Genomic DNA, 107059 nt, shown 5'->3' with positions numbered 1-107059 from the left:
GAGGCCGCAATCGTGAGCGAGCCTCGGATCATTGCCAGGCTGGGTCGGGAGATCCGGGACCGATTGGACCCCGATGGCGCCGAACCCAAAGATGACACCCTGATACAGCCGAAACGGTGGCTGGACTTCCACGAGACCGCCGACGGCGTCACTGGCACGTTCGGGCTGGACAAAGAAACCGGCGCGCTGCTGGCCAACCTCCTGTCCCCGTTAACCGCTCCCCGGTCCAGCGATGATGGACCGGACCTCCGCTCCCGAGACGAACGCTACGGCGACGCGTTCGCCGACATCCTCGCCCTGGCCGCCCGCTGCCCGGACACCCCCACCGAGGCGGGGGAACCGGTCACCCTTCTCGTGTCGGCCACACTGGACCAGCTCACCACCGGGATCGGCCGGGGCCTGGTCGACGGTCACCTCTCGATGTCGGCCGGGCAGATCCGACGGATGGCCTGCGATGCGAAAGCCGCCCCCATGGTGTTCGGTACCGCCAGCGAGGTCCTCGACGTCGGACGGACGACCCGCACGGTTCCCCGAAGCCTCCGGCGGGCCCTGATCCACCGGGACAAGGGCTGTAGTTTTCCGGGCTGCGACCGCAAAGCCAAGTGGTCGCAGGCCCACCACATCGTCCACTGGAGCAACGGCGGACCCACCACTTTGGACAATCTCACCCTGGTCTGCCAGCATCACCACCGGGTGGTGCACCACAGCAACTGGAAGATCCGCATGACCAACGGAATCCCCTGGTACATCCCACCACCCCACATCGACCCCGAACAACAACCCCGCCGCAACACCCTGCACGCATTTCACACTTGGCTGAAAGCGGATCATGCCACCGCGCCGGGTCCGATGGTGCTGGCGTCCTGATGGTCGAACAGTGTGGAAAGGCGGGTGTCGAGATCGGTTCCGATCTCGACACCCGCCGCCCCCACACTTTCTAGACGGGTACGAGGTGCGGGGTCTCCGGTGCGAGGGAAAGCACCTCGCCGCTGACGAACACCTCAGTGGTCTCGACCGGCTCGACCGGCGCGGCCGCGGCGGCGAGGGCCTGCGTCTTGAAGGCGCGCGCCGCGACGCTGAGCCGGTGAGACATCCGCTCGATGTCGTCGTCCAGGTCGGCAGGCCAGTTCTCGCCGAAGAACCGGACCTCCGTCAGACCGTTCTCGAGAATCAGCTGCACCAGCCGCCGCACTCGCAGGTCGGCGTCGTAGAGCTCGGCGCCGACCGCCAGGGTATGCGGTCGCGGGCCGTGCACACGGGTGCCCAGTGCGACCTGGAGATCACCACCGAGCGCGCCGAGAATCTCCACCGGCCGGCAGTCGCCCTTTTCGGAGACCAGAACCATGACATCCGAGCCGGCCATCACAGAATCGAACAGCCAGCCGCCCGCAGCTCGCACGGCGCCCACGATCGTCGGCGCGAACACCACCAGCCGGTGCCTCAGCGGACGGTTTCGGGCACGGCGAGCTGAAGGGCTAGCGACTGGGTGTAGTCCGTGAACACCTCGGTCACCGGAACCGACGGATCGAGCAGCCATGTTGTCTCCATCCCGTAAAGAAATGCAACGATCCCCCTGGCTTTGATCACTGGATCAACATCGTCCCGGTACCGGCCCTCGCGTTGCCCGCGCCGGATCCCGTCGGCGATGATCTCGGTGGCCGACTGGTACCGGTGAAGAAGGCGGTCGCGCAAAGGGGCGGCGGGGTCGAGGTTCTCCACCAGGAGCACGATGAACATGCCGACCAGCTGCGGCACCTGCTCGAACCGCTCTGCCGCGTGCCGGATCTGCTCGACGAGATCACCCGAGGTGTCCCGGTGAGCGTTGTCGTATGCGTCGCGCGCTTCGAGCACCGCGTGCAGCAACTGTTCCTTGGACTCGAAGTGATGCAACAGACCCGCCGGGCTGACGCCGGCTTCGCCTGCGATCTGCCCCAGCGTCGTGTTGCGCCAGCCGTTGCTCGTCAACAGCCGTTGCGCGACAGCCAGGATCCGCTGGCGCCGGTCCTCGCCCTTAGCGAGCAGCGTGGCATAGGGACGCTGATCGGACACTGAACTCCCTTGTTCAACCGATCTTGTTCAAACCGACCTACCGAACATACATTAGGTTAGTTTTCCAAGTGTGACAAGGGTCTCAGCGAGGCGGCGGCACTCACAACCCCAGTGACTTGGCGATGATCAGCTTCATGACCTCGCTCGTGCCCGCGTAGATGCGCGCCACCCTGGCATCGGTGTAGAGCCGGGCGATGGGGTACTCCAGGATGTAGCCGTAGCCGCCGAACAGCTGAAGGCAACGATCCACCACCCTGCCCTGCGTCTCGGTGCAGACCAGCTTGACCTTGGCCGCGTCGGCGCCGGAGAGCACCCCGTCGACGAGGTCGAGCACTGCGCGGTCGAGCATCGTCTGCACCGCCTCGATCTCAGCGGCCATCGCGGCGAGCTCGAACTTCGTGTTCTGGAACGAGGCCACCGGCTGGCCGAACGCGGTGCGCTCCTTGACGTAGTCCACCGTGAGGTTCAGCGCCGCGCGTGCATGCGCGACCGACCCGACCGCCACGGTCATCCGCTCCTGCGGCAGGTTGCGCCCGAGGTAGTGGAACGCCTTGCCCTCCTCGCCGAGCCGGTTCGCCACTGGAACCCGCACGTCGTGGAACGACAACTCGACGGTGTCCTGGACCTTGATCCCCATCTTGTTGAGCACACGCCCGCGGGTGAACCCCGGCATGCCGTCCTCGACCACCAGCAGGCTCAGGCCCGCCCTCCGGTCCCGCGCATCGGTCGACGTGCGGGCCACCACGATCACCAGGTCGGCGAGCAGCCCGCCGGTGATGAACGTCTTGGCACCGTTGAGGATGTAGCAGTCCCCGTCGCGGACAGCCGTGGTGCGGATACCGGCGAGGTCGGAGCCCGTGCCCGGCTCCGTCATCGCGATCGCGGTCAGCAACGTGCCGGCCGCCAGCCCGGGAAACCAGCGCTCGCGTTGCGCCGCGTCGGCGTAGGCGAGCAGGTACGGCAGGATGACCTCGAGCTGGGTGCGCACGGTGCCCAGCGTCACCAATGCGCGCGCCGCCTCCTCCTGCAGCACGACGTTGTAGCGGTAGTCGGCGAACCCCGCTCCCCCGTACTCTTCGGGGATCGCCATGCCCAGGACGCCAAGGGCGCCGAGCTGGCCGAAGATCTCGCGGGGCAGTTGTCCCGCGCGCTCCCACTCCTCGTACCGGGGAACCACCTCCCTGGCCACGAACTCCCGCACGACCTCGCGGAAGGCCTCGTGATCGGAGGTGAAGACCTCTCGGCGCACGTGTCCTCCCCGTCAGTTCACGAGCTCGACGAGCGTGGCGTTGGCCGTGCCGCCGCCCTCGCACATCGTCTGCAGCCCGTAGCGGATCCCGTTGTCGCGCATGTGGTTCACCATGCGCGTCATCAGCATCGCGCCCGTCGCGCCGAGTGGATGCCCGAGCGCGATGGCGCCGCCCAACGGGTTGACCAGTGCGGGATCGGCCCCGGTCTCGGCAAGCCACGCCAGCGGTATCGGCGCGAACGCCTCGTTCACCTCGAACACCCCGACGTCGGCGACGCCGACACCGGCCCTGCGCAGTACCTTCTCCGTCGCGGGAATCGGACCCGTGAGCATGAGCACCGGGTCGGCGCCCGCGACCACGCCGCACCGGTACCGCACGATCGGAGTGAGCCCGAGCTCCCGCGCCTTCTCGGGAGTGGTCACCAATAGCGCGGCCGCGCCGTCGGAGATCTGCGACGAGTTCCCGGCGTGGATGACGCCGTCGTCGAGGAATGCGGGTGTGAGCGCGGCCAGCGTCTCGGCCGTGGTGCCGCGCCGCACCCCTTCGTCGGCCGCCACCGTGGTCCCGTCCGCGGTCGCCGGCACGATCTGCGCGTCGAACGCGCCGCTGTCCTGCGCCGAAGCCGCCCGCTCGTGGGAGACCGCGGCGTACTCGTCGAGCTGCGTCCTGCGCAGGCCCCACTTCTGCGCGATCTTCTCCGCGGAGATGCCCTGGTTGAACGAGAACCCGTCGTAACGCGCCAGCGCCCTTGGCCCGTACGGCGTTCCGCCGGTCTTCGCCGCGCCGAGCGGCACCCGGCTCATCACCTCGACGCCACCCGCGACCACGACCTCCTGCTGGCCGGACATGACGGCCTGCGCGGCGAAGTCCAAGGCCTGCTGGCTCGACCCGCAGGCACGGTTGACGGTCGTGCCGGGAACCGTCTCGGGCCATCCCGCGGCGAGCACCGAGTAGCGCCCGATGTTGCTCGCCTGGTCGCCGATCTGGGAGACGCAGCCCCACACGACGTCGTCGACGATCGCCGGGTCCACGCCGGTCCGTTCGAGCAGCGCATTGAGAACCACAGCGGAGAGGTCCGCCGCGTGCCAGCCGGACAGGCCTCCATTCCGCTTGCCCGCGCCGGTCCGGACCGCCTCGACGATGACCGCTTCACGCATCGGAAACCTCCACAGTGGACTGAAAACTGCCCGCCCATCGCCCCGAGAACCGGGGTGCTCGCTTCTCGCCGAACGCCGCGTAGGCCTCCGGTGCGTCCGCGGTGGCGAAGTTCGTGGCCTGTGCGCGGCCCTCGCTCGCCAGCGCGTCGCGCAGCGTGCGATCGGCGCCCTCGTTGAGCAGACCTTTGGTCTGGGCCAGCGCGACCGGCGGCCCAGCCACCAGCCGGTCGGCCAGCTCGTCAACGAACGTGTCGATCTCCTCGCCGGGCACCACCCAGGTCACGAGGTTGAGCGATCTGGCCTCCTCGGCGTCGATCATGTCGCCGAGGAGGGCCAGGCGCTTCGCCTGCTGCAGGCCAGCGAGCTTGGGCAGCAGCCACGTGCCGCCGCAGTCGGGAGAGAGACCGCGCCGGACGAAGATCTGCGAGAACCGCGACTCCGGTGTCGCGACGACGAGGTCACAGCCGAGTGCGAGGTTCCACCCCGCGCCCACCGCGACCCCGGTCACCTTGGCGATCGTGGGTACCGGCACCTCGTGTAGCAGGAGTGCGACGTCGTTGAGTGGGCGAATCCTCTCCAGAGGGTGGACATCATTGGTGGCGCTGGAGATGTCGGCGCCCGAGCAGAACGCACCGCCCGCCCCGGTGAGCACGACCACCCGGACATCGTGGTCCTCCCGGACCGCGGCGAACGCGTCCCGCAGGGCCACCCACAGCTCGCGGTTGATCGCGTTCTTCCGGTGTGGCCGGTTCAGGGTCAGGGTCCGCACGCCCCCGCGGTCGCTCGTCAACAGAACAGGCGGAGTCACGCCGGTCCCCCGACGGCGCCCTGCTCACGCAGCCGCGCGATCTCGGCCGCGCCGTACCCGAGTTCAGCCAGCACAGCGTCGGTGTGCTCGCCCAGCGCGGGGATCGCCCCGATCGGCGGCTCGTAGCCGGAGATGACGGGCGGCGGCAGCAACGCGGGCACCGGGCCGGCCGGCGTATCGGCCTTGCGCCACCGGTCACGGGCGGCGAGATGCGGGTGCGTGAGGACCTCGCTCGGCAGGTTGAACCGGGAGTTGCCGATCTTCGCGGCGTCCGCGCGCTCCTGCGCGTCGGCGAGGTCGTGCCGCGCGCACCACGCGCCGATCTCCGCGTCGAGCAGGTCACTGTGGGCGACGCGCCCCGCATTGGTCCGGAAGCGCTCGTCGTCCGCCAGCTCGGGGCGCCCCAGTACCTCGCGCGCGAGCCGTTGCCACTCCCGGTCATTGGTCGTGCCGAGCACCACGGTCTGCGCGTCGGCCGTGCGGTAGGCCCCGTACGGCGCCACCGCCGGTGACCCCATGCCGCGCGGCTGCTGGTCCGCGCCGGAGTGCTGAGTGAACGTCAGCGCGTAGCCCATGAGCTCGGTCATGGTGTCGAACAGGCTCACGGCGACCGCCGCACCGCGCCGCGCCCCGCGACCACGACGCGCCTCCCGCTCGTAGAGCAAGGCCACCACGGACAGCGCCGAGTACAGCCCGGAGCAGACGTCCGCGATCGGCGGGCCGGGCTTGGCGGGCGACCCTGGTTGCCCGGTGATCGCGCACGCCCCCGACTCCGCCTGCACCAGCAGGTCGTAGGCACGTTTGTGGGACAGCGGACCACCCGGCCCGTAGCCGTCGATCTCCACCACCACGACATCGGGATGGCCTGCGACCACATCGTCCGGCGCGATCCCGAGCTTGGCCGTGGTGCCCGGCGCCAGGTTGGACACCAGCACGTCGGCCCTGTCGATCAGCTGGTGCAGCACGGCCATCCCGCCTGGCGTCTTCAGATCGAGCGTCACAGACTCCTTGCCCCGGTTGACCCACACGAAGTGCGCGGCGAGACCGTTGACGACATTGTCGTAATGGCGGGCGAAATCGCCGCCGCGCGGCTGCTCGACCTTGATGACGCGCGCGCCGAGATCACCCAGCGTCCGGCTGCACATGGGCGCGGACACCGCCTGTTCCAGGCTGACGACCGTGATCCCCGCCAGCGGTCCCTCCGAAATAGACACTGTGGACACTGCGGCTCACATCACCATGCCGCCGTCCACCGGCAGCACCTGGCCGGTGACGAACGACGCGGCGTCCGAGGCGAGGAAGACGAAGGCTCCGGCGACCTCATCGGGCTCCGCCCAGCGCCGCAGTGGGATGCGGGCGAGCAGCTGGGCCGCGAACTTCTCGTTGGTGCGGATGATTTCCGTCATCGGCGTCGCCGCCAGCGGCGCCAGTGCGTTGACCAGAATGTTCCTGCGCGCCAGCTCGCGTGCCAGTGACTTGGTGATCCCGATGATGCCTGCCTTGGCGGCCGAGTAGTTGACCTGGCCCAGCGTGCCGGTGATCCCGGCCGACGACGTGACGTTGATGATCCGCCCGGTGCCGTCGATCGGCAGCAGCGGCAGCGCCGCCTGAGAGCAGTTGACGGTGCCGAGGACATGGATGTCGATCAGTCGCCGGAACGACTCCTCATCGAGGTCGGGAAACATCGCGGGCGCCGTGATGCCGGCATTGTTCACGAGGATGTGCAGCTTTCCGTCCGACAGCGCGGCCGCCCGGGCTGCCGCCTCCGCCGCCGCGGCGCGGTCTGTCACGTCCAGCGCGGTGCTGTCGGCCTTCCCGCCGTCGGCGGAGATCCGCTCGGCGACGACCGCGGCGGCACCGGCGTCGACGTCGGTGACGAGCACGGCCGCACCGGCGGCGGCGAGCGCCTTCGCGACGGCCGAGCCGATGCCCCCTGCGGCGCCGGTGACCAGCGCCGACCGGCCGGTCAGGTCGAACATGCCGTTCCCGTTGGCCATCAGTAGCTCCTCGGCAGTCCCAGAGTGTGTGAGCCCAGGTAGTTCAGGACCATCTCCTGGCTGATCGGTGCGATCTTCATCAGGCGCGCCTCCCGGAAGTAGCGGGCGACGTTGTACTCCTCGGCGTAGCCCATCCCGCCGTGGGTCTGCAGCGCCCGGTCCGCGGCGGTGAATCCGGCGTCGGCGCACAGGTACTTGGCCGTGTTCGCCTCGCGCCCGCACGGCCGCCCGTTGTCGTAGCACCACGTGGCCTTGCGCAGCATCAGCTCGGCGGCGTCCAACCGGGCCAGCGAGTCGGCGAGCGGGAACTGGATGGCCTGGTTCATGCCGATCGGCCTGCCGAACACCACGCGCTCGTTGCCGTAGCTCACCGCCTTGTCCAGCGCCGTCCTGCCGATGCCGAGCGCCTCGGCGGCGATGAGCATCCGCTCGGGGTTCAGGCCGTCCAGCAGGTACCGGAACCCCTGGCCCTCCTCACCGACCCGGTCCTCGGCCGGGATGCGCAGCCCGTCGATGAAGAGCTCGTTGGACGTGACCGCGTTGCGGCCCATCTTGGGGATCGGCCGGATGTCGACGTACTCACGATCCAGATCCGTCAGGAACAGTGTCATCCCGTCGGTCTTCTTGGCGACCTCGTCGTATTTCGTGGTGCGGGTCAGCAGCAGGATCTTCTCCGACTCCATCGCCTTCGAGATCCACACCTTGCGGCCGTGCACCACGTAGTGGTCGCCCTCGCGCCGCGCGAACGTGGTGGTGCGCGAGGTGTCCAGGCCTGCTCCTGGCTCGGTGACACCGAAGCAGACGTGCAGGTCGCCGCTGGCGATGCGGAACAGTGTCCGGCGTTTGAGCTCCTCGGAACCGTGCACCACGACGGGATGCATCCCGAAGATGGACATGTGGATCGAGCTGGCGGCATTCATGCCGCCGCCGCAGCGGGCGACCTCCTCGAGGACCAGCGTCGCCTCGGTGATGCCGAGGCCGTGGCCACCGTAGAGCTCGGGGATCGTCATCCCCAGCCAGCCCCCCGCGGCGATGGCCTCGTAGAACTCCGTGGGGAACTCGTGCGCCTGGTCCTTCGCCATCCAGTACCGGTCGTCGAACCGCCGCACCACGTCGGCGACCGCCTTCCGGATCACCTGCTGATCCTCGGTCAGTTCGAAGTCCACTGGCGGACGTACCTTCCTGCTCGCTACTGGGCCGCGGCAACGGCCCTGCGTGCCCGCTGGCGGTAGCCTTCGAGTTTCTCCTCCGGTGCGATCACCCGGTGGCTGCGGGACTGGACGGACACGTCGTGGCCCTCCGCCACCTTGCGCAGCGCGCCCACCGTGGCCTGCTCCTTCGGGATGTGCGCGAACGGGTCGAAGGAGTACCAGCGCATGGCGTTCTCGTGGGTCATCTTGTTGATGTCGGCGTCGGGCACCTCGTAGCGAGTGAGGACGTCGCTGAGCTCCTCGGGCGCGCCGGGCCACATCGAGTCGCTGTGCGGGTAGTCCGCCTCCCAGCAGATGTTGCCGATGCCGATGTCGTGGCGCAGCCGCACGCCGAGCGGGTCACTGATGAAGCAGGTCAGGAAGTGCTCGCGGAACACCTCGCTGGGCCGCTTCCCGCCGAAGTCCTGCAGCGTCCAGGTGGCGTGCATCTCGAAGGTCCGGTCCACCCGCTCGAGGAAGTAGGGGATCCAGCCCGTGCCGCCCTCCGACAGTGCGATCTTGATGCCGGGGAAGTCCTTCAGGACGCGCGACCACAACAGGTCGGCCGCGGCCGACACGATGTTCATCGGCTGCAACGTGATCATCACGTCCGGCGGCGAGTCGACCGCAGGCACGGTGAGCCTGCCGGAGGATCCAATGTGGATCGACAGGACCGTGTTCGTGTCGCACACCGCGCGCCACAGCGGGTCCCAGTAGTCGCTGTGGAAGCTCGGGTAGCCCAGAACCGCCGGGTTCTCGGTGAAGCTCAGCGAGTGGCAGCCCTTCTCGGCCACCCGGCGGACCTCCGCCGCACAGGCCTCGGCGTCCCAGATGGCCGGCAACGCCATGGGGATGAACCGGCCGGGATACGCGGCGCACCACTCGTCGATGGTCCAGTCGTTGTACGCCCGCACCAGCGCCAGCGAGAAGTCCTTGTCCTCCGTGGCGAACAGCCGCGCCGAGAAGCCGGGGAAGGAGGAGAAGTTCATCGACGCGAGGATCCCGCCCGCGTTCATGTCCTTGACCCGCTCGTGCACGTCGTAGCAGCCGGGCCGGATCTCGTCCAGCCCCTGCGGCTCCATGCCGTACTCCTCCTTGGGCCGCCCGGCGACCGCGTTGAGTGCCGCGTTGGGGATCACTGTGTCGCGGAACTTCCAGACGTCGGTGCCGTCCTCCCGGTGGACCAGTTGCGGCGCGTCCTTGGCGTACCGCGCGGGCAGATGGTTCACGAACATGTCCGGGGGCTCGATGATGTGGTCATCGACGCTGATCAGGATCAGCTCGTCACGGTTCATCACGGTTCCCTTTCCTCTGCGCACGGACGTTCGTTGTTCAGTCGGAGGCGGGCAGCGGCTTCGCGGCCTTGGTGGTCATCGGAACGCCGTCGCAGCTCAGCTCACCGGCGCCGGAGGAGGTGCAGAGCAGTTCGAGCGTCTCGTTCGCGTCCACGTATCGCTTACCGAGCAGGGTGCCTGTGCCCGTGGCGGGCGCCGCCGGTACGGAACTCGCGGGAACCATCGGGGTGCCGCCACAACTGATCACCGGCGCACCGTCGGCGGGGGCGCGAACGACGACCACCCGGGTGGTGCAGGCGGTGCTGGCGAGTTGGTCACCGGGACGCAGCGTCGGTGCTGGTGAGCTCATTCTCGATGTCCCCTTCGAACCTGGCGCTCTTCCTTGATGAAAACTATCTTCTCATCACAGGAGAATCAATCTGCTAGCGAGGTGAACATGACTGAATAGCGCCGCTGCCGTCGGGCCCGCTGGTTGACGCGCGATGGACCAGCAGGTAAACCTGAAAGTCGAATATCAGAATGTCATTCTCGCAGGAGATGGAAGGGACACCTGATGCGGTTGCCACCGCTACCGGCCGAGGAATGGGACGACCGGGCGCGCGGCGCGCTGGCCGGGCTCGTACCGCGAAACAGGCAGGATCCGGATGGCGCCGGCCTCGCGTTGTCCACCCTCGTACGCCATCCCGACCTGGCCACGGTGTTCCTGCGCTTCAGCACGTACCTACTCGCGCATTCCACACTGCCGGCCCGCGTGCGTGAGCTCGCGACCCTGCGCGTGGCCACGCGGCGCGGCTGCGCATACGAGTGGGCACACCACGCGAAGTACGCCGCCGAGCTGGGCCTGTCCGAGGCCGAGATCGAGGCAGCCGGGCACGGCAAAGCCACCGACGAGCTGGGCGCCGCGGTTCTGACGGCCGTCGACGAGCTCGACGAGAACTCCAACCTCTCGGACGAGACGTGGGCAGCCCTCGGCCGTCACCTCGACGAACGCCAGCGGATGGACCTGATCTTCACGATCGGCGGCTACTGCCTGATGGCCATGGCCTTCAACACCTTCGGCATCGAGCCCGAGGACGACAGTCACTAGCGGGACGGAAAGACCTATGTCTACTGACGATCTGGTGGAGATCCAGCAGCTGCTCGCCAAGTACGCCATGACCATCACCCAGGGCGACATCGACGGGCTGCTGTCGGTGTTCACGCCCGACGGCACCTACAGCGCGTTCGGCGACACCTACCACCTCGACGAGTTCCCCGCGCTGGTCGATGCCGCGCCCAGGGGGCTGTTCCTCACCGGCACGCCGCTCATCGAGCGCTCCGGCGACACCGCGACCGGCACCCAGCCGCTGTGCTTCGTAGACCACGCCACACACGACATGCGGATCGGGTACTACAACGACACCTACGTCCGCACCGAGGACGGCTGGCGGCTGCACACGAGGGCGATGACGTTCATCCGGCGCAGCGGGGCACACGATTCGGGACGCCCTCACGCGTACCGGCGCTCCGGCGCATGAACACAGCCGATTTTCGGTCGGGAGTGCGGACGTGGCTCGACGAGCACGACCTCTCCCCCGGCTCCGGCGCGCAGTCGTTCAAGGAGGAGGTCGCGCAGCTCGCGCGCGTGCGCCGCACCCTCTACGACGCGGGCTGGATGCGCTACGGCTGGCCTGCCGAGGTGAGCGGGCTCGGCGGGCCCGCGGTGTTGCGTGCCGTGCTCGGCGAAGAGGTCACCAGCCGCGAGCTGGCCGACCCCGGCGGCTACTCCATGGTCGAGGTGCTCGCCCCGGCGATGATCTCCTACGCTCCGCCCGCGCTGGCGGCGGAGATGGTTCCCCGCCTGCTCAACGGAACCGAGCAGTGGTGCCAGGGATTCTCCGAACCCGGTTCCGGCAGCGACCTCGCGTCGCTGGCCACCCGCGCGGTGCGCGACGGCGACGACTGGGTCGTCACCGGCCAGAAGGTCTGGACCAGTTTGGCGCAGTTCGCCGCACGCTGTGTGCTGCTCGCCCGCACCGGGCCGGGCCACGCCGGCATCACCGCGTTCTTCGTGGACATGGACACCCCCGGCATCACCGTGCGGCCGTTGCGTGCCATCCACGGCCGCGACGAGTTCTGCGAGGTGTTCTTCGACGACGTGGTGGTGCCCGGCGACCGGATCCTCGGCCGTCCCGGTGACGGCTGGCAGGTCGCGATGGACCTGCTCCCCCACGAGCGCTCGACGTGCTTCTGGCACCGGATCGCCCATCTCTACACACGGCTGGACCGGCTGCTCGCCGAGGCCACCGTCGCGGACGACGCCGCGCTGGGCGCGTCCTACCTCGCACTGCACACCATCCGCTGCCGGTCACACGCGACGCAGCAGCGGCTGGCCGCCGACGGTCAGCTCGGCCCGGAGACCTCGGTCGACAAGGTGCTGCTGGCAACCGCGGAACAGCAGCTGTTCGACACCGCCCGTGACCTGCTTCCCGGGGTGGTGGAGCTGACCGAGTCGCCGTGGCGGCAGGAGTATCTGTACTCCTGGGCGGCGACCATCTACGGCGGCACCGCCGAGATCCAGCGGAACATCATCGCCCGCCGGCTGCTGGAGCTGGGGAGGGAGTGACCATGGAGCCCGCCGAGCTGGACCTCCTCGCCGGCACACTGCGCAAGACCATGACGTCGGCGTCCGGGCGCGAGCTCGACGTGGCGCTGACCGGGCTCGGCTGGGCCGAGCTGCTCACCGAGCTGCCCGATGTCGCGATCTCGATGGTGTTCCGGCTGCTCGGCGAGACCGGGGCACACGCTCCGCTGATCAACGACGTGGTGCTGAGCGCGGCGGGACACGACCTCGGCGAGGTCGTTCCGCTGCCCTACGCGGGCGGTTCGTGGGTGCGGTGGGAGCGCAGCGGCCGGGCGAGCGGTGCACTCGACGGCGACCTCCCGGTGCGCGCCGTCCCAGCCGGCAACCCGGTGCCGCTCGCGGCAGGCCGCCGCGCCCTCGGCTGGTGGCTGGCCGGCACGAGCAGGGCGATGCTGGCGCTGGCACGCGGGCACGCGCTGGACCGCACCCAGTTCGGCAAGCCGATCGCCGCCTTCCAGGCGGTGCGGCACCGGCTCGCCGAGACCCTCGTGGCCATCGAAGGCGCCGAGGCGACCCTCGTCGCCGCGGACGGCGAGCTCGGGTCACTGTTGGCGAAGGCCGCGGCCGGCAGGGCCGCGTTGACCACCGCGCGGCACTGCCAGCAGGTCCTCGGCGGGATCGGGTTCACCGCGGAGCACGAGCTGCACCGGCACGTGCGGCGGGCACTCGTGCTCGACGGCCTGCTTGGCAGCGCGCGAGAACTGACCCGCGAAGCGGGAGCGCTGCTGCGCGAGCAGGGTTCGGCACCACGGCTCGCGCAGCTGTGAGGAGCGGCTAGCCATGCCTGGCCAAGGTTGACCAACCCCAGTTGGTCAACTAGAGTTGAGAGCATGTCGCGGACAGTGAAGGTACAGGAAGCCAAGACACGGTTGTCGGCGATCCTGGCTGAGGTCGAACAGGGCGAAGAGGTCATCATCGCCCGCGGTGACACGCCAGTCGCCCGGTTAATTCCCGTACAGGAGCCACCTGAACGGGAGCTCGGCTTCGTTGCCTACCAGGTTCCTGAGTCGTTCTTCGAGCCGCTCCCCGAGGACGAGATCGCGGCGTGGGAGTCGTGACCCAACGGCAGCTCCTGCTCGACACTCATGTGCTGTTGTGGATGCTGACCGACCCCACACGGCTCTCCGGACCGGTCCGCGACGCCGTCGGGGACCGCCGAAGCGAACTGTTCGTGTCAGCCGCCTCCGCATGGGAGATCGCGACGAAGCATCGTCTCGGTAAGCTGCCGCATTCCGAGGTGCTGATCCACGCGTACCGGCAGCATCTCGGGCGATTGGCGGTGAAGACCATCCCCATCACAGAGGAGCACAGCCTGCTCGCCGGATCGATCGAATGGCACCATCGTGACCCTTTCGACCGGATGATCGCCGCCCAGTGCATGATCGAATCGCTCCCACTGGTCACTGCCGATGACGCGTTCAAGACATTGGTCGGCATAGAGCTGATCTGGTGACCGGACCGCTCGTAGAGCGCTCTAAGCGGCGTCGTGGCGGTGGACGTGCCCGCCTTTCATCACGAAGCGGACCCGCTCGGTCGTTGTGATGTCGGACAGCGGGTCGCCGGGGACGGCGATGACGTCGGCGAGCAGACCGGCCTGCAGGCGCCCCCGGTCGTCGACGTCGATGAGCTCCGCGGCGACCGTTGTGGCCGCGCGGATCGCCTGGAGCGGCGTCATGCCGCGATCGACGAGCGCGATGAGTTCCTTGGCATTGCGCCCATGCGGGATCGCGGGCGCGTCCGTGCCGCAGGCGATGCGGACCCCGAGTTCGATGGCCTTGCTGATGGTCACTCTCGAGCGCGGGAAGACATCGGCGGCTTTGGCCTGCAGCTCCGGTGCCGCGTGCGAGGTGTCCATGCCGTCGGTGAGGTAGGTGGTCGCCACGAGGAACGTGCCCCGCTCGACCATCAGCTCCAGCGTGTCGTCAGTGGCGAGCGAGCCGTGCTCGATGCAGTCGATGCCAGCCTCGATCGCGTTGCGGATCGCGTCGTCGCCCATGCAGTGGGCCGCGACCTTGATCCCGGCACGGTGCGCCTCGTCGGCGATCGCCGCCAGCTCCTCGTTCGAGTACTGCTGCGCGCCCGCGGGTCCGGTGTGTGACATGACGCCGTTCGAGGCGCACACCTTGATGACCCGCGCGCCGTGCTTGATCTGGTAGCGGACGGCCTTGCGCACCTCGGCGACGCCGTTGGCGATCCCCTCCTCCACGGTCAACGGCATGATGTGGGGCGCGAACGCCTGGAACATCGTCGGGTCGAGATGCCCGCCGGTCGGGGCGATGGCGTGCCCGGCGGGCACCACACGCGGACCGTCGATCCAGCCGAGGTCGATGGCCTTCTGCAGAGCCACATCCAGCATTAGCCCGCCGGTCTGGACGAACAGGCCGAGGTTGCGGACCGTCGTGAACCCCGCTCGCAGCGTCCGGCGGGCGTTGAAGACGGCCCGCAGGGTGCGCACCGCGGGGTCGTCCTGCACGGCGTTGAGCGGGCTCGCGTGGTCGGGGCCGCCGAGCAGGAGGTTGAGCTCCATGTCCATGAGCCCCGGCAGCAGGGTCAGGTCACCGAGGTCGATCACCTCCGCCTCGGCAGGCACCGTGGCCGGCCCGACCTCGACGATGCGGTCGCCGGAGATGAGCAGCTCACCGGATTCGATGAGCTCGCCCGTGTCCACGTCGAGTAGCCGGGCGGCACGCAGGTGGATCGGTGACCGCGGCTTGCGGGTACGAGCCATGGCGCGGCTCAGACGGCCGGTTCGAGCACGGCGTCGATACTGGATGCGCCGCTGTCCGGCACCCGGGCCTGGCGCCAGCCCTCCACCGGGAACGCCACGGTGACGAGCGAGCAGAACAACCACAGCAGGTGCTTGTTCTCCTCGCTGATGTCGTCGAGCGAGACCTGTTCGAGATAGCCGGTGGCGGATTCCAGCAGCGGGAACGCCGCGTCGTAGAACGCCTGCAGCTCATCCATGCTGCTCGCCACCCGCTTGACGTAGCGCGCGCGCTCGCCCTGCAGCGCCCAGGCGGCGAACGGCTCGAGGCCGGCGAACTCGGGTGGAAAAACGTTGGCCATGCTTGTGATCTCCTCCGGAAGGTCAGGACGCGGTCGAGGGGGCCCCGCTGGCCTGCCGCCGCTGGTGGTCACGCACGTACTGGTCCGCCGCGTTGTGCAGGTGGCGGAGCAGGATCTCCTGGTCGTTGAGCGGGAACTCGGTGACCGTGCGCGATTCGAGCATGGTCTGCGTCGCCTCGAGCGTGTTGGCGTCCTGCAGGCCGTACTCCTTGAACGAGACGACGCAGCGCTCCTGCTGCAGCCGCTCCAGCGCGTTCTTCGGCGGGACGAAGTAAGCCGTCCCCTCGAAGATGTGCGTGTTGTACGACGTGGGCCAGTAGTGGTAGGTCAGCACCCAGTTCGGCTTCCAGATCAGCAACATGAAGTTCGGGAAGAACACGAAGGAGTCCATGCCCCAGCGGGAGTCCTTGACCGGGTTCACACCCGGCGGGAGCGTGTCCAGACCGATGTCCGGCGCTTCCCAGGGGCCGAAGAGCCCGCTGCGCAGCACCCGCTCGATCGGCTTGACGACGTTCTTCTCCTTCGGTGGCGCGACGCCGCCCCACGACGAGACCATGCTGTGCGGGCCGTCGACGTCGTAGGCCAGCGCCTGGTAGCCGTACTTCTGGATCTTGCGTGCCTCTTCGGGCTCGTACTGGCCCTGGTGCAGGATCGGCGCGTGGTAGAACTCGGCGAAGGCATCTATGAACAGCTTCCAGTTGCTGCCGATCTCCGCGCGGTACTTGTGCACCTGGGTCAGCTTGTGGAACGGGTAGCCCTCGATGCCTTTCGCGAACTTGCCGAGGTAGTCCCGTAGCGGCGTTGTGTTGTCCTGGTCCAGGTTGACGAAGATGAACCCCTCCCACACCTCCGCCTGCACCGTGACCAGCCCGTACTGCGACTTGTCCAGGTCGAAGAACTCCGACTCCTGTTGGACGAAGGTCAGCTCACCCTCGAGTGAGTAGCGCCAGGCGTGGTACTTACAGGTGAACTGCCGGCAGACCCCGCTCGTCTCCTCACGCGGAAAGTCGTTCCACACGAGCTTGTTGCCGCGATGCCGGCACACGTTGTGAAAGGCCCGTACCTCACCGTCCATACCCCGCACCACGATGACCGAGGCACGCGCCGCATCTAGCTCCTTGGTGAAGTAGCTGCCCTTGCGGGGCAGCTGCTCGACGCGACCGACGTTCAGCCACGTGCGGCGGAAGATGGCGTCGCGCTCGAGCTCGTACAACTCCGGCGAGATCGAGTCCTCGTACGAGCGCGGACCTGTGTCGATCTTGAAATGCTCGGTCCAGCTGCCCTCGGCAGGCTTCGAGAAGTGTGCCATATGGTCATGGTAGCATCAATCTCCAAAATGGAGAACCTTATTTCCGCCGACACGCGGCGGCGTCCCCGGGGAGGTGAGCCGGGGTGTGCCGGTCTGCGCGGGACACGCCGAGACCGAGGGCAGCCCTACCGGTAGAGTGCAGTTATGGTCTTCTCGTGGGGAAGCAGACGGATTCACCAGTGACCAGCCCGAGCGAAGAGCCGGCCTGGAAGCAGCGCGCGGTCGAGCGCTCCATCCAGTCCGCAAAGGCCCGCGCCGAGCAGCGCGTGCAGCGGTTCCTCGACGCTGCCCAGGTGATCATCGCCGAGAAGGGCAGCACGGACTTCACCGTGCAGGAGGTCGTGGACCGTTCCCGCCAGTCACTGCGCAGTTTCTACCTGCACTTCGACGGCAAGCACGAACTACTACTCGCCCTGTACGAGGACGCACTGGCCCGCACCGCCGACCAGATCCGCGCGGCGGCGAGCGGCCAGACCGACCCGCTCAGCCGCCTCCAGGTCGCCGTCGAGCTGCTCTTCGAGCTCAGTCGGCCCGACCCGAGCGCGCAGCGGCCACTGTTCACCGACTTCGCGCCCCAGCTGCTGGTCTCCCACCCCGCCGAGGTCAGGACCGCACACGCACCACTGCTCGGGGTGCTGACCGAGCTGCTTGCCGAGGCCGGTGACGCCAAGCAGCTACGCAAGGACGTCAAGCCCCGGCGCACGGCCGCGCTCATCATGCAGACCGTCATGTTCAACGCCCAGTCCAGCGGCGACGCGGACGACGAGACCGCGCACCCGCTCACGGCCGGCGAGATCTGGACCTTCTGCGCACACGGTTTCGCGAAACACTGACAAGCCCGCCGAGAACGCGGTTCTCATATCTGCAGAGTTGGCTTACACTCGGTGCATGCCTGATCTGTGGACGGATCTTCTCGCGTGCCTGGAGATGGCCGGCCCCGAGGCCAACGGACACCGGCCGGAAGCCGCAATACTCGTGGGGCCCAACCAGCAGCTGAACGACCACCGGCTGTTCGGGGGGCAGCTGCTCGCACAGTTCATCAGGGCCGCGTGCCTGACCTGCCCGGCGAAGGCCGTCAAGTCCCTGCACACCTTGTTCACCAAGGAAGGCCGGGCCGACGAGCCCGTCCGCTACGAGGTGCAGCGCCATCACGAGGGCCGGTCGTTCGCGACGTTGTCGATCGTCGCCCGGCAACAGCAGAAGGTCATCGCCACCGCCTCGGTGTCGATGCACACCGTCGAGGACGGGCTCGACCGCCAGACCGTGCCGGTGCTGCCCGCCGTCCCCGGCGCCGAGCATCGCGTGACGTTCGACCTCCTGCCGTGGGAAACACGCACGACCGCCGACCTGGACTCCACGGAGTCCTCGCGCCCCGAACTCGACCTCTGGATGCGCACGCCGCAGCTGGGCGCCGAACTGGCGCCTGCGATCATCGCCTACGCGACCGACCTGCACCTCATCAGTACGGCACTGCGCCCACTCGACCGCGTGAGCCAGCGGGACGCCGGCACCGCATTCACCTCGGCCGTCACCTCACACACTCTGTGGTTCCACCGGCCTTTCAGCACCGACGGCTGGCTGCTGCTGCGCCAGCACAGCCCGCTCATGGCGCACGGCCGCTGCTTCGGCAGGGGTGACGTGCTCGCCGAGGACGCCACGCTCGTGGCCTCGTTCGCCCAGGAAGCTCTCCTTCGTTTCCAGCACTGAGTCGTTCCGACACACAGCGAGGTGTGACATGGAAGGCAGTTCGTTGTCCCGCGCCGCCGTGCGACCGCTGCGGGTGGTCCAATGGGCCACCGGCAACATCGGCAGCTACGCGCTGCGCTGCGTTCTCGACCATCCGGCCCTGTCGCTGGCGGGGCTCTACGTGCACACACCGGAGAAAGCCGGACGCGACGCCGGCGAACTGTGCGGGCGCGACGCCTGCGGCGTCACCGCCACGAACGATATCGACGAGATCCTCGCACTCGAACCGGACTGCGTGCTGTACATGCCGATCGCGTGCGACGTCGACGACGTGTGCAGGCTGCTGTCCTCGGGCGCGAACATCGTGACCACCCGCGGCGACTTCCACCACCCGGCCAGCATGAAGCCCGAGATCCGCCTGCGCGTCGACGCCGCGTGCCACGACGGCGGCACCTCGATCCACAGCACGGGCAGCTCCCCCGGCTTCATCACCGAGGCCCTGCCCATCACGCTCACGTCGATCCAGCGGCGACTGACGAGCCTCACGATCCACGAGTACGCCGACATGTCGCGGCGCGACTCCCCCGGAATGCTGTTCGACGTCATGGGAATCGGGCGCGCGCCAACGACGTTCACCGACCGCCAGCTGACACACGCGCGGACCAGCTTCGGCCCGTCGCTGCGGCTGCTGGCCGAGTCACTCGGCCTGCCGCTGGACTCCATCGAGGCGAGCGGCGAGCTCGCGACGGCGCGCCACGACGTGCGGATCGCGGCGGGTACGGTGAAAGCGGGCACCGTGGCGGCCCAGCGGATCACCGCGTCGGGTATCCGCAACGGCCGGCCGCTGCTGAGCTTCACCGCGACCTGGTATGTCACCACCGACATCGACCGTGACTGGGACCTTCGCGAAACCGGCTGGCGGGTCAGCGTCGACGGCGACGCGGCGATGGACATCGACGTCCGGTTCCCGGTACCGCTGGAGCGCTTCGCCTCGGTGTCCCCCGCGTACACGGCGAACCGCGCCGTCAACGCCGTCCGCATCGTCTGCGAGGCGGCCCCGGGAATCCGCACGACGGCCGATCTGCCCCAGGTCATCGCCACCCTGGGCTGAGCGTCACGCGCGGGTGCTGCTCGCCAGCTCGGCGAGCAGCACCCGGCGCAGCAGCTTGCCGGTCTCGGTCTTCGGCAGCTCGCCGCGGAAGACGATGGTGTCAGGCGTCTTGGCCGAACGCAGACGCTGCCGGACCCACCGCTTGATCTCGTCCGGGTCACCGTCGCCGACCACGACGGCGACCAGCTGCTGCCCCCACTCCGGGTCCGGTACCCCGAGCACCGCGGCCTCGGTGAGCCCCGGGTGGTCGAGCAGAACGTCCTCGATCTCGGCGGGCGCGATGTTCTCCCCGCCCCGGATGATCGTGTCGTCGGCACGCCCCTCGATGAACAGGTAGCCGTCGGCGTCGAGCCGCCCGAGGTCGCGGGTGGCGAACCAGCCCTCGGCGTCGAGCGAGCTGCAGCCGCCGTACTCGCCGGAGATCTGCTCGCCCCGCACGAACACCAGCCCGGTCTCACCGGGTGCGGCGGGATCGCCGTGCTCGGTACGGATCTGGATTTCGATGCCCGGAAGTGGTTGCCCTGCCGAGGAGAGCCGCTCCCGTACCGCCGGGTCGTTCGACGCCAGCGCCCCGCGGTGGTCCTCCGGCCCGAGCACCGCGATCGTGGACGCGGTCTCGGTCAGCCCGTAGGCGTTGACGAAGCTCGTGGTGGGAAAGACGCGCAGGGCACGTTCCAGCACGGGCCGGGGTGTCCGCGCGCCGCCGTAGGAGAGGCTGTGCAATGTCGGGGTTCCCGCGTCACCGTGACCGTCCACTTCGGTCACAATGCGCGCGAGCATCGTGGGCACCACCATCGCGTGGGTGACGCGCTCGCGCCGCACTGTGTCGAGCCACGTCGCCGCGTCGAACGCCGCGAGGTAGACCACACGGCGTCCGGTGTAGAGATTGGACAGCAGGTTGGTCAGCCCGGCGATGTGGTACGGCGGCGCGGCCACCAGCGCGGCGTCGGTTTCCGCGGCCGAACCGAACTCGAGCGAGTTCAGCACGTAGGCGAGCAGATGCCGGTGACGAAGCACGGCCGCTTTGGGTTCGGAAGTGGTACCGCTGGTGTAGATCAGCACCGCGACCTCGTCCGGGTCCTGCGGCGCAGCCACTGGCTCCGGCTCCGGCGTGCTCGCGGGCTCCAGCAACGCATCCAGGTCGGCCTGCCGTAGCACGAGCGCGCCGGGGTGGCGGGACAACAGACCATCCAGCTGAACCTCGCCGAGCCGGTAGTTGAGCGGCACGAACGCGATGCCAGCCAGCGCCGCACCGAACAGGGCGACGGGATAGGCGAGGTGGTTGGTGCCCAGATACAGGACGTACGGGTAGCCACGGAACCGCTCCGCCGCGGAGCGTGCACGGCTCAGCAGCTCGGTCGCGGTCAGCGACCGGCCATCGGCCGTCACCGCCACCCGGTCTCCGGCGGAGGCGGCCATGTCGAGGATCAGACTAATGTTCATGAGAATGCTATTCTCTCCAGTAAAGAGCGTCAGTTGCAAGAGAGGAACGTGAATGGAGATCAGTGGAAGCTCCGCCATCGTGGTCGGGGGCACGGGCGGCCTGGGTGAAGCCACGGTCCGCCGCCTCCACTCGGCCGGTGCGAAGGTGGTCGTCGCCGACGTCGCCGACGAGAAGGGCAAGGCGCTCGAAGCCGAACTGGGCGTCCGCTACGTGCGGACCGACGCCACCAGCGAGGACGACGTCCAGGCCACCATCGCCGAGGCGCAGGCCGCGGGGCCGTTCCGGATCTCGGTGGACGCTCACGGCGGCCCGGCCGGCGGCGGGCGGCTCGTCGGCAAGGACGGCAGCCCGTTGGCCCTCGACGGCTTCAAGACGACCATCGAGTACTACCTGACCGCGGTCTTCAACGTGATGCGACTGACCGCGGCCGCGATCGCACGACAGGAGCCGGTCGGCGTCGAAGGCAGCCGGGGCGTCATCGTCAACACCGCCTCGATCGCGGGCTACGAGGGCCAGATCGGCCAGGTGCCGTACTCCGCGGCCAAGGGTGGAGTGATCGGCATGACGCTCGTCGCCGCACGCGACCTGTCTCCCCTTGGCGTCCGCGTCGTCACCATCGCCCCCGGCACGTTCCTGACCCCGGCCTACGGCAAGGCGGCCGACAAGCTCGAAGCCCACTTCGGCGCCCAGGTGCCGTTCCCCAAGCGCATGGGGCGCTCGCCGGAATACGGGGCGCTGGTGCAGCACATCGTCGAGAACGACTACCTCAACGGCGAAGTGATCCGTCTCGACGGCGCACTGCGGTTCGCGCCGAAATGAGCGGCCCGCTCAACGGGAAGGTGGCGTTCGTGGCCGGGGCCAGCCGCGGCATCGGCCGGACTGTCGCGGTGGCCCTCGCGGAGGCGGGCGCGGCGGTCGCCGTCGCGGCGCGCTCGGAGACGGAAGGCCGGCTGCCCGGCACGATCCATTCCGTCGCCGAGCAGATCGTCTCCTCGGGTGGCCGTGCCTTGGCCATCCCCTGCGATGTGACGAGCGAGGAGTCGGTCGGGGCGGCCGTGGCGGAGACGGTCGACGCCTTCGGCGGGATCGACGTGCTGATCGCCAATGCGGGCGTGCTGTGGCTCGGTCCCGTCGAGTCAACACCGCTCAAGCGCTGGCAGCTCTGCCTCGACGTCAACCTGACCGGTGTCTTCCTCGTGACCAAGGCCGTGCTCCCGCACGTGCGGGCCCGTGGCAGGGGCTCGCTGGTTGCCGTGACCACCACGGGCGTGACCATGACAGACAAGGGTGCCAATGCCTACTGGGTGTCCAAAGCCGCCGTCGAGCGCCTCTACCTCGGGCTCGCGGCTGAGCTGAAGGCCGACAACATCGCGGTGAACTGCCTGAGCCCGTCGCGGGTGGTGCTGACGGAAGGCTGGCAGGCAACCGGTGGCACGCAACAGATTCCGCCGGAGGCGATCGAGCCGCCGGCGGCGATGGCCGAGGCCGCCGTCCTGCTGGCGAGCCAGGATGCCGCCGGTATCACCGGCACCGTGCAGCGCTCGGAGACACTGACCGGCCGTGCGTGATCGCTCGGGTGTGGCGGTCGACGCCGCACCCGAGCGGTCAGCTCTTCCCCGCGCTGAGCTTGTCGAGGATGTCGTGAAAGTCCTCGGTCTGGAACGACTGTTCCTCGGCGGTGGTGGCGAAGTCCAGTGTGGCGAGCACGGCGCGTTCGAGGTGCAGGTTGAGCAGCCGCTTGGTGGTCTCGACTGCCTGCCGCGGCAGCCCCGCGATCCGTTTCGCGCACGCGAGTGCCTCGCTCAGCGGGTCGGCGACGACATGGTTGGCCAGGCCGAGCTCCCGCGCGCGGTCGGCCGGGATGCGGGCGCCGGTGAAGGCGTACTCCTTGGCCAGGTGCAGGCTGGTGTGCAGCGGCCAGGTGAGGGGACCGCCGTCGGCGGCGACCAGCCCGACCTGGACGTGCGGGTCCGCGAGGTGAGCGCTCTCGGCGATATAGACGACGTCGCTCAGCGCGACGAGGCTGCAGCCGAGACCCACGGCGGGACCGTTGACAGCGGCCACCACCGGAACCCGGCAGCGCACCATGCCCAGCACGATCTCCCGTCCGTCCGCAATGGACCGCGCCCGCAGCTCGGGGCCACGCCGGAGCTCCTGGAGGTAGCCGAAGTCACCACCGGCCGAGAACGCCTTCCCGGCTCCGGTCAGCACCGCCGCGCGGGCATCCCGGTCCGCGCTCAGGCGCGGCCACAGGCTCGCCAGCCCCCGGTGCAGCGGGTCGTTGACAGCATTGAGCGCGTCAGGACGGTTCAGCGTGATGATCCTCAGTGGACCATCGGCGCGAACGTCGATCTCCTCCGGCAGGTCGTACATGTCAGGCTCCCAGCTCGAGGATCCGCGACGCGATGATGTTCTTCTGGATCTGCGACGTCCCGCCCATGACGCTCTGCGCGCGGCTGTACAGGTAGGCGTTGAACAACTCCGTGTCGCCGGTGCCGGCCACGGCCAGCGCCGCGTGCCCTACCGACTGCTCGACCCACGTCATGAGCAGCTTGTCCAGCGAGCCGTCCGGCCCGTGCACCACGCCGTCGAGCTGTTCGGCCAGCCGCCGCCGCACGTGCAGCCGGAGCATCTCGGTCTGCACCGCGGCCCAGGCGAGCTCCTCAGGGACCTGGTGGCGAACCCGCGAGTGGAGCTCTCGCACGAGCTTGCCGTAGCGTGCCACGAAGCCCAATGTGGACGGTTCGCGCTCGTGCCCGACGACGGTCATCGCCAGTGCCCAGCCCTCGCCGGGCGAGCCGACCAGCTGGTCCGCCGGAACGCGGGCCTCGTCGAAGAGAACCTGGCCGAACTCCCTGGTCACCCCGTTGATCATCCGAAGTGGACGCTGTTCGATACCCGGCTGTCGCATTGAGATCACGAATGCCGAGATGCCGCGGTGACGGGGCGCGTCAGGGTCGGTACGGGCGAGCAGCAGGCACCAGTCGGCGACATCCGAGTAGCTGGTCCAGATCTTGTGGCCACGCACGACGTAGTCGTCGCCCTCGAGCGTGGCGGTGGTGGTGAGCGACGCCAGATCGGACCCGGCGCCGGGTTCGCTGAACCCCTGGCACCAGCGCTCGGTTCCGTTGATCATGCCGGGCAGGAAGCGCCGCCGGAGCTCCTCACTGCCGTGACGGCCGAGGCCCTGCACCAGGTAGCCGAGGCTGGGCCGGGGCGGGGCGCCCGCCCTCGCCAGCTCCTCGTCGAGTACGACGTCGTAGACCGGCGGGAGCTCATGCCCGCCGTAGCCGCGCGGCCAGCACAGGCCGAAGAACCCGGCAGCGTACAGCTCCCGATGCCATTCGGGCTGCCGCTCCCAGTACTCGTCCCCTGATGCCGGGAACGTGCCAGCCCGCTCCTCGAGCCAGGCCCGCAGCCGGGCGCGGAACCCGGCTTCCTCCGGTGAGTCACGAAAGTCCACTGTGGATCTCCTCGAGGCGCGCGGGGAACAGCTCGGTGGATGTCAGTGCCCGGCGCAGGTGGACGTGGGCGAGGCACTCCCAGGTGTTACCGATGCCGCCATGCACTTGAATTGCCGTCTCGCAGACGGTCCGCGCGGCCCGTGCACAGTAGATCTTCGCCACCCTGGCGGCCTGGATCGCCTCCGGCGGGTCCAGCTCGTCGACAGCCCACGCGGCATGCCGCAGCACGCTCACCGAGCCTTCGATCAGGGCGAGGCCCTCGGCAAGCAGGTGGGCCACGGCCTGGTAGGAGCCGATCGGCGTGCCGTACTGCTCGCGGACCTTCGCGTAGTCGGTGGCGAGCCTGTGGGCACCGCGCGCCGTGCCGACCAGGTCGGCGCAGGTCACCACCAGCGCCAGTGCGCGCCAGCGTGCGGCGAGGTCGGCGCGCAGCTCGCCGAACGGTTCGAGCGGGCCGGCCAGCTCGGCGTCGTGCCTGGTCAGGTCGGCTCCGGGCAGCGAGTCGCCGACCTCGCCGCCGAGGATCTCGGCGCGTTCGAGCGCGAGCGCCCGCGGGAAGCCCCGCACATCCCGCGCCACACCGTTCACCGCGATCGTCGACGGCTGGACCGTACCGGCGATGTGCCGGCGCAGGTCGTCGGCGAGCACCGGCCCGAGGAAGGGCACGTCGACGAGCCCCCGCCCGAACTCCTCCGCCACGATGGCGACCTCCACGCCGGAAGCGCCGTCGGAGCGCAGCGCCCGCCAGCCGGTGGCGTCGACCGCTTTCTCCAGCCGCGCCAGGCGATCGCCGTCGGACAGCTCGTGCACGGAGCCGGGGCCGAGGTCATCGGCCAGCTTGGCCGCCGCGTCCCGCAGCTGCCGCTGCTCACTGGTCAGCCGAACGTCCATAGTGCTCCTTGAGGACTCGCCGCAACACCTTGCCGGAGGGCAGACGGGGGATCTCGGGTACGAACACCACGTCGCGCGGCCGCTTGTAGGAGGCCAGCCGTTCACCCACGAGGTCGATCAGCTCCACGGTGTCGACAGCACTGGTCGCCGCGACAGCCGCGACCACCGCCTCCCCGTCGGCGCCGTTGGGGACACCGAAGACCGCGCAGTCCGAGACCGCTGGATGCCCGTGCAGCACGGCTTCGACCTCCGCGGGCGCGACCTGGAACCCGCGTACCTTGATCATCTCCTTCGACCGGTCGGTCAGGTGTACCCAGCCGCCGGAGTCGATGTGGCCGACGTCGCCGCTGCGGTACCAGCCGTCCACAAAGGCCGGACCGGTGGCCTCGGCCGGCAGGTAGCCGGCCATCAGCGACTCGGACCGCGCCTGGATCTCCCCGGTCTCACCGGGCCGCAACGGCTCCCCCGTCTCCAGCGACACCACACGCAGGCGCACACCGGGCACGGCCCGCCCCGCGCTGTCGAGGCGGGCACCGTCCAGCGGGTTGCAGGCGATCACGGGAAGCTCGCTGGCGCCGTAGGCGGGGACCCAGCCGACGCCGGTCCGCCGCATCACGGTCTCGGCGATGCTCGGCGTCACCGGGGTCGCACCCCACATGATGTAGCGCAGGGAGGACAGGTCGAACGATTCGAGCTTCGGGTGGGAGGCGATCGCCAGCGCGATCGGGGCGACCGCCATCTCGATGGTGATCCGGTCGATTTCGATGTGGTGCAACACCGTGTCGAGGTCGAAGCGCCGATGCAGCCGCACCCAGGCGCCCGTATCCAGCGCGGTGGCGATGTTGAGCAGGCCGAGGATGTGCGACGGCGGTGTGGCGATCTGGATGCGGTCACTCGCGGTGAGCCCGAGCGCGTCGCGCCAGTGCCGCACGGCGGCGCCGAACGAGGCATGCGTGTGGCGGACCGCTTTCGGCAGCCCCGTCGTTCCGGAACTGAACACCAGGACGGCGTCGGCCGCGCAGTCGGGTTGCGCGAACGTGGCCTGCCCGGCGGCGATCGGTTCGTCGAGCGACAACATCGGCATCAGCTCGGCCAGCACGGGGTGATCACCGACGGCGAGCGCCGGTTCGGTGATCGACAGCGCGTGCTCGACCTCGCCCCTGCGCCACGCCGGGCTGAGCAACACCACCGCCGCGCCCAGCCGCCAGATCGCCAGTACCGCGACGACGAACTCCGGCCGGTTCGACGACATGAGCGCGACGCGATCCCCCGCCCGCAGTCCCTGGTCCGCCAACGCCGCGGCCAGGCCGTTCGCGAGGGTGTCGAGCTGGGCCCGGCTGTATTCCTGGTCCTCGAAGGCGAGCACGATCCGCTCCGTCATCGCTCACGGTCCATGGGGAAATGGCAGGCCGCGTACTGGCCGGGGCGGACCTCGCGGACCTGCGGTTCCTCGGCCGCGCAACGGTCCTCGGCCAGTGGGCAACGGGTCCGGAACCGGCAACCGGTGGGCGGTGACAGCGGTGAGGGCACGTCGCCTTCGAGGGCGGGCCCGGCGAACCCCTGGTCCGGATCGGTCAGCGGAACAGAGTCGAGCAGGGCCCTGGTGTAGGGGTGGGACGGGGCGTCGTAGACCTCGGCAGCGTCACCGAACTCGCACACCTTGCCCAGGTACATGACCAGCACGTTGTCACTGATGGTGCGCACGACACCGAGATCGTGGGCGATGAACACGACGGTCAGGTCGTACTCGGCCTTCAGGTCGGCGATGAGGTTGAGGATCTGCGCCTGCACCGATACGTCCAATGCGGACACCGGTTCGTCGCACAGCAGCAGCCGGGGGCCGACGGCGAGTGCGCGGGCGATCGCGACCCGCTGAGCCTGTCCACCGGACAGCTGCCGGGGCAGCATGCCGGTGAACCGCTCGCCAGACAAGCCGACCTTGGCGAGCACGTCGGCGGAGGCCTCGGCACGCTCCCCTGCGGAAGCGCCGGCGATCGCGAGGCTCTCGACCACGATGTCCTTCACCGCGCGGCGCGGGTTCAGCGACGCCACCGGATCCTGGAAGATCATCTGCATGTGCCGCCGCAGCGTGCGCATGCGCCGCTCGCTCGCGTTCTCGATCCACTCGCCGTCGAAACGGATCCGGCCCGCGGTGACCTGGTCGAGGCGCAGCAGCGCCCGCCCTGTCGTCGACTTACCGCAGCCGGACTCACCGACGATGCCGAGCGTCTCCCCCGGCAGGACGTCGAAGCTGACCTTGGACACCGCCTGCACGGTCCCCGCCTTGCCGGGGTACTCGACGACCAGATCCTCCACGGTGAGCAGCGCGTCGTCGCCGCGCAGGTGCGCGGTTCCGCTACCGGCCACCGAGACCACCTCCCGCCGGCACGACCGTGTGTTCCGTCACCGGACGGGTACACGCGGCGAAATGGTCCGGCCCGACCGGAGCCATCCGCGGGCCGGGGATACGGCATTCGTCATCGGCCTGCGCGCAGCGGGCTGTGAACCGGCACCCCTCCGGCAGGTTCGTCGGGTCCGGCAGCGCCCCGGGGATCAGCCGCAGCGGGGTGTTCCGCTCGTGTTCGAGCGTCGGGGTCGCCTCGAGCAGTGCGTGGGTGTAACGGTGCCGGGGTGTCTCGAACACCTGACGCGTCGCGCCGACCTCGGCGAGCCTGCCCGCGTACATCACCGCGGCCCGGTCGGTCTGCCCGGCCACGACGGCGAGGTCGTGGCTGATCAGCATCAGCGACATCCCCCGGTCCCGCTGCACACGCCGCAGCAGGTCGAGGATCTGCCGCTGGATCGTCACATCCAGCGCGGTGGTCGGCTCGTCGGCGATCAGGAGTTCCGGTTCGCACGCCAGTGCTATCGCGATCATGACCCGCTGCCGCATGCCACCGGAGAGCTCATGCGGGTAGTTCCGCAGCCGCCGCTCCGGGTCGGGTACACCGACCTCCCGCAGGAGGTCGAGCGCCCGGCCCCGCGCCTCGGTACGGCTCACGCCGAGCAGCCGGCGCATCCCCTCGGTCAACTGGCGTTCCACCCGAACCACCGGGTTGAGCGAGCGGCCGGGGTCCTGGAACACCATGGCGATCTGCTTGCCCCAGATCTCCGCCTTTTCCTTGCGCGGCAAGGTGAGCAGGCTGCGGCCCTGGAACAGCACCTCCCCCGAGCAGCCGGCGCGAGGCGGCAGCAGGCCCATGATCGCGCGAGCCATCACCGACTTGCCCGATCCGGACTCGCCGACCACGCCCAGCGCCTGAGCACGATCGACAGCCAGGGACACGTCGTCCACCGCCCGCACGACTCCCCTCGGGGTGCCGATGTAGGCGCGCAGATTGTGCACCTGCAGCATGGGTTCAGCACTCATGATCTGCCGTCGCCTCCGCCGTAGTTGGTTGCCGTTTACTGCGCGATCCACAGTTCCTCGGGCAGCAGCGAGCCGAAGCCGTACTGCACGACACCGTGGACGTTCTCAGCCGCAAGAACGGAAGGCGAGGCACGGGTGTAGAAGATCGTGGGAACCAGGGCGGACAGCCGCTCCTGCACCACCTGGTACGCCGCCTTGCGTTCCGCTACCGACGTCGACGTGCGGCCGGCCTGCAGTGCCTCGTTCAGCTGCTCGTCGTCGACGCCCGACATGTTGGCGGGAGACTGCCCGTGGAAGTTCGTCCACAGCTGCGGCTCCGGGTCCAGGAGCAGCGACGACGAGATGATCATGTCGAAGTCGTGCTCGGCGTAGATCCTCGGCATTCCCCCGAAGTCCACGGTCTGGACACTGACGTCGACATTGTCGAACGCGCTGAGCTGAGCTTGCACGCTCTCCGCCGCACCCTTGGCTTCCGGGGTGGGATAGCTCGTGAAGGTGAACGACACCTTCTTGCCCTCGGCGGCCAGCTCGTCGAACAGCCGCTGCGCGGTGGCTTTGTCCTGTGTGGTCAGCTGGAAGTCCGAATAGAACGGTGAGGACTCGACGAACAGCGTCGCCGGGATCTCCCCTTTGCCGTTGTACACGGCGAGGTCGATCGCCTTCAGGTCGAGCGCCGCGGCAACGGCCTTACGCGCCCGCTCATCGTTGAACGGCGCTCGGCGCATGTTCATGCTGAGCCCCTGCCCGCCGCCCAGCGGCTGCACATCGGCGGAGACGCCCCGCTCGCGCGCCGTGGCGATGCTCGACCAGTTGGTCTCGACGGCCACATCGGCGCCACCGCTGGTCAGGGTGTTGAGCCGCTGAGTGGTGTCGGGTGCGGCCCGCAGGGTGATGGCGTCCAGGTAGGGCTTGGGGGCATCCCAGTAGCCCGGGTTGCGCACCAGTTCGATCCTGTCCTGACGAGTCCAGGACTTCAGGGTGAACGGGCCGGCGCCGACCGGGTTTGCGTCGAAGGCCTGCGGCCCTGCCTGCAGCGCCTTCGGCGACGCGATCCAGTTCAGCTGGTTGGCCACCACCGCCTGGGCGTAGTTCGGGACCGGCGTCCGCAGTGTGACCTCGAGCGTCCTGGCGTCCACCACCTCGGTCGAGGCGATCAACGCGGCGTCCCGGATGGCCGTCGAGCCGGTGACGGGGTCCCTGAGCCTGTCCCAGTTGAACTTCACGGCCTCGGCATCCAGGGGACTACCGTCGGAGAATGTCAAACCCTGGCGCAGCATCAGCTCGAACGTCACACCGTTGTCTTCGGTGGTGAAGCTCTCCGCCATCTCGTAGTGGATCTCGCCGGTGTTCTCGTCGTTGGTCAGCAGGGTCCCGTACAGGGCGTTGCCCAGGACGGCATTGAGTGCCCACACGTTCGACATCACCGCGGGATCGAGCGCTCGCGGTTCGGTGATCATGAGGATGTGGGCGGTACCGCCTGCCACCGGGTCGCCGACCGGTTCTTCGGGGCTGCCAGCTGTCGGACCGCTGCACCCCGCCATGGCAGCCGCGGCGACACACGTGACCGTGGCGGCCAGGAAGCGCCCCTTACGGATCATCGTTGACCTCGTCACGGTTGGATCCAGAGTTCTTCAGGCAGGAGGGAGCCGTTGCCGTACTGGACAGCGCCGTAGACGTTCTTGCCCAGCACGGCGGCTGGCGAGCCACGGGTGTAGAAGACGCCCGGGACGAGCTCGGTCAGGCGCTGCTGCACCGCGTCGTAGGCGGCCTTGCGGTCCTGCTCGTTCGTCGACGTCCGCCCCTTTTCCAGCGCCACGTTCAGTTGCTCGTCGTCGATACCCGACATGTTCGACCGCGAGTCACCGTGGAACACCGCCCACAGGCGCGGTTCGGGGTCCACGAACAGGGCGGAGGAGATCACCATCTCGAAGTCCTTCGTCGCCACCAGCTTCGAGCTGTCCGTGTGGTCAATGGTCTGCACCTTGACCTCGACGTTGCGGAACGCGCTGAGCTGAGCCTGGACGCTTTCCGATGCGGCCTTGCTCTCCGGCGAGGGGAAGCTCTTGAAGGTGAACGACACCTTCTTGCCCTCGGCGGCCAGCTCGTCGAACAGCCGCTGCGCCGCGGCCTTGTCCGGCCTCACCAGCGGAGCGTCCACAAAGTACGGTGACGACTCGGTGAACAGCGTCGTCGGCACCTCCCCCTTACCGTTGTAGACGGACTGGTTCATCGCGCCGACATCGAGTGCCGCGGCGACCGCCTTGCGCGCCCGCACGTCGTCGAACGGGGCGCGGCGTGCGTTCATCGCCAGGTACTGGCCGCCGTTCAGCGGCTGCACCTCGGTGTCGTAGCCCATGTCACGGGCCCTGGCGATCGTCTCCCAGTTCGTGTCGATGACCACGTCGGCACCACCACTGATCAAGGTGTTCACCCGCTGGTTCGAATCGGTGTTGGTCCGCAGGACGATGCGCTCGAGATAGGGTCTGGGGGCATCCCAGTACCCGGCGTTGCGCACCAGCTCGATCCTGTCCTGGCGAGTCCAGCTGTCCACTGTGAACGGACCCGCGCCGATCGGGTTGGTGTCGAAGGCCTGCTGGCCTTTCTGCAGCGCCGCCGGGGAGCCGATCCAGTTCATCGAGGTCGAGACCACGGCCTGTGCGTAGTTCGGGACAGGCGCGACCAACGTGACCTTCACCGTGGTGGCATCCACCACCTCCGTCGAGGAGACCAACGATGCTTCCGGGATACTGGCCGAGCCAAGGGACGGGTCCTTGATCCGGTCCCAGTTGAACTTCACGGCCTCGGCGTTCAGTGGACTGCCGTCGGAGAACGTCAGCCCCTCGTGCAACCTCAACTCGAAGGTCGCGCCGTTGTCCTCGGTCGTGAAGCTCTCCGCCAGCTTGTACTCGATCTCCCCCGTCTCCGGCTTGTTGATCATCAACGTGCCGTAGAGGGCGTTGCCGAGGAAAGCGTTGAACGGCCAGGTGTTCGACATGATCGCCGGGTCGAGACTGCGGGGCTCGGTGATCTGAATGACCGTGGCGGTGCCGCCGGACACCGGGTCACCGGCCGCGTCTCTGGACGTGTCGGAACTCGTGCCACCGCACCCCGCCAGTACCAGGGCGACTGCGGCGGTCGCCAGTAAACGACTGCTCCGGATCATCGTTGACCTCTCGTCAGCTGTGGTGGGAATTCGGGGTGTCGTTCAGTCCTGCAGCGTGCGGTCGAACCGCTGCCGCAGGTGGTCACCCGCCTGGTTCAGCGAGAACACCGTGAGGAAAATGACCAGCGCGGGCAGGAAAACCAGATGCGGGGCGTCCGCGATCGCGTCCTTGCCGTCGGAGATCATCCCGCCCCAACTCGGGGTCGGCGGCGGAATCCCCAGACCCAGGAAGCTCAGCGACCCTTCCGCGACGATCAGCGCGGCCATCACGATCGGCAGGTACGCACCGAGCGAGGGCAGCACGTTGGGCAGGATCTCCTTCACCAGAATCCGGCGGTGTCCCGCACCCATGTTCCGCGCCGCCAGCACGAACTCGCGTGCCGACCACGCGAGGGTGTTCGCCCTCGCCAGCCGGGTGAAGGTGGGAACCACCAACAGCGACAACCCCACCAGCAGCGTCCGCACACTCGGGGTGAGGATGGACGACAGCGCCAGCAACAGGATCAGCGGCGGAAACGCCAGCACCGCGTCGGCGATCAGGCGCACCACCGCGTCGAGTTTCTTCCCGAAGTAACCGGCGAGCATCCCGAGGAATCCGCCGATGAGGAAACCGATCAGGCCCGCGACCGTACCGACCACCAGCGAGACCCGTGCCCCGTAGACCACCCGCGACAGGATCGATCGCCCCAGGTTGTCCGTCCCCATCAGCAGGTCCAGCGATCCCCACTGCGGGCCCTGCCGCGGCGTGCCGACCGGCGTGGCATACGACGCCAGCGGCAGGAAGTCGGCCAGCAACGCCATCCCGATCACCGCGACCAACCAGGCATAGGCCAGGCACACGACGATCGACCGGGCGCTGCGTACCTTGGGGACGACCGGTTCCGCCGACGCCGCGACGCGGCCCGCGTTCACCGCGTGGTGGTTCATGCCGCAGCCGCCTTCCTGACTCGCGGGTCGATCAACCGGTAGCTCAGGTCCACCACCGTGTTGACCCCGACGTAGACCACCGCGATGAACACCACCACTCCCTGCACCGTGATCACGTCTCGCGAGATGATCGACGTCGCGAGCAGCTGTCCGAGACCCGGCAACGAGAACAACGACTCCACGATGACGGTCCCACCGACCAGCCGGCCCAGGTTGATCCCGGCGAGCGTGATCAACGAGAACGACGAAGGGCGAAGGGCGTGCCGGAACATCACGTAGGCCGGGCTCATGCCCTTGGCCCTCGCCGCTCCGACGAAGTCCTCCCGCAACGTGCCGATCAGATCCGCCCGCAGCACGCGGTGGAACGCGGCGATCTCGATCAGCGAGATCGCGATCGCCGGCAACATGGCGCTCAGCAGGTTCTCCCCGAGGCCGTCGCTGATCCGCGACCACCCGGTCACGGGGAACCAGCCGAGCTGAACGGCGAAGAAGTAGATCAGCACCGGCCCGGCGATGAACGCGGGCACCGACAGCAGCATCGACGAGACGACGTTGATCCCGCGGTCGACCACGCTTCCCGGCCGCACCGCGGACACCACGGCCAGCAGGATCGATACGACCAGCGCGATGGTCAGAGCCATGACCGCCAGCTGCAACGTCACCGGCAACCGCTCGAGGATCGCGTCCATCACCGGCTGGCTGGTGAGCGGGGAGGTCCCCAGGTCACCCTGAACGGCATTGCCGAGCCAGTCGACGTACTGCACGAAGAACGGCCGGTCGAGGCCCAGCCTGGCGTTGAGTTCGGCAATAGCCTGCGGCGTCGCGTTCTCGCCCAGTATCACCGACGCCACCGAGCCGGGCGCCAGACTCAGCAGCGCCGCAACGGCAACAGTGACCAGCAGTACAACGAGGAGACTGCGGCCGACTCGGCCCGCAACGGTGAGCACCATTCGACTCGCTTTCCCTGAAGCACACTGCTGAGCGGGTGATGCCCGCACCGTGTCGTTCCGGCCCGGCACCGGCGACGCGGACAGGAAAGCTCGTGGCCCTACCGGTCAGCGTCGACCTGGCGAGAATCATATTCGCAAGTTCCGGTAAAGAAAAGCCTTATCAAGGAGAATGATGACCTCCACAGGTCATCTGAAACCCTCTGTCTTCTCGAGTCAGAGCGGCCTCACAAGTCGATCACCAGCGATAAGGCATGGGATTCAATCGCAACAAGCACGAGAATCTGATTCTCCACTTCTGGTCACCACGGCTCCGCAGCGAGCCCGGCGATCATCTCCCGGGTACGGCGTTTGGACGCGACCAGCTCGTCGCGGCCTTCGCCGATCGGCAGGAGCCGCACGGAGAGGTCGGTGACTCCCGCATCGGCGAAGCGCCGGAACCGCGCCCGGATGGCCTCCTCGTCGCCGACCGCACACAGGTCGCCGACGTCACGGGCGTCGCCGTGCCCCAGCAACCGCTGGTAGTTCGGGGAGATATCCGCCTCCCCCAGGATCCGGTTGGCACGCTCGCGTGCAGCGTCTATTTCGGAGGGCCGGCACAGGCAGACCGGGATACCGGCGACAATCCGCGGAGCCGGGCGCCCCGCCTCCGCGGCCGCCTTCGTGATGGACGGCGCGACGTGCTCGCCGACCGCGCGCTCGTCGGCCATCCACAGCACGGTGCCGTCGGCATGGCGGCCTGCGATCGACAGCATCACCGGACCGAGCGCGGCGACCAGCACCTGCAGCGGAGCCACCGGCGCGAGGTCGAGCGGGTTGTGCACGGTGAACGTCGTGTTCTCCACGTCCACGGAGCCCGGTCCGCGCAGGGCCGACGCCAGTACCTCGAGACAGTCACGGGTGTAGGCGGCAGGCCGCTCATAGGGAAGGCCGAGCATGTCCCGCACGATCCAGTGGTGCGACGGTCCGACGCCCAGCGCCAGCCGCCCACCCGTGGCCGCGTGCGCGGACAGCGCCTGCCGGGCGAGCGCGATCGGATGCTGCGCCTGAAGCGGCACGACCGCGGTGCCGAGCTCGATCCGCCGGGTCCGCGTGCCCATCAGCGACACCGCGATGAGGGCGTCGAAGTCCGTGGGGATCTGCGGGATCCACGCCGTGGCCAGCCCGGCGGACTCGGCCCACTCGATGTCCGAGAGCATCCGCTCGACCTTCTTCGCCGAGTCCCGCTTCTCGGGACCGATCATCACACCGATCCGCACGATTCCTCCTGTTCCCGACTTACATGAATACGCTACTTGCGTAGAGCGAGAATGCCAATATCATCAGTGAGAATCATACTCACGTTGCGCCCACCGAGGAGAACGATGCCCGCCACGCAGAACGCTCTGGCCGGTCGCACGATGGTGATGTCCGGCGGCAGCCGCGGTATCGGGCTGGCGATCGCGATCGCCGCGGCGAGGCTGGGCGCGAACGTCGTACTGCTCGCCAAGACCGACCGAGCCCACCCGAAGCTTCCCGGCACAGTGCACACCGCGGTCGCCGGCATCGAGGACGCGGGCGGCAAGGCGGTCGCGGTGGTCGGCGACGTGCGCCGCGAGGAGGACGTGCAGCGGGCCGCCGACACCGCCGTCGCGCGGTTCGGCGGCATCGACATCTGCGTGAACAACGCCAGCGCGATCGCACTCGACGCGACCGAGCAGCTGCCGGTCAAACGGTTCGACCTGATGCACGAGATCAACGTGCGCGGCACGTTCCTGCTGACCAGGTCGTGCCTGCCGCACCTGCGGGCCTCGGCGAACCCGCACGTCCTGACACTGTCCCCGCCGCTGAACCTCAGCCCGCGCTGGCTCGGCGCGCACCCCGCCTACACACTCACGAAGTACGGGATGACACTGCTGTCGCTGGGCTGGGCGGCGGAGTTCGCCGAGGCCGGCATCGCGGTGAACTGCCTGTGGCCGGAGACCTACATCGCCACCGCCGCCGTGGCGAACATGGCAGGCGGCCAGCGCCTGCTCTCATCCGCGCGCAGCCCGGAGATCATGGCGGACGCCGCCGTGGAGATCCTGTCCCGCCCTGCGAAGGACACCACGGGCAACTGTTTCCTCGACGCGGAGGTGCTCACCGCGGCAGGCGTCGCTGACCTGTCCCGCTACGGCGGGGGCGACAACCCCGAGCGGGACCTTTTCCTTGACTGACGCGCTCGCGATCGGGGAGGGAGCCGATGCCCGAGACCAACATCTCGCCCGCCATGCGCGAGGCCGTGGGTACGGAGCTCCTGCGCCAGGTGAGCCACCCGGTGAGCGAGTCCGACATCCGCCGGTGGGCGATTGCCGTGTACTGGCCGGATCCGCCGCCCGGGCACTTTCTCGACGAGCAGACCGCCGCCCGTACCGCACACAACGGAACCGTGGCGCCCGAGGAGTTCAACCCGTTCGCCTGGACGGTCGCCGAGCGGAGCACCACCCATCCCTCGACCAGGCTGTCGAGCAACGATCCCGATCACCTCGAAGAGCAGGCAGGGATCCCGGGGCCTGGGCTGGAGTTCATGCTCAACGGTGGCCTGGACACCGAGTACGGCGTGCCGATGCGCCCCGGCGACGTCATCGCCAGCGTCCGCAGGCTCGGGCCGTACACAGAGCGCGCGGGCAAGCTCGGGCTCATGTTGTTGAGCCGCACCGAGGACACCTGGACCAACCAGCGCGGCGAGTTCGTCAAGCGCGTGGTCAACACCATCATCCGCTACTGAAGCGAAAGGGTGTGCAAGCAATGCGGGTTGTGGCCGGTGACGAACTGCCGCCGTTCACGCGCAACACCGGGTTCGCGAACTGGAACCGGTACGCCGCAGTCAACGACGAGTTCGTACCGATCCACATGGACGACGAGTCGGGCAGAGCCGCCGGGCACCCGACGGCGATCGGGATGGGCAACCTGCAGTGGTCGTATCTGCACAACCTGCTGCGCGGCTGGCTCGGCGGGCAGGGGCACATCGTGCGCATCGAAGGCCAGTTCCGTCGCCTCAACACCAAGGGCATGACGGTCACCGCGCGCGGCGTGGTGACGGCGGTCGAGCAGGACGCGGACGGCGTGCGTACGGCGACGCTCGACATCTGGACGGAGGACGAGCACGGCAACACGCTGCTGCCCGCGAACGCCGTGGTACGGCTCAACTGACGGGAGAAGTCGATGACTGAAGCGATGATCATCAGCGCGGTCCGCACCGCGGTCGGGACCGCGCGCAAAGGCACGCTGACCGAGACCCCTGCGGAGGATCTCGCGACCCATGTCCTGGTGGAGGCGGTACGCCGGTCCGGTCTCGCCCCGGAACGGTTCGACGACGTCATCTTCGCCGAGTCGCTGTACGGCGGCGGGGACCTCGCGCGCTACGCGGCCGTGGCGGCGGGCATGACGCAGCTGGCCGGTCAGGCGGTGAACCGGCACTGCGCGGGCAGCCTCACCAGCGTTGGCAACGCCGCGGCCACCATTCGCGCCGGCATGGACCGCGCGGTGGTCGCCGGTGGTGTGCAGACGTCGTCGCTGAGCCCCACGAGCACCTGGCGCATTCCTGGCTCTGCGGAGACCGAGACGCGTAACCCGCCGACGTTCCCGCAGACGGAGATCGCCACCGACGACGTGTCGCTGACAGTCGGCTGGAACGTCGCGCAGAAGTACGGGATCAGTCGCGAGCGGATGGACGCGTGGGCCGTCCGCTCGCATGCCCGCGCGATCGCGGCGATCGACGCCGGCACGTTCGTCGACGAAATCGCGCCGATCACGGTGACCCGCAAGGACGGCACCGTCACGAGGTTCGCCGTCGACGAGCACCCGCGCCGCGACACGTCACTGGAGAAGGTGGCCGCGCTGAAGCCACTGCACCCGGAGATCGAGGGCTTCTCCATCACCGCGGGCAACGCGTGCGGGGCGAACGACGGCGCCGCGGCGCTCGCGCTGGCGTCCGACGAGCTGGCCGGGGAGGCCGGGCTCACCACGCTGGGCACCGTGCGTGCCTGGGCGGCGGTCGGTGTCGATCCCGCACTCACCGGGGTCGGCGCCATCGACGCGATCGTCAAGGTGCTCGACCGCGCACGGCTGTCCGTCGCCGACGTAGATCTGTGGGAGATCAACGAGGCATACGCGTCCGTTCCGGTCGCGACCTGCCAGGAGCTCCGCATCGACGAGGACCTCGTCAACATCTACGGCAGCGGGTGCAGCCTCGGCCACGCCGTCGCGGCCACCGGCGCCCGGATGCTGACAACGCTCACCCACGAGCTTCGCCGGCGCGGCGGCGGCATCGGCGTCGCCGCGATGTGCGCCGGCGGCGGCCAGGGTGGCGCGGTCGTCATCGAGGTGTGACGCCGGTCCGTCATGGACGCTGCCGTGGCAGGGAGTTGATCGCGCCGTCGATCGCGCCGAGGTTCGCGCCCAGCTCGGCGGCGACCTTCCTGGCCACGGCGATGTCCTTGCGGAGAAACTCCTCCACGGCAACGGTGAACGCCGCGACCGACCGTCTCGATGCGACACCGCCGAGCGCGCGGCTCGAACCGCTGCCGTGGGTGAGCGCATCGAGCAGCACGTGCTCGGCAACCCCCAGCCGGCCGGCGACGCGGACCGCTTCGGCGAGCAACCCGATGTTGGCCGCGAAGAGCGTGTTGTTGATCAGCTTCACCTGCTGCCCCGCACCGAGCGGTCCGACGTGCAGCACCGGGTCGCCGTAGCTGCTGAGCACGGGCCGCATGCGCGCGACCGCGTCGTCGGCACCGCCCACGAAGAGACTGACCCGGCCTGCCGCGATGTCATGCGGTCCCCCGCTCACCGGAGAGTCGATCACCTCGATCCGGCGCTCGGCCCCGTGGGCCGCGATCTCCTTGGCAACGCTGGGACTTCCCGTGGTGTGCACAACGACGACCGAGCCAGCCGGCATCCGGTCGAACAGCTCACTGCCGAGACACACCTCGCGGACCTGATCATCGTTGAAGACGCACACCACGACGGCATCGGCGCCGTCACCGGCCGCGGCGATCTCACCGACCGGCTGTGCCCCCTCGGCTGCCAGCGCCGCCCGCTTGTCCGCCGAGCGGCCCAGTGCCCGCACCTCATGGCCGGCGGCGATCAGGCGAGTCACCATCGGGCGGCCCATTCGCCCGGCACCGATGAATCCGAGGCGCATCACGACGTCCTTGTCCTGACAGGTGTCCTCCACTGTGGACCCACAGTCACATGGCTTCCCAGATTGCGAGCTTCACGGTGCGGCTGTCGAGGCTGTCGGTCAGCTGGAACTGCCCGCTGCCCGACCGCGTCGCGATCTCCTTCAACACCGCGTCGCCATCCCCATCGAGGTCGTAGATCGCGAGGTAACGGTGCTCGGGGACCGCGGCGTCGGGAGCGTGGACTCGATACCGTGCGCCGGACCTCACACCGGGAATGGTGAGCAGGTCGGGAAGGTGCACCTTGTTGTACCACTCGTTGTACTCGTCGTCGCGGCCGTCGCGGGCGTTGGAGAAGACCAGAAGCTTCATCGAGTTCCTTCCCTATGGTGCATGAGAATAGCGTTCTGCTAGCTTTAGAATATGATTTCTACAGCGGGGTGCGCCAGATGGATCTCGAACTGACCCCGGATCAGCGGCTGTTCCAGTCGACCACACGGGAGTACCTGGACCGGTCCGCGCCGATCGGTACCGTGCGCGAGCTCGCCGAGTCAGGTACGGGCTTCCAGCGCGACTGGTGGCGGCAGGGCGCGGAGCTCGGCTGGACGGCGATGCTCGTTCCGGAGCAGCTCGGTGGCGGCACCGTGTCCGGTTCACCAATGGCCGAGCTGGCGATCGTCGCCGAGGAGATGGGCCGCACGTGCGCCCCAGGCCCGCTGACGACGACCAGCGCCGTGCTTGCGGGGCTGGTCAGGGCCGGCGAGGCGTTCGCGGACACGATCGGCTCGATCGTGAGCGGCGATTCCGTTGTCGCGTGGGCGTTCTACGAGCCGGGTCGTGGCCTCGACCTGACCAGGTTCTCGGTCACCGCCGAGCCCGACGGCGACGGGTACCGGCTGTCGGGCTCCTGCGACCGCGTCGAGTCGGGCGACCAGGCCGACGCGTTCCTCGTCGCGGCCCAGTCGCCGGACGGACCAGTGCAGGTGCTGGTGCGCGCTGACGTGCCGGGTGTGTCGGTCACCCCGCTGTGGACACTTGACGTGGTCCGCCACACCGCGCTGGTGCGTTTCGCAGACGTCGCGGTGGAACCGGCGGCCGTGGTCCATCGCGGCGCGGACGCGACAGCCGCCGTGGAGGCGCAGCTGCAGGTGGCGGCCGCACTCGCGGCAGCCGAGATGGCAGGCGCCGCTGACCGGACGTTCGAGTTCACCATGCAGTGGATGTTCGACCGGTACACCTTCGGCCGGCCGCTGGCCTCCTACCAGGCGCTCAAGCATCGCATGGCGGACAACAAGATGTGGCTGGAAGCCTGCCGCGCGACGGCGGTCGCGGCGGCAAAGGCCCTCGATGAGGATCCCGGCGAGGCCGCGGAGGCGGTGAGCGCCGCGAAGTCCTTTGTGGGCAGTAAGACGCCGGTGGTCATCCAGGACTGCGTCCAGTTACACGGCGGTATCGGCGTCACCTGGGAACACGATATCCACCTGTACCTGCGGCGGGTCACGCTCGACCGCGCCCTGTACGGGACGCCGGAGGAGCACCGGCGCCGGATCACCGACCTGCTGGACAGGAGTGCGGCATGAGCACCCGAAGGCGACGACCCGCGAGCATCGCAGGGCCGCCCACGGCCCGAGGAGCGCAGCGAACGGAGCCCGTCGAGTCCTTCCGCACGCGCGCACGCCGCTGGCTGAAGGAGAACCTGCCGCCCGCGCCCCAGAACTACAGGTGGTACGGCGACGACGCGCAGTGGCCACGCGCCAGAGAACTGCAGAAGATCCTGTACGAGGGCGGGTTCGCCGGCATCTGCTTTCCGAGGGAGTACGGCGGACTCGGCCTCACCGCGGCTCATCAGCGCGCCTTCACCGAGGAGTCGATGGGCTACGAGATGCCGCTCTCGCTGAACGTCCCGACCTTCTCGATCTGCTCGCCGACGATCCTCGATCTGGGCACCGAGGAGCAGAAGCGCAAGCACATCCCCGCAGTGCTCAAGGGCGAGGAGGTCCTGGTGCAGTTCCTGTCCGAGCCCAAGGGCGGCTCGGATCTGGCCGCTCTGACCACCCGCGCGGACCGCGACGGCGACGTGTGGATCCTCAACGGCTCGAAGATCTGGAGCACCTTCGCCTTCGCCGCCGACTACGCCCTGTGCCTGGCTCGCACCGACTGGGACGCGCCCAAACACCGCGGGCTCACGATGTTCCTGATGCCCGTGCACACCGAGGGCGTCACCATCAAGCGGATACGGCAGACCAACGGTTCGGAGGAGTTCTGCCAGGAGTTCTTCGACAACGTCGTGCTGCCAGCCGACTCCGTGCTCGGCGAGGTCAATGGTGGCTGGGCCGTCGCCAGCCGACAGCTCTTCCACGAGCGCAACGCAGTGGGCGGTGGATCGCCGTACGTCAGCGGCGCGCGGCCGCGCGGTGGCGGTGAGGTGACCGACCTCGTCGACCTCGCCCAGCGCAGCGGTCAACTCGCTGACTCCCGGGTCCGCGAGGACCTCGGCGAGACCCGCGCCATGCGGCTGGTGGAGGAGCAGCTGATCGCGCGGGTGACACAGGCGATCAAGGCGGGGACGATGCAGCCCCACGCCAGCTCGATCCTGCGGCTCTTCCACGCGGAGACCGTGTGGCAGCAGGTCGATGCCGCGCTGCGTATCGCGGGCGCGGTGGGAGTCGCCGGTGCGCCCGGCCACGAACAGGAGCAGGGCGAGGTCGGCGAGGACTACATCTACCGGCAGGCGAGCGGGCTCGGCGGCGGCAGCACGGAGATGGCCCGCAACATCATCAGCGAACGGGTTCTCGGCATGCCGCGTGAGTACGCCGCCGATCGCGACGTGCCGTTCCGGCAGGTCAAGACCGGCCGGTAGCGAGGTCAGCGCATGTCCATCGCCATCGGCCGCCTGTTCCACATCATCCACATGACGAACGACGTCACCGCGCTCGAAGCGTGGTACGACGACGTGTTCAGCGTGCGGGAGTTCATGCCGCACAACTACTCGCGGTTCGAGCAACGCGACGCGTCACTGGTCGTGCTGGGGGACTGCGTGATCGAGCCCCTCGCCCCGGCGTTCCGCGTGCCTGGCTGGGAGACGATGCCGCTCGGGCGGTTCTACCAGCGGTTCGGCTCCCACTGGCACTCGATCGCCTGGTACACCGACGATGCCGGCGAGATCTGGCAGCGATGCACCGACGCCGGAGTGCGGGTGCTCACCGGGGGCGGCGCGTGGGCCGGCACGCGCCCCGGGGCCGACGGCATCATCATGACCCACCCCAAGGACACGATCACGCAGCTGCAGTTCGCCGGGCCACGGGACACCGTGCAGGGGCGGGATCCCCGGTTCGCACCGGACTGGGATCCTGACTGGTGGGTCGACAACCACCCGACCGCGACGCCAGGCCTCGCCTACACCACAGTGCTCACCCGTGACCGCGAGCGCGCGGAGAAGATCTACGCGGGCGTCCTCGGCGGCACGGTGCTCCACAAAGGATCGTCGACGCTCACCGGAACACACGACACGTATGTACTGGTGGGCGACACCGTGGTGCAACTGTCCACTCCGAACACCGACGGTACCATCGCGGCGCGGGACATGGCTGCCAACAACGAGATCCACCATGCCGCGGCGTTCCGCGTGGGTGGCCTGGACGCGACCGAGGCTTACCTGACATCGAAAGGCATCACGACACTGGCCCGCGACGAGCGCACCCTGCTCACCGATCCGGCCACCACCCACGGTGTCCCGTTCCGGTGGACCACGTGGGACGTCCCCGGCAGCCCCCGCGCTGAGCCCTGATCGCGTGGTCAGGCGGCCGTATCCTTGTCCTGCTCGAATGCGACCAGGTCGAACGTGGTGCGGGCACCAGCCGGGTCCGCTCCCCCGCACGGGGTCGCGCGGCCCTCCATCAGCTTCCGGGGCCGGACGTACACCGCGCACCGGGTGCCGGCGCCAAGCAGCAGCTCGACGCGCACGGTGCCGTCCGTGCCGACCGGGTTGTGGCGCAGCGGGCTGACACCGTCCACTTCGTACACGCCGTGCCGGATGCGGGCGTAGTAGTCCGCGGCCTGGACCGGCGCCGGCAGGCCGGCCCTGCCCCGCAACCGGTCCGCAACCACCCGTCCGGCAAGGAGTGCCTCGGCGAGGCTCCCGGCATCTCCGGGGCTGATGCCACCGTGGTAGACGCCGTCCGGGAAGGTCACCACGTTGGCCGCGAACCGGTGACCGCCGACGTGGGTCGCCTCCCACACCAGCCCCGGCAGTGCGTGGTCCAGGCGGTCGGCGACGGGCCTGCCGAACCGCGCACAGCACACATCACGCCGGCCATGGGTGCACACGAGCACCACTCGCTCACCGGTGCGGGCGCCGAAGCCCGGCGGCCGCCCCTGGCCCAGCGTCGCGACATCGAGCGCCGCGAGGTCACGCAGATCGTCCACTACCCGGCGTTCGAGCCAGGTGGCGCCCAGCCGCGTCCCCGCGGTGAACACGGTCACGGGCGAACTGCGCCGCCGTCGTGTCGGACGTATCCACTGTCTGCGGACCCCGGCGTGCCCGGCCGCCTCCCACACGCGTAGCACCTCACCGGCTAGCCCGGCGGGCGGCCCGGTCGCCGGCCACGGGCCCGGATGCTCCACGAGCAGCCAGGCAGTGGCGACCTCGGGCGCGGTCGCGAACACCGGTTCCTCGTAGGCCAGCCGCAGGGCGGCGCACCCCGCGACCCGGTCGCCCTCAGCGGTCACGACGCATCCCCTCGGCCTACGCCGCCACGGTGCCGTAGGTCTTGGTTTCCATGAACTCCTCGAATCCGGCGAGGCCCTTCTCCCTGCCGATGCCCGACTGCTTGTACCCGCCGAACGGCGTGTCGGAGAAGAAGTAGTTGCCGCCGTTGATGCTGAAGGTGCCCGTGCGGATTCTCCGCGCCAGCGCGAGCGCCCGTTCCTGGTCGGCGCTGTAGACGGCGCCGGAGAGCCCGTAGATGGAGTTGTTGGCGATGCGCACGGCCTCGTCATCGTCGTCGTACGGGATCATCGCCAGCACCGGGCCGAACACCTCGTCCTGTGCGATCTCGCTCGCCGGATCAACATTGCTCAGCAGCGTCGGCGTATAGAAGAAACCAGGGTCCACCTTCCTGCCGCCCGTCACCAACGTCGCGCCCGCCGCCACGGCACGCCGGACCATACCGTCCACTTTGTCCCGCTGCCGCTCACTGACCAACGGCCCCATGTACGTCTTGGGGTCCGCGGGATCGCCGTAGGCGACCTTGCCGAGATACCTCGCGACCTTCTCGGCGACCTCGTCGTGTTGCGTGCGGGGCACGAGCAGCCGCGAGTTGAGCGCGCAACCCTGCCCGGAGTGCAGGCAGATGCCGAAGGCCGCGTACATCGACACCGCTTTGATGTCGGCGTCGTCGAGCATGATCAGCGCCGACTTGCCGCCCAGTTCGAGGAAGACGCGCTTCACCGTGCTGCTCGCGGCGGCGAGAATCCGGCGGCCGGTGGCGGTCGACCCGGTGAAGCTCACCACGTCCACGTCGGGGTGAGTCGTGAGCATTTCCCCGACCTCCACTTCGGACGACGTGACGACGTTGACCACACCGGCCGGCATGTCGGTGTGGGAGGCGATCAGCTCGCCGAGCGCGAGCGTGACCAACGGCGTGTCCGGAGCACCCTTCAACACCACGGTGCACCCCGCCGCGAGCGCGGGCGCCAGCTTGGCCAGCGCGAGCTGGGTCGGAAAGTTGTAGGGGACGATCGCGGCGACCACCCCGGCAGGCTCCTTCTCGATCCAGCGGTGATGGCGCTGGCCCTGGTACTCGACCACGCCGAGGTCCTCGGTGAGCGGGTGGTTCCCGAGCAGCTCGGCGTAGTAGCGCACGAGGTCGATCGGCTCGTCGAGCTGGGCTCCGTGAGTGAGCTGGCGGGGCGCGCCGACCTCGGCGATGGTCAGCTCGCGCAGCTCCTCCTTGTGCTCGATGAGTGCCTGATACAGCTGTTCGAGACAGCGGACGCGGAACTTCGGGTCACTCCCCCAGGTCGACGTGTCGAACGCGCGGCGAGCCGCCGCGACGGCGGCCTCGGCCTGGTCGACCGTGGCATCCGGAGCCGCACCGATGACCTCGCCGGTCGCCGGGTTGATCGAGGCGAACGTCCGCCCCGCCGTGACCAGCTGCCCGTCGATGAGCAGCCGTCGCCCTTCCTGAAGGGGCATCCCCGTCTCCTCCCACATCTGGCCCGTTGGCTTCCGTATAGAGAATGGCATTTCCGAAATCTGCAAGCAATACTCTACAGTAGAGCGCATGAAGAACTCTCCTTCTGGCGTCGGGCGACTCGAGGGCAAGGTCGCCGTGGTCACCGGCGCGGGCTCCGGCATCGGCCGCGCCGCGGCGGTGCTGTTCGCCCGCGAGGGAGCGAAGGTCATCTGTGCGGATGTCAGCGGCCGGGAGAAGGAGACTGCGGCCGAGATCGGCACCGGTGCCGTTGGGGTACACGCCGACGTATCCAGCTCCCGCGACGTCGCCGAGATGATCGACACCGCGGTACGCGAGTTCGGGCGGCTCGACGTGCTGTTCAACAACGCCGGCTTCGGCGGGCCGCACAAGCCGGTCACCGAGATCGACGAGGCCACTTTCGACAGCCTGATCGCGGTGAACCTCAAAGGGGTCTTCCTCGGGATGAGACACGGGATCCCCGCCATGCTCGCCAGCGGCGGCGGGTCGGTGATCAACACAGCGTCGGCGTCCGCGCTCGTCGGCTGGAAAGGCCTCGCCGCGTACGCGGCGGCCAAGGGCGGGGTCGTGCAGCTGACCAAGTCGGCCGCGCTCGACTTCGCCAAGAAAGGCGTGCGGGTCAACGCGATCTGCCCTGGCATGACGTGGACCGGCCTCGCCGACGGCGGCGCCGAACCTGCCGGTTCCACTCCGCCGCCCGATCTCGTTCCCCCGCAACCCGTGGGCCGGTGGGGCATGCCTGCGGAGCTGGCAGCCGCCGCGCTCTTCCTCGCCAGCGACGAGTCCTCGTTCATCACGGGGACGGCGATCCCGGTCGACGGCGGGTACGTCGCCCGCTGAACCCCGGAGAAGAGGTGACGATGCGCTTCATCTTCCACTACCCGGAGCAGAACGGGCCCGAGGGCGACATCCTCGATGCGGGACCGCTGCAGGAGGTGGCGATCGCGGCCGAGCGGAGCGGCTTCGACGGGTTCTCGCTCAGCGAGCACCCGGTACCGGGTGCCCGCTGGCTGCACTCCGGCGGGCACCAGACACTCGACCCGCTCATCGCGCTCGGTTTCGTGGCCGGGGTGACCGAGCGCCTACGGCTGCTCACCAACCTGGTCGTCGCCCCGTATCGCAACCCGTTCCTGCTGGCGAAAGCGGCGGCCACTGTGGACAAGCTGTCGGGTGGACGGCTGATCCTGGGCCTCGGCACGGGGTACCAGAAGAGCGAGTTCCATGCGCTCGGGGTCGACATGGACGAGCGCAACGCCCTGTTCGACGAGGCGCTCGACGTGCTCCCCCTGCACTGGCACGGCGAGCCGTTCAGCTACGCGGGCAGGCACTTCAGCGCGCGGGATGTGATCGCACGGCCCAGGCCGGTCCAGAGCCCCGTCCCGGTCTGGATCGGCGGCAACTCGAAGCCGACCCACCGCCGCGTCGCCGAACGCGCACAAGGCTGGCTGTCGATGACCGGTGGAGCGCAGCTGAGCGCGACCGCCCGCACGCCGGCACTCGGGTCGGTGAGCGAGCTGGCCGTCACCATCGCGCAGCTGCGGGAGGCGGCGGCCGCGGCAGGGCGCACCGAGGAGATCGACGTGTCGTACTCCTACAGCGGCGAGGGCATCCAGCAGCCTGCCGTCGAGCCGGACCGGCACCGCGAGGCGCTGGCCGAGATCGAGAACGCCGGCGTCACGTGGGTGATCGTGTCCAGCCGCGTTCCCGACCGCGCGGCGACGCTGGAGTTCATCGAGGGCTTCGGCTCGACCTACCTGTCATGACGGGGGCACACGTGGGATGGTTCGAGGCACGCGGCGGGCTCGACGGCACCGTCGCGGTGGTCACCGGCGGGGCAGGCGGTCTCGGCGAGGCCGTCGTGTCCGATCTCGCGGCCAACGGTGTCCGCGTCGCGGTGATCGACATCGACGCGAGCGCTGCCGACCGGCTGCGGGAGTCGCTCGGCGCGCGTGACTGCGACGTGATCGTGCAGCACGGCGATGCCCGCGACATCGACGCGCTCACCGCGCTGTTCACCGCGGTCGATGAGCGGTGGGGCCGGCTCGACACGCTCGTCAACATCGTCGGCGGCACGTTCCGCGCGGCGTTCACCGACACCACGCCGAAAGGCTGGGACGCGCTGCTGCGCACGAACCTGCTCCATGTACTGCACGCCTGCTCGCTCGCGATCGAACGGATGCGGGCAGGCGGCCGTGGCGGCAGCATCGTCAACATCACGACCATCGAGGCGCACCGCGCGGCGCCCGGCTTCGCCGTCTACTCCGCGGCCAAGGCCGCCGTGGCGCAGTTCGCGCGTTCGCTCGCCGTCGAGGTCGCACCCGAGGGCATCCGGGTCAACAACGTGGCCCCCGACTACGCGCCGACGCCGAACATGATGCGCCATGCCGGAGGCGGGAACACCTCGGCAGGCCCCGGGGTGCGGGTGACGATCCCCATGGGCCGGGCCGGCCGGGTCACCGACATCTCCGGCTGTGTCGTGTTCCTCGCCTCGGCGCTGTCGGCCTACGTCACCGGCACCACGCTGCATCCCGACGGCGGCACGTTCGCCTCCTCGGGCTGGCACAACTGGCCCGGCTCGGGCTGGTCCACCCAGCCACCGGCGCAGGCACTGGAGAACCTCGCAGATCCGCGTTAACTCCCGGCGAGGCGCGCGGCGACGGGCGCGAAGCTGTCGAGCTGCGACTGCTGGATGCTGACGTAGTTGACGCCCAGCGTCTCGCGGCGCTGCCAGAGGCGGTCGGCGATCTCGTCGGCGGAGCCGATGAGCACATTGGGGTGGTCGAGCAGACCGTCCGGGTCCACACGCATCGTCGTCGCCACGCGCTCGAGCGCACCGCCGGCGTCGGCGGTGACCTCGGTGAAGAACGGCGAGCTCTCGATATCGAGCTCGGCGGCGCGATCCCCGGCCGCGTCGCGGACGAAGCCCAGTCGCCGCACCGCCTCTTCCTCGGGTGACAGGCCCGCGTCGTTCACCTTTTCGAACGGCACATTGGCGATACTCACGATGTCGGCCTCGCGGCCGGCCAGCGACAGCACCCGCTTGCGGCTGCCGCCGATCATGATCGGCGGGCGGGGCCGCTGCACTGGCAGTGGCAGTCCCGAGTAGCCGGTGACGTTCACGAACTCGCCCTTCTGCTCCAGCGGTTCCCCGGACCAGTGGGCCTTGACGAGCGCGATCACCTCCGCCAGCTTGTCGACCCTGCGCCGGGCAGGCTCGAAGCCGATCCCCATCGCCCGGTACTCCGGCTCGCTCCAGCCCGCGCCGACGCCGAACTCGAGCCGTCCGTCGGAGAGCAGGTCGAGCGTCGCCGCCTCCTTCGCGAGGACGGTCGGCAGGTGATAGTCGATGCAGAACACCCGGCAGCCGACCCGCAGGGTCTCGGTGACCGCCGCCGCCGTCGCCATGGCGCTGATCGGGGCGAGGTACTGGGGCGGCCACCTGGCCTCCCGGCTCGCCGGGCCCTTCCCGAGGTAGTGGTCAGCCACGAACATCGTCGAGAACCCCAGGTCCTCCACCTTGCGCGCGAGGTCACGCCAGGCTGCCGCCGACGTGGCCTTCGTCGCCTGTACCGCGAAGCGGAAGGGGCGCATCGTTACCATGACTGGAGAATATCATTCTCTTTTCAGTAGTATTCGATTATCTTGTAGCACGGTCGAAGGGATGCGGATGGTCAAGCGGACGCGGTACAGCGAGTACAAGAACGCCTACGCCAACTACCGGTTCGAGCTCAGCGAGGACGGCATCCTGCTCATGCAGTGCCACACCGAGGGCGGCAGCCTCGTGTGGGACTGGAAGGCGCACGACGACATGGCCGACGCCTTCGCCGATGTCGCGGGCGACCGCGAGATCAAGGTCCTGATCCACACCGGCACCGGCGAGAACTACAACGCCGACTGGGGACTGCTCCCCAACGGCGAGCCCCCGGAGGAGCCGGTCTACCAGGCCATGCCGGGCGAGCGCGGACTGTGGAAACTCGACGAGAAGGCCTGGTACAACCGCAACCTCCAGTTCAACGTGCTCGACGTGGATGTGCCGATGATCAGCGCCGTCAACGGGCCGTGCAACATCCACTCCGAGGTCCCGTTGATGGGCGACATCGTGCTGGCCTCCGACGACGCCTGGTTCCAGGACGTGTCGCACTTCCCGCGCGGTCAGGTACCCGGCGACGGGCAGCACATCATCTGGAACTTCCTCTGCGGACACAACCGCGGCCGGTATCTGCTGCTGACCGGAAAGAAGCTCAGCGCGCAGCAGGCGCTGGAGTGGGGCGCGGTCGCCGAGGTCCTGCCGAAGGACAAGCTGCTGGACCGCGCCTGGGAACTGGCGCACGAGCTCGCCAAGCGTCCGCCACTGGTGCTGCGCTACACCCGCCAGTTGTTCACCCAGGAGCTCAAGCGCGCCTTCCTCAACGAGGTCGGCCACGGCGTCGCCCGCGAAACCTACGCCCAGCGCCAGTTCTTCCCCTTCGGCGGCGGGATGGAGCCGCTGGACCGGGCGTGGGACGCCAAACCCTGGTCGACCTGACAATCCGTGAACGGCATTCTCAATTTTGGAGAACATGACTAGTATGGACGAGTGCGGGATGGAAGGGCGACGACCATGACGGGCATACAGGAGCGACTGGCGACCGGGAAGGGTAAGTTCACTCCCCGCTATCCCGAGCTCGGCACCGGCCCGGTGAGCTATGAGGACTCCATCTCGCAGGAGTTCTTCGACGCCGAGCGCGAAGCCGTGTTCCGGCGGTCGTGGCTCAAGGTCGGCCGGGTGGAGCAGCTGCCGAGGACGGGCGCCTACTTCACCAGGGACCTGCCGGGGCTGGGCTCGATCGTCGTGGTCCGGCAGGCCGACGACAGCATTGCCGCGCTGCACAACGTGTGCGCGCATCGCGGCAACAAGGTGGTGTGGCAGGAACATCCGGCACAGGAGACCAAGGGCTTCTGCCGTGAGTTCTCCTGCAAGTACCACGGCTGGCGCTACGGGCTCGACGGCAAGGTCAAGCACGTCACCAACTCCGACCAGTTCTTCGACCTGGACATGAGCACGCTCCGCATGCCGCAGCTGCACTGCGACGTGTGGGCCGGGTTCATCTTCGTGAACTTCGCCGAGGACGCCGAACCACTGCGGAGCTTCCTCGGCGACCGCTTCCTGGAACTGGAGACCTACCCGTTCGACAAGATGACGCAGCGCTGGGGTTTCCGAACGCGCATCAAGGGCAACTGGAAGATCTCGATCGACGCTCTGCTCGAGTGGTACCACCCGCCGTACGTGCACGGCCGCTTCATCGACCCCGACGTGTCCAAAGCGGAAAAGCTCGTCCCGCCGGTGGACTCCTACCACTACGACATCTTCGTTCCGCACATGCTGACGTCGGTGCCCGGTCCGCCGCTCCTGCCGCCCCGGGAAGCCGGGAGAGCCGGTCCCGCGGTGCGCGACCAGAAATGGATCTACCGTCTGTTCCGCGCCGGGCTCTTCGGCCCGGACGATGTCCCCGACCTCGGGCCGATGCCCGACGCACTGAACAAGGGGCGGATCGCCTCCTGGGGCAACGACCAGCTCTGGGCGTTCCCGAACCTGTCCGTGCAGCTCTGGGCCCGCAACTACTACATCACCTACCAGTACTGGCCGGAAGCGGTCGACTCGCACCTCTACGAGGTCGACATCTACTTCCCGCCGCCGTCCAACGCCCAGGAACGGCTGGCCCAGGAGCTGGTCGTCGACAGCACCATCGAGTTCGCCATGCAGGACTCCAACACCGTCGAGGCAACGCATTCGGCGGTGGCCACCCGCGCGACCCGGCAGTTCCAGCTGTCCGATCAGGAACTGCTCATCCGGAACTTCCACAAGGTCGTCGGTGACACGGTGGCCGCCCACCAGAACGCCGACCCCACGCAGGAGCAACGATGACCTCGACCCTGCCCGAGCAGTTCCGCGAGCTGGAGTCCTATGTGGAGGAGTGGGCGCTGCCCACCCGCCAGGAACGGTACGACATGCGGCTGTCGAAGACGATCGACGAGCTGGGCACGTTCTACGACGCCCTCGCCCCTCGGGCCGAGGAGGCGATCGCCTACCTCAACGGGCTGGACCTGAACGACCTGCCCGAGGACGCCACCCGGCTCCTGCACCTCCTGTACTCACTGATCATGGTTTCGTACCCCGTGAACGTGTTCAAGCAACCACGGATCCCCGACTCCGGCGCCGCGTTCTTCGACACGGTCGTCGAGCCGGCCGTGTAGAAGGGACCGCCGACGATGACCGTCACTGTCACCGAACTGACACCCACCACCGGGGTCGAGGTCACCGGCCTGTCCGGCAGCCGGCTCGTCGACCGCCGCGTCGCCGCCGAATGCCTCCGTACGCTCGCCCGGCGAGGTGTCGTGATCTACCGCGAGGCCAACGTCAACGACAACCAGCTGGTCGCGTTCAGCCGCCTGCTCGGCGACGTCGTGCCGATCCCCAACGGCGCCGACAAGGCCCACCCGGAGATCCAGCAGATCACCCGCGACCCGGCGAAGAGCAAGCTCGCCGCCTACCGCGAAGCCACGTTCTTCTGGCACATCGACGGCACCAGCAGCGAGGTGCCGGACAAGGCCACGTTGCTCACCGCGAAGCAGGTCTCCGACAACGGAGGCGGCGACACCGAGTTCGCCAATACCTACGCCGCCTACGAAGCGCTATCGGACAAGGCGAAGGCGGAACTGGAGAATGTGCGCGTCGTGCACAGCTTCACGGCCTCGCAGCTACTCGTCTACCCCAACCCCTCACCGAAGGAACGCGCGGCCTGGGACCGCAACCCTGCCCGGGAGCATCCAGTGATCTGGACCCATCAGGACGGCCGCAAATCCCTGATGATCGGCGCGACCGCGGGCGAGGTCACCGGCCGGTCACCCGAGGAAGGCCGGGCACTGCTGGACCAGCTGTTGGACTGGTCGACACAACCGCAGTTCGTGGTGCGGCACAAGTGGCGTCCCGGCGACCTCGTCATCTGGGACAACACCATCATGCTGCACCGGGCGCTGCCCTACAGCGAGACGTCCGCGCGGCTGATGCACCGGACGTCGCTGGCGGGCGAGGAGGCGGTGGCGTGAGCACGCGGCGTACGGCGCTCGTCACCGGTGGCGGATCCGGTATCGGCCGCGCGATCTCGCTTCGCCTGGCCGAGAACGGTTTCGCCACCGCCGTTCTCGACCTCAACGGCGACGCGGCCGAGCAGGTGGCCGAACAGGCCCGCGGGAAGGGCTACGAGGCCGTGGCTCTCGGAGGCGTGGACGTGTCCGATCGGGACCAGGTGAACGATGCCGTCACGCGCGTCCGTAAGACCCTGGGCCCAGCGCTCGTGCTCGTCAACAACGCGGGAATCACCGGGTACAAACGGTTCCTGAACATCAGCGACGAGCTGTGGGACCGGATGCTGGCGATCAACCTGAGCGGTCCCTTCTACCTCTGCCAGGCGGTGGTGCCCGACATGATCGAGGCGGGCTGGGGCCGGATCGTGAACATCTCGTCGTCGAGCGCCCAGGGCGGCCAGCAGTACATGACACACTACGTGGCGTCGAAGGCGGGCCTGGTCGGTCTCACGAAGGCGCTGGCGCTGGAGTTCGGCCCGGCAGGCATCACGGTCAACACGATTCCGCCGGGTTTCGTCGACACACCAATGCTACGCATGTCGGAGGAGCGCGGGCTGCTCGGCGGGAGCGTCGATCAGCACGCGGAACGCACGCCGGTGCGGCGTCCGGGACGGCCGGAGGACATCGCGGCCGCGTGCGCATTCCTCGTCTCCGACGACGCCGGCTACATCACCGGCCAGGTCATCGGCGTCAACGGCGGCCGCAACACGTAGTTTCAGCGTGGTGAAAAGCGGCTCTCGCTGCTGCTAGAAAGCCTCGTATTCGACGGTGACGGTGCCGGGGCCTTGGGGCAGGGCCTGGCAGGTCAGGATCCATCCCTGCTCGACTTCCTCCGGGGTGAGTGCGTTGTTGGCACGCATGGTTGCGGACCCGGCGCGCACGAGGCCCATGCAGGTGGCGCAGTTTCCCGCCTCGCAGGAGAACGGCGGCTGCATCCCACCGCGGCGCGCCGTCTCCAGCACCGTGTCTCCCGGCTGGTAGGGCACGGTCTGCTTCTTGCCGTTGAGGATCAGCGTGACCGCCTCGGGCAGCTCAGCGGCGTCGGATTCCCGTTGGTGGTCCTGCTGTGCGGCCTCGCCGAAGCGTTCAACGAGGAGGCGATCGGGGTCGACGCCGAGCCGCAGAAGTGAACCCTCGACCAGGTCCATGAACGGAGTGGGCCCGCAGATGTAGAAGTCGGCGTCGAGGCACTCCGCCGCGACGTCGGTGATGGTGTGCGCGTCAGGGAAACCGGCCTCGGAATCGTAGTGGTGGCGCACGTCGAGGCGGCCCGGATGACGCTCTCGCAGCCGGCGTAGCTCGTCGTCGAAGATCACCGACCGGCGGTCGCGGTTGGCATAGAGCACCCGCACCGGTCGCTGCGTGGTGGCCAGCGCACTCTTCACAATGGACAGTGCCGGGGTCACGCCGCTGCCACCGCAGAACGCCACCACCGGGTGGCCACCGTCGCGCAGGCAGAAGACCCCGGTCGGTTTCGCGACCTCCAGGACGTCACCCTCGGCCACGTGGTCGTTGAACCAGTTGGACCCGGCGCCGGACGGAACCCGCTTCACGGTCACGGTCAGGTCGGCGTCGGTCTCCGGCGCGCTCGACATCGAATAGGACCGGAACAGCTCCGCGCCGTCCACCCGAATGCGGAAGGTGCAGAACTGTCCCGGCCGGTAGTGGAACGTCTCCGCGAGGGCGGGCGGAACGTCCAGCACGAACGACCGGGTGTCACCGGTCTCCTGGACGATCCGCTTGACCCGGAGGGCGTGGTAGCCGTGCTCCCGCCGGATCTCATCGTGGTCAAGCATGAAGAATATGCTATCACGATTTATGAGAGCGTCATTCTCGTCGTGTTTCGGCGACAAAGGGATAGATGCGGGTGAAGTCCGCGCCGGGCTCGGCCTGCGCGAACCGCTGCCACACCGCACCCGTGACCTCACCGATCGCGGACGTCCCGCACTGCCCGGCGACGGTGCTCAGGTAGAGCTGCACGTCCTTGGCCATCAGCGAGTTGGTGAAACCGGAAGCGTAGCGACCGGTCAGCACGTGGTGGGGGAACTTGTCGTTCGTCGCCGAGCTCCGACCGCTGGAGGTGTCGAGCACCTCCAACATCGTGGCCATGTCCAGCCCGACGGACTGTCCGAACGCGATCGCCTCACTGGTGGCGGCGAGCGCGGTCGCCGAGAGGAAGTTGTTGGCCAGCTTCAGTGCCTGCGCCATCCCCGGCCGGTCGCCAACGCGTCGCGTGCGGTCGCTGAGCCCCGCGAGCACCGGTTCGACGCCCGCGCACGCGTCGTCGGCCCCGGCGTACATCACGGTGAGCGTGCGGGCCCTGGCCCCGGCCGGGCCGCCCGACACCGGGGCGTCGACATAGCCGACCCCGCCCTCGGCGAGCAGCGCGGCGATGGTCCTCGCGGCGGGCACGCCGATCGTCGAGGCATCGACCACGCACCGCGTCCTCAGCTCGTCTGCGGCGAGGATCTCGCACGACACCTGCTCGGACACCGTGCCGTCGGGCAGGCTGAGCACGACCACGTCGGCGCGCTGGGCGACCTCGGCGACGGTGGCCGCGTAGGAGCTGCCCGCGGGCGCACGATCCGGCCCGAGCGCATCGTGGGCCACGACGGCGTGCCCGGCCCGCACGAGGTTCTCCGCCAACGCGCCGCCCATGTTGCCGAGGCCGATGAAACCGGTGGTCAGCGCCGTCACACGTCCCTCCCCCGCTGTGCCCGCACGGCCTTGACCGCGCGCCGCGCGGCGACTCCGGCCGGTACGCCGCAGTAGGCGGTGATCTGGAACAGCACCTCGTCGATCTCGTCGTCGGTCACGCCGGTCCGCGGCGTACTGCCGGCGTGTACGCGGAACTCGTCCATCCGCCCCAGCGCCGCGGTCATCGCCAGCACCAGCAGGCTCCGGTCGCGTGTGCTCAGCGCGCCGCCGCGGACCCAGACACCCCACGCCATCGACGTGATGTAGTCCTGGAACTCGGCGGCCACGGGGTCGGGGTCAGCGGTGGCCCCATCGACGTAGGCGTCACCGAGCACAGCCCGCCGCATGGCCCGGGCGGCACGCAGCTGCTCGTTCTCTTCCATGGTCCTCCCCGCTCAGCGCAGCGAAATGTCGTTGAGAACGTCACTCTCGCCAATCTATAACGAGAATTCCGGCGTCCGCCAGGGGGCGGAGGTCACGCGGACGCGAGAACGCTCAGGACACCTGGCTCGTAGGGGGTGATCTCGATGGACACGATCAGGCCGTCGCTGATCCGCAAGCCTATTGCCGCGTACGGGTGCCCGCCGGGAGCGATGATCGCTCCCGGGATGCCGCCGACGAGAACCGGGACGGTGACGCGGATACGGTCCAGGAAGCTCCGGGTTTCCTCCGCGACAGCCGCTGCGCCGACGACCTCGGTCGCTGCGCCGGGCGGCAACAGCCGGGCATCGGCCGTGCGCACCACGTCGGGCGCCAGGAGAGTGACGAGCCGCCGCATGTCGCCGCCGCGCGAGGCATCGAGGAACGCTTCGACGATCTCGGCATGGTGCGCCGACTCCCTGGCGTCCGCCGGGTCGGTGGCACGGAGCCGGCCCCTGGCACGACTCGCCAGCTTCTTGGCCGAGGCCGGCGTCGTCTCCAGCACGGTCGCGACGTCGGCGAAGGGCAGCGCGAACAGATCGTGCAGTACGTAGGCCACCCGCTGCGCCGGTGAGAGCTCAGCCAACAGCACCAGGAGCGCCCTGGAGACGTCCTCGCGCCGCAGGAACTCTTCGTCGGTCGCGAGTTGCGCGCTCGAGAGTTGATCGGCCGTGAGCGCAACCTCACCCCGCCGATGACGTGTCCGCAGCTGGTCGAGACACAAGCGTGCGGTCACCGTGGTGAACCAGCCGTCCGGGTTCTTTAGCTGGGCCGTGTCCGCCGACTGCGCACGCAGCCATGCGGCCTGGACCGCGTCCTCGGCGTCGTGGAACGAACCTACGATGCGGTGAGCCAGCGACAACAGTCGCGGCCGGGCAGCCTCGAACTCCTCAACCAGATCCACGTCGTGGGTCACCTTTCATGCCCGCGGAACGTCAGGACGGTCAGGAGGAACCAGAACCCGGCGAACACGCGCACGCAGGAGGTAACCATGAGCGTACAGATCGTTCGATTCAGCACCAGTCCCGAGCACGTTCCAGAAGTCGAGGAGGCGATCGACCAACTGTTCACCGCAGTCAAGGAGGCGGCCCCGGCCGGGCTGGAGTACACCGCTGCGCGAGTCGGCGACAGCCCTGAGTTCCTGCTGACCCTCCAGCTGCCCGACGACGCCCCCAACCCCCTCCTCGGCATCGAGGCGGCCGGCGAGTTCCGAGCCAGGATCGCCGGCTGGGCGGGCGTCCCGGTGCCGCCGCAGACCCTCGACGTACTCGGGCGGTACGCCGGATGATGGCCGTGGTCGAGGGCGGGCTGCTCGTCGCCACCATCGTCTGCATCCTCGCCAACGGATTCGAGGTGGCTGCCAAGGCGTTCAAAGCCCGGTTCGTGCTGGAGAACTCGGCCGAGGTGGGACTGGCCGCACGGTGGATCCCTGTTCTCGCGGTGCTCGAGGGTGCCGGCGTGTCAGGGCTGGTGCTCGGTCTGTTCGGACTGCACTCCATCGGGCTGGCGGCTGCGACAGGGCTCGTCGTGTTCTTCGTCGGCGCCGTCACGGTCCACGTCCGCGCCAGGGTGTTGCACAACATCGCGTTTCCCGCGCTGTTCCTGGTTCTCGCGGTCGCCGCCTTCGCGCACTTCGCCTGGAGCGCGACCTGAAGGACCGGCCTTCGTTGGAGTTCAGCGGCTGCGCAGCAGCTTCTCGGTGTAGTCGGCCAGGCGGGCGGCAGCGTCGGGGTCGAGGGTCTTCAGGGACGTCTCGACCGGCTTGCCCCGGTCGATCGCGGACAGCGGGTCCGTCGGTGGTCGATCGATCCACTGGACGATCGGTTCGACCGCGTCGGCCACCGGGCGGGCGAAGAATTTCGCGAGCAGTGTGAGTGATCCCCGGATCAGTGGATTCGGGTGGCCGTCGACGCCGCTGCGGGTGAATCCGGGGTGATAGAGAACGTAGCGCGCCTTGCTCTCGGCCTGGTTGGCGAACATGACGCCCAGCAGGTCGTTCGCCCGGCCGGCCTGGAGCTGGGCACGCACCTGACCGTAGCGGCGCGTCAACTGGGGATCGTCCCAGTAGATCCGGCCCGCGGTGTTTCCGACACCAGCGACGTTGATGATCACTGGCTCGGGACTGGCATCGAGCAGCGGGCGCAGTCGGTAGCTGAGCAGATAGCGGCTCAGGTAGTACAGGGCGAAGGTGGACTCCAGGCCGTCCGCAGTCTCCTTGCGCTTCGGGCTCACCCGGTTGGCGAACAGCGCCAGGGCATCGACGGTGTCGTGTTCCTCGCCGATGCGAGCGATCACCCGCTCGGTCTCAGCGATCGAGGACAGGTCCGCCTGCAGGAACCGCAGGTTCGGATGCGTCGCCTGCTCGAGCAGAGCACGTCCCTTGGCTTCGTTGCTGCCGATCACGGTGACGTGGTCACCCCTCGCAAGCCGTTCCAGGGCGGTCGCGCGGCCCATACCGTCGGTGCCGCCGCTGATGACGACGGTCTTCGGTGGTTGGCTCGGCACGGGTGTCCTCCATAGGCTCGGTATCGACTGATCCATCGTGAGCCGCCCAGTCGCAGACCGAAAGAAGGCAGTTTCATGTCCGGTACGAACACCGGTGTTCCCTCGGTACTCGCCCACGAGCTGCCTCGCCCGGTGCCGCCCGAGGAGCTCGCCGCGTGCCCGGCCGGTGATGCGTTCCGGCGTGTGGGCGACAAGTGGAGCATGCTGCTGGTGGTCCTGCTCGGAGGGCGGCCGCACCGGTACAACGAGTTGCACCGTGCCATTGACGGCATCAGTCAGCGCATGCTGACCCGCACGCTGCGCGGCCTGGAAACCGACGGGCTGGTGCGGCGCGAGGTGCACCCGACCGTGCCGCCCAGCGTCGAGTACAGCCTGACCCCGCTGGGGCGCACTCTGCTCCAACCGCTGTCAGCACTGGCGGACTGGGCGGTGCTGCACCAGGCGGAAATCAACGAAGCCCGCTCCCGCCATGTCGGCCGACCACAACCGGTGCCAACGGATCTAGGCGATACCGAGGTGGATTGACCGCGTCGGGCAGGCGTCCGCGGCGTTGCGGACGTCCTCGGCCGGGTCGCCGTCCTCCGCGATCACGCTCACCTTGCCCGCATCGTCGAGCGCGAAGGTACTGCTCGCGTAGAACGAGCACACCCCGGTGCCCGCGCAGGTCTCCGGCGTGACGTTCACCCGCGGCCGGTCGGTCATCCGAACACCACCGGGAGCTCGTTGGGGCCCCGCATGTGTAGTCCCATGAGGACCGGTCTGCTCGCCTCGGGGTCCCAGCGCAGATTCGGCAGCCGGTCGAGGATCGCGTTGAGGGCCACCGACATCTCCGCCCTCGCGACGTGCATGCCGAGACACACGTGCGGGCCTCCGGCGAACGACAGGTGCGGGCGCAGCTTGCGGAAGATGTCGAAACGATCCGGGTCCGGCCAGCGCTTCGGATCGTGGTTGGCCGCGGACAGGCACAGGGAGACGCGGGCCCCGGCCGGGATGTCGACGCCGCCGAGCGTGGTGTCCGCGAGCACCCTGCGGAAGAACGTCGGGTCGGTGACCTCCCAGCGCAGGGACTCCTCGACGGCCAGCCGCACCAGCTTCCGGTCGCGGCGTACCGCTTCGAGCTGGTCCGGGTGGTTCAACAGCGCCCACAGCGTGATGCCCAGCTGCCGCCAGGTGGTGCCCGAGCCCGCGGTCAGCAGCAGGCGTGCGTAGGCGAGGACGTCCTCGTCGGTGAGCCCACGGGCTCGGCCGTCCGAGCCTCGCATCGTGGCCTGGACCAGCTTGGTGATCAGGTCGTCGCCAGGCTTCGCCCGGCGCTCGGCGATCACGGGGAGCATGATCTCGCCGACGCCTGCCGACGCGGCGAGCCGTTGCTCCCTCGACAACGTCCCGGAGATCATGTCCTCGATGAGCTCGCGCAGCCGCAACGCGTCGTCCATGGGCACCCCGAAGCTGCCTGTGATCGTCAGCAGCGGCAGCAACGCACAGAACTCGAGGTTCAGGTCAGCCTGCCCCCGTCGCTCGATACGAGCCAGCAGCGTGTCGGTGATGCCGGCGATCCAGCGGTCGATCCACCACTGGGTCATGCTGCGTGCGAAGGCCGGCGCCGCGGCGGACCTGTAGCGGGCGTGCTCGTCCCCGCTCATCGCGAGGATGTTCCGGCCGAAGGTGTCGAATGTGCCGAGCATGGTGTCCGAGTTGAACGTCTCGGTGTCGCGGAAGACCACGTTCACGGTGGCGTAGCTGAACACCGAGAAGACCGGTTCCGGCCAGTGCACGTGGACGGGCACCCCTAGAACCTCCTCGACGGTGCCCGCGTGGACCGGTCCGGTCTCACGCGCTCGTGCCAGATCGGCGTGGAAGTCGTCGGCGTAGTCACCTCCGGAGCGGGCCCGGCGGAACTCGCCTCCGGTGTCGAAAAGGGTTCTGATCATCGCCGTGTCCAGCTGTGTGATCTCCTCGAGCATGGGAGTTCTCCCGTCTGTCACGAGCTCACCGCCGTGACGTGTTTGACCTGCTGGTAGGCGCGGATGCCCTCGCGTCCGCGCTCACGCCACTCGCCGCTGTGCCGCCAGCCGCCTGACGAGGCGTACGGGCCGAAGTACCCGCCGTTGACCAGCACAGTGCCGGCGCGGATGCGCCGCGCCACCGCGAGCGCCTCCCCCGCCGGCCCGTAAACCGCACCGGACAGCCCGTACACCGTGTCGTTCGCCAGCGCCACGGCATGGTCGACATCGCGGTAGCCGATCACCGACACCACCGGCCCGAAGGTCTCCTCCTGGGCAAGACGGTTGGCCGTGTCGTCCAGGTCCACGACCGTCGGTTCGAAGAAGTGACCGCCGAGGTCGGGCCGTGCCCTGCCGCCGACGACCACACGCCCGCCGTGCCGCCGCGCGGCTGCGACGTGTTCGGCGCACCGCTCGACCTGGGCCGCGCTGATGACGGGGCCGACATCCGTCGCCGGGTCCCGCGGGTCGCCGATGCGCAGGGCCCCCACACGGTCCGCGGCCTCGGCGAGCACCTGCTCCTTGTGTGACTCCGGTACGAGGACCCTGGTCTGCAGCACACAGCCCTGGCCTGCCATCGCCCGCATGACGGTGACGATCCCGTCAGCGGCACGGTCGACCGCGCCGGGCAGGTACAGCCCTGCCGACTTGCCGCCCAGCTCGAGCATGACGCGCTTGAGTGTGGGCGCGGCCTGCGCCATGATTGCGGACCCGACAGCCGTGGACCCCGTGAACGACACCGCGTCCACCTGCGACGCACTCGTCATCAGCTGCGCCCCGGCCGTGCCGTCCTCGACGAGCACGTTCAGCACGCCCGGCGGGAACCCTGCCTCCTCGGCGGCGGCGCCTGCCGCGAGCACCGTGAGCGGCGCGAGCGGGCTGGGCCGCAGCACAACGGTGTTGCCCGTCAGCAGCGCGGGCACGATCTTCCACAACGTGATGAACAGCGGCACGTTGTAGGACGGGATGGCGCTCACCACGCCGAGCGGCTCCCAGGTCAGGACGCTCGTGACGACCCGGTCACCCGCGACGAGGTCCGCGAGCGGGATGGGGTTGTGTTCCTCCTCCGGCAACGCGGCGTGGATGCGGACCGCCGTGCGCGCGTGCTGGATGGCACCGGCCACCTGCACTCTGCGCGCCATGGACAGCAATGCGCCCGTCTCCGCAACGACAGTGTCCACAAGGGACTCCTGCCGCTTCTCCAGCACGTCGAGGAAACGCAGAACCAGCTCGGCCCGTTCGGCGGCCGACGTCCTCGACCACTCGCCGTCGAACGCCCGGCGCGCGGCCTGCACTGCGCGCTCGAAGTCGGCGAACTCCGCGGTGGGCACTTCGGCCACTGTGGACAGATCAGCGGGGTTGGTGACCCGGAGGGTGGCAGCGCTCATGTGAGTGTCATGCCTGCGTCGAACGGCAGCGCCACCCCTGTGACGGCGAACGCCGCGTCGGAGACCAGCCACAGGATCGCGGCACTGACGTCGGACGGCTGCAGGCGATCGATCGGCAGCACACGCTGGATCTGCTGGAACCGGCTGGTGTCGACCATGGGCGAGTGCGGATTGTTGATCATGTACGTGTCCACCGCCGTCGGATGCACGACGTTCACGCGCACCCGGTGCTGGCCGAGCAGTCTTGCCCAGCCCTTGGCGAGGCCGACGAGGCCGTGCTTCGCGGCGTTGTACCCGGACATCCCGCCGGATCCGTCGGTCATTCCCTTCAACCCCGCGGTGGAGCCGGTGAGCACGATCGAACCGCCGCGCTCCTGTTCGATGAGCGGACGCTGCGCCACCTTGATCGTGTTGAACACGCCGGTGAGCATCACGCCGATCGCGTCGCCCCAGTTGGCGGCCGCCTGCTCCAGCGTCTGCTCGTTCGGGTTACTGTGCAGCACGCCCGCGTTCGCCAGCACGATGTCGACGCCCCCGAGCTCGGCGATGCCGTGATCCAGCGCCTTCTGCAGCGCGACGATGTCTCGGACGTCGGCGACGGCGGTCACGCATCGCCGCCCCGTCTCCTCGACGAGGCGTGCGGTCTCGGCGAGGTCGTCCGTGGTGGCCAGCGGGTAGGGAACGGTCGGGATGTCCGCGCAGATGTCCACGGCGATCACGTCGGCGCCGTGCTCGGCGAGCAACGCGGCGTGTGACCGCCCCTGACCACGACCCGCCCCCGTGATGAACGCGACCCTGCCGTCCAGTTGCCCCATGATCGGCGCCTCCTCGTTGAGTGCTTGGGCACGGCTCCAGCCCCTCGGAAGTCACGCAGGGGAAAACCCAAATCTCCGGCACGCGCCACGACTGATCGTCCCTCGCGGACGATCACATTCGCCCAGAATAGGCAGCGCCGGTCAACAGCGTCAAGAGAATGACCTTCTCCAATTCAACCTAGCCGACATCGGAGAGCAGCCTTCTACTTCCCCAACCGCCAGGACACGGTGCCTAAACCAGCTTATGGACATACGAGCTTCTACTCGCTACCGTGAAGTTCTGTCTCCATACCGGAGAACCTTGTTTCCGCTGCTTCGGACCCCTCAATGTGGAGGAGAAAAACCATGCGAGCGGTGCCCGGTGATCCCTCGCCTGTCTTCGACGGTGTCCAGGTCCTCGAAGTAGCACAGTGGACGTTCGCACCGGCTGCCGCGGCGGTACTCGCCGACTTCGGCGCGTCGGTGCTCAAGATCGAGGATCCTGTCGCCGGCGATCCGCAGCGCGGGCTCGCCTCCGCCGGCGTCGTCCCGATGGTCGGCGGCGTCAACGTGATCACGGAGCAGACCAACCGGGGCAAGCGGAGCATGGGACTGAACCTGCGCGCGCCGCGTGGTCAGGACCTGCTCATGCGGCTGGTCGACCGCGCCGACGTTTTCGTCACGAACTTCCGCGGCCCCGCCAGGATGAAGCTCGGTTTCGACGAGGACACAGTGCGGGCCCGCAATCCGCGCATCATCTACGCCAGGGCGACCGGCCAGGGCGCGCGTGGTCCGGATGCCGACCGCGGCGGGTACGACTTCACCTCGTTCTGGATGCGCAGCGGCATCGCCTCCGCCCTGACGGCCGACGATGCCGAGCGGCCGCTGCCGCAGCCGCCTGCGTTCGGCGACAAGGCAGGCGCGATGAACCTCGCGTTCGGCATCGCCGCTGCCCTGTTCCGCCGCGAACGTACCGGTCAGGGCGCGCTCGTCGACGTCTCCCTGCTCGGCTCCGCGCTGTGGCAGCATTCCAGCGCGATCCTGCACAGCTGGCGGCTCGGCCATGACTTCCCCACTCTGACCGGGCGCTCGACGAACCCGATCGCCCGGTCGTACCGGACATCGGACGGCCGGTGGATCGCGCTGATGATGATCGAGTCCGACCGGTGGTGGCCCGGACTGTGCCAGTACCTCGGCCGCACGGACCTCCGCACCGACGAGCGGTTCACCGACGCGGCGGCCCGTTCCGCCAACTACGCCGACTGCGTCGCCGAACTGGAGGCGACCTTCGCCCGTGCGGCACTCGCGCAGTGGGAGAAGCGCTTCGCCGACTTCGCCGCGCCGTGGTCAGTGCTGCGGTCGATGCTCGAAACGGCCACCGATCCGCAGGTCGTCGAGAACGGCTACGCCGTGCCGGTCGACCACGACGGTTCCGAGGTCCAGCTCGTGAGCGCGCCGGTGCAGTTCGACGAGCACGTTCCCGGGCTGGGCCGGGCACCCGAGCACGCGCAACACTCCGAACAGGTCCTGCTCGAGCTCGGCTACGACTGGGCGGCCATCGCGGAGCTCAAGGACGCGGGCGTGCTCGCATGACCACGAGCCGGCCTCCATTGTGGACGTAATCCTCGCTCTCCTACCACACAGCAGAAAGGACGGACACCCATGACGGCAACCGCACCGGAGCTGAACTGGCTCATCTCGGTCGACGACCACGTCCTCGAACCAGGACACCTGTGGCAGACCTGGCTCCCCGAACGCTTCCGTGACCGCGGTCCGAAGCTCGTCATCGGCGAGGACGGCAAGGGGACCTGGCACTACCTCGACCAGCAGCAGCGCGCCAGCGGGCTGTCGGCAACCGTCGGCAGGGACAAGAGCCTCATCAGCCCGGACCCCTTGGGCTATGACGAGATGCGGCCCGGTTGCTACGACGCCGCTGCCCGCGTGCAGGACATGAACCAGGCGGGGATCCTGGCGTCGATGACGTTCCCGACGTTCCCTGCCTTCTGCGGCCAGACCTTCTACCGCGGCGAGGACAAGGAACTCGGCCTCGCGTGCATCGAGGCCTACAACAACTGGATGGTCGACGAGTGGTGCGCGACGGCGCCCGGCCGGTTCATCCCGCTCACCCTCATCCCGCTCTGGGACCCCGAAAAGGCGGCTACCGAGGTCCGGCGGGTCGCCGAGCGCGGTGTGCGGGCAGTCGCGTTCAGCGAGAATCCCGAGCCGCTCGGCCTGCCGACGATCAACGACCCCAGCGGCTACTGGGACCCGTTCTTCCGCGCGGCCGAGGAATGCGGCGTGGTGATCTGCATGCACGTCGGCTCGTCGTCGCAGATCCCCTCGATCAACTCGAACACGAACTTCATGGCGAACCTGTCCTGGGGTGCGGTGCGGACGTCGGGCACGATGCTCGACTGGCTGTTCAGCGGCGTGTTCGAACGCTTCCCCAACCTCAGGATCTCACTCGCCGAGGGCAACATCGGCTGGATCCCGTACTTCCTCGAGCGGGCCGAGCAGGTGATCGACAAGCAGCGCTTCTGGTTCCAGCGCGGCGTCGACTACGACCCCGGCAAGGGCAGCAAACAGCAGCGCACCGACGGTGGCTCGCACACGATCGACTACCTCAACTTCGACATCCGGCAGTCGTTCCGCGACCACGTCTACGGCTGCTTCATCGACGACGTCGCCGGGCTGGGCAACCTCGATCTCATCGGCGAGGACAACGTCATGATCGAGACCGACTACCCGCACTCGGACACCACGTGGCCGAACTCGATCAAGCTCGCGCGCGACCGGCTCGCCGGGATGAGCCCCGCGGTGCAGTACAAGATCCTGCGCGGCAACGCCGAGCGGCTGTTCCAGTTCACCCCGTCCGACACCGCCGAACTGCCGGTGCCGGACGGCATGGCGTGAGCGAGCTTGCGAGCGAACCAATGAGCACAGTACCGCCCGGTCGCGGGCACGCCGAGCGCAGCGAGGTGGGTCCGTGACCGGTAACGCCACCATCGTCGGGCTCGGCATGACCGATCAGGGCAGGCGGCTCGGTATCGCGCCGAGGGAACTGCGCCGCCAGGCCATCGACGCGGCGCTCGCCGACTCGGGCCTGCGCCGCGAGCAGATCGACACCTGCATCTGCTTCGGCGCGCTGCCCGAGGATCTGCGCTACGCCGGTCTTTCCCCGAGGTCGTCGTTCGCGCTGAGCTCGGGCGGCGCCACGCCCGCCCTGTCGGTGGTGGTCGCCGCCGGGCTCATCGCGACCGGGCAGGCCGAGTACGTGCTGAGCGTGTACGGGGAGGCGTTCACCGGCAACGCGCCGCGGCTGGAGCAGAACCACGGCGCAGCAGGCAGATCCGACATCGGCGGGTACAGCTACGGCTACCCCTACCTGTACGGGCTGGTCGGCCCCGGCGCGGTCTACGCGCTGGGCGCCCGGCGCTATCTCGACACCTACGGCGGGACTTCGGAGGACCTCGCCGCTGTCGCGGTGGTCGAGCGCGCCTACGGCAGCGTCCGGCCTGGCGCGGTCGGCTACGGCGAGCCCATCACGGTGGCCGACCATCAGGCGTCCCGGATGATCGTCGATCCGTTGCGGCTGCTCGACTGCTCGCGCCCGACAGACGGTGGTGTCGCCATCGTGCTCACCTCGGCAGAGCGCGCGGTGGACTGCGCGGGTACCCCGGTCGAGGTGGCCGGGGCCGGCTGCGGCCACAACATCACCAACTGGTGGGGCGGAACAATGGTCGAACGCTTCGGCGCGGCGCCGGATGCGGCGCGGCGAGCCTTCGGCGAGGCCGGTGTCGGGCCGGAGCACATCTCCGTCGCGCAGCTCTACGCGCCGTTCACCATCGCGACGCTCCTTCAGCTGGAGGAGTACGGATTCTGCGGGGAAGGCGAGGCCGGCGCGTTCGTCCGCGACGGACACACCAGTCCTACCGGGACACTGCCCACCAACACCGGCGGCGGGCAGCACTCCGGCTTCTACGCCACCGGCTTCACGCCGCTGTCGGAGGGAATCCTGCAGGTTCGCGGCGAGGCTCCGACGAACCAGGTACCCGACGCCGAGCTGTGCCTCGTCAGCGGCAGCGGCGGTAACGGCGGGATACACGGTTCGTGGGCGCATGTGGCACTGGTGCTGGCGAGGCCACGGTGAGTACACCACGCCCGTTCCCCGGGGACGTCGTCGCGGACCGGGCGGACGCGGAGTTCTGGCACGCCTGCCGCTCGCGGCGTTACCTGGTATTCCGCTGCACGACCTGCGGCCACACGGTGTGGCCCGCAGGCAGCTGCCCGCGCCACGGCATGGCCGGCATGGTGTGGGCCGAGGCGAGCGGACGCGGCAGGCTGCACAGCTGGACCGTCGTGCACCAGCGGTACGCGACCTCGTTCGCCGACCCGCCACCGAACGTCGCGGTGGTGGAACTCGACGAGGGTCCGCTGGTGCATTCGACCGTCGTCGGCGCCGAGCGGCTGGAGCTGAGGATGCGGCTCGAGGTCGCGTTCACCGAGATCGGGCCGGATGTCGTGATCCCCGTGTTCCGGCCTGCCGGCGGGACCCCGGATACGCTTGCGGTGTGAACGCAGAGCCGGGCTGGGCAATGCATATGGCACGGTATGCCGTGCCTCCCGCGCACGACGGCTACCTCGGGCCGCGGACCAAGCTGATCACCGCAGGCCAGCGGCTGCTGCTCGAACGCGGCGATTCGTCCTACACGATCGAGGAGCTCGTGCGCAGGGCCGGTGTCGCCATCAAGACGTTCTACCGGTGCTTCCAGAACAAGGAGGAGTTCCTGCTGGAGGTCTTCACCACCTCGGTCAGCGGTGCGGCGCCGCGGATCCGGCAGTACATTGTGGACGCCACCGACGATCCGCTGGCGCGGCTGCGGATGGTGGTGACCTGGCCGCTGGAGTGGCACCCGGAGGCCGAGCCGCTCAGCCGGGCGGTCGCGACCGAGCACATGCGTATCACAATGACCAGCCCGGAGACGATCGCGGCCACGCGAAAACCGTACGAGGCGGTGGTGCGCGAACTGATCGCCGACGCGGCGGAGGCCGGTCTGGTTGCTCCCACCGACCTGGAGTGGGATGCCCACCTCATCACGTCGATGGTCACATCGGCCTACCACACGCTGGTGCTCGGCCTTGGCGAACCCGACGCGGCGACGCTGGCCGACAACGTGTGGCGGTTCTGCCTCACAGCCCTCAACGGCCCCGGGTAGGTTGTGCCGTTACTCCATTTTCGCCTTCATATCGTCGAGTTTGGCGAGGATGGGATAGCCGGTGACGCTGAGGGCGTTGCCGTGGCCGGTCTCGTGAATGTCGAAAACGGACTGGATCGCGGCGTAGAAGCCTTGCACGTCAAGAGTTTGGTTCACGGCGCGCTTGGCCTGGCGAAGTCCGAACGGCGGCATCGCGGCGATCCGGCTGGCCAGCTGGGTGGTCTCGGTCTCGAGCCGGTCCCTTGGCACCACACGGTTGACCATGCCGGCCTTCTCGGCCTCCGCCGCCGTCACCGGACGGCCGGTGAAGAGGATCTCCTTCGCCTTGCGGGCGCCGAGCTCCCAGGTGTGCCCGTGGTACTCGACCCCGCCGATACCCATCATCGCGACCGGGTCGGAGAACAACGCGTCCTCGGCGGCGATGATCAGGTCGCATGGCCAGCACAGCATCAACCCGCCTGAGATGCAGCGCCCGTGCACGGCCGCGATCGAGGGCTTCGGCACGTTGCGCCACCGCAGCGTGTACTCCAGGTACCGGCGGGCCTCGACCTGGTAGATCCACTCCAGAGTGATCTGCTCGGGTTGCGGCCAGGTCCGGTCCTTGAGGTCGTGCCCAGCCGAGAAGTGCCTGCCCTCCGCGCGCAGCACGATCACCACGACGTCCTGGTCACCGGCCGCCGTGGTCCACGCGGCGTCCAGCTCGTCCAGGAAGTCGGCGTTCTGCGCGTTGGCTGCCTCGGGCCGGTCAAGGGTGATGGTTGCGATCTTGTCGGCGACGTCGTAGCGGATGTAGGACATTGGACTCCTTACCCTCGTGGCAGCCCGAGCACGCGCTCGGCGATGATGTTGCGCTGGATCTCCGAGGTCCCGCCTGCGATCGTGCCGGCGAAGCTGCGCGCGTACCGCTCGAACCAGCTCGCGGTGAAGGCCTCGAGGTGCAGGTGGCTGAACGGCGCCGTGCTGGCCGGATGGGTCAGGCCGTCGGGACCGGCCGAGGACAGGGCCCGCTCACTGGCCCGCTGCACCGCCTCGGAGCCGAGCAACTTCAGCACCGACAGCGACGCGACGTCCTCGTCGCCGCGGGCCGCGCGCGCCAGCGCCGCCGATCCGAGCAGCCGCAACGCGTAGGCGTCGAGCACGGCGGTGGCGTAACTGTCGCGGTCGAGCGCCCCACGCGGCTGGACGTCGCGGATCAGGTCGCCGAGTCGCTCCGCGAAGCTGAGCCACAGCAGCGTCCGCTCATGCCCGAGCGACCCGTTGGCCACCCGCCACCCGTCGTTGAGCGGCCCCACCAGGTTCGCCACCGGCACCCACACGTCGGAGAAGAAGACCTCGTTGAAGTCCTTCTCGTCCGGGCCGATCAGCGATGCGAACGGCCGCCGGGTCACGCCCGGCGTGTCGGCCGGGATCAGCAGAACGCTGATTCCCTTGTGCTTGGGCGCATCCGGGTCGGTCCGCACAAAAGTCAGCAGCACGTCCGCGTCATGTGCACCAGAGGTCCAGATCTTTTGTCCGTTCACGACGAAGTGGTCTCCCCCGTCGTCGAGCGTGGCGCGGGTACGCAGGCCGGCGAGGTCGGAGCCCGCGCCGGGCTCGCTCATGCCGAGCGACGCGGTGATCTCCGCCCGCAGAATGGGAACCGCCCACTGCTGTTTCTGCTCTGTTGAGCCGAACGACAACAGCGAGGCGGCGATGATCCCGACGCCCTGCGGGTTGAAGCTGTGGTAGATCCGCCGCCGGGTCAGCTCGTCGAGGTGAACGTACTGCTGCAGGATCGTGGCGTTGCGGCCGCCGAACTCCGGCGGGTTGCCGGGCAGCAGCCAGCCGTGGTCGAACAGCAACCGCTGCCACCGCCGCGCCCACTGCGGCACGTGGGAGCTGGACGACGACCGCTCGGTGGCCTCCGCCTCCGAAGGCAGGTTCGCATCGAGGAACGCGACGAACTCCTCGCGGAACGCCTCCACCTCGGGGTCAAAGCTCAACCGCATGGCACTCCTTCGCGATCAGTGCGCGATGCTCCGCCGCATTCCCCAGCAACAACTCCCCCGCCTTGGCCCGTTTCAACGCGAACTGAAGGTCGTTCTCCCAGGTGAAGCCCATCGCCCCGAACAGCTGCAGACCGCCTGCGAACACGACCGACTGGCATTCGCCCGCCGCGGCTTTCGCCATTGCCGCCGCGACTCGCCTGCGAGGGTCGTCTGCCGCGATGGTGAGCGCGGCGAAGTAGGCCAGCGCCCGTGCCCGTTCCACGGCGACGTGCATGTCGGCAGCCTTGTGCTTGACGGCCTGGAACGAACCGATGGGGACGTCGAACTGGCGCCGCGTGCGCACGTGCTCCAGCGTCAGGTCCAGCACCTGACTGCAGGCCCCCACCATCGTCAGGGCCAGCCCGGTGAGCGCGACGTGCCGGGCACGTTCGGCGTCGGCCGTGCTCCGGTCGCTGTCGCCGACCCGGACCTGCGGGAACGAGACCTCGGCGATGTGCAGCACCGGATCGAACACCGGAACACGTTTGGCGCTGACCCGGCTGGCGGGGACCGTGAACACACCCGCTTCCGTGACGACCGCGAGCCAGTCGGCGCGGTCGCCGTCGAGCACGTACCGCGCGGTGCCGTCGAGCACCCAGCCGTCGCCGTCATGCTGCGCGCTCACGCCGCCGAACACAGCGGTGCCGGCCTGCCCCGGCGCGGCGACGCCGGGCGCCAGCGGCGCGAACTGCGTCAGGGTGGCCAGGTAAGGCGTCGGATCGGTGGCCCTGCCGAGCTCCTCCAGCACGATCGCGAGCTCCACGGCGTCGGCGGGATCGGTGAGCTCTGTCCAGCCGAGATCGACGTAGACGCGCCACGGCAGAGCCGGGTCCGCATCGCCGCTGACAACGCCCCGGACCAGTGCCGGCGGGCACTCCTTCGCCACGACGTCCCGAACCGTGGCCTGCCACATCCGCTGATCGGGGCTGAGTTCACAGAGCATGCCGGCCTCCGGCAAGGTTGCCCACCATCGGCTTGCCTCCTCGTACGCGTTGCGACACCCACACTTCGAGAATATCATTCTCCAAAATCGATAGTAATAGTTTCGGCGGCGAAGTGTCGCCCTCTGACGTAGAGGACGGGTCGGCTGGTGGGTAGTGCGACCGAAGAGCCGGGCTGGAAGCAGCGCGCTGTGGAGCGCTCCACCCAGGCCGCGAAGATCCGTGCCGGTCAGCGCGTGGAACGCTTCCTCGACGCGGCGCAGGTACTCATGTCGGAGAAGGGCACCACGGACTTCACGGTGCAGGAGGTGGTCGACCACTCCCGGCAGTCACTGCGGAGCTTCTACCTGCACTTCGACGGCAAGCACGAGCTGCTGCTCGCGCTGTTCGAGGACGCACTGGGCCACACCGCCCAGCGGATCCGCGCCGCGGCGAGCGAGCACACCGACCCGCTGGAGCGGCTCGAGGTCGCCGTCCGGCTGCTGTTCGAGCTCTCGCGCGTCAGCCCGACGGCACAGCGTCCGTTGTTCACCGACTTCGCCCCGCGACTGCTGGTGTCCCACCCGGCGGAGGTCAAGACCGCACACGCGCCCCTGCTCACTGCCCTCGCCGAGCTGCTCACCGACGCGGCGCAAGCCGGGCTCCTTCGCGCCGATGTCAGACCCCGGCGCATGGCCGCGCTGATCATGCAGACCGTGATGTTCAACGCCCAGTCCAACAGAAGGGGTGACAATGAGCCAACGCATCCCCTCACAGCCGATGAGGTCTGGACATTCTGCGCCCACGGCTTCGTCCCGGAGGACGTCGCTCTCAGAGCAACCGGTAATAGGGCGATGTCTGCTGCGCGTGGCCAGCGTGGCGATCCGCTGCGTTGGCCTCAGTCACCATGACTCCGTCATGGCTCCCTCGTCCGCCTTGCGGCTCATCCACGCTGATCCCCGCTCGCAACGACAGCCCCTATTGCCGGTCGCTCTCAGGGCACAGCGAGTCCAACGAGCTTGACGTCCAGGTACTCGTCGATGCCCTCGGCGCCGCCCTCGCGGCCGAGCCCGCTGACGCCGACGCCGCCGAACGGTGCGGCGGCCGCGGTGGGGTTGATGTCGTTCACCCCGACGATCCCGAACCGCAAGGCCTCGGACACCCGGACGGCGCGACCGAGGTCCCGGGTGTACACATAGGACGCCAGGCCGTACTCCGTGTCGTTCGCGAGCTCGATCGCCTCGTCCTCGTGGTCGAACGGGATCAGCGCGGCAACCGGACCGAACGTCTCCTCACGGTAGATCCGCATCGTGCTGTCGACGTCGGCGAGCACGGTCGGCGCGAAGAACGTGCCGTCGGCCAATTCGCCGCTGTCGAGACGTTCCCCGCCCACCAGTACGCGAGCGCCCTTGGCCGCCGCATCCCGCACGTGGCCGCGTACCTTCTCGATCGCCGCGGCGTCCACCAGCGGGCCCACGTCCACACCGTCCTGACTGCCCGGCCCGACGCGCAGCCGCCCCACACGCTCCACGAGCGCCGCCGAGAATGGCTCCATGATGGACCGGTGCACGTAGATCCGGTTCGGACAGATGCATGCCTGCCCCGCGTTGAGGAACTTGACCAGTGCAGCGCCTTTCGCGGCGTGCACCGGGTCGGCGTCGTCGAACACGAGGAACGGCGCGTGCCCGCCCAACTCCATCGAGACCCGCTTCATCGTCGCCGCGGCGCGTCCCGCGAGCAGCTTCCCCACCTCGGTGGAGCCGGTGAAGGTGAGCTTGCGGACGTCCGGCGAGTCCAGCAGGACGTCGGCGACCGGCTCGGGTGTGCTGGTGGTGACCAGGTTGGCGACGCCAGCGGGCAGGCCGGCCTCGGCGAGGATGTCGAACACCGCGACGGCGCACAACGGCGTCTGCTCGGCGGGCTTGAGAACGATCGTGCACCCCGCCGCGATCGCGGGCGCCACCTTGCGGGTGATCATCGAGATCGGGTAGTTCCATGGCGTGATCCCCGCGACCACACCCACCGGCTGCCGCGTGACCAGGAAACGCTGATCGGCGCGGGCGGACGGGATCGTCCTGCCGTACACCCGCTTCGCCTCTTCGGCAAACCATTCCAGGAAGTCCGCGGCGTAGCGCACCTCGTTACGAGCGGCCTTGAGCGGCTTTCCCTGCTCCTCGGTCATCAGCCGGGCGAGCTCCTCGCGCCGTTCGACCATCAGCACGTGCGCCGCGCGGAGAACGTCGGCGCGCTGGTAGGCCGTCGCGCGGCTCCAGCCGGGGAATGCGGCCTTCGCCGCCGCAACGGCTCGCTCCGTCTCGGCGGCACCCGCGTCCGCCGCGAGTCCGATGACCTTGCCGTTACTCGGATCGGTGACCTCGAACGTCCGCCCGTCGCCGGTTTCGCACCACTCACCGGCGATGAACAGGGTACGGCCGCCGCGCGCGTTGTCCATATTTCCGACGGTAGCACAGCAAACTCGGCTTGAGTCCACTATGGAGGGAGAATCGCATGCCCGGTCGCACGGTATGGCCGAAGCGGCCGCCGGGGCCGAATCGTCGGCCTGTGCTGAACAGCGTCGTTGTGGTGGGCGGCGGAGCGGCCGGTGTCGCGGCGGCCGAGTCGCTGCGCCGCGAGGGATACGACGGATCACTGCTGCTGGTCGGCGAGGAGCCGCTGCTTCCCTACGATCGGCCTCCACTGTCCAAACAGGTCCTCGCCGGTGAATGGGAGCACGACCGCACCACGCTTCGGGAGCGCGGGCACTACGACGAGAAGGACATCCGCCTACACCACGGGCGAGCTCGCGACCTCGACCTCGCCGAGCGCGTGGTGCGACTGGACGATGGTTCCGCACTCGCCTTCGACGGCCTCGTCATTGCCACCGGTGTTCGGCCACGCCGGCTACCCGAGTGGCACCGGCTGGAGGGTGTGCACGTGCTGCGCGGTCATGCCGATGTCCTCGCGCTGCGCGCCGCATTTCTGGCCGGAGGCAAGGTGGTCATCGTCGGCGCCGGGTTCCTCGGCATGGAGGTGGCAGCCTCCGCGCGCGGCATGGGCCTCGACGTCACGGTGGTCGACCCCCTGGCGCAGCCGATGCTCCGGCAGGTCGGTATCGAGGTCGCGGCGGCCATCGCGCGGCTGCATCGCGATCACGGCGTCGACCTGCGTACAGGCGTCGACGTCGCCGGCATGCGCAGCGAGAGCGGCCGGGTGAATGCGGTCGCCCTGTCCGACGGCACGGTCGTGCCCGCTGACTGTGTCCTCGTCTCCATCGGAGCCGAGCCGGCCGTGGACTGGCTGCGCACGTCGGGGCTGGCGCTCGACGACGGTGTCGAATGCGACGAGTACTGCCAGGCCGCGCCAGGTGTCTACGCCGCGGGCGACGTCGCATCGTGGCTCAACCCCCGCTACCGCAGGCGCATGCGCCTGGAGCATCGGCTGAACGCGACCGAGCAGGGCGGCTCCGCGGCACGCAACCTGCTCCACGGCAACGTCACACCGTTCTCGCCGCTGCCGTACTTCTGGACAGACCAGTACAGCGTCAAGATCCAGGTACACGGCGTCATTCCCGACGGCGCCGAGGTCAGCGCCGAGGAGGGCTCGTTCGGCGATGACCGGTTCGTCGCGTTGTACCGCAAGGACGACGAGCCGACCGCGGTGCTCGGCTGGAACGCGCCCGCGCGCATCCTGCCCTACCGGAAGCTCCTCCTCACGCCTACCGACGACTCGACGCGTCGACCATGACCTGGCGCCCGGCCCGCACGGGCGCGCCTACGAGGGGTATCGAGAGTGGTTACCAGTACTGATGCCGGTTTCCGTCGGTGTCGGCGATGAAGATGACCGCGTCGGCGCCGTCCACGTCCGCCGGGTTGAGCGGGATGTGGCCGGGCACGATCGGTTTGCCCGTGCCGGTCGACTGGGCAAGCGCGGCGCGCAGGGCCTGTGCTGGGAACAGGGCGCGTCGGGTGGTGGTCGCCTCGGCCAACAGGCCTTGGAGGGTACCTGGGGCGCTGTGGGGGTTGGCGTCGGTTGCCAGGAACGTGTAGCGCTCGCCGAGGGTGAGCCCGACGAGCGCGCCGGCGCTGCCCCAGCTCACGTCGTCCTCGCCGACCGGCATGTGGGACTGCGTGCGTTGGAGGTGCACGTTGTGCGCGAACACCAGGCTCGGTCCGCGTCGCTGCTCCTGCGCGACGATCGCGAGCAGGTTGTCGGCCATCATCTCGGCGCGCAGGCTGAGCAAGGTCGCGATGCGGTCGGGTGCGGGACTGGCCATGGCCGCGTGATAGCGCAGCAGGCCCTGGGCGGTGCGCGCATGCGCGATGGCGTGGGCGTAGCCGGCCGGGTCGGCGGGGCGCAGGCCGGGTGCCGCGCGGCGCAATGTGCTGGCGAGGTCGTCGGCGACGATGCGCAGGGCGCGAACGCGGTCGGAGTCGCCGATGGACGCTGCCGGATCGAACATGGCTGCCTGGTTGGTCCAGTCCGCGTCCTCGCCGAGTAGCGCGTCGAGGTCGCGGACCGACTCGGGCCGCAGCGCGACCGGCAGGTAGCCGGTGACCGAGGACAGTGCGCGTCGCGGGCTTTGCGCGGCTGAGTACTCCGTCGGTGCGTCGAAGCCATAGAAGCGAACCCGGTCCTGCGGCGCGCGATCGGCGTTGTGCTCGCGGAGCCATTCGACGAGTTCGCGGTTGCCCGGCACGGCGCCGAACCCGTGGCTGAACCCGGTCGCGAGCACCGTGTCGATCTCCGCCGTTGCCCCGGCCACATAGTCGTCGACAATGGACGCGGCAAGGACATCGGTCTCCAGCACGATCGACCGATACCCCCGTTCGACGAGGTGACCGAGGAGTTCGTTGCGCAGCAACGGAAACGCCTCGATCCCGTGTGTCGGCTCGCCGAGGGCGAGCAGGGTCGGCGGCTCGGTCCGCGCGGCGAGCAGTTCGTCGAGGGCACGGCCCAGGCTTGCCGGATCGTCGAGTTGGCGGCCGATCTCGCGTAGTGCTGTAGCAGACATGCCTTCGACCGTATCGTTGAAGGTTCGTGTGAAACTTCCGCGACGTCTACCTGCGTTCGTTACATTGAAGCCTCAATCGGAGGTGCACACTGCGACCCATCGACCTCGCCCGGGAACACGGCTTGTCCGCACAGGCGATCCGCAACTACGACGACGCGGGCATCCTCCCGCCGACCGAGCGCAGCGAAACCGGCTACCGGCGCTACACGCCCCTGCACGCGCAGGCCCTGCGCGCCTTCCTCGCGTTGCGCCGTGGCCACGGGCACCAGCAGGCAATGGAGATCATGCGCGCGACCAACCGAAGCGACACCGAGTCCGCCTACCGGCTCATCGACGCCGCACACGTCGCGCTGCTCGCCGAACGCGGTACCCGCACCGAAGTCGCGACGGCCCTCGGCAGCCTGTCCACCACGACACCGACCCCTGTCACCGGTCGACCGCTGACCGTGGGCGAACTCGCACGCCGGCTCGGCGTGCACCCGGCAACGCTGCGCACCTGGGAGACCGAGGGCATCCTGCGCCCCGAACGCGACCGGGCTACGGGTTACCGCCAATACGGACCCGACTGCGTACGCGACGCCGAGATCACACGACAGCTGCGCCGGGGCGGCTACCTGCTGCACCAGGCCGCGCAGTTCATCGAGTCACTGCGCGAGGCGGGCGGGGCCGACGCGTTGACCGCGTTCCTCGACTCCTGGCAGGACCGGCTGACCACACGCAGCCGCGCCCTTCTCGCCGGCGCGGCCCAGCTCGACACCTACCTCACCATGCTCGATCAGCCGCGTGCGTCCCGCGTTCATGTCCAGCGCGCAGAGCCGTTGGCGGTTGGGGAGTCTCACGGGTCACCCCGGCCACCCGTGCGGTGACGATAGCCTGGACGACCATCCGGCCCGCCCCTTCGCCGACTCGGTCTTACCGGCCCGCAGCCGCAGACCGGCGATCACCGGCGCGGCAGTGTCGGTACTGATGGTCGTGGCGAGCGAGCTGGCGGGCTGACCGAGCGGTCCAGGGCGTCGAGCAGCCACGTGTGCGTGACGCCGACCGGCGCGGGTTCGCCGGTGATCTCGCTTGCGAGGTGCCAGTAGCGGCGCAACCGCGGGTGCCGGTCGGCGGCGGTGCGCTTGTTCAGCGCGTGCCGGAAATCCGGGGTGTCACGGGCACCGAGCGCGGCAGCGTGGGCCGCGACGAACCGGTCGAGTGCGGGCCCCGGCTTCGGCCGAGTTCCGGCCGCCACCTGCGGGAACGCCAGCTCGCAGGCCGCAGCGACGGCGGCGTGGAGCGCGCCGAGGTCGGCGATCCGGTCGTGGTTGACGAGCGTGCTGGCCCGCAGTTGGGTGGCGAGTGCCGGGTCGGCGGCGAGCAGCACCAGCTCGGCGTACGCGACGACCTGCGCCGGGGTCGGCAGCTCCGGCGGCTGCGGCACGCTGATGTCGAGGAACATGCGGACCGTGTCCCGCGGGATCGGTCCGGTGGTCATCGGGCGCCAGAGACGGACGAGGGTGTCGTGCGCGGCGAACCCGTCCTGCACCGCGGACAGCAGCTCGAGCCGGACTACGCGGTCGGTGGGTGACGCCTCCTCGACCGCGCGGAGCACCGAGCGCCGCCAGGCCAGCGTCGCCACCTCGCGGTCGAGCGCGGCCCGCTCGGCGGCCACGGCGTCGTCGAGGGAACGTTGGCCGGCAAGGACATCGGTGATCGACCGAAGACCCAACCCGAGCCCGCGTAGCCGCCGGACCAGGTTCAACCGGTCGACGGTGGCCGCGTCGAACCGGCGGTGCCCACCGACGCTGCGCGCGGGCTCCAGTAGCCCTTCGTCGCAGTAGAAGCGGATCGTGCGGACGGGCACGCCGGTCCGCCGCGCCAGGTCGCCGATCCCGAGTGTGTCTCCGGTCACCATCGGTTGAACCTCCAGCCGAGTGGAGTTTCTACGGTACGGCCATGGACATCGCACGACTTACCGAGGGACTGCACGAGCACACCGCCGGGTTCGCCAAGGCGGTGGCAGGCGCCGACCCGGACGCTCGGGTGCCCACGTGTCCGGAGTGGCCGCTGCGGGTGCTGGTCGGACACATCGGACAGGCGCACCGCTGGGCCGCGGACATCGTCCGGTCCGGGCCGACCCTGCTGCCGGACCCGTTCGACGCCGACCCCGGCTCCCCGGGCGAATGGTCCGACTGGCTGCACAAGGGCGCCGCGGACCTCGCCGCCGCGGTGCCGGCCGCCGGCGAGAGTCCGGTGTGGACGTTCTTCGGTCCGCGCCCGGCGGCGTTCTGGCTGCGCCGGATGCTCCACGACACGATCGTGCACAACGCCGACGCGGCGCTCGCCACGGCTACCACGTTCGAGGTGGCACCGGACCTCGCGGCCGACGCCATCAGCGAATGGCTGGAGGTCCTGTCCGACCCGGTCACGACGACGTTGAAACCAGCCTTCGCCGCACTGCGCGGCACCGGCCAGACCCTCCAGTTCCGCACCGACACCGGCGTGGGCTGGCTGATCACCCGCACCCCCGACGGCGTCCGGTGGGCGCATGCGACGGACACCGCGGACGCGACGCTGGCCGGTCCCATCCGGGACCTGCTGCTGGTACTCACCCGGCGGCTGCCTGCCAGCCACGTCACGATCAGCGGCGACCGCGAGCTGGCCGACCACTGGCTGGCGCACACGGCGGCGTGAGGTCAGCTGTCGAATGCGTCGATGACGGCTTGGGTGGCAGCCTTGGTGCCCGATGCCGGGGATCCGTTGGGCAGGACGCGGATGTGCCCGCTCGCGTAGGCGGCGCGCACGGCGGCGCGGACCCGGCCCGCCAGGGTCGCCTCTCCGAGATGTTCGGCGAGCATGGCCGCGGCGAGGATCTGGGACGTGGGGTTGGCGAGGTCACGGCCGGCGATCGTCGGCGCGCTGCCGTGGATCGGCTCGAAGTAGGCGGCACTGTCGCCGATGTTGCCTGCCGGGCACATTCCGAGTCCGCCGATGGTCGCCGCTCCGACATCGCTGAGGATGTCGCCGAGGAAGTTCTCCATCACCAGTACGTCGAAATGGGACGGGTTCGCGACGAGATCATGCCCGGCGGCATCGGCGTAGCGGTAGTCGCGTTCGATGTCGGGGTACTGCTCACCGATCTCGTCGAAGATCTGCCGGAAGAAGGCGTAGCTGCGGAGGACGTTGCTCTTGTCGACGCAGGTGACGCGCCGGACTCCGTCGGCGGGCGCACCGCCGCGCCTGCGGGCGAGTTCGAACGCGTAGCGCACGACCCGCTCGACGCCGGGCCGGGTCATGAGCAGCTGGTCGGCGCAGGCGTGGTCGTTGCCGACGCCGAGGCCGCGGGCGAGGTAGAGGCCCTCGGTGTTCTCACGGACGATCACGTAGTCGATGTCCTCGGTGCTGCGCAGTGGCCGGTCGATCCCGGGCAGCAGGGTCATCGGCCGTTCGTTGACATAGGTGTCCAGCCCACCGCGGAGGATGCCGCCGAGTAGTCCGGCTTCGGTGCCGTCCGGCTTGCGTACGGACGGCAGGCCGACCGGCCCCTTGAGAATCCCGGCGTAGCCACGCAGCCTGGTGAAGGTCTCGTCACTGAGCGCGGCACCGGTGCGGCGGTAGGTGTCCGCCCCCGCGTCCTCTGTGGTGAAACGTAGGTCCACATCGGACCCGGCAGCCGCGGTGAGCACCCGCACAGCGCTGTCGACGAGCTCGGGGCCTATGCCGTCACCGGGGATCAGGGCGATCTCGTGGCTGTGTGGGGTGGTTGTCATCGACGCTCCTCAGCTGAAGCCGACCGCGCGAGTGTCGTCGTGGGCCGGCTTCAGCACCCGCGACCCGCCCAGCGTGGATCAACCCTGCCGAAGTTGTCAACATTGACGAACAACGTTGACAACCTCAAGTGGCGACCGTACCGTTTCGCCATCGCCGAGCGAGGAGGCTGATGCGATGGCGCACACGAGGATCGGCGCCGACACCGAGCTGCTGACGGCCGACGAGGCCGCGGAACTGCTCGGCGTGCAGCGGCAGACCGTGTACGCCTACGTGAGCCGGGGGCAGCTGACCCGCGCCTTGAAACCGGGTAGCAGGCAGAGCTGGTTCCGCCGGACCGATGTCGAGGCGATGGCCAGGGGCGACCGTGCCCAGCAGGCGGGCCGGAAGGCGCCCACGAACCGCACCGAAGTCACCGCGATCGTCGACGACCAACTGCTCTACCGGGGCCGCGACGCGGTGGAGCTGGCCCGCGCGGGCACGTTCGAGCAGGCCGCGGAATGGCTGTGGCGCGGGCACGACGGGGAACCGCCCACGTGGCGCGCGGTCGCCGAACTCCCCGAGGAGGTCGCCGCGCTGCCGCTGCCAGCCCAGTGCCTGCCGCTGGACCGCCTGAAAGTCGCCACGGCCGGTCTCGCCGCGGTGGACACACTGCGCTACGACTTGTCGGCGCACGCAGTGCTGGCCGTTGCCAGGTCCCTTTTGGACGCACTGGTCCGCTGCCTGCCATTGCGGGGTGAACGCCCGGAACCCGCGGGCCGGCATTCGTTCGCTACTGCCCTGTGGCCCCGGCTGACCTCGGCAATCGCCCGCCCCAAAGGCGTCCGGTTGCTGGACCAGGCACTGGTTCTCGTCGCGGACCACGGGCTCGCACCGTCCACACGCGCGGTGCGGCTGGCGGGTTCGGTCGACGCCGATCCATACTCGGTGGTGCTGACCGGAATGAGCGTGGCGAGCGGCCTCAAGCATGGTGGCTCGTCGCTGGCCGTACACGGGTTGCTGGACGACATCGGCGAACCGGCGAACGTCGCGGCCGCGGTCTCCGAGCACCTCCGCCGCAGCGGCTCGCTGCCCGGCTTCGGCCAGCCGCGCTACGTGCACGCGGATCCCCGCGCGGCGTTCCTGCTCGACGAGTTGCTCTCCGACAGCACAGTGGACTCGTCGCGGCTGCGCATCGTGCGGGACGTGATCGAGCTCGTCCGTAACCGTAACGACGAGCACCCGAACGTCGAGTTCGCACTCGGCGCACTGTGCTACGCCCACGACATGGTGCGTGGCGCGGGAGAAGCCATCTTCGTCCTCGGCCGCACTGCGGGCTGGATCGCCCACGCTGTCGAGGAGCAGGCCGGCACACACTGACCCACCGGTCGAACTCGCCGCCGAGCGGCCGCTGCTGTAGCGGCCCGCCGTCGGTCGTGCCCAATCAAGGTGCACCCGCCCCTGACCCCCGCACCGCTTGTTCGCCTCGGCCGCCGAGGCCTTTCGCCCCCCGCACTTGGAGAAGCAACGATGCTCGCCGTACTCGGTTTCCTGACCCTGGGCGCCTTCATGGCGCTCGTGATGCGCAAGTACGCGACGGCGTTCGTCGCGATCATCGCGGCGCCGGTCGCGACGGCGATCCTCGCGGGACGGGGCGGCGACCTCGGCGAGATGGCCATGGCCGGCATCGAAACGGTTGCACCGACCGGCATCCTGCTGCTGTTCGCCGTCCTCTACTTCGGCGTGATGATGGACGCCAAGCTCTTCGATCCCATCTCCAACGGGATCATCCGATTGTCCAATGGCGACCCCGTACGCATCTGCGTCGGCACCGCCGTACTGTCCCTGCTCGTCGCACTCGACGGCGACGGCACCACCAGCTACATGATCATCTGCTCGGCCTTCCTGCCGATCTACCGGCGGATCGGCATGAATCCGCTGGTGATCGCCACGATCGCGACCATGAGCCTCGGCGCTGTCTCGGGTTCGACGCCGTGGGGCGGGGCGGCGACCCGCGCGATCAGCGTGCTCCACCTCGACGCCTCGGACTACTTCGTGCCGATCATCCCATCGCTCGCACTGACCGCGCTTGTCATCATCGGAATCGCCTACGTACTCGGCCGCCGCCAGCGCAGGCGGATCGATCAGGCAGTGATCGCGGAGCTCGCGGCCGAGATCGCGCAGCGCGATCCCGACCGGGTCGGCGCCAGGAACTGGCGGTTGTGGTTCAACGCCGGACTGACCGTGCTGCTGCTGGTCCTGCTCATCACCGGCGTCGCGCCGCTGGTCACGTTGTTCATGGGCGGGTTCGTGATCGCCCTACTGGCCAACCACCCTCGCCTCGCCGATCAGGGCGAAGTGATCAGGCGGCACGCCGCATCCGCCGTCCCCGTGGTCATGCTCGTGCTGGGCGCCGGAATCTTCACCGGAATCCTGTCCGAGACGGGGATGGTCGACGCCATGGCGCAAGCTCTGCTCTCCGCGGTGCCGGATTCGCTCGGCAACCTGATCCCGCTGTTCACCGCTGTGATCGGCCTGCCGCTCAGCTTCTTCATGTCCAACGACGCCTACTTCTTCGGCGTACTACCTGTGCTTGCCGAATCCGCTGGGCAGTTCGGGATCGAGCCCTACGAGATCGCGCGGGCCGGTGTCATCGGGCAGATGCTGCACTCGGTCGGCCCCGCCTCCGCGCCGCTGTGGGTGCTGCTCGGACTGGTCAAAAAGGACCTCGGCGAGTTCCAGCGCTTCGCACTGCTGTGGGTGATCCTCGGCTCGTTCGCCTGGATCGGGTTCGCGGTGCTGACCGGTGCGATAGGCGTCAGCTGACCTCGACCACCCAGGTCTCAGACGCTGCGCAGCACCGAGACGACGGTGCCCAGCACCACCGCCTCATCGCCGTCGATGACGTCGTAGTCCGGGTTGCGCGGTTCGAGATAGACGTGGCCGTTGCGGCGGCGGAACACCTTGACGGTCGCCTCGCCGTCGATCATCGCGGCGACGATCTGGCCCGAATGGGCCTCGGGTTGCTGGCGCACCACGACGATGTCGCCGTCACAGATCGCGGCGTCGATCATCGAGTCGCCGCGCACGCGCAGCCCGAAGACGTTGCCCCGCCCGGTGAGTTCGCGGGGCAACGTCAGGACGTCGTCGAGATGCTCGTCGGCCGAGATGGGACTCCCCGCGGCGATGTCACCCACGACGGGCACGGGCACCGAGTCGGCAGCCGGTTCGCGCGTGGCGGACTCCCGCAGGAAGTCGCGCACGTCGATCGGCCGGGACATCGTCGTGCTGCGCCGCAGGAACCCCTTCTCCTCAAGGCTCGCCAAGTGCTTCGACACCGACGACGAGGACCGAAGACCCACGGCCTCACCGATCTCACGGGTGCTCGGCGGGTACCCGTACCTGACCACCCAGTCCCGGATCGTGACCAGGATCCGCTGCTGACGTAGCGGCAGGGCCGAGGCGTCCAGGTGCTCGAACACATCAAGATCGTCGTAGGCGGTCACCCGGGGAATGGTAGAGGTAGGCACCCACAATCCAACCACCGGACTCTGTCTCAACAGGGGGCTGACCAGTGCGTAACAGTTCTGCCCAGGATGTAACGTTTCGCGGCCTTGATCGCTTAGGTAGGAGATCAGACACCAGGCTTGGTCTATCGATACCACCGAGGGGATCTCCTTGCGTACTGCCAGAACCATCGCGGTTGCGACAGTGCTGTCGCTCACCTGCGGTGTCCTCGCCTTCTGGCCCGCTACCGCCGTGGCGCAGCCGCCAGCACCCGGACCCGACCCGTCGGCCGCCGCCGCTGCAGCCGCCGAGCGGGACCTGCGCAGCCAGTCCGCCGGTGCGGTCACGGTCCGCCGTGACGACCGGGGCACCGTCCGTTTCGTCGGCGCGGAGAGCGGCAAACCGGTACGCCGCCTCGCCGGCATCCAGTCCGCCTCCCCCGCACGCGCAGCGGCCGCCCACCTTCAGCGGTACGGCGCGCTGTGGGGCCTGCAGAACGACGGCGTCGACGTCGTGGCCACGGACGCGCATCGCGCGGCGGGCAACGACTCGGTGGTGCGGTTCCAGCAGACCATCGACGGCGTGCCGGTCTTCGGTGGCGAGCTTGCCGTGTCCCTCGACCCCTCCGGCAACCTGGAGTCGATCAACGGCGAGACCACGCCGCTCGCACCGGCCGGCGACAAGCTCACCGTCACGGCCGCGCGGGCGCAGCAGGCGGCCATCGCTGTGACGGCACGGGCCCACCACCTCGCGCGGAGTGGCCTGCTGGCTAGTGAGGCCGAGCCCTTCCTCTACGACCCCGCCCTGCTCGGCCCCGGCGGGAAGACCGGGCTGACTCCGGTGTGGAGGGTCGAGGTCACCGGCCCTGCGCACGTCCGGCAGGTGGTGCTCGTCGACAGGGTCCGGGGCGGTATTGCGTTGCAGTACAACCAGATTGCGCACGCCGACCGGGTGGTCTGCGACCGGAGCAACGTTCGCGACACCCTCACCAACGGCCAGCCGACATTGGCGTCCTGTACGACTTCCGGCGCGGCCCGCTCCGAGGGCGGCACGCCCAGCGCGGTCGCCGAGGTCAACGACGCCTATGAGCACATCGGCGACACCGCCGACTTCTTCGCCTCCCAGCTCGGGGTCGACCTGACGGCCCTCATCGGCAGCACGGGTGCCGACGGTCGCAAGATCCGCGCGACCGTGCGCTACTGCCTGCCCACGACCTTCGACCCCAGCTGTCCGATGGCCAACGCCTTCTGGAACGGCAACGGAATCTATCTCGGCAACGGCTTCGCCCGCGCCGACGACGTCGTGGCCCACGAGCTGGCCCACGGTGTCACGGAGAGGACCGCGAACCTCTCGTACTGGTACCAGTCCGGCGCGATCAGTGAGTCCATGTCGGACGTTTTCGGCGAGCTGGTCGACCTCACGAACAACCGCGATGCTGGGCCGTCCCGGCCGTGGCTGCTCGGCGAGGATGCGCCGACCGGTGCGCTGCGCAGTATGGCCGACCCCGGCGTCTACGACGCACCGGACCGGATGACCAGCCCGTACTACCACGCCCCGACCTGGAGCCAGAACGACTTCGACAACGGTGGTGTGCACGACAACTCCGGCGTCGGCAACAAGGCGGCGTACCTGATCTCCGAGCCGGGCACCCGCACGTTCAACGGGCAGACGATCTCGGGTCTCGGCTACACGAAGGCCGCGAAGATCTACTACCGGGCCCTGACGATGCTCACCTCCGGCGCCGACTACCTCGACCTGTACGGGGTGCTGCCGCAGGCGTGCACGAACCTCGTCGGCTCTGGCGCCGTCAGCAGTGCCGACTGTGCCGAGGTGAGCAAGGCCGTCACGGCGACGGAAATGAACAAGGACCCGGTCAGCGCCGACGCGAAGGCACCGGAGGCACCTGTCGGCTGCACCACCTCCGCCAAGCGGGACCTGTTCCTCGACACGTTCGAGCGCGACACGCTGGGCACCAACTGGTCGGTGACCTCGGGTATGTGGGGGCTCGCCACCGGCTACGCCAAGGGCGGCACCCGGAGCCTGTACGGTCTCGAACCCGACCGCGCCCTTGGCGAGCCGTCGAACACCTACGCCAGGATCACGAAGTCCTTCCTGGTCCCCTCGGGGGTCAGGACCTATCTCCGGTTCGACCACAACTTCCTGCTGGCCTACTGGCCGGGCGACTCCATGTACCCGCAGCGCGAGCACTGGGCAGGCGGCCGGGTCGAGTACTCGACCGACGGCAAGACCTGGCTGAGCGCGATGAGCTTGCCGTGGGACAGCAGCGGCGTCGTGCCGAGGACCATCAACCCGTACAACACCGACGGCACACCGGCCGCGACGTACCGCGGCTTCGGCGGGGACACGCACGGCTACGCCGCCAGCCGTCTCGACCTCAGCTCCCTGGCAGGCAAGTCGGTGCAGCTGCGCTGGCGGATCACCGCCGACCCGCAGGTGTTCCTCGACGGCTGGAACCTGGACAACGTCAACCTGTACGCCTGCGGGAGCGGCGCGCCGAGCGAGCCGCGTTCCTACACCGGCACGGGTGCACCGGGCACGGCGACGCTGAAGTGGACCGCGCCGTTGTGGCCCGGCAACGGCGGGCTGACGAAGTACAAGCTCACGATCACGTCGGTCTCGTCCACCAGGACCATCGACAACATCAGCCCCACGGCCACCAGCAGGGTGGTCACGGGGCTGGCCAATTCCGGGTACAGCTACACGTTCAAGCTCACGCCGTACAGCGCGGCCGGTGCGGGACCGTCGGTGTCGAAGAGGTTGGTGGGTGGCCGGATCTCGGTGACCGCATCGCCGACGACGATCAACCGCGGCGGCTCGACGAAGATCAGCGGGAAGGTCGTCCGTTCCGACAACGGTGTCGCCTACAAGGGCTGGGCCATCCGGCTCGAGGGCAGGCGGAAGGGTACGTCAACCTGGTCACTGGTGGCGACGGGCTACACCGGAACCGGTGGCGCGTACTCGTTCACCCGCAGGCCGGTCGCCAGCTGGGAGTACCGGGTCGTCTACCGGTCCGGTAACTCGAGCTACCTCGGGTCGATCTCGCCGAGCCGTACGGTGACGGTGCGCTGACCCGGTGGGGCCGGGACATCCCGGCCCCACCGTTTCCCCGTGGTCAGCTCACCAGCCGTGCTGACCCGGTTGCGGTGCCGGTGCTCCGAACGGCATGGGCGGCCGGAGGTCGAGGAGGTAGGCCACCCACGCCACTGCCGTCTGCGCGAAACCCAGCACCAGCAGGATGAATCGCGCCGCTGGCCATCTCCATGCCGTCCATGATCATGATTGTCACGAAGAGCATCTCGAGGGTGAGCGCGGGAACGATCGGCCCCGGTTTGCCTTCCGCGCACCGAGCAGCGCCACCACACCGGCGACGAGCATCAGGGCAGAGCTGGCAGCCGGGGTCGCCGCCGCCCGGCACGGCCCGGCTCGTCCCCACTCGACCCCGCTCGCATGGCCGCCACAATAATTCAGGAAATGGACGGCAGCGGGGCCGCGGTGGCCGGACCGCCACCGGGCGGCGCCGGTGTCAATGCCGACGGCGGCGGGCCTTCTGCCCGGCCTTGGAGTTCCGCTCCGTCTTCACGCCCTGCTCGATCCGCTCACCGATGTCCGGGTCGATGTTGTGCCAGTACTCGAACGCACGCTGCAGCACCGGCTCGGTGACGCCCTTGAGCAAATGGCCCACCACGTTGTCGACGAGCCGGTCGCGGGCGGCGTCGTCCAGCACCTCGCGCACCAGCGTCCCCGGCTGGCCCCAGTCGTCGTCCTCGGCGTGGGAGACGTAGGCGGACCGGGTGATCCTGCCGTCGGTCTCCCAGGTCGGCGGGCTGCCGTACCACATGGTGTCGGCCACGGGGCCGCCCTTGGAGTTGGGCGCGTACACCGGGTCCGTGCTCTTGTGGAAGGCCATGGCGCCGTCCTTGGAATAGGTGTGCACGGGCACGATCGGCGCGTTGACCGGCAGCTGCTGGTAGTTGGCGCCGATGCGGTAGCGGTGGGCGTCGGCGTAGGAGAACAGTCGCGCGAGCAGCATCCGGTCCGGGCTGGGCCCGATGCCCGGCACGAGGTTGTTCGGCTGGAACGCGGCCTGTTCGATCTCTGCGTGGTTGTCGGTCGGGTTGCGGTTCAACGTCATGCGGCCGACCTCGATCAGCGGGTAGTCGCCGTGTGGCCACACCTTGGTCAGGTCGAAGGGGTTGAACCTGTAGTTCTCGGCGTCGGCGTACGGCATGATCTGCACGTACATCGTCCAGCTCGGGAAGTCGCCCGCCGCGATGTGCTCGAACAGGTCACGCATGTGGTAGTCGGTGTCCGTCGCGGCCATCTGGTCGGCCTCGCGCTGGGTGAAGAACTCCGGCTCCTGGTCGGTCTTGAAGGTGTACTTGACCCACGACTGCTTGCCCTCGGCGTTGACCCACATGTAGGTGTGCGAGCTGTAGCCGTTCATGTGCCGCCACGTGCGCGGAATGCCGCGGTCCCCCATCAGCCAGGTCACCTGGTGCGCCGACTCGGGCGAGAGCGTCCAGAAGTCCCACTGCATGTCGTTGTCGCGCAGGTTGTTGTCGGCACGCCGCTTCTGGGAACGGATGAAGTGCTGGAACTTCATCGGGTCCTTCACGAAGAAGACCGGCGTGTTGTTGCCGACCATGTCGTAGTTGCCCTCGGAGGTATAGAACTTCAGCGCGAAACCCCGCGGGTCCCGCCAGGTGTCGGGGCTGCCACGCTCCCCTGCGACGGTGGAGAACCGCGCCACCAGCTCGGTCTTGGTGCCGGGCTGGAACAGTGCGGCCTTGGTGTACTGGCTGAGGTCGTTGGTCACCTCGAACCGGCCGAACGCGCCGCTGCCTTTGGCGTGCGGCTGACGCTCGGGGATCCGTTCCCGGTTGAACTGCGCCATCTGCTCGATCAGGTACGCGTCCTGCAGCAGGATCGGCCCGGCGGGACCGGCGGTGAGCGAATGCTCGTCGCTCTCCACCGGGATACCGGCGTCGGTGGTGGTGAATGCACGTGGGGCGTCGGTCATCGTTAGCTCTCCCTTTCCGTTCCGGTACGGGGAGCCGGGAAGGCGGCGGAGCAGGCAGGACACCGGCCCCAGAAGATGATCTCGGCTTCGTCGACCGCGAACCGGTGGTCCTCGCCCGGCGCGAGGCACGGCGCCGAGCCGGCGAGGCAGTCCACGTCCTCCGTCCGCCCGCACCCACGACACACCAGGTGGTGGTGGTTGTCGGCGACCCGGCGCTCGAACCGCGCCGGGTGCCCGGCGGGCTGGATCGAGCGCACCAGCCCGGCAGCCACACACGCCGCCAGCACGTCGTACACGGCCTGATGCGACACCGAGCCCAGCTCGGCGCACACGCCGGTGCGCACCGCCTCTGCAGTCGAATGCGGATGCCGCGCCAGCCAGACGAGCACCGACCGGCGAGGGCCGGTGACCCGCAATCCGGCTGACCGCAGCACGACCGCCGCCTCGGCGGCCGCCTGCCCGTCCGGAACTGTCACCCCCAGGAGCTACCCGATCTGGAATCGGTCAAACCAAGACCGGGCGGGGAGTTGTTCAGCTGAACACCGTCGCGCCGGGTACGGCATCGAGGAGCTGGCGGGTGTACGGGTCGGCAGGCGCGGACAGCACCTGCTCGACAGGGCCGTGCTCCACGACCCGACCGGCGCGCATCACCAGGACCTCGTGTGCGAGTGCGCGGACCACGGCGAGGTCGTGTGAGATGAAGAGGTAGCTCAGCCCCAGCTCGGCCTGCAAGGACGACAGCAGTTCGAGGATCTGGTCCTGCACCAGGACATCCAGTGCCGACACCGCCTCGTCGCACACCACGAGTTGCGGGCCGAGCGCGAGCGCCCTGGCGATGGCGACCCGCTGCCGCTGGCCGCCGGAGAGCTCGTTCGGGTACCGGTGTGCCAGCGCACCAGGCAGCGCCACCTGCTCCAGCAGCTCCACCACCCTGGTCCGCCGGGACATCCGGTCGCCGACGGCGAACGTACTCAAGGGCTCAGCAATGATCCGCTCGACCGTCCACACGGGATTGAGCGACGCGTAGGGGTCCTGGAACACCGGCTGCATCGCCCTGCGTGCGGCGCGCAGCCGTGCACCTCGCAGGCCCACCAGCTCCTGGCCTTCCAGCCGGATCGTGCCCGAGGTGGCAGGCACCAGCCCGAGCACCATGCGCGCGGTGGTGGTCTTGCCCGAGCCGGACTCGCCGACGATCGCCGTGGTCCGCCCGCGCCCGACGGTGAACGAGACGTCGTCCACCGCGCGCAACACCCCACCCCGGCCACGGATGCGGTACTCCTTCGACACCCCTGTCACCTCGAGCACCGGCTCGGCCGCGCCGGTCGAGGCACGGGTCGGGCCGGCGAGCGACGGCGCCGCGGCAACAAGCCGCTTGGTGTAGTCCTCCCGCGGCATGGTGAGTACCTCCCGCGCCGGACCGGTCTCCACGACCTCGCCCTCCGACATCACCACCACCCGGTCGGCTCGGTCGGCCGCGAGGCCGAGGTCGTGGGTGACCAGCAGCAGCGCGGTACCGAGCTCATCGGTCAGCCGCTCGAGGTGATCGAGGATCCGCCGTTGCACGGTCACGTCGAGCGCCGAGGTCGGCTCATCGGCGATCAGCAGGTCCGGACGGCAGGCAAGGCCGATGGCGATGAGCACCCGCTGGCGCATGCCGCCGGAGAACTCGTGCGGGTACTGGCGCGCACGGCGCGCCGGATCGCTGATCCCGGCCTGCCCGAGCAGTTCGACCGCCTGCCGCCAGGCCTGGCGGCGAGTGCACATGCCGTGCGCCACCAGGGTTTCTGCCACCTGGGTGCCCACCCGGGCCACCGGGTTCAAATTGGACATCGGGTCCTGCGGTACCAGCCCGATCTCGCGGCCGCGTAGCTGTCGCAGGCGGCTCTCCCCTGCGTGCGTGATGTCCTCGCCGCGCCAGCGGATCACCCCACCGGTGACCTGCCCTGCCCCTGGCAACAACCCCATGACCGCGTGCGCGGTGGTCGACTTGCCGGAACCGGACTGGCCGACCACGGCGACCCGCTCCCCCGGCAGCAACCGCAGGCTCGCGCCACGCACGGCGGGGGTTCCCCGGAACGACACTTCCAACTCGCTGACGTCCAGCAGCGGTTCGGTCATCGCGTGTTCCCCACTCCTCAGTCGGTCTTCGGATCGAGCGCGTCGCGCAGGGCGTCGCCGAACAAGTTGAATCCCAGGCAGATCACGGCCAGTGCGATACCGGGGAAAATGCCGGGCCACGGGGTGCGGAACAGGTACTGCTGCGCGTCGGACAGCATGATCCCGAGGCTGGGCTCGGGCGGCTGGATACCAAGGCCGAGGAAGGACAGGATGGCCTCGCCGAGCACGGCGGCCGGCATGATGACGGTCGCCTGCACGATGATGGCCGACAAAGCGTTGGGCAGGATGTGCTGGCCGAGGATCCGCCACGGCCCGGCGTGCATGGTGTGCGCCGCGAGCACGAAGTCGCTTTCCTTGAGCCGCAACGTCTCCGCGCGTACCACCCGGATCATGGTGGGAATCTGCGCAATGCCCAGCGCGATCGCCGCGTTGGCCAGCCCGCCTCCGTTGATGGCGGCAAGGCCGACCGCGATGATCAGGAACGGGAACGCCAGCAACAGGTCCGCCAGCCGCGAGACCAGCGCGTCAAGCCACCGCCAGTAACCCGCGAGCAGCCCGAGTGGGACGCCGAGGACGATCGAGACCAGCACCGCCAGCGCGCCGACCTCCAGCGAGGCCCGGGTGCCGTACAGCACGCGGGAGAGGATGTCGCGGCCGAGATCGTCGGTGCCGAGCGCGAAGCCGACGGTGCCGGGCTGCTGGAACGGGGTGGAGAAGTGCACGGCAGCCGGCGAGTACGGCGCCAGCAGTGGGGCGAACACCCCGGCGACGAGCACGATCAGGAGCAGGACACCGCCGGCCACACCCATCGGGTTGTGCCAGAGCTTGCGCAGCGCACGGCCCCGGATCCGGGCCGGCGGCGTGGTGGTGGTCGTCATCGGGCCCTCCCGGAGACTCGCATGCGTGGATCGATGACGGTGTAGAGGACGTCGACCAGCAGGTTGATCAGGATGTAGGCGCCGGTGATCACCAGCACCACTGCCTGGATCACCGGATAGTCGCGGGTGAACACCGAGTCCAGGGTCAGCTTGCCGATACCTGGCAGGCTGAAGATGCGCTCGGTGACCACTGCCCCCGCGATCAGGCCGCCCAGCTGCAACCCGACGATCGTGGTCACGACGATGAGACTGTTGCGCACGCCGTAGCGGAAGATCACCGCGCCGCGGCCGAGGCCCTTCGCCCGCGCGGTGCGGACGAAGTCGGCGGTCAGTGTCTCGACCATCGACGCGCGGGTCTGCCGTTGCACGACGGCCGCGTGGCTCAGTCCGAGGATCAGCGCGGGCAGCGTGAGGTAGTAGAGCCCGCGCAGCGGATGCTCGAACGGCGAGACGTAGCCGGAGGCGGGAAAAGCGCCCAGCTGCACGGAAAGATAGAGAACAGCGAGGATGCCGAGCCAGAAGGTGGGCACGGACAGGGCGAACAGCGAGAAGCCGTTGGCCGCCCACTCCGGCCATCGGCCCCGGAACACCGCGGCGACAACACCGAGAGCCATGCCGGCAAGCACCGCGATGAGCATCGCGTACACCGCCAGCTGCACGGTGACCGGCAGGGTCGCGCCGATCATCTCGCTGACCGGGGTCCCGGTGCGTACCGACTCACCGAGGTCGCCGGCGAGTACGTTCCGGACGAAGGTGAGGTACTGCACGGGCAGCGGCTCGTCCAGGCCGAGCTCGGCACGGACCGCGGCGATGGTCTCCGGGTCCGCCTCCTCACCGGCCATCGCCGTCGCCGGGTCACCGGGCAGCGCGCGAACGCCGACGAACACGACGATCGACGCGAGCACAAGGGTGACGGCGGACTGCCAGAGGCGATGGAACAGGTAGCGCAGCACGGTTCAGTCCTCCCTGTCGGCCACGAACGCGGCCTTGCCGAGCCGGACGACGCCGTCGGAGTAGACCTCGACCCCGGTGACAGCAGTGGTGTGGACCGTTATGTTGCGGATGCGGTGCGTGTAGACGATCGGGTTCTCCTCGTGGAGCATCCGTGTCATCTCGCCGTAGAGCGCGGTCCGCTCGGCCGTGTCGGTGGTGCGCGACGCCTTTGCCAGCAGATCGTCTACAGTGGACGATGCGAATCCGCCGTAGTTGGCGCTGGCTCCGGTGGCGAGGAAGCGCGAGGTGTTGCCGTCCGGGTCGATCCGGCCCGACCAGCCGAGCATCACAGCCTCGAACGTGCCGCGCTTCTGGACGTCCAGCAACGTCGAGTACTCGACCGGCACGATCTCCAGCGCGAACCCGCCCTCGGCCACGCTGGCCTGCAGTGCCTGCGCGAACCGCAGCTCGTCCTGCGTGTTGGACACCTGCATCCGTACCGGGTAGGGAACCTGCGCCCCGGCCTCGGCGAGCAGCCGGCGCGCGGCCTGCGGATCGAACTCGGGGCAGTCGTTGCCGGCCTCCGAGGCGTACGGCGTCTGCGGCGCGATGGGTGAGCATGCGGGCTCGAACCAGTTGTTGAACACCGTGTCCACGAGTGTCTGCCGGTCGATGGCGTGCGAGAACGCCGTCCGGATCCGCGCATCCTGGGCGATCGGCGTGTCGATCGGCTTGACCGGCTCGCCGACGCCGTCGACGTTGCCGGTGTTGATCGTGACGGCCTTGTAGCCCAGCGACGGCGACTGCAGCACCCGCAGGTCCTCTTCCCTGGCCAGCGCGTCCACGTCCTGCGGCGAGATCGTGTCGGCGACCTGGATGTCACCGGAGCGGAGGTTGGCCGCACGGATGTTGGCGTCCGACATGATCCGGTAGGTGATCCTGTCGAGGTGGACATTGCCGGCGTCGTAGTAGAGCGGGTCGCGGGTGACGGTGATCGAGGTCTGCGGCACCCGCTCGGCGAACCTGAACGGGCCCACGCAGACCGGGTTGTCACCGAAGTCGTCGCCGTACCGTGCCAGCGCGGCCGGCGACATGATCATCCCGGCCCGGTCGGCCAGCGCCGCGGTGATGGGCGCGAACGGCTGCTCGTACCGGATCACGACGTGCCCGGCGTCGCTGGCGGTGATGGTCTCGACCGGGCCCATCTCGCTGGCGCGCTGGGATTCGGCGAGCGTGGCGTGCCGCTGCAGGCTGGTCCGGACCGCAGTGGCGTCGAACGGCGTGCCGTCGGCGAAGACGATCCCGGTGCGGACGGGGATCGTCACCGTCAGCCCGTCCGGGGAGATCGTGGGCAGGTCGGTAGCCAGCTGGGGCACGACCTCACCACTCGCGTCGAGATCGTAGAGCTTCTCGCACATCGTGCTCATCACGTAGCGCGTGTACAGCGACGAGGACGTGGTGGGGTCCAGTCGGTCCGGTTCGGACGACAGGCCCATCACCAACTCTCCACCCTCGGCAACCCGCTGCGTGCCTACCGGGGTGCCGAAGTCGTCGTGGTGCTCCACCTTGCTCGCGGGATGTTGCACGGCAACACACGCGCTCAGCACGCCCACCGCCGGTATCGACAGCGCTATTCGCAAAGACCGGACAGACATGCGGACAACCTACTTCCGCGCATTGCGAATCCCATTTCGACCGTGTTAATCCGAGTTACGATCTCCATTCGGCCAATGGGTACACGAAATAGCGGCCCGGTAGTTCCGGGTCGCTATTTCGCGAAAATTTCCGGTTATCTTCCCGTGGCGTATCCCTGCATGCCCCGGGGGTTGGCTCCTGCTGACAGCACACCGGTTTCCGGGTCCCGCGCCACCGCGCACAGCCGGCCTTCCGACCACGGTTCACCCACCGTGACGCGGTGCCCGCGTTTCTCGAGCCCGGCAATGACCAGCTCACCGATTCGCGATTCCACGGTGACCCCGCCTGGCACCATCGCGCGCGGGTAGAACGAGCTCGGGAAGCTCTCGGTGTGCCAGTTCGGCGCATCGATCGCACCCTGCAGGTCGGGTCCACCACGAACGTTTTCGCACAATGCGACGGCCAGCAGGAAATGCACGCTCCACTGGTCCTGCTGGTCACCACCGGGGGTGCCGAACGCCATGACCGGCTCGCCCTCGCGCAGTGCCAGTGACGGGCTCAACGTGGTCCGCGGGCGGCGGCCGGGGGCCAGCGAGTTGGGCAGGCCCTGATCGAGCCACGCCATCTGCAGACGAGTCCCCAGCGGGAAACCGAGTTCCGGGATGACGGGGTTGGACTGCAGCCAGCCACCGCTGGGCGTGGCCGCGATCATGTTGCCCCAGCGGTCGACGACGTCGACGTGACAGGTGTCGCCGCGGGTTCCGCCGTCACGCGCGACCGTCGGCTCGCCCGCGCCGACGGGAACGTGCAGGGTGCCACCATCAGCCACGAACCGAACATGCCTGCTGAGCTTCGGTTCCCTGCCACCGGGCCGCCCGGGGCGCAGCTCGAACGACGCCTGGTCGCCGACGAGCGCGCGGCGCGTGGCGGTGTACTCCGCCGACAGCAGGGCCGCCGGCGACACGTCGGTGCCGTCGCCGTACCACGCCTCCCGGTCGGCCATCGCGAGTTTCGTTCCCTCGATGAGGGTGTGGTAGTAGTCCACGGTGCCGTAGTCCAGCTCGGCCGGCAGCAGCGCGAGTTGCTGCAGGAAGGCAGGCCCCTGGCTCCACAACCCGGCCTTGGCCACGGTCCAGCCGTTCCAGGTGTGGGTCACCGGATCCTCGTAGTGGGCGGAGAAGGCGGCGAGGTCGTCGCCGCTGAGGGTGCCGGCGTGCCGCTCGCCTGAGGTGTCCATTGTGGATGTCGCGGCCATCTTGACGATCGCCTCGGCGATGAAGCCCTCCCGCCACACCCGTCGCGCGCCCTCGATCTGTGTTTCCCTTGCGGCGCCGGCGGCCTCGCCCTCGGCGATGACGCGCCGCCAGGTTTCAGCGAGCGCAGGGTTCTTCAGCAGCGAGCCAGGTGCGGGCGGCTCACCGTCGCGCAGGTAGATCTCCGCCGAGGTGGTCCACTCGCTCTCGAACAGCTCGCGCACCGTCGTGACGGTGGCGCCGATGCGCTCGACGGCGGGATGCCCGCGTTCCGCGTAGCCGATGGCATAGGTCAGCACCTCGCGCAGCGTTTTGGTGCCGTGGTCGCGTAGCAGGAGCAGCCACGCGTCAAAGGCGCCGGGGACGGCCGCGGCCAGCGGGCCGGTGCCCGGTACGAGATCCAGCCCGAGCGAGGTGTAGTGCTCGATGGTCGCGCCCGCGGGCGCGGGCCCCTGCCCGCACAGGACTTTCGGCGCACCGCCCGCCGGCGCAAGGATCATCGGCACCTCGCCGCCGGGGCCGTTGAGGTGGGGCTCCACCACGTGCAGCACGAAGGCGGCCGCGACGGCCGCGTCGAAGGCGTTCCCATCGTCCTCCAGCACGGCCATCGCGGTGGCCGAGGCGAGCCAGTGGGTGGACGACACCATGCCGAAGGTGCCCTGAAGCGTGGGGCGGGTCGTGAACATCCCACGAGTATCGCCGTCAGCTGGTCAGCACGTCCAAGACATCTGTGACACCAATTAGATAGCTTATGGCTATGGAACGTCGGCAGCTCGAGTATTTCGTCGCCATCGTGGAACACGGCGGCTTCACCCATGCCGCGCGTGCGCTGCGGGTGGCCCAGCCGTCGCTGTCCCGCGCGATCGGCAAGCTCGAACACGAGTTGGGAGTGACGCTCTTCCACCGGGTCGGCCGCACCGCTGTGCTTAGCAACGCCGGAGAGCTCCTGGTCCAGCGAGCGCGGCTCGTCCTGCGTGACCTCGACGCACTGCGGGCCGCGGCGGGCGCCGTCGGACGTGGCGCGGCAGGGCGGGTGGACGTGGCGGCCACCTCGTCGTCGGCTCTGGAACCGGTGGTCAGCATCATCGCGGAGCTGCGCGAGCGCCATCCCGGCGTTCTGGTCAGTACCTCCTCGGCGCTGTCGGCGGCGGAGGTGGTCGCGATGGTCGTGCAGGGGCGCTGCGAGGTCGGCGTGTGCGGGAGTGCCGAACGGCCTGCAGGGCAGGGCCTGATCGCGCATCACCTGCGGGACGAGGAGTTCCTGCTCGTCGCCCCGCCTGGCACGAAACTCGGCTCCGGCGGCGACGTCGCCCGCGAGGAGCTGCGGGGTATGCGGTTCGTGGTCACCAAACCCGCGACCGCGGTACGCGCCCTCTTCGACCGGCTCGCGGCTGGCGTCGGCGAGCTGTCGGTGGCCGCGGAGGTCGGTGACCGCAGTGTGGTGCTGCCGATGGTGCTGCGCGGGATCGGTGCCGGCCTCATGCCGGACGGCTGGGGTGAGCTGGCCCGGCGCGCGGGCGCGGAAGTGTACCGGTTCACACCACCCGAACGGCTACCACAATGGCTGGTGCACCGGTCCGGACCTATCACCCCGGCCACCAAGGCATTCGTCGAGACAACCCTAGCGCGCCCCGAACCCCCAGCCGCCACCTTCTAGCCGCGGGTACCGATACGCCCGAGCGGCGCGGTGCCAACCAAGCGCGAGTCCCCCGTTCCAGCACGCGAGTCCCCCACCCAGGCGCGCGAGTCCCCCACCCAGGCGCGCGAGTTGCCCACCCAAGCACGCGAGTCGCCCCTTCCAGCACGCGAGTCGCCCACCCAAGCACGCGAGTCGCCTCGTCGGGCGCGCGAGTCCCCCCGCCCAGGCGCGCGAGTCCCCCGCCCAGGCAAGCGAGCTGCCCGCTCGTAAGAACCAGTCAAAGTCCGGACGGCAACTAAGTCCAAAACGGGGAACTCGCGGACCGGAACGGGCAACTCCCCGACCCCAGCGCGGGACTCGCGCACCGGAACGGGGGACTCGCGGGCCGGCGGGAGCGGAACGGATCATTAGCACAAGCTCCGGCGGCGCGGCAAATTTCCGCCTCACCGCCCGGCCTGTGGAACGGCGAGACGCCGCGAGATCACCACGCGCATGATGGCGCCGGCCGCGCTACCCCGTCGCGGTTCGCAGATCTCCCCAGCACTGAGAGGTTCCATGTCCACCGACAACAACCCTGACGCCGAACCCGCGCTTCCCGAGAAGCCGGGCCGGAGCAAGGGGTTCTTCATCGGCATCGGCGTCGCGGCTGTGGCGGTCGTCGTCGCTGTGGTGCTCGTCATCGTCAACGTCACCGGCTCGTCGACCACGGCCGGCCAGACGACGGTGCGCATCGGCGTGACCGACGCCGGTGCCGACCACTGGAAGACGTTCACCGAACTGGCCGGGGAGGACGGCATCAACGTCGAGCTGGTCAGCTTCAACGACTACACCCAGGCCAACCCGGCGCTGTCGCAACGTCAGCTCGACCTGAACCAGTTCCAGCACATTCTCTTCCTGGCCAACTACAACGTGTCCAACAACGACACGCTCACCCCGATCGCATCGACCTATGTGGTGCCGCTGAGTCTGTACTCCCGCAAGCATTCCGCGGTGGCCGACATCCCGGCGGGCGGCACCGTCGCCATCCCCAACGACCCGACGAACCAGGCCCGTGCGCTGCTGGTGCTGCAGTCCGCCGGGCTGATCACGTTGCGCGGTGGTGGAACCGTACTGTCCACTCCGGCCGAGATCGACGAGGAAGCGTCCACAGTGGAGGTGACACCGGTCGACGCCTCCCAGACCGTCGCCGCGCTCCCCTCCGTAGACGCCGCGATCGTCAACAACAACTTCGCACTCGACGCCGAGCTCGACCCCTCCCAGGCCCTGTTCAACGACGACCCAGCAAGCGCAGAGGCCGAGCCCTACATCAACGCGTTCGTCAGCCGCGCCGAGGACAAGGACAACCCGACCTACCTCAGGCTCGCGCAGCTGTACCGCGATCCCCGCGTCAGGAGCCAGGTCGAAGCACAGTCCAAGAACACCGCGGTGCTCGTCGACCGGCCGCAGAGCGAGCTGGAGGACATCCTCGCGCGGCTGGAGGAAACGGTCCGGACCGCACAACAATGACCGCCACACCACTGATCGAGTTCCGCAACGTCAGCAGGACCTTCAGCACCGGCGGTCGCACCGTCACCGCCGTCGACGATGTCGACTTGACGATCGAAGCCGGCGAGATCTTCGGCATCATCGGCTACTCCGGCGCCGGCAAGAGCACGCTCGTCCGGCTCATCAACGCGCTGGAACGGGTGAACTCGGGACAGGTTCTGATCGACGGCGTGGACCTGTCCACCCTGCGGGAACGCCAACTGCGCGAGGTCAGAGCCGGAATCGGCATGATCTTCCAGCAGTTCAACCTGTTGCGCTCCCGCACGGTGTTGGGCAACGTGGCGTATCCGCTCAAGATCGCCGGCTGGGATCGCGAACGACGCAAGAAACGGGTCGCGGAGCTGCTCCGGTTCGTCGGGATCAGTGACAAGGCATGGAACTTTCCCGACCAGCTCTCCGGCGGGCAGAAGCAACGGGTCGGCATCGCGCGGGCGCTGGCGACCAATCCGAAGATCCTGCTGGCGGACGAGTCGACCAGTGCGCTCGATCCCGACACCACCCGTGAGGTGCTGCGGCTGCTCAAGCGAGTCAACACCGAACTCGGTGTGACGATCGTGGTCATCACCCACGAAATGGAGGTCGTGCGCGAGATCGCCGACCGCGTCGTCGTCCTCGACCAGGGCCGGATCGTCGAGCAGGGCACCGTGTTCGACGTGTTCTCCGCACCGAAAACCGAGACGGCGCAACGGTTCGTCAACACCGTCGTACGCGACGCGCCGGACCGAACCGACCTCGACCGCGTCCGCGCGCGGCATCCCGGCCGGCTGGTGACGGCCCGGGTGACCGACACCGGCGGGCTCGGCGCCGCGCTCTCCGACGCGCTCAACCGGCACCGGGTGCGGTTCGAGATCGTCTACGGCGGAATCACTGCGGTATCCGGACGTTCCTTCGGCGGGCTGACGCTGGAACTGACCGGCGAGGACGCCGACGTCGACGCGCTCATCGCCGAACTCCGCGCCACCACGGAGATCGAGGAGATCTCGGGATGACACTCCGCCTTCTTCGCGCGTTACCGAGGCGCCGGTGCGCCCATCCGAGCCACGTCACCCGGGCTCGCAAGGAGCGTCCTGTCGGCACGATCGCGTGGACGCGCCGACTCGCGGAGGAGCGAGCATGACCATCGATTGGGACACACTGGGCCCGGTCTTCCTCGACTCCGTTGGGCAAACGCTGTGGATGGCGCTGACGACTCTGCTCGTCGGTGGGTTCCTGGGGCTGGTGCTGGGAGTGCTGCTCTACAGCACCCGCCCCGGCGGGATACTGGCGAACCGGTTCGTCTTCACGATTCTCAACGTCGCGGTCAACATCATCAGGCCCATCCCGTTCATCATCTTCATCACGGCGATCGGGCCGCTGACGATCCTCGCGGTGGGAACCCAGCTCGGCACGACCGCCGCGACCTTCGCGCTGATCGTGGCCGCGACCTTCGGCATCTCCAGGATCGTGGAGCAGAACCTGGTGACCATCGACCCCGGCGTGATCGAGGCGGCCCGCGCCATGGGGGCGAGTCCACTGCGGATCATCGTCACGCTCCTGGTTCCGGAGGCACTCGGTCCCCTGATCCTCGGTTACACGTTCGTGTTCGTGGCCGTGGTCGACATGACCGCGGTCGCCGGGGCGGTCGGTGGCGGCGGCCTGGGCGCCTTCGCCATCACCTACGGCTACCAGCGGTTCGACTGGGGCGTGACCTGGCTCGCCGTGATCACCATCATCGTGCTGGTGCAGGCGGCCCAGTTCCTCGGCAACTGGCTTGCCCGCAAGGCACTGCGCCGCTGAACCGTGCAACTCGCGCCAGAGCGGGCGACTCGCCGACCGGAGCGGACAACTCGCGCACCGGAGCGGGGGACTCGCGCACCGGACCGGGGGACTCGCGTGCCGGAGCGGGCAACTCGCGTGCCGGAGCGGGCAACTCGCGTGCCGGGGCGGGGGACTCGCGCGGCGGTCAGCCTACCGACGGGCCCATTCCCAGGGACTGTGGTGTGCTGGCGTCGGGTGAGGGCTGGTGCAGACCCTCGTCGAGCGGTCCGAACTCGGTCATCAGGGAGCGGCTGCCGCCCCATGGCGTCTGTTCCTCGGCGATCAGCGAGTTCGTGGTGAGCAGCAGCCCCGCCACCGACGCCCCGTTCTGCAGCGCGGAACGGCACACCCGCAGCGGGTCGATGATCCCCATCTCGATCATGTTGCCGTAGCGGTTGAGCAGCGCGTCGAAACCCTCGTCCTGGCCGAGGTTCCTGGTGCGCTCGACGACCTCACGCGCCGGGTAGCCCGCGTTGCCCGCGATGAGCGACGCCGGTTCGGACAACGCCCGCCGCACGATGTCCGCCCCTGCCGAGTAGTCGTCGTCGTGACCGGTGTCGGCCAGCACCTGCTCGGCATGCAGCAGTGCCGCGCCGCCGCCCGCGACGATGCCCTCGGCCATCGCGGCCCTCGTGGCCGACAGCGCATCCTCGACCCGGTGCTGCAGCTCCTTGAGCTCCGCCGGTGTGGCGGCACCGACCTTGATGACCGCGACCTTCCCGGTCAGCGCGCCGATCCGCTCGGTCAGCACGTCCTCGTCGATGCCGAACTGTGCGCGTTCGAGCTCCGCGCGCAGCTGGTTCACGCGGAACTCGATGTCCTCGGACGAGCCGGCCCCGCCGATGATCGTCGTGGAGTTCTCGTTGACCCGCACCTGCTTGGCCCGCCCCAGGTGCTCCAGCGCCATGGTCTCCATCGTGAACCCGGACTGCCGCGACAGCACTGCGCCACCGACGACTGCCGCCAGGTCCTCGAGCTTGTGCAACCTGCGGTCACCGAAACCGGGGGCCCGCACCGCAACGGACTGGAAGATGCCGTTGACGTGGTTGTGCACCAGCATGCTCAGCGCCGCCCCCTCGACCGTCTCAGCGATCAGCACGAGTGGCCGAGGTGCACGCATGACCTTGTCCAGCAACGGCATCAGCTGCTGGACCTTGGTGACCTTCTCGGCGCACATCAGGATGTACGGGTCGTCGAGCACCGCCTCGAGCCTGCCGGGATCGGTGACCAGGTAGGGCGTGAGGTAGCCGTTGTCGAACTCGAAGCCCTCGACGAAACTCACCGACATGCCGATGTTCGGCGACTCGTCGACAGTCACGACTCCCGTGTCGCCGACGGCATGCAGTGCCTTGGCGACGACCGCGCCGACGGCGTCGTCGTCGTTCGCCGAGATCGCGGCGACACGGGCGTAGTCCTGCTCCCCCGCCACCGGGTGCGCGACGTTCTGCAGATAACTGACGAGGTGGCCGACGGCCTGGTCGATACCGCGCTTGATGAGCACCGGGTTGCGCCCGGCCTCGATCGCCTTCATCCCCTCCCGGATGATGGCCTGAGCGAGCACGGTCGCCGTCGTGGTGCCGTCGCCGACGACGTCATTGGTCTTGATCGCGGCTTCCTTCACCAGCTGCGCGCCCATGTTCTCGAACTGGTTCTTCAGGTGGATCTCCCTCGCGATCGTCACACCGTCGTTGGTCACCACGGGCGATCCGGTGATCTTCTCGATGATCACGTTGCGCCCCTTGGGACCCAGCGTCGACTTCACTGCATCCGCGAGCTGGTCCACACCGGACAGCAACAGCTCACGGGCCTGTGAGCCGAACCGCAGTTCCTTGGCCATCGTGGGTCTCCTCCGTCACGTTCAGGGGGTGAGAATGGCGCGGCCCCGTACCCGGCCCGCGTCGAGATCGGCCAGCGCGTCCGGCGCCGCGTCCAGCGGATACTTCTTGGTGTGCAAGGTGACCTTGCCCGACTGGGCCAGCACCATCAGCTCGACGAGATCGTTGTAGGTACCCACGAGGTTGCCAATGATGTTGCGCTCGGTAGAGATGATGTCGATCGTCGGGATGTCGATGTTGCCGCCGTAGCCGATGACGAAATGCGAGCCCGCCCGCCGCGTCATCTCGAAGGCATCCTGCTGCGCGCCCTGCTCGGCGACGAAGTCGAGCACGACCTCCGCACCGTTTCCCCCTGTCAGGTCGAGCACCGCGTCCACCTGCTTGCCGTCGGCCAGAACCGTGTGGTCGGCGCCGAGTTCGGCGGCCAGCGTCAGCGCGTCGGCGTTGCGGTCCACCACTACGACCGTGGCCGCGGTGAGCGCGCGCAGGGACTGGATGCCGATGTGCCCGAGGCCCCCAGCGCCGTTGACCACACACACCGTGCCCGGATAGAGCAGCGGCACCGCCTTGCGCACGGCGTGGTAGGCGGTGATGCCGGCGTCGGCGAGCGCCGCGACGTCCGCGGGCTGCGTGGCCGGGTCGAGCTTGATGCACGCCCGCGCCGAGGTGAGCAGGTACTCGGCCATGCCGCCGTCGGTGTCGATGCCAGGGAACGAGCTGTTCGCGCAGTGCATGTCGTCGCCCGCCCGGCAGGCGTGGCACAGCCCGCACGTCGGTGTCGGGTGGAGGATCACGGTGTCGCCGACGTCCACATTGGTCACCGCGGGCCCGATCTCGTGCACCCAGCCCGCGTTCTCGTGGCCGATCGTGTAAGGCAACCGCACCCCGCTTTTCTCTTTCCACTGCCCTTCGATGATGTGCAGGTCGGTACGGCAGACCCCGGCGCCGCCGACCTTCACCACCACGTCGAACGGCCCTGTGGCCGTTGGCGCCGGCACCTCCTCCACGACGGGTTGCCGGTGGTACTCGTGGAGCCGGACCGCCTTCATGGTCTCCCCTCCTCGTGCTGGCTGTGCGGGTGCGGGTATCGGGCGCGCAGCATTCCGCGGCACACCCCGGAGTTGGCCTCCTGGCTCGTCCGGGTGAGCCTGGCGAAACCCAGGTACCGCGTGAGGTTCTCGGACGCGACGGGGTCGCCGGTACGGGGGTCGACGAGCAGCGGATCGCCGTCGCCTGCCGGTAACCCGAGTTCTCGCCTGCGCGCCCGGAGCCGCTCCCGATCCTCGCCCTCGGGTGCGTCGCCGAGCGTGAGCGCGGGCAACCGCGTGGCCTCGGTACCGGCGGCCAGCATCGCCCGGCAGACCCGGTCGGTGCCCGCGTACACCGCCTTGCGGACGAAGTCGGCACGCAGACTGTCCAGTTCGTCCACCGCCTCGCCCTCGAACGACGCGACGAAACCGGCCCGCGCGGCGACCCCGGTGTTGATCGCCTCCGCGGCGAAATGGTCCTGCAGCGCCACATCGAGCTCCGTCACACCGGGCACCGCAGTCACCGCGTCGTAGGCGTCGGCGACCATGAGGAACGCGAAGTTGGGCGCGCAGAAGTAGGTCGGCAGCCGCAGGCGGACGACGGCCCTGCCCGTGGCGCTCACCTCCAGCCGCTCGACGAACCCGAGTTCTGTCAAGGGTTCGTCGAGCTCCGGGTCGCGGACGGTGCCGAGCGCCGACCAGACCGCCGCCGTGAGGGCTCCGGTCCGGCCGGCCCCGGCCTGCGTGGTGGCTGTCATGGGTTCGGCGCGCCCACCGGCTCGACCTTCGCCGGCCGCTCCAGCCGTAACTCGGGTGGCACGTCGATGTCGTAGAGCCGGGCCGCATTCAGTCCGAGGATCTTCTTCTTCTGTGCCACCGTGAACGGCGCGAAGTCCGACAGCTCCTCGTCGTCAGGCATGTTCCAGTCGACGAAGCCCTCGATCTGCCACTTCGGTTCCCAGATCGCGTAGTCCGCGCCGAAGATCAGCTTGTCCTCGCCGAGCCAGAACATCAGCTCGCCCATGACCTTCGCGAAGAACTTCGGCCGTGCGTGCATCAGCCCACCGATGACGACCGCGAGTCCGGCGTAGACGTTGCGCTCCTGCGTCGCCATGAAGCAGAAGTCCTCGATGCGTGGCAGGCCGACGTGCTCGACGATGAAGTTGAGCTCCTGGAAGTCGGTCGCGACGTGGTCGACATCCGAGACGTCGAAGGCATCCTTGTCCAGTGGCCAGATCGTTGGTCCCTTGTGGACATGGATATTCTTGATACCCAGTTCCTGGCACCGCTCCAGATACCGAGCGGCCTCGGGGTCGGTGAGTTTCCACCCGCGCGAGTCGCCGCGCCATTCGGCGGTGTAGAGCTTGACTCCCTTGCAGTTGTACCGCTTCACCCGTTCTTCGAACGCCCGCATTCCGGCGTCGCCTTCACGCGGGTCGAAGTAGGTGTTGACGAGGAACTGGCCGGGGTGCCGTTCGGCCATTGCAGCATTGCCCTCGGTGGTGTTGAAGCCGTTCGTGTACCACTGCCGCAGGTTCGTCGGCTGAAAGATCGCCATGTCGACGTGTCCGACTTCGAAGAGGTCGTGCATCATCAGCTCTTCGGAGTACTTCTGGAACCGGTCGATCGGCCAATGCGTTTCAGCCGGGCCGAGTCCCTGGTAGGCGTGGAAACATTCGATCCAGCCCTTGGCGAACTCCTCCTGACCCGGTACCCAGTTCTGCGGGCTCGCGTCCCAGAAATGGGTATGCGTGTCGACGACGAAATACTTTTCGCCATCCTTCTCGTACATGTTGCCCGCCCTTCGGTCGAGTTACTTCTGTGAACGCACCGGTTTGAGGTCGAAGTCGAGGTACTCGGCGGCGTCCTCGGGATTGGCGAAGAAAATGGTGCGGTCGTCGAGGTGCACCATCCGGCCGTAGTGGGTGGACATGCTCTCCTCGAACTCGGCGGAGTTGAACCAGCCCTCCTCCTCGCCGGCAGCCTCGTCGATCTCCGAGTAGTCGATCTCCATCTTTCCTATGGCGTCGACACGAATCATCGAAGGCAGCGGGGTGATCGTGACGTTGTCCTTGTGGCCCATGACTTCGGCGACCACCTCACCAACCTGGTTGTTCATCAGGGTGAAGCCGCACTTGTTGGAAGCGGTCGGGTCGACCTTGAACGGGCTCTTGGCAGGTTTCACGGTGGTCACTGGGCCAGCTCCTTCGGTGTTTGCAGGTGCAGTTCGGACAGGATCCCGTGGAAACGGCTCTTGACTCGGTCGAGACCGTCTTCGAAGCGGTGCGGTTTGGCGTCGGGCAACGACCACAGCGGCTGCAGCGTCCGAGCGGCCTTGATACAGCGCGGCACCCAGGCGCTCAGCCAGTCCTGCATGAGCTTCGTGTTGTGCTTGGCGAACTCCTTGTCGTTGACCAGCAGGTCGAACATCACCTTGGTGTAGCGCAGGTCGCGCTCGGCGTAGTCGTACTCCTCGGCGCCGATCAGCGTCGGCGTCACGAAGTCGCCGTTGGCCGGAGCTGCCTGCTGGACGAGGTGGCTGCGGAACAGCTCACCGACCAGTGGCTGGAACACGACGTTGGCGGCGAAGACAGCTTCGCCCCAGTCGTCGACGGCGGTGAGCAGTTCGGCCGTCTCGCGAACGCCTTGCCAGGCCTGCTCGTCGTTCCACGTCGCGATGTGCGCCCCGCCGTCGAACCCGTCGATTTCCTCACTGAGCGTCAGGTTGTACAAGGCCAGGTCCTGTGCGGCCCGGATGATGTGCATGCTGTTCACCGCGATGGCGGTGTTGTGCATGTTCGTTGGTGCCCTGCGGTTGGCGTTGGCGAACAGGTACAGGCCCAGCCCGTGGTCGACGTGCATCCAGGCACCCACGTGCTGGGCGACGAAGGTCACCCAGTTCCGGTTCCACTGCTCGAACGCCTTCGACTGACGCGCCGCCTCGACGTTCTGGTTCAGTTGACGGACGACATTGGCGTTGTAGCGGTAGAGGGTGAGCTCCCATTCCTCGTTCGGGTCGCGGAACTCGTGCCACCCCAACGCCGGCCACTCGTAACCGGCACCGCCGGAGCCGGGCCCACGCTCGGGGAGCGGCCGGTCGGAGCCCCACGCCTTGAGCGCGGTCCACTCGAGCGGGTAGCCACCGTTGCCGTCGGCGAAGCCGTAGAGCCAGCCCTGGGACAGGTAGTGCCGTGGGTCGGGTTGTACCTCGACGGTCACATCCTCGTAGTGACTCCGCTTGCGTTTGGCGGGACTGTAGTAGTTGAACTGCCGGTCGTTCGAGTCCGGGAACTCCTTCGCACCGGCCTCGGCGTCGGTGAATACAGGTTTCGGAACGCTGCGTTCGCTCGTGGCTGTCATCGACTTCTTCCTTTACCTCACAAGGCTTTCCCGTCGTCCGCCTCGCCAGTTGTGGTGAACTTGTCGTAGAAGATGCGCTTGTCGTCCGCTCCCAGTGCAGGCAGCAGATCCAGCGCCGCCTCCACCATCGGTGGTGGACCGCAGACGTAGACGTCGGCGCCGGTGAGGTCCTTTTCGGACCACTGCACAACGTCGGTGATCAGGCCGGTCTCACCGTCCCAGTCGTCGTCACCCGGCTCGGACAGCGCCGGCACGAAGGTGAAGTCCGGCAGTTCCTGCTCCAGCTCGCGTAGTTCCTGCTCGAAGCACAGGTCCCTGCGCCGCCGCGCGCCGTAGTAATAGGTGGCCTTCCGGTCGATCCCGCGCTCCAGCATCGAGCGCAGCAGCGCCAGGATCGGTGCCATCCCGGCGCCCCCGCCCACGAACACCAGGCGGGCGTCCGGCGCATCGCGCAGAGTGAAAACCCCATAGGGCCCTGCGATCTCGAGCCGGTCACCCACCTCGACCCGGGTATCGAGGAAGTGTGAGAACAGGCCGTCCGGATAGATCTTGATGACGAACTCCAGCAGCCCGTCGGGACGGCTGGACGTGTTGGCCATCGAGAACGACCGGGTCTCTTCGGTGCCGGGTACCGCGAAGTCCATGTACTGGCCGGGGAAGAACTTCAGCTCAGTGGGCTCCACCAGGCGCACGACGAGATGACGCAGGTCGTGCGTGAGGTGCTCGTTGGCTACGACCTCCGCGACGGCCTCCTGGATCGGCAGTCCAGAGTGGATCATCTCCTCGTCGTAGTTGAGCAGCTCGATCGTCAGGTCCTCGTAGGCGTGCGCACGGCACAGCAGCGTGAACCCTTCCTCCTTCTCGAAGTCGGGCAACGCGAACGTGGAGTACCGGTCGTACTCCACATCGTCGCCGTCGAGAATGAAGGACTTGCACGAGGCGCACTGCCCCTCCTTGCATCCGTGCATGAGCATGACGCCCTGCTCGAATGCGGCGCGGAGGATGTTCTGGTCCTCATCGACCTCGATCTCGATGCCCACCGGCTCGAAGCGCACCAGGTGTTTTTCTCCCATGGCTTCCCCATCACAAGGTGAACAACGGGGGAGGGCCCGCGCTGCGGGGCCCTCCCACGGGGTTCTCCTCAGGTGTTCGTCGGCGCCGGCCTGCCGGCCGGGCCCTGGCGGTTGTAGTCGGCCTGGAACGCGGCACGTTCCTTGTCCGACATCTGGTTGAGCACAACGTTGGGGCTCTGCAGTTCGGGCATGCGGCGCAGGTGGTCCAGCGTCCACATCTTCTTCCCGTCGAGGTCGAGGTGCGGCTGGGCGACCATCGTCTTGCCGTCGTCACGCACACCGCCCATGTCGGTGACCACGTCGGCCCAGTTCCAGCCGTGGTAGAGGGTCTCCCACTCGCGGTGACCGATCAGCTGCCCCATGTTCGGCGTCTCGCGGCCCTGGAAGGTCGGGCGGAACGCCTCGACGTCGGTCCAGCGGCACGGCTCCGAGCAGTAGGTCCGCCACTGCCCGTCGACCTCGTCCATCACCATGTCCTC

108 protein-coding genes and 1 pseudogene (1 of these 109 cut by a window edge) are annotated in these 107059 nt (G+C 68.8%); 46 read left to right on the top strand and 63 right to left on the bottom strand.

The annotated features are described in order from the left end of the window. Positions 1-867: DUF222 domain-containing protein (locus tag ABZ863_RS18155; protein ID WP_358536772.1), on the top strand; the 867-nt coding region annotated here is incomplete at its 5' end. A gap of 70 nt (positions 868-937) precedes the next feature. Here the strand turns inward: ABZ863_RS18155 and ABZ863_RS18150 are convergent. The 10 genes from ABZ863_RS18150 to ABZ863_RS18105 form a co-directional block, all read right to left on the bottom strand. After that, the gene (locus ABZ863_RS18150; protein ID WP_358536769.1) at positions 938-1363 is read right to left on the bottom strand and encodes a hypothetical protein; all 426 of its coding nucleotides are present in this window, start codon (positions 1361-1363) and stop codon (positions 938-940) included. 77 nt (positions 1364-1440) lie between these two features. After that, positions 1441-2049, bottom strand: a complete 609-nt coding sequence (locus ABZ863_RS18145) for a TetR/AcrR family transcriptional regulator (protein ID WP_358536766.1) — start codon at positions 2047-2049, stop codon at positions 1441-1443. Between the two features lie 100 nt (positions 2050-2149). Next, positions 2150-3298, bottom strand: a complete 1149-nt coding sequence (locus ABZ863_RS18140) for an acyl-CoA dehydrogenase family protein (protein ID WP_358536764.1) — start codon at positions 3296-3298, stop codon at positions 2150-2152. A 12-nt stretch (positions 3299-3310) separates the two neighbouring features. Continuing rightward, a complete protein-coding gene (locus ABZ863_RS18135) occupies positions 3311-4456 on the bottom strand; it encodes a thiolase family protein (RefSeq protein ID WP_358536761.1) in 1146 nt (381 codons plus the stop codon). Continuing rightward, positions 4449-5225: an enoyl-CoA hydratase gene (locus ABZ863_RS18130; RefSeq protein WP_358536759.1), complete on the bottom strand. Its 777-nt coding sequence runs from the start codon at positions 5223-5225 to the stop codon at positions 4449-4451. The genes ABZ863_RS18135 and ABZ863_RS18130 overlap by 8 nt, the downstream gene beginning before the upstream one ends. Positions 5226-5260: 35 nt before the next feature. After that, a complete protein-coding gene (locus ABZ863_RS18125; protein WP_358536756.1) occupies positions 5261-6478 on the bottom strand; it encodes a CaiB/BaiF CoA-transferase family protein in 1218 nt (405 codons plus the stop codon). A 15-nt stretch (positions 6479-6493) separates the two neighbouring features. Further along, positions 6494-7261: an SDR family NAD(P)-dependent oxidoreductase gene (locus tag ABZ863_RS18120; protein ID WP_358536754.1), complete on the bottom strand. Its 768-nt coding sequence runs from the start codon at positions 7259-7261 to the stop codon at positions 6494-6496. After that, a complete protein-coding gene (locus ABZ863_RS18115; protein WP_358536752.1) occupies positions 7261-8427 on the bottom strand; it encodes an acyl-CoA dehydrogenase family protein in 1167 nt (388 codons plus the stop codon). Before ABZ863_RS18115 ends, ABZ863_RS18120 begins: the two co-directional genes overlap by 1 nt. A 23-nt stretch (positions 8428-8450) precedes the next feature. After that, a complete protein-coding gene (locus ABZ863_RS18110) occupies positions 8451-9746 on the bottom strand; it encodes an amidohydrolase family protein (protein ID WP_358536750.1) in 1296 nt (431 codons plus the stop codon). Between the two features lie 37 nt (positions 9747-9783). Continuing rightward, the gene (locus ABZ863_RS18105) at positions 9784-10095 is read right to left on the bottom strand and encodes a hypothetical protein (RefSeq protein WP_358536748.1); all 312 of its coding nucleotides are present in this window, start codon (positions 10093-10095) and stop codon (positions 9784-9786) included. A 204-nt stretch (positions 10096-10299) separates the two neighbouring features. Here ABZ863_RS18105 and ABZ863_RS18100 point away from each other — a divergent pair, with 204 nt between their 5' ends. The 6 genes from ABZ863_RS18100 to ABZ863_RS18075 all read left to right on the top strand — a co-directional run bounded on the left by ABZ863_RS18100 (position 10300) and on the right by ABZ863_RS18075 (position 13822). Beyond that, complete coding sequence (locus ABZ863_RS18100; protein WP_358536746.1) at positions 10300-10833, top strand: carboxymuconolactone decarboxylase family protein; 534 nt, start codon at positions 10300-10302, stop codon at positions 10831-10833. Between the two features lie 16 nt (positions 10834-10849). Then, a complete protein-coding gene (locus ABZ863_RS18095; RefSeq protein ID WP_358536743.1) occupies positions 10850-11263 on the top strand; it encodes a nuclear transport factor 2 family protein in 414 nt (137 codons plus the stop codon). Then, positions 11260-12351 (top strand): acyl-CoA dehydrogenase family protein, encoded by a 1092-nt coding sequence (locus ABZ863_RS18090; protein WP_358536741.1) that lies wholly within the window; start codon positions 11260-11262, stop codon positions 12349-12351. The genes ABZ863_RS18095 and ABZ863_RS18090 overlap by 4 nt, the downstream gene beginning before the upstream one ends. A 2-nt stretch (positions 12352-12353) precedes the next feature. Continuing rightward, complete coding sequence (locus ABZ863_RS18085) at positions 12354-13136, top strand: acyl-CoA dehydrogenase family protein (protein WP_358536739.1); 783 nt, start codon at positions 12354-12356, stop codon at positions 13134-13136. A gap of 63 nt (positions 13137-13199) precedes the next feature. Beyond that, a complete protein-coding gene (locus ABZ863_RS18080; protein ID WP_358536737.1) occupies positions 13200-13427 on the top strand; it encodes a type II toxin-antitoxin system prevent-host-death family antitoxin in 228 nt (75 codons plus the stop codon). Continuing rightward, the gene (locus tag ABZ863_RS18075; protein ID WP_358536734.1) at positions 13415-13822 is read left to right on the top strand and encodes a type II toxin-antitoxin system VapC family toxin; all 408 of its coding nucleotides are present in this window, start codon (positions 13415-13417) and stop codon (positions 13820-13822) included. The genes ABZ863_RS18080 and ABZ863_RS18075 overlap by 13 nt, the downstream gene beginning before the upstream one ends. 21 nt (positions 13823-13843) lie before the next feature. Here ABZ863_RS18075 and ABZ863_RS18070 read toward each other — a convergent pair whose 3' ends face one another. The 3 genes from ABZ863_RS18070 to ABZ863_RS18060 are packed head-to-tail and all read right to left on the bottom strand — an operon-like array spanning position 13844 to position 16744. Next, a complete protein-coding gene (locus tag ABZ863_RS18070; RefSeq protein ID WP_358536731.1) occupies positions 13844-15097 on the bottom strand; it encodes an amidohydrolase family protein in 1254 nt (417 codons plus the stop codon). 8 nt (positions 15098-15105) lie between these two features. Next, a complete protein-coding gene (locus tag ABZ863_RS18065; RefSeq protein ID WP_358536729.1) occupies positions 15106-15435 on the bottom strand; it encodes a hypothetical protein in 330 nt (109 codons plus the stop codon). A 22-nt stretch (positions 15436-15457) separates the two neighbouring features. Continuing rightward, positions 15458-16744 (bottom strand): aromatic ring-hydroxylating dioxygenase subunit alpha, encoded by a 1287-nt coding sequence (locus ABZ863_RS18060; protein WP_358536727.1) that lies wholly within the window; start codon positions 16742-16744, stop codon positions 15458-15460. 179 nt (positions 16745-16923) lie between these two features. On the opposite strand from ABZ863_RS18060, the gene ABZ863_RS18055 reads away from it, so the two are divergent. Genes ABZ863_RS18055 through ABZ863_RS18045 form a run of 3 tightly spaced genes read left to right on the top strand, consistent with a single transcriptional unit; the run spans position 16924 to position 19541 of the window. After that, positions 16924-17577: a TetR/AcrR family transcriptional regulator gene (locus ABZ863_RS18055; protein ID WP_358536724.1), complete on the top strand. Its 654-nt coding sequence runs from the start codon at positions 16924-16926 to the stop codon at positions 17575-17577. A 55-nt stretch (positions 17578-17632) separates the two neighbouring features. Beyond that, positions 17633-18451 (top strand): acyl-CoA thioesterase domain-containing protein, encoded by an 819-nt coding sequence (locus ABZ863_RS18050; protein WP_358536722.1) that lies wholly within the window; start codon positions 17633-17635, stop codon positions 18449-18451. Positions 18452-18479: 28 nt separating this feature from the next. Then, positions 18480-19541 carry a hypothetical protein gene (locus ABZ863_RS18045; RefSeq protein WP_358536720.1) on the top strand — a complete coding sequence of 354 codons (1062 nt, stop codon included), beginning with the start codon at positions 18480-18482 and terminating at the stop codon, positions 19539-19541. A 3-nt stretch (positions 19542-19544) separates the two neighbouring features. Here the strand turns inward: ABZ863_RS18045 and ABZ863_RS18040 are convergent, their stop codons facing one another. Beyond that, positions 19545-20984, bottom strand: coding sequence for a class I adenylate-forming enzyme family protein (locus ABZ863_RS18040; RefSeq protein WP_358536718.1), 1440 nt, complete (start codon positions 20982-20984; stop codon positions 19545-19547). A 52-nt stretch (positions 20985-21036) separates the two neighbouring features. Here ABZ863_RS18040 and ABZ863_RS18035 point away from each other — a divergent pair, with 52 nt between their 5' ends. Next, positions 21037-21804, top strand: a complete 768-nt coding sequence (locus tag ABZ863_RS18035) for an SDR family NAD(P)-dependent oxidoreductase (RefSeq protein ID WP_358536715.1) — start codon at positions 21037-21039, stop codon at positions 21802-21804. A gap of 29 nt (positions 21805-21833) precedes the next feature. After that, entirely contained in the window at positions 21834-22553 is a 720-nt protein-coding gene (locus tag ABZ863_RS18030) for an SDR family oxidoreductase (RefSeq protein ID WP_358536713.1), read from the top strand. Positions 22554-22590: 37 nt separating this feature from the next. Here the strand turns inward: ABZ863_RS18030 and ABZ863_RS18025 are convergent, their stop codons facing one another. The 11 genes from ABZ863_RS18025 to ABZ863_RS17975 form a co-directional block, all read right to left on the bottom strand. Then, positions 22591-23358, bottom strand: coding sequence for an enoyl-CoA hydratase/isomerase family protein (locus ABZ863_RS18025; protein WP_358536711.1), 768 nt, complete (start codon positions 23356-23358; stop codon positions 22591-22593). Between the two features lies 1 nt (position 23359). After that, positions 23360-24448, bottom strand: coding sequence for an acyl-CoA dehydrogenase family protein (locus tag ABZ863_RS18020; RefSeq protein WP_358536709.1), 1089 nt, complete (start codon positions 24446-24448; stop codon positions 23360-23362). Then, positions 24435-25340, bottom strand: coding sequence for an acyl-CoA dehydrogenase family protein (locus ABZ863_RS18015; RefSeq protein WP_358536707.1), 906 nt, complete (start codon positions 25338-25340; stop codon positions 24435-24437). Before ABZ863_RS18015 ends, ABZ863_RS18020 begins: the two co-directional genes overlap by 14 nt. After that, positions 25318-26721 carry an AMP-binding protein gene (locus tag ABZ863_RS18010; RefSeq protein WP_358536705.1) on the bottom strand — a complete coding sequence of 468 codons (1404 nt, stop codon included), beginning with the start codon at positions 26719-26721 and terminating at the stop codon, positions 25318-25320. Before ABZ863_RS18010 ends, ABZ863_RS18015 begins: the two co-directional genes overlap by 23 nt. Next, entirely contained in the window at positions 26718-27707 is a 990-nt protein-coding gene (locus ABZ863_RS18005; RefSeq protein WP_358536703.1) for an ABC transporter ATP-binding protein, read from the bottom strand. Before ABZ863_RS18005 ends, ABZ863_RS18010 begins: the two co-directional genes overlap by 4 nt. Next, complete coding sequence (locus ABZ863_RS18000) at positions 27697-28710, bottom strand: ABC transporter ATP-binding protein (RefSeq protein ID WP_358536701.1); 1014 nt, start codon at positions 28708-28710, stop codon at positions 27697-27699. Before ABZ863_RS18000 ends, ABZ863_RS18005 begins: the two co-directional genes overlap by 11 nt. Before the next feature lie 35 nt (positions 28711-28745). Continuing rightward, positions 28746-30308: an ABC transporter substrate-binding protein gene (locus tag ABZ863_RS17995; RefSeq protein WP_358536699.1), complete on the bottom strand. Its 1563-nt coding sequence runs from the start codon at positions 30306-30308 to the stop codon at positions 28746-28748. 11 nt (positions 30309-30319) lie between these two features. Next, a complete protein-coding gene (locus ABZ863_RS17990; RefSeq protein WP_358536697.1) occupies positions 30320-31873 on the bottom strand; it encodes an ABC transporter substrate-binding protein in 1554 nt (517 codons plus the stop codon). Between the two features lie 42 nt (positions 31874-31915). Further along, positions 31916-32800, bottom strand: a complete 885-nt coding sequence (locus tag ABZ863_RS17985; RefSeq protein ID WP_358536695.1) for an ABC transporter permease — start codon at positions 32798-32800, stop codon at positions 31916-31918. Further along, a complete protein-coding gene (locus ABZ863_RS17980) occupies positions 32797-33750 on the bottom strand; it encodes an ABC transporter permease (RefSeq protein WP_358536693.1) in 954 nt (317 codons plus the stop codon). The genes ABZ863_RS17985 and ABZ863_RS17980 overlap by 4 nt, the downstream gene beginning before the upstream one ends. Positions 33751-34049: 299 nt before the next feature. Then, entirely contained in the window at positions 34050-35006 is a 957-nt protein-coding gene (locus ABZ863_RS17975) for a TIGR03564 family F420-dependent LLM class oxidoreductase (RefSeq protein ID WP_358536690.1), read from the bottom strand. A gap of 105 nt (positions 35007-35111) precedes the next feature. On the opposite strand from ABZ863_RS17975, the gene ABZ863_RS17970 reads away from it, so the two are divergent. The 4 genes from ABZ863_RS17970 to ABZ863_RS17955 are packed head-to-tail and all read left to right on the top strand — an operon-like array spanning position 35112 to position 38097. Continuing rightward, positions 35112-35942 carry an NAD(P)-dependent oxidoreductase gene (locus ABZ863_RS17970; protein WP_358536688.1) on the top strand — a complete coding sequence of 277 codons (831 nt, stop codon included), beginning with the start codon at positions 35112-35114 and terminating at the stop codon, positions 35940-35942. Between the two features lie 26 nt (positions 35943-35968). Further along, positions 35969-36493 carry a MaoC family dehydratase N-terminal domain-containing protein gene (locus ABZ863_RS17965; RefSeq protein ID WP_358536686.1) on the top strand — a complete coding sequence of 175 codons (525 nt, stop codon included), beginning with the start codon at positions 35969-35971 and terminating at the stop codon, positions 36491-36493. Positions 36494-36513: 20 nt separating this feature from the next. Continuing rightward, on the top strand, positions 36514-36918 hold the full coding sequence (locus ABZ863_RS17960) for a hypothetical protein (RefSeq protein ID WP_358536684.1): 405 nt from the start codon (positions 36514-36516) through the stop codon (positions 36916-36918). 12 nt (positions 36919-36930) lie between these two features. Further along, positions 36931-38097: a thiolase family protein gene (locus ABZ863_RS17955; RefSeq protein ID WP_358536682.1), complete on the top strand. Its 1167-nt coding sequence runs from the start codon at positions 36931-36933 to the stop codon at positions 38095-38097. A 10-nt stretch (positions 38098-38107) separates the two neighbouring features. Here ABZ863_RS17955 and ABZ863_RS17950 read toward each other — a convergent pair whose 3' ends face one another. Together ABZ863_RS17950 and ABZ863_RS17945 are read right to left on the bottom strand one after the other, a co-directional pair. Beyond that, the gene (locus tag ABZ863_RS17950) at positions 38108-38911 is read right to left on the bottom strand and encodes an NAD(P)-dependent oxidoreductase (RefSeq protein ID WP_358536680.1); all 804 of its coding nucleotides are present in this window, start codon (positions 38909-38911) and stop codon (positions 38108-38110) included. A gap of 46 nt (positions 38912-38957) precedes the next feature. Further along, positions 38958-39260 (bottom strand): hypothetical protein, encoded by a 303-nt coding sequence (locus tag ABZ863_RS17945; protein ID WP_358536678.1) that lies wholly within the window; start codon positions 39258-39260, stop codon positions 38958-38960. A gap of 77 nt (positions 39261-39337) precedes the next feature. Between ABZ863_RS17945 and ABZ863_RS17940 the strand changes: the two genes are divergently transcribed. The 3 genes from ABZ863_RS17940 to ABZ863_RS17930 are packed head-to-tail and all read left to right on the top strand — an operon-like array spanning position 39338 to position 42675. Then, a complete protein-coding gene (locus tag ABZ863_RS17940) occupies positions 39338-40468 on the top strand; it encodes an acyl-CoA dehydrogenase family protein (protein WP_358536676.1) in 1131 nt (376 codons plus the stop codon). Then, a complete protein-coding gene (locus tag ABZ863_RS17935) occupies positions 40465-41748 on the top strand; it encodes an acyl-CoA dehydrogenase family protein (protein ID WP_358536674.1) in 1284 nt (427 codons plus the stop codon). The genes ABZ863_RS17940 and ABZ863_RS17935 overlap by 4 nt, the downstream gene beginning before the upstream one ends. 12 nt (positions 41749-41760) lie before the next feature. After that, on the top strand, positions 41761-42675 hold the full coding sequence (locus tag ABZ863_RS17930) for a VOC family protein (protein WP_358536672.1): 915 nt from the start codon (positions 41761-41763) through the stop codon (positions 42673-42675). Between the two features lie 8 nt (positions 42676-42683). Here ABZ863_RS17930 and ABZ863_RS17925 read toward each other — a convergent pair whose 3' ends face one another. Further along, the gene (locus tag ABZ863_RS17925; protein ID WP_358536669.1) at positions 42684-43616 is read right to left on the bottom strand and encodes a sucrase ferredoxin; all 933 of its coding nucleotides are present in this window, start codon (positions 43614-43616) and stop codon (positions 42684-42686) included. Between the two features lie 16 nt (positions 43617-43632). After that, a complete protein-coding gene (locus ABZ863_RS17920; RefSeq protein WP_358536666.1) occupies positions 43633-45084 on the bottom strand; it encodes an aldehyde dehydrogenase family protein in 1452 nt (483 codons plus the stop codon). 88 nt (positions 45085-45172) lie between these two features. Between ABZ863_RS17920 and ABZ863_RS17915 the strand changes: the two genes are divergently transcribed. The 3 genes from ABZ863_RS17915 to ABZ863_RS17905 are packed head-to-tail and all read left to right on the top strand — an operon-like array spanning position 45173 to position 47738. After that, the gene (locus ABZ863_RS17915) at positions 45173-45943 is read left to right on the top strand and encodes a glucose 1-dehydrogenase (RefSeq protein ID WP_358536663.1); all 771 of its coding nucleotides are present in this window, start codon (positions 45173-45175) and stop codon (positions 45941-45943) included. Positions 45944-45963: 20 nt separating this feature from the next. Further along, entirely contained in the window at positions 45964-46866 is a 903-nt protein-coding gene (locus tag ABZ863_RS17910) for an LLM class F420-dependent oxidoreductase (RefSeq protein ID WP_358536790.1), read from the top strand. Next, a complete protein-coding gene (locus tag ABZ863_RS17905) occupies positions 46863-47738 on the top strand; it encodes an SDR family oxidoreductase (protein ID WP_358536660.1) in 876 nt (291 codons plus the stop codon). The genes ABZ863_RS17910 and ABZ863_RS17905 overlap by 4 nt, the downstream gene beginning before the upstream one ends. On the opposite strand, the gene ABZ863_RS17900 is transcribed toward ABZ863_RS17905, so the two are convergent. Then, positions 47735-48703, bottom strand: coding sequence for a TIGR03621 family F420-dependent LLM class oxidoreductase (locus tag ABZ863_RS17900; RefSeq protein ID WP_358536657.1), 969 nt, complete (start codon positions 48701-48703; stop codon positions 47735-47737). The genes ABZ863_RS17905 and ABZ863_RS17900 overlap by 4 nt on opposite strands. 61 nt (positions 48704-48764) lie before the next feature. On the opposite strand from ABZ863_RS17900, the gene ABZ863_RS17895 reads away from it, so the two are divergent. From ABZ863_RS17895 to fabG, 5 genes are all read left to right on the top strand, one after another. Beyond that, a complete protein-coding gene (locus ABZ863_RS17895) occupies positions 48765-49628 on the top strand; it encodes an enoyl-CoA hydratase/isomerase family protein (RefSeq protein ID WP_358536654.1) in 864 nt (287 codons plus the stop codon). A 75-nt stretch (positions 49629-49703) separates the two neighbouring features. Further along, positions 49704-51008, top strand: coding sequence for an SRPBCC family protein (locus tag ABZ863_RS17890; RefSeq protein ID WP_358536651.1), 1305 nt, complete (start codon positions 49704-49706; stop codon positions 51006-51008). Further along, on the top strand, positions 51005-51337 hold the full coding sequence (locus tag ABZ863_RS17885; RefSeq protein ID WP_358536649.1) for a hypothetical protein: 333 nt from the start codon (positions 51005-51007) through the stop codon (positions 51335-51337). The genes ABZ863_RS17890 and ABZ863_RS17885 overlap by 4 nt, the downstream gene beginning before the upstream one ends. 15 nt (positions 51338-51352) lie before the next feature. Further along, entirely contained in the window at positions 51353-52189 is an 837-nt protein-coding gene (locus tag ABZ863_RS17880; protein ID WP_358536646.1) for a TauD/TfdA family dioxygenase, read from the top strand. Beyond that, entirely contained in the window at positions 52186-52941 is a 756-nt protein-coding gene (gene fabG / locus ABZ863_RS17875) for a 3-oxoacyl-ACP reductase FabG (RefSeq protein ID WP_358536644.1), read from the top strand. The genes ABZ863_RS17880 and fabG overlap by 4 nt, the downstream gene beginning before the upstream one ends. Positions 52942-52974: 33 nt before the next feature. Here fabG and ABZ863_RS17870 read toward each other — a convergent pair whose 3' ends face one another. The 4 genes from ABZ863_RS17870 to ABZ863_RS17855 form a co-directional block, all read right to left on the bottom strand. Next, positions 52975-54024: a ferredoxin--NADP reductase gene (locus tag ABZ863_RS17870; RefSeq protein ID WP_358536641.1), complete on the bottom strand. Its 1050-nt coding sequence runs from the start codon at positions 54022-54024 to the stop codon at positions 52975-52977. Between the two features lie 31 nt (positions 54025-54055). Beyond that, positions 54056-54997 (bottom strand): NAD(P)-dependent oxidoreductase, encoded by a 942-nt coding sequence (locus tag ABZ863_RS17865; RefSeq protein ID WP_358536787.1) that lies wholly within the window; start codon positions 54995-54997, stop codon positions 54056-54058. Then, a complete protein-coding gene (locus ABZ863_RS17860) occupies positions 54922-55308 on the bottom strand; it encodes a carboxymuconolactone decarboxylase family protein (RefSeq protein WP_358536639.1) in 387 nt (128 codons plus the stop codon). The genes ABZ863_RS17865 and ABZ863_RS17860 overlap by 76 nt, the downstream gene beginning before the upstream one ends. Before the next feature lie 92 nt (positions 55309-55400). Continuing rightward, positions 55401-56249, bottom strand: coding sequence for a sigma-70 family RNA polymerase sigma factor (locus ABZ863_RS17855; RefSeq protein WP_358536636.1), 849 nt, complete (start codon positions 56247-56249; stop codon positions 55401-55403). A gap of 87 nt (positions 56250-56336) precedes the next feature. Here ABZ863_RS17855 and ABZ863_RS17850 point away from each other — a divergent pair, with 87 nt between their 5' ends. Together ABZ863_RS17850 and ABZ863_RS17845 are read left to right on the top strand one after the other, a co-directional pair. Continuing rightward, positions 56337-56633, top strand: a complete 297-nt coding sequence (locus ABZ863_RS17850; protein WP_358536635.1) for a hypothetical protein — start codon at positions 56337-56339, stop codon at positions 56631-56633. Continuing rightward, on the top strand, positions 56633-56998 hold the full coding sequence (locus ABZ863_RS17845) for a DoxX family protein (RefSeq protein ID WP_358536784.1): 366 nt from the start codon (positions 56633-56635) through the stop codon (positions 56996-56998). The genes ABZ863_RS17850 and ABZ863_RS17845 overlap by 1 nt, the downstream gene beginning before the upstream one ends. 21 nt (positions 56999-57019) lie before the next feature. On the opposite strand, the gene ABZ863_RS17840 is transcribed toward ABZ863_RS17845, so the two are convergent. Further along, positions 57020-57850: an SDR family NAD(P)-dependent oxidoreductase gene (locus tag ABZ863_RS17840; RefSeq protein WP_358536633.1), complete on the bottom strand. Its 831-nt coding sequence runs from the start codon at positions 57848-57850 to the stop codon at positions 57020-57022. A 75-nt stretch (positions 57851-57925) separates the two neighbouring features. On the opposite strand from ABZ863_RS17840, the gene ABZ863_RS17835 reads away from it, so the two are divergent. Beyond that, complete coding sequence (locus ABZ863_RS17835) at positions 57926-58375, top strand: helix-turn-helix domain-containing protein (protein ID WP_358536630.1); 450 nt, start codon at positions 57926-57928, stop codon at positions 58373-58375. Here the strand turns inward: ABZ863_RS17835 and ABZ863_RS17830 are convergent. The 4 genes from ABZ863_RS17830 to ABZ863_RS17815 are packed head-to-tail and all read right to left on the bottom strand — an operon-like array spanning position 58352 to position 62056. After that, positions 58352-58552: a ferredoxin gene (locus tag ABZ863_RS17830; protein ID WP_358536628.1), complete on the bottom strand. Its 201-nt coding sequence runs from the start codon at positions 58550-58552 to the stop codon at positions 58352-58354. The genes ABZ863_RS17835 and ABZ863_RS17830 overlap by 24 nt on opposite strands. Further along, positions 58549-59814, bottom strand: coding sequence for a cytochrome P450 (locus tag ABZ863_RS17825; RefSeq protein WP_358536626.1), 1266 nt, complete (start codon positions 59812-59814; stop codon positions 58549-58551). Before ABZ863_RS17825 ends, ABZ863_RS17830 begins: the two co-directional genes overlap by 4 nt. Before the next feature lie 17 nt (positions 59815-59831). Continuing rightward, positions 59832-61241 carry an aldehyde dehydrogenase family protein gene (locus tag ABZ863_RS17820; protein ID WP_358536623.1) on the bottom strand — a complete coding sequence of 470 codons (1410 nt, stop codon included), beginning with the start codon at positions 61239-61241 and terminating at the stop codon, positions 59832-59834. Continuing rightward, complete coding sequence (locus tag ABZ863_RS17815; protein WP_358536621.1) at positions 61238-62056, bottom strand: mycofactocin-coupled SDR family oxidoreductase; 819 nt, start codon at positions 62054-62056, stop codon at positions 61238-61240. The genes ABZ863_RS17820 and ABZ863_RS17815 overlap by 4 nt, the downstream gene beginning before the upstream one ends. 345 nt (positions 62057-62401) lie before the next feature. On the opposite strand from ABZ863_RS17815, the gene ABZ863_RS17810 reads away from it, so the two are divergent. From ABZ863_RS17810 to ABZ863_RS17790, 5 genes are all read left to right on the top strand, one after another. Then, entirely contained in the window at positions 62402-63628 is a 1227-nt protein-coding gene (locus ABZ863_RS17810) for a CaiB/BaiF CoA-transferase family protein (protein ID WP_358536618.1), read from the top strand. 69 nt (positions 63629-63697) lie between these two features. Continuing rightward, positions 63698-64948: an amidohydrolase family protein gene (locus tag ABZ863_RS17805; RefSeq protein WP_358536615.1), complete on the top strand. Its 1251-nt coding sequence runs from the start codon at positions 63698-63700 to the stop codon at positions 64946-64948. 73 nt (positions 64949-65021) lie between these two features. Then, positions 65022-66185 carry a thiolase family protein gene (locus ABZ863_RS17800; RefSeq protein WP_358536612.1) on the top strand — a complete coding sequence of 388 codons (1164 nt, stop codon included), beginning with the start codon at positions 65022-65024 and terminating at the stop codon, positions 66183-66185. Beyond that, complete coding sequence (locus ABZ863_RS17795) at positions 66182-66610, top strand: OB-fold domain-containing protein (RefSeq protein ID WP_358536609.1); 429 nt, start codon at positions 66182-66184, stop codon at positions 66608-66610. The genes ABZ863_RS17800 and ABZ863_RS17795 overlap by 4 nt, the downstream gene beginning before the upstream one ends. After that, a complete protein-coding gene (locus ABZ863_RS17790; RefSeq protein ID WP_358536606.1) occupies positions 66607-67251 on the top strand; it encodes a TetR/AcrR family transcriptional regulator in 645 nt (214 codons plus the stop codon). The genes ABZ863_RS17795 and ABZ863_RS17790 overlap by 4 nt, the downstream gene beginning before the upstream one ends. A gap of 9 nt (positions 67252-67260) precedes the next feature. Here ABZ863_RS17790 and ABZ863_RS17785 read toward each other — a convergent pair whose 3' ends face one another. The 3 genes from ABZ863_RS17785 to ABZ863_RS17775 are packed head-to-tail and all read right to left on the bottom strand — an operon-like array spanning position 67261 to position 70221. Beyond that, positions 67261-68049, bottom strand: coding sequence for an enoyl-CoA hydratase (locus ABZ863_RS17785; protein WP_358536603.1), 789 nt, complete (start codon positions 68047-68049; stop codon positions 67261-67263). Between the two features lie 8 nt (positions 68050-68057). After that, positions 68058-69239 carry an acyl-CoA dehydrogenase family protein gene (locus ABZ863_RS17780; RefSeq protein ID WP_358536600.1) on the bottom strand — a complete coding sequence of 394 codons (1182 nt, stop codon included), beginning with the start codon at positions 69237-69239 and terminating at the stop codon, positions 68058-68060. After that, a complete protein-coding gene (locus ABZ863_RS17775; RefSeq protein WP_358536597.1) occupies positions 69223-70221 on the bottom strand; it encodes an acyl-CoA dehydrogenase family protein in 999 nt (332 codons plus the stop codon). Before ABZ863_RS17775 ends, ABZ863_RS17780 begins: the two co-directional genes overlap by 17 nt. 147 nt (positions 70222-70368) lie before the next feature. Between ABZ863_RS17775 and ABZ863_RS17770 the strand changes: the two genes are divergently transcribed. Further along, on the top strand, positions 70369-71109 hold the full coding sequence (locus ABZ863_RS17770) for a TetR/AcrR family transcriptional regulator (RefSeq protein WP_358536594.1): 741 nt from the start codon (positions 70369-70371) through the stop codon (positions 71107-71109). Between the two features lie 83 nt (positions 71110-71192). Here the strand turns inward: ABZ863_RS17770 and ABZ863_RS17765 are convergent, their stop codons facing one another. After that, on the bottom strand, positions 71193-72650 hold the full coding sequence (locus tag ABZ863_RS17765) for an NAD-dependent succinate-semialdehyde dehydrogenase (RefSeq protein ID WP_358536591.1): 1458 nt from the start codon (positions 72648-72650) through the stop codon (positions 71193-71195). A gap of 110 nt (positions 72651-72760) precedes the next feature. On the opposite strand from ABZ863_RS17765, the gene ABZ863_RS17760 reads away from it, so the two are divergent. Beyond that, positions 72761-73942 (top strand): FAD-dependent oxidoreductase, encoded by a 1182-nt coding sequence (locus tag ABZ863_RS17760; RefSeq protein WP_358536589.1) that lies wholly within the window; start codon positions 72761-72763, stop codon positions 73940-73942. Positions 73943-73991: 49 nt separating this feature from the next. On the opposite strand, the gene ABZ863_RS17755 is transcribed toward ABZ863_RS17760, so the two are convergent. Next, positions 73992-75209: an erythromycin esterase family protein gene (locus ABZ863_RS17755; protein ID WP_358536586.1), complete on the bottom strand. Its 1218-nt coding sequence runs from the start codon at positions 75207-75209 to the stop codon at positions 73992-73994. A gap of 89 nt (positions 75210-75298) precedes the next feature. Here ABZ863_RS17755 and ABZ863_RS17750 point away from each other — a divergent pair, with 89 nt between their 5' ends. After that, positions 75299-76075, top strand: a complete 777-nt coding sequence (locus tag ABZ863_RS17750; RefSeq protein ID WP_358536782.1) for a MerR family transcriptional regulator — start codon at positions 75299-75301, stop codon at positions 76073-76075. Here the strand turns inward: ABZ863_RS17750 and ABZ863_RS17745 are convergent. Both ABZ863_RS17745 and ABZ863_RS17740 read right to left on the bottom strand, forming a co-directional pair. Next, positions 76053-76195: pseudogene (locus ABZ863_RS17745) on the bottom strand (IS1380 family transposase); the annotation flags it as partial. The gene ABZ863_RS17750 and the pseudogene ABZ863_RS17745 sit on opposite strands and share 23 nt — an antisense overlap. Further along, complete coding sequence (locus ABZ863_RS17740) at positions 76150-77106, bottom strand: MerR family transcriptional regulator (RefSeq protein ID WP_358536583.1); 957 nt, start codon at positions 77104-77106, stop codon at positions 76150-76152. The gene ABZ863_RS17740 and the pseudogene ABZ863_RS17745, both read right to left, overlap by 46 nt. Before the next feature lie 41 nt (positions 77107-77147). Here ABZ863_RS17740 and ABZ863_RS17735 point away from each other — a divergent pair, with 41 nt between their 5' ends. Further along, on the top strand, positions 77148-77885 hold the full coding sequence (locus tag ABZ863_RS17735) for a maleylpyruvate isomerase family mycothiol-dependent enzyme (protein ID WP_358536580.1): 738 nt from the start codon (positions 77148-77150) through the stop codon (positions 77883-77885). 2 nt (positions 77886-77887) lie between these two features. On the opposite strand, the gene ABZ863_RS17730 is transcribed toward ABZ863_RS17735, so the two are convergent. Then, a complete protein-coding gene (locus ABZ863_RS17730) occupies positions 77888-78961 on the bottom strand; it encodes an isocitrate/isopropylmalate family dehydrogenase (protein WP_358536577.1) in 1074 nt (357 codons plus the stop codon). A gap of 175 nt (positions 78962-79136) precedes the next feature. Here ABZ863_RS17730 and ABZ863_RS17725 point away from each other — a divergent pair, with 175 nt between their 5' ends. Beyond that, positions 79137-80318, top strand: coding sequence for a citrate/2-methylcitrate synthase (locus ABZ863_RS17725; RefSeq protein ID WP_358536574.1), 1182 nt, complete (start codon positions 79137-79139; stop codon positions 80316-80318). A 150-nt stretch (positions 80319-80468) separates the two neighbouring features. Beyond that, positions 80469-81764 carry a citrate:proton symporter gene (locus tag ABZ863_RS17720; protein WP_358536571.1) on the top strand — a complete coding sequence of 432 codons (1296 nt, stop codon included), beginning with the start codon at positions 80469-80471 and terminating at the stop codon, positions 81762-81764. 17 nt (positions 81765-81781) lie between these two features. On the opposite strand, the gene lexA is transcribed toward ABZ863_RS17720, so the two are convergent. Further along, entirely contained in the window at positions 81782-82444 is a 663-nt protein-coding gene (lexA, locus tag ABZ863_RS17715) for a transcriptional repressor LexA (RefSeq protein ID WP_358536569.1), read from the bottom strand. Positions 82445-82616: 172 nt separating this feature from the next. Here lexA and ABZ863_RS17710 point away from each other — a divergent pair, with 172 nt between their 5' ends. Next, positions 82617-85535 (top strand): M4 family metallopeptidase, encoded by a 2919-nt coding sequence (locus ABZ863_RS17710; RefSeq protein ID WP_358536567.1) that lies wholly within the window; start codon positions 82617-82619, stop codon positions 85533-85535. Between the two features lie 454 nt (positions 85536-85989). Here ABZ863_RS17710 and ABZ863_RS17705 read toward each other — a convergent pair whose 3' ends face one another. From ABZ863_RS17705 to ABZ863_RS17675, 7 genes are all read right to left on the bottom strand, one after another. Next, a complete protein-coding gene (locus tag ABZ863_RS17705; protein WP_358536564.1) occupies positions 85990-87486 on the bottom strand; it encodes a catalase in 1497 nt (498 codons plus the stop codon). A gap of 2 nt (positions 87487-87488) precedes the next feature. Beyond that, positions 87489-87962: a Fur family transcriptional regulator gene (locus ABZ863_RS17700; protein WP_358536562.1), complete on the bottom strand. Its 474-nt coding sequence runs from the start codon at positions 87960-87962 to the stop codon at positions 87489-87491. 55 nt (positions 87963-88017) lie between these two features. Further along, positions 88018-89604: an ABC transporter ATP-binding protein gene (locus tag ABZ863_RS17695; protein WP_358536559.1), complete on the bottom strand. Its 1587-nt coding sequence runs from the start codon at positions 89602-89604 to the stop codon at positions 88018-88020. 17 nt (positions 89605-89621) lie between these two features. Then, complete coding sequence (locus ABZ863_RS17690) at positions 89622-90482, bottom strand: ABC transporter permease (protein ID WP_358536557.1); 861 nt, start codon at positions 90480-90482, stop codon at positions 89622-89624. Then, positions 90479-91435, bottom strand: coding sequence for an ABC transporter permease (locus ABZ863_RS17685; RefSeq protein WP_358536555.1), 957 nt, complete (start codon positions 91433-91435; stop codon positions 90479-90481). The genes ABZ863_RS17690 and ABZ863_RS17685 overlap by 4 nt, the downstream gene beginning before the upstream one ends. 3 nt (positions 91436-91438) lie before the next feature. Then, entirely contained in the window at positions 91439-93070 is a 1632-nt protein-coding gene (locus tag ABZ863_RS17680; RefSeq protein ID WP_358536553.1) for an ABC transporter substrate-binding protein, read from the bottom strand. A 134-nt stretch (positions 93071-93204) separates the two neighbouring features. Further along, positions 93205-94989, bottom strand: coding sequence for a gamma-glutamyltransferase (locus tag ABZ863_RS17675; protein ID WP_358536551.1), 1785 nt, complete (start codon positions 94987-94989; stop codon positions 93205-93207). 71 nt (positions 94990-95060) lie between these two features. On the opposite strand from ABZ863_RS17675, the gene ABZ863_RS17670 reads away from it, so the two are divergent. The 4 genes from ABZ863_RS17670 to ABZ863_RS17655 all read left to right on the top strand — a co-directional run bounded on the left by ABZ863_RS17670 (position 95061) and on the right by ABZ863_RS17655 (position 99263). Next, positions 95061-95960, top strand: coding sequence for a LysR family transcriptional regulator (locus ABZ863_RS17670; protein ID WP_358536549.1), 900 nt, complete (start codon positions 95061-95063; stop codon positions 95958-95960). A gap of 537 nt (positions 95961-96497) precedes the next feature. Next, positions 96498-97448 carry a MetQ/NlpA family ABC transporter substrate-binding protein gene (locus tag ABZ863_RS17665; protein WP_358536547.1) on the top strand — a complete coding sequence of 317 codons (951 nt, stop codon included), beginning with the start codon at positions 96498-96500 and terminating at the stop codon, positions 97446-97448. Continuing rightward, positions 97445-98476 carry a methionine ABC transporter ATP-binding protein gene (locus ABZ863_RS17660; protein ID WP_358536544.1) on the top strand — a complete coding sequence of 344 codons (1032 nt, stop codon included), beginning with the start codon at positions 97445-97447 and terminating at the stop codon, positions 98474-98476. The genes ABZ863_RS17665 and ABZ863_RS17660 overlap by 4 nt, the downstream gene beginning before the upstream one ends. A gap of 124 nt (positions 98477-98600) precedes the next feature. Beyond that, a complete protein-coding gene (locus ABZ863_RS17655; protein ID WP_358536541.1) occupies positions 98601-99263 on the top strand; it encodes an ABC transporter permease subunit in 663 nt (220 codons plus the stop codon). Positions 99264-99429: 166 nt separating this feature from the next. Here ABZ863_RS17655 and groL read toward each other — a convergent pair whose 3' ends face one another. From groL to ABZ863_RS17615, 8 genes are all read right to left on the bottom strand, one after another. After that, the gene (gene groL, locus ABZ863_RS17650; RefSeq protein WP_358536539.1) at positions 99430-101121 is read right to left on the bottom strand and encodes a chaperonin GroEL; all 1692 of its coding nucleotides are present in this window, start codon (positions 101119-101121) and stop codon (positions 99430-99432) included. Between the two features lie 21 nt (positions 101122-101142). Then, positions 101143-102168 carry an NAD(P)-dependent alcohol dehydrogenase gene (locus tag ABZ863_RS17645; protein WP_358536536.1) on the bottom strand — a complete coding sequence of 342 codons (1026 nt, stop codon included), beginning with the start codon at positions 102166-102168 and terminating at the stop codon, positions 101143-101145. Then, complete coding sequence (locus ABZ863_RS17640; protein WP_358536534.1) at positions 102165-102905, bottom strand: iron-sulfur cluster assembly protein; 741 nt, start codon at positions 102903-102905, stop codon at positions 102165-102167. Before ABZ863_RS17640 ends, ABZ863_RS17645 begins: the two co-directional genes overlap by 4 nt. After that, positions 102902-103939 carry an amidohydrolase family protein gene (locus ABZ863_RS17635; RefSeq protein WP_358536532.1) on the bottom strand — a complete coding sequence of 346 codons (1038 nt, stop codon included), beginning with the start codon at positions 103937-103939 and terminating at the stop codon, positions 102902-102904. Before ABZ863_RS17635 ends, ABZ863_RS17640 begins: the two co-directional genes overlap by 4 nt. Positions 103940-103960: 21 nt before the next feature. Further along, on the bottom strand, positions 103961-104341 hold the full coding sequence (gene mimD / locus ABZ863_RS17630) for a propane 2-monooxygenase effector subunit MimD (protein WP_358536530.1): 381 nt from the start codon (positions 104339-104341) through the stop codon (positions 103961-103963). Beyond that, positions 104338-105507: a toluene hydroxylase gene (locus tag ABZ863_RS17625; RefSeq protein WP_358536528.1), complete on the bottom strand. Its 1170-nt coding sequence runs from the start codon at positions 105505-105507 to the stop codon at positions 104338-104340. The genes mimD and ABZ863_RS17625 overlap by 4 nt, the downstream gene beginning before the upstream one ends. Before the next feature lie 17 nt (positions 105508-105524). Beyond that, positions 105525-106580: a 2Fe-2S iron-sulfur cluster binding domain-containing protein gene (locus ABZ863_RS17620; RefSeq protein WP_358536526.1), complete on the bottom strand. Its 1056-nt coding sequence runs from the start codon at positions 106578-106580 to the stop codon at positions 105525-105527. A 68-nt stretch (positions 106581-106648) separates the two neighbouring features. After that, positions 106649-107059, bottom strand: partial view of a methane monooxygenase gene (locus tag ABZ863_RS17615; protein WP_358536516.1) — the end only. The gene runs 1242 nt beyond the window's last position; only the last 411 of its 1653 coding nucleotides appear in the window; its start codon lies off the right edge, out of view; the stop codon is at positions 106649-106651.

This window comes from Saccharomonospora sp. NPDC046836 (assembly GCF_040645195.1).
Taxonomy (GTDB): Bacteria; Actinomycetota; Actinomycetes; order Mycobacteriales; family Pseudonocardiaceae; genus Prauserella_A.
This window is presented reverse-complemented; position numbering and strand designations above follow the sequence as displayed.

Coding starts and splice junctions, on each gene's coding strand:
- ABZ863_RS17705 (WP_358536564.1), bottom strand. CDS start 87,486: ATGACCGACGCCCCACGTGCATTCACCACCACCGACGCCGGTATCCCG.
- ABZ863_RS17690 (WP_358536557.1), bottom strand. CDS start 90,482: ATGACGACCACCACCACGCCGCCGGCCCGGATCCGGGGCCGTGCGCTG.
- ABZ863_RS18105 (WP_358536748.1), bottom strand. CDS start 10,095: ATGAGCTCACCAGCACCGACGCTGCGTCCCGGTGACCAACTCGCCAGC.
- ABZ863_RS17695 (WP_358536559.1), bottom strand. CDS start 89,604: ATGACCGAACCGCTGCTGGACGTCAGCGAGTTGGAAGTGTCGTTCCGG.
- ABZ863_RS17805 (WP_358536615.1), top strand. CDS start 63,698: ATGACGGCAACCGCACCGGAGCTGAACTGGCTCATCTCGGTCGACGAC.
- ABZ863_RS17785 (WP_358536603.1), bottom strand. CDS start 68,049: ATGTCCTACATCCGCTACGACGTCGCCGACAAGATCGCAACCATCACC.
- ABZ863_RS17845 (WP_358536784.1), top strand. CDS start 56,633: ATGGCCGTGGTCGAGGGCGGGCTGCTCGTCGCCACCATCGTCTGCATC.
- ABZ863_RS17810 (WP_358536618.1), top strand. CDS start 62,402: ATGCGAGCGGTGCCCGGTGATCCCTCGCCTGTCTTCGACGGTGTCCAG.
- groL (WP_358536539.1), bottom strand. CDS start 101,121: ATGGCCAAGGAACTGCGGTTCGGCTCACAGGCCCGTGAGCTGTTGCTG.
- ABZ863_RS17765 (WP_358536591.1), bottom strand. CDS start 72,650: ATGGACAACGCGCGCGGCGGCCGTACCCTGTTCATCGCCGGTGAGTGG.
- ABZ863_RS18065 (WP_358536729.1), bottom strand. CDS start 15,435: ATGGCCAACGTTTTTCCACCCGAGTTCGCCGGCCTCGAGCCGTTCGCC.
- ABZ863_RS17910 (WP_358536790.1), top strand. CDS start 45,964: ATGCGCTTCATCTTCCACTACCCGGAGCAGAACGGGCCCGAGGGCGAC.
- ABZ863_RS17895 (WP_358536654.1), top strand. CDS start 48,765: ATGCGGATGGTCAAGCGGACGCGGTACAGCGAGTACAAGAACGCCTAC.
- ABZ863_RS17740 (WP_358536583.1), bottom strand. CDS start 77,106: ATGGTGACCGGAGACACACTCGGGATCGGCGACCTGGCGCGGCGGACC.
- ABZ863_RS17640 (WP_358536534.1), bottom strand. CDS start 102,905: ATGACAGCCACCACGCAGGCCGGGGCCGGCCGGACCGGAGCCCTCACG.
- ABZ863_RS17670 (WP_358536549.1), top strand. CDS start 95,061: ATGGAACGTCGGCAGCTCGAGTATTTCGTCGCCATCGTGGAACACGGC.
- ABZ863_RS17825 (WP_358536626.1), bottom strand. CDS start 59,814: ATGCTCGAGGAGATCACACAGCTGGACACGGCGATGATCAGAACCCTT.
- ABZ863_RS18135 (WP_358536761.1), bottom strand. CDS start 4,456: ATGCGTGAAGCGGTCATCGTCGAGGCGGTCCGGACCGGCGCGGGCAAG.
- ABZ863_RS18015 (WP_358536707.1), bottom strand. CDS start 25,340: ATGGACGTTCGGCTGACCAGTGAGCAGCGGCAGCTGCGGGACGCGGCG.
- ABZ863_RS18035 (WP_358536715.1), top strand. CDS start 21,037: ATGGAGATCAGTGGAAGCTCCGCCATCGTGGTCGGGGGCACGGGCGGC.
- ABZ863_RS17680 (WP_358536553.1), bottom strand. CDS start 93,070: ATGTCTGTCCGGTCTTTGCGAATAGCGCTGTCGATACCGGCGGTGGGC.
- ABZ863_RS18060 (WP_358536727.1), bottom strand. CDS start 16,744: ATGGCACACTTCTCGAAGCCTGCCGAGGGCAGCTGGACCGAGCATTTC.
- ABZ863_RS18090 (WP_358536741.1), top strand. CDS start 11,260: ATGAACACAGCCGATTTTCGGTCGGGAGTGCGGACGTGGCTCGACGAG.
- ABZ863_RS17905 (WP_358536660.1), top strand. CDS start 46,863: ATGACGGGGGCACACGTGGGATGGTTCGAGGCACGCGGCGGGCTCGAC.
- ABZ863_RS17850 (WP_358536635.1), top strand. CDS start 56,337: ATGAGCGTACAGATCGTTCGATTCAGCACCAGTCCCGAGCACGTTCCA.
- ABZ863_RS17675 (WP_358536551.1), bottom strand. CDS start 94,989: ATGTTCACGACCCGCCCCACGCTTCAGGGCACCTTCGGCATGGTGTCG.
- ABZ863_RS17870 (WP_358536641.1), bottom strand. CDS start 54,024: ATGCTTGACCACGATGAGATCCGGCGGGAGCACGGCTACCACGCCCTC.
- ABZ863_RS17655 (WP_358536541.1), top strand. CDS start 98,601: ATGACCATCGATTGGGACACACTGGGCCCGGTCTTCCTCGACTCCGTT.
- ABZ863_RS18110 (WP_358536750.1), bottom strand. CDS start 9,746: ATGAACCGTGACGAGCTGATCCTGATCAGCGTCGATGACCACATCATC.
- ABZ863_RS17990 (WP_358536697.1), bottom strand. CDS start 31,873: ATGATCCGGAGCAGTCGTTTACTGGCGACCGCCGCAGTCGCCCTGGTA.
- ABZ863_RS17985 (WP_358536695.1), bottom strand. CDS start 32,800: ATGAACCACCACGCGGTGAACGCGGGCCGCGTCGCGGCGTCGGCGGAA.
- ABZ863_RS17970 (WP_358536688.1), top strand. CDS start 35,112: ATGCCCGCCACGCAGAACGCTCTGGCCGGTCGCACGATGGTGATGTCC.
- ABZ863_RS18095 (WP_358536743.1), top strand. CDS start 10,850: ATGTCTACTGACGATCTGGTGGAGATCCAGCAGCTGCTCGCCAAGTAC.
- ABZ863_RS18010 (WP_358536705.1), bottom strand. CDS start 26,721: ATGACGGAGCGGATCGTGCTCGCCTTCGAGGACCAGGAATACAGCCGG.
- ABZ863_RS17625 (WP_358536528.1), bottom strand. CDS start 105,507: ATGACAGCCACGAGCGAACGCAGCGTTCCGAAACCTGTATTCACCGAC.
- ABZ863_RS17815 (WP_358536621.1), bottom strand. CDS start 62,056: ATGGGGCAACTGGACGGCAGGGTCGCGTTCATCACGGGGGCGGGTCGT.
- ABZ863_RS17780 (WP_358536600.1), bottom strand. CDS start 69,239: ATGCGGTTGAGCTTTGACCCCGAGGTGGAGGCGTTCCGCGAGGAGTTC.
- ABZ863_RS17725 (WP_358536574.1), top strand. CDS start 79,137: ATGGCGCACACGAGGATCGGCGCCGACACCGAGCTGCTGACGGCCGAC.
- ABZ863_RS17860 (WP_358536639.1), bottom strand. CDS start 55,308: ATGGAAGAGAACGAGCAGCTGCGTGCCGCCCGGGCCATGCGGCGGGCT.
- ABZ863_RS17955 (WP_358536682.1), top strand. CDS start 36,931: ATGACTGAAGCGATGATCATCAGCGCGGTCCGCACCGCGGTCGGGACC.
- ABZ863_RS18100 (WP_358536746.1), top strand. CDS start 10,300: ATGCGGTTGCCACCGCTACCGGCCGAGGAATGGGACGACCGGGCGCGC.
- ABZ863_RS18070 (WP_358536731.1), bottom strand. CDS start 15,097: ATGGCTCGTACCCGCAAGCCGCGGTCACCGATCCACCTGCGTGCCGCC.
- ABZ863_RS17735 (WP_358536580.1), top strand. CDS start 77,148: ATGGACATCGCACGACTTACCGAGGGACTGCACGAGCACACCGCCGGG.
- ABZ863_RS17665 (WP_358536547.1), top strand. CDS start 96,498: ATGTCCACCGACAACAACCCTGACGCCGAACCCGCGCTTCCCGAGAAG.
- ABZ863_RS18150 (WP_358536769.1), bottom strand. CDS start 1,363: ATGGCCGGCTCGGATGTCATGGTTCTGGTCTCCGAAAAGGGCGACTGC.
- ABZ863_RS17885 (WP_358536649.1), top strand. CDS start 51,005: ATGACCTCGACCCTGCCCGAGCAGTTCCGCGAGCTGGAGTCCTATGTG.
- ABZ863_RS17915 (WP_358536663.1), top strand. CDS start 45,173: ATGAAGAACTCTCCTTCTGGCGTCGGGCGACTCGAGGGCAAGGTCGCC.
- ABZ863_RS18040 (WP_358536718.1), bottom strand. CDS start 20,984: ATGAACATTAGTCTGATCCTCGACATGGCCGCCTCCGCCGGAGACCGG.
- ABZ863_RS17635 (WP_358536532.1), bottom strand. CDS start 103,939: ATGTACGAGAAGGATGGCGAAAAGTATTTCGTCGTCGACACGCATACC.
- ABZ863_RS17945 (WP_358536678.1), bottom strand. CDS start 39,260: ATGAAGCTTCTGGTCTTCTCCAACGCCCGCGACGGCCGCGACGACGAG.
- ABZ863_RS18050 (WP_358536722.1), top strand. CDS start 17,633: ATGCCTGATCTGTGGACGGATCTTCTCGCGTGCCTGGAGATGGCCGGC.
- ABZ863_RS18085 (WP_358536739.1), top strand. CDS start 12,354: ATGGAGCCCGCCGAGCTGGACCTCCTCGCCGGCACACTGCGCAAGACC.
- ABZ863_RS17620 (WP_358536526.1), bottom strand. CDS start 106,580: ATGGGAGAAAAACACCTGGTGCGCTTCGAGCCGGTGGGCATCGAGATC.
- ABZ863_RS17880 (WP_358536646.1), top strand. CDS start 51,353: ATGACCGTCACTGTCACCGAACTGACACCCACCACCGGGGTCGAGGTC.
- ABZ863_RS17980 (WP_358536693.1), bottom strand. CDS start 33,750: ATGGTGCTCACCGTTGCGGGCCGAGTCGGCCGCAGTCTCCTCGTTGTA.
- ABZ863_RS17645 (WP_358536536.1), bottom strand. CDS start 102,168: ATGAAGGCGGTCCGGCTCCACGAGTACCACCGGCAACCCGTCGTGGAG.
- ABZ863_RS18000 (WP_358536701.1), bottom strand. CDS start 28,710: ATGAGTGCTGAACCCATGCTGCAGGTGCACAATCTGCGCGCCTACATC.
- ABZ863_RS17835 (WP_358536630.1), top strand. CDS start 57,926: ATGTCCGGTACGAACACCGGTGTTCCCTCGGTACTCGCCCACGAGCTG.
- ABZ863_RS17730 (WP_358536577.1), bottom strand. CDS start 78,961: ATGACAACCACCCCACACAGCCACGAGATCGCCCTGATCCCCGGTGAC.
- ABZ863_RS17820 (WP_358536623.1), bottom strand. CDS start 61,241: ATGAGCGCTGCCACCCTCCGGGTCACCAACCCCGCTGATCTGTCCACA.
- ABZ863_RS17935 (WP_358536674.1), top strand. CDS start 40,465: ATGAGCACCCGAAGGCGACGACCCGCGAGCATCGCAGGGCCGCCCACG.
- ABZ863_RS17660 (WP_358536544.1), top strand. CDS start 97,445: ATGACCGCCACACCACTGATCGAGTTCCGCAACGTCAGCAGGACCTTC.
- ABZ863_RS17960 (WP_358536684.1), top strand. CDS start 36,514: ATGCGGGTTGTGGCCGGTGACGAACTGCCGCCGTTCACGCGCAACACC.
- ABZ863_RS18120 (WP_358536754.1), bottom strand. CDS start 7,261: ATGGCCAACGGGAACGGCATGTTCGACCTGACCGGCCGGTCGGCGCTG.
- ABZ863_RS17720 (WP_358536571.1), top strand. CDS start 80,469: ATGCTCGCCGTACTCGGTTTCCTGACCCTGGGCGCCTTCATGGCGCTC.
- ABZ863_RS18045 (WP_358536720.1), top strand. CDS start 18,480: ATGGAAGGCAGTTCGTTGTCCCGCGCCGCCGTGCGACCGCTGCGGGTG.
- ABZ863_RS17920 (WP_358536666.1), bottom strand. CDS start 45,084: ATGCCCCTTCAGGAAGGGCGACGGCTGCTCATCGACGGGCAGCTGGTC.
- ABZ863_RS17995 (WP_358536699.1), bottom strand. CDS start 30,308: ATGATCCGTAAGGGGCGCTTCCTGGCCGCCACGGTCACGTGTGTCGCC.
- ABZ863_RS17890 (WP_358536651.1), top strand. CDS start 49,704: ATGACGGGCATACAGGAGCGACTGGCGACCGGGAAGGGTAAGTTCACT.
- ABZ863_RS17940 (WP_358536676.1), top strand. CDS start 39,338: ATGGATCTCGAACTGACCCCGGATCAGCGGCTGTTCCAGTCGACCACA.
- ABZ863_RS17930 (WP_358536672.1), top strand. CDS start 41,761: ATGTCCATCGCCATCGGCCGCCTGTTCCACATCATCCACATGACGAAC.
- ABZ863_RS17900 (WP_358536657.1), bottom strand. CDS start 48,703: ATGGTAACGATGCGCCCCTTCCGCTTCGCGGTACAGGCGACGAAGGCC.
- ABZ863_RS17775 (WP_358536597.1), bottom strand. CDS start 70,221: ATGCTCTGTGAACTCAGCCCCGATCAGCGGATGTGGCAGGCCACGGTT.
- ABZ863_RS17965 (WP_358536686.1), top strand. CDS start 35,969: ATGCCCGAGACCAACATCTCGCCCGCCATGCGCGAGGCCGTGGGTACG.
- ABZ863_RS17830 (WP_358536628.1), bottom strand. CDS start 58,552: ATGACCGACCGGCCGCGGGTGAACGTCACGCCGGAGACCTGCGCGGGC.
- ABZ863_RS17950 (WP_358536680.1), bottom strand. CDS start 38,911: ATGCGCCTCGGATTCATCGGTGCCGGGCGAATGGGCCGCCCGATGGTG.
- ABZ863_RS18080 (WP_358536737.1), top strand. CDS start 13,200: ATGTCGCGGACAGTGAAGGTACAGGAAGCCAAGACACGGTTGTCGGCG.
- ABZ863_RS17755 (WP_358536586.1), bottom strand. CDS start 75,209: ATGTCTGCTACAGCACTACGCGAGATCGGCCGCCAACTCGACGATCCG.
- ABZ863_RS18025 (WP_358536711.1), bottom strand. CDS start 23,358: ATGTACGACCTGCCGGAGGAGATCGACGTTCGCGCCGATGGTCCACTG.